This window comes from Bradyrhizobium pachyrhizi, from assembly GCF_029714545.1.
Taxonomy (GTDB): Bacteria; Pseudomonadota; Alphaproteobacteria; order Rhizobiales; family Xanthobacteraceae; genus Bradyrhizobium; species Bradyrhizobium pachyrhizi.
Window position 1 is genome coordinate 5,335,674 of record NZ_CP121667.1, and the last position, 110,529, is coordinate 5,446,202.

The following is a 110,529-nucleotide window of genomic DNA, read 5'->3' on the forward strand; positions in this document are numbered from 1 at the left end:
GTCACTTGCAGGGCTTGGAATCCCTGACGTCGAACTTGTCCAGCGCGCCCGAGATCACGAAATCGTTGTAGTCCAGTACCAGCGCGCGGGAGACGCCGTTCTCGTAAAGCTCGAACGACATCGCGTAAACCGGCGTCTGCTCGCCGTCCTTCGCGCGCGCGTCGCTGTCGTAATAGCTCACCGTCACCGGCCAGCGCGTCATGGCCTTCATCGCATTGCTCGCCGTCGACGGATCGGGCGATGACGGCGCGCGGTCGCCTGTGATCGGCCGGCCGATCACAGTCAGCGTGTTGTAGATCTTCTCGCCGTTGTCGGAGCCGTCATAGACGGTCTGCTCGAGGACAGATTTGCCGTCGCGGGCGGCAGCGATGATGTGCTGAATCTGCTCGGTCGGGAACACGATCTTGCCGTCGATATTGAACGTCTTCTTCACCGGCTGGGTCAGCTTCACGGTGATATGATCGCCGACCCGCTCAGCGATGCCGTCGACCGGCGACGATTCGCTGTCGTTCATCCGCGTGTCGATCTTGAAGCGGTAGCTTTTGCCCGACGCCTCCTCCCAGGACGTGGAGCGAAGATCGGACAGCGTCACCTTGCCCTCGCCGCTGTCGAGCTCGGACACCTGGCGGAATTCGGAGGTGTAGCCTTCGCAGGAGTTGCCGGAGAAATTGTAGAGGATGCGCCCGCGGGCATCGCTGACCGAGTTGGAGCCGCGCGATTTCACCAGGCTGAGGTCGTAGAGCGCCTGATGCGCGAGAAACGGCCCGCTGGCCGCCGCGACAGCGGACCCCTGAACCAGGCCGGATCCTGCGGCAACGGCGATCGCAAACACCAGGGCACGCGACGGAGTCCGAAACGGCAGGGTCATGTGGTTTCCTCAAGGAGGCAGGGATTCGCCACAATAGTGACGGTGGTATTGCGCCGCAACTGGGGCAAGTCTGACAAAATGGCAATGTACGCAGCGAAATTGCCGTCATTTTCGGCGGCTTACCGTGCGAATCCGCACCTCATGGCGGCACTATCCTCCCCTTACCGTCGCTTGCAACCGGCGGCACGATGCGCGAAACAATCGAAACAAACTTGGCCCTGACCGCGTTTCAGGCTTCGTGCAATCCAATTGGGGGACCAAAAAATGGCGGGTACCGTCGAACAAAAACTGGCGTCACAGGGCATCACACTTCCCGAGCCGACCTCCCCGGTCGCAAACTATGTTCCCTTCGTCCGCAGCGGAAACCTGCTGTTCGTGTCGGGCCAGGTCTGCTTCAACGCCGAGGGCAAGCTGATCGCCAAGGGCAAGCTCGGTGCCGGCGTCACGCTCGAACAGGGCGCCGCTGCCGCGCGCGGCTGCGCAATCAACCTGCTGGCCCAGATCAAGGCCGCGCTCGGCGACCTCGACAAGGTCGTGCGCGTGGTGCGGCTCGGCGGCTTCATCAATTCGGCGCCCGACTTCTTCGACGGGCCGAAGGTGCTGAACGGCGCCTCCGACCTGATGGTCGAGGCATTCGGCGACAAGGGCCGCCATGCCCGTACCACCGTCGGCGTCGCCTCGCTGCCCGCGGACGCCGCGGTCGAAGTCGAAGGCGTGTTCGAAGTCGCCTGATCGATGCGCGCTCCTGATTGGCTGACGAAACGGCCGGTCGCCCATCGCGGCCTGCACGATGCCGCACGCGGCATCATCGAGAACATGCCGGCCGCGGCCACCGCCGCGGTCGCCGGCAACTTCGCCATCGAGTGCGATATCCAGCTCACCGCCGACGGCGAGGCCATGGTGCATCACGACGATGCGCTCGGCCGTCTCACCGAGGCGGCGGGCCTGCTGGCGACCAAGACCGCGGCCGAGCTGAAGGCCGTCAAGTTCACGGACACCGCCGAGCAGATGATGACACTCGGCGATCTCTGCGCGCTGGTCGCCGGCCGCGTTCCGCTGGTGGTCGAGGTGAAGAGCCATTTCGACGGCGACCGCAAGCTGGTGCGGCGGATGGCCGAGGTGCTGGCGTCCTATTCCGGCCCGGTGGTCGGCATGTCCTTCGATCCCGACCAGGTGCTGGCGCTGCGCGAGATCATGCCGAACCTGCCGCGCGGCATCACCGCCCAGCGCACCTATGACGACGGCCATTGGGACAAGCTGACGCCGGCGCAGCGCGACAGCATGCTGTACCTGCGGCACGGCTTTACGACCGAGCCGCATTTCGTCGCCTATTGGGTTAACCAGCTGCCAGCGCCGGAGCCGTGGATCGCCCGCAACGTGTTCGGCTGTCCGCTGCTGGCCTGGACCGTGCGGACGGTGGAACAGCGTGAGCGCGCGGCGCGCTACGCCGACCAGATGATCTTCGAGGGGTTCGTGCCGGGAACCTGACATGTCCCAGACATGCCCCTTGCAGTCTTGAACTCGCCGCTGCAACGCACGATGTTGGCGAGGGTTGGTCGTCATCGGCGATGGCGGAATGCGGGGCATGATCCGGAAGTTGAGCCAGCTGTTCCGGAAAGATCATGCTCAAACGAGGCACCGGTCTTCATTCTCGATGGCGTCTTCTGAAATCACCCTAGAGGCTGTAGCTGACATCGGCGGCATTCCGTCCGCCGAATGGGACGCTTGCGCCAATCCCAAGGCGGACGCGGACAGCATCCATCACCTCGACACGCTGGCCTCGCCCGGTTCTGCAAACAATTGCCAGGTCGCCGCAAGTTCGAGCTATAACCCATTCGTTTCCCACGCCTTTTTTGCTGCCGCCGAAGCCTCCAACTCGGCCTGCCCGCGGACCGGCTGGGGTCCGCGGCATCTGATCGCAAAGCTTGATGGCCGGATCGTCGGCGTCGTGCCCTGCTATCTGAAATCGCACTCGCAGGGCGAATACGTGTTCGATCGCGGCTGGGCCGAGGCCTATCACCGTGCCGGCGGCAGCTATTACCCGAAGCTTCAGGTGTCCGTCCCCTTCACGCCCGCGACCGGGCCGCGGCTGTTGATCCGCGACGGCGTCGACCGCGAGGTGATCGGCTCGGCGCTGGCACGAGGCCTCCGGGCACTCTGCAACGCCACCGAGGCCTCCTCCGTGCATGTGACGTTCGCCCGCGAGGACGAGGCCAGGTTCCTTGGCGCACACGGTTTCCTGCAGCGGACCGACCAGCAGTTCCACTGGCGCAATGAGGGTTACAAGACCTTCGACGATTTTCTCGGCTCGCTGAACTCGCGTCACCGCAAGGGCATCAAGCGCGAGCGCCGCGAGGCGGTTGGCGCCGGGATCACCATCCACTGGCTCACCGGCTCGGACATCACCGAGGACGCCTGGGATGCGTTCTTCGAGTTCTATATGGAGACCGGCTCGCGCAAATGGGGCCGGCCGTATCTGACCCGAGAATTCTTCTCGCTGATCGGCGAGACGATGAGCCGGGACGTGCTGCTGGTGATGGCCAAGCGCAACGGCCGCTGGATCGCCGGTGCGATCAACTTCATCGGCTCGGACACGCTGTTCGGCCGCAACTGGGGCGCGATCGAGCACCACCCGTTCCTGCATTTCGAGGTCTGCTACTACCAGGCGATCGATTTCGCGGTTCAACGCGGGCTCAAGGTGGTCGAGGCCGGCGCGCAGGGCGAGCACAAGCTGGCGCGCGGCTACCTGCCGCAGACAACCTATTCGGCGCATTTCATCGCCGACCCCGGACTGCGCCGGGCGATCGCCGATTACCTCAAGCGCGAGCGCGACTATGTCGCCGAGGTCGGCCGCGAGCTCACCGAGGCCGGCCCGTTCCGCAAGACGGTCGACGACGACGCTTGACGTCTCCGCCGCCACCTAGGCAATAAAGCAGCATCATCGAGGAGCCGCCGCCATGCCCGCCGCCTACGACAACAACAACATTTTCGCGAAGATCCTGCGCGGCGAGCTGCCCTGCTACAAGGTCTATGAGGACGAGCACGTGTTCGCGTTCCTCGACATCATGCCGCGCTCGCCGGGGCATACGCTCGTCATTCCGAAGGCCCCTGCCCGCAACATCCTCGACATCAAGCCCGACGACTACGCCCATGTCGCGCGCGCCTCGCACAAGATCGCGGCCGCTGCGATGAAGGCGTTCGAAGCCGACGGCATCACGGTGCAGCAATTCAACGAGCCAGCCGGTGGGCAGGTCGTATTCCATCTCCACATGCACGTCATGCCGCGCAAGGACGGCGTCGCGCTGCTGCCGCCCGCGAGCTACAAGGAAGACGGCAAGGTGCTGGAGGCGAGCGCGACGAAGCTGATCGCAGCGTTGAAGTAACGCCGTAGGCGCCGCTGCGTAGCCCGGATGGAGCCTAGCGCAATCCGGGAATCTTGCAGCCGATGTAAGACCGCCCCGGATTTCGCTTCGGTGCATCCGGGCTACGGCATCGACGGATCTCACTCCGTCTCAAAGTCCCCAGCCTGCGGCGGGGCCAGTGGGGTGAACTCGCAGCGGTCGGGCTTGACGTCGATCAGCGGCGTCTCGTCGAGGCAGTCGAGGCCGCGCACCAGGATGACGTTGCCCTCGACGCCGACCAGCTTGACGATCGAGGTGCCGATCGGGTTGGGGCGCACCGGCGAGCGCAGCGAGAAGGTGCCGCGGGTGTTGCCGTTGTTCTTCGGGCTCTGCAGCACGATGTCGCGGCGCGACTGGTGCAACCAGTACAGCACCTCGAGATTTGAATAGAAATCGACACCCTTGATCGCGGCGACCCAGGGCTCGAAAATTTCGAGCCGGCACACCGGGCCGTCATGCCGCCCCTGCCGCGGCGTCGCCAGTCGCGAGGTCCAGGGCGTGCGGATGCGGCCGATGAAGACGAGCGCGGCATCGCGCGCCGTCGGCATGTCGACGGCGACCTCGCCCTGGCGCAGTTCCATTTCACGTACCATGTGTCAATCCAGCGATATGTTCAACGCCTTGACCACGCCCGCCCATCGCGCGCGATCGGTATTCACGAACTTGTCGATCTCGGCCAGGCTCTTCGCGCGCAGCGGCGGGAAACCGATCTTGAGCAGCGAAGCGCGGAACGCCTCATCGTTCAAGGCCCGGTCGAGGCTTGCCTTGATCTTGTCGGCGATGTCGTCGGGCACCTTCGACGGCGCTGCGATACCATACCAGACGCTGACCGCATAATCGGGATAACCGCTCTCGGCGATCGTCGGCAGATCGGGCAGATCGGTAATGCGCTCGGTCGAGCTGACGCCGAGCGCACGCAGCATGCCTGATTTGACCGGCGGCAGCGCGGTGCCGAGCGTGTCGAACATCAGCTGGATGTTGCCGGACAAAAGATCGGTCAGCGCCGGCCCCGCGCCCTTGTAGGGCACGTGGGCCATCTCGACGCCAGCCATCTGCTTGAACATCTCGCCGGCGAGATGAACCGTGCCGCCGGTGCCCGCCGATCCGAAATTGAGTTTTCCGGGATTCTTCTTGGCGTAGGCGACGAACTCCGCGATCGTCTTTGCCGGCACGGAGGGATGCACCTCCATGATCATCGGCGCGTCCGTGATGACGGACAGCAGGCGAAAATCCCTGGTCGGATCGTAGGGCAGCTTCTTGTAGAGCAGCGGATTGAGCACGAAGATAGAGGCGGCCGTCACGAACAGCGTGTAGCCGTCGGGATCGGAGCGCGCCACGGCCTCGGCGCCGATCGCGCCCTGCGCGCCGGCCTTGTTCTCGACCACGACCACCTGCTTGAGATCGCGCCCGAGATATTCACCGACGATGCGGCCGAGCACGTCGGTCGGCCCGCCCGCGGCATAGGGCACCACGAGCTTGATCGGCCGCGTTGGATAATCCGCGGTACGCGCCGGCAGCGTCGCCGCCAGCAACGCCGTCAGAGCAACAATGAATAGCGATGATGCGCGCCGCTGCATGCCGTTTCCCCGTTGTCTTGTTCTTGGGAAGCGAGAGTAGCGGATAATGCGGACGCCGCAATCAGCCGAGCCAGTATTTGCCCGCGATCATGACGATCTCGCCCGCGATCACGCCGGCGAAGATCGATTTCCTCGCCAGCATGAACACGACAAAGCCCGCGGCGACGGCGCCGTAACGCAGCCAGTCCGGCACGCTGGCGAGCGCGCCCGGCGGCTGCACCACGATCTGCGCGATGATTCCGGCGAGGATCGCGGTGGCGACCGCCCTCACCCAGACCAAGAGTTCGGAGTTCTCGTCGATGCCGCCGCCGAACCACAGGCCGAGCATGCGCCAGATCTGGTTGGGGATGACGCCCGCGACGAACAGGATCGCCAGCGCGTGCCAGTCGCCGATGAAACCGCTCATGCGCGCGCCCCGACGATGCCCGCCCTCGCCCGGTGCACGCCGTAGGCGATGGTGCCCGCGACGACCCCGCTGACCAGGATGTCGACGCCGCTGTTCAGCATCGCCGCCAGCGGAAACAGCAACAGGCCGAGCACCAGCGCGATGACGTCGGCGAGCTCGCGGCAGTTGCGCGCCGTGGAGAACAGGAAGGCGAGCGGCGTCAGCATCAGCATGCCGGCGGCGAACAGCGGCGTGAGGTTGGCGGCGAGCATGTAGCCGATCGTGTTGGCGATCAGGCAGACGGTGACCAGCCCGCAGCCAAGCCCGTGGATGAAGGCGATCCGCCGGTTGCGCGGCACCTGCGGCAGGAAGCGGAAGCACTCGACCCACAGCGTGACGGCGGTGAGATGCGCCACGAGGATCAGATGCCGCCGCTTGGTCTGTTCGGTGCGCGTCATCGGCAACACCGACACCACCATCGGAAAGAGGCGGATCGCGCTGACCGTGACCGCGATCGCCGATTGCAGCACGGTGGCGCCGGAGCCGAGTGTCGTGATCACGATGATCTGCGCAGGGCCAGCCCATACGAACGCCGTGCTCGCCAGCGTCCAACCCAGCGAGAAGCCGCTATCATACGCCAGCGCGCCGATGCCGAGATAGGTCGCAAACAGCACCAGGGTCAGCACGGTCGCGCCGATCGACCGCGCGCCCCACAGGAAGGCGCGGAATGAGGTGTGCCATTGCGGAGAATCGAGGGGAGGAAGCGCCACGGGGAACCGGATGGTTTGCAATCGCGGCGGATTAGGGCGCGGACAACGCAGGGTCAAGCAAGAGACGGCACAGGTCCGGTATGCGCCTTGGTAGCCCGGATGAAGCGCCAGCTAAATCCGGGGCCGCTCTTGCGACCGGCGAGAGCTGTCCCGGATTGCGCTTCGCTTCATCCGGGCTACGGATCCACGCAATCACGCCCTGTTCTTTAGAACAAAACACGCCCCGCCCGCCTTGCGGATGCGGTTGCACAGGCCGTCTGCCTCGGGGCGCGTGTCGGCGCCGATGCGCACCTGGTAGAAGGTCGCGCTGCCGCGGGTGCGTAGCCGCGAAGAAAGCAGGCTCGGATCCTGATCGCCGATCACGTTGGCAAGGCGCTTGATGGCGCGGGCATACATCGCCAGCGCCTTGTCGCGGCTGAAGCCGGCGGCGAGCTGGACGCCCCAGACCTTGGCCGCCGACAGCGTGACGTGCTGCTCGAGCCCTGCGACGAACGGGTTGGGCGCGCGTTTGAGCAACGCCATCAGTTCGCGGCAGCTCCTGGTCGGCGCGCGCTGTGGCATCTTGCCGTTGCGCCCGGCGGCTGCCCAGTCGTCGACGCTGGAGCCGGTGATCGCGGAGACGTAATTGCGCGTCTCCTGCGGCATGTATCCGGAGCCGGCGAGCCAGTCCTGGATCCGGCGCGGGCCGGCATTGTAGGCGGCCGCCGCGAGGCCGAGATTGCCGAACTGGTTGCGCAGCTCGCTGAGGAATTCGGCCGACTTCGGCAGCGCCTGCACCGGATTGAACGGATCGAGCAGCCCGCGCTCGTTTGCCGTGCCCGGCATGAACTGCGCGATGCCCTGCGCGCGCTGGCCGTTGCGGGTCATCGGACCAACCGCATCGGCCTGGAAGCGGCTCTCCTGCCAGATCACGCGCGCGAAGAATTCGAGCGGCAGATCGTTGGCCCGCGCCGCCGACTCGATCATCAGGCACATCGCCTCGCGGGTGTCGCTCTCGCGCGCGTCATCCGCGGGCTTGTCGTCGGCCGCCGCCGCGGGCTTCTCGGCTGGCGCCGCGGGCGTATCCGCCGGGGGCGCGGCAGGTTTCTCGGCCGATGGTGCGGCCTGCTCTCCCGGCGATGGCGCAGGCGGCTCCGCCGGGACCGCCGCGGGCTTCTCAGCGGGCTTGTCCGGGGGCGGCGCTGCCGGCTGCTCGGCGCCTGGCGGCGGCGCCGGGGCCGCGGCCGGTGCGTCCTCCGCGCCGACCCGGGCCGGCGGCACCAGCAGCACAAGCATGACCAATGCGGCGCAACGACCGGTTCGCATGGCAATTCTGTTCCCGTGCGGGCGCGGCTTGACACCGCAAGCTCGTGGTCTAGCTATGGACTGAAATGATGGCGCGCAAAAGGGAGCGCAAAATGGCCGCAGCATCCGACGATCAACTCGGCTTTGCCCCCGATGACGACGCCCCGATCGGCTATATGAAGCGGACCCGCGATTATTACGCGGCGATCGGCTACACCACCCCTTACCGGTGGGCGCATTACACCTTCGCCCCGTTCCAGCCCCTGAAGAAGCCGCTGAACCAGTCCCGGGTCGCCATCATCACGACCGCGGCGCCGTTCGATCCGGCCCGGGGCGACCAGGGTCCCGGTGCGAAATACAATGGCGGCGCAAAATTCTATTCGGTCTATGACGGCGACACATCAAAGCTGCACGATCTGCGGATTTCGCACATCGCCTATGACCGCACCCACACCATGGCGACCGACGGCGGCACCTGGTTCCCGATGGCGCAGCTGAAGCGCCTCGCCGCCACCGGCACGATCGGCGAAGTCGCGCCGCGCTTCTTCGGCGCCCCGACCAACCGCAGCCACCGCGTCACCATCGAGACCGACGCGCCCGAAATCCTCAAGCGCTGCCGTGACGACAAGGTCGACGCCGCGGTGCTGGTGCCGAACTGCCCGGTCTGCCACCAGACCGTCAGCCTGGTGGCGCGGCATCTCGAGGCCAACGGCATCTCCACCGTGGTGATGGGCTGCGCCAAGGATATCGTCGAGCATGCCGCCGTGCCGCGCTTCCTGTTCTCCGACTTCCCGCTCGGCAATTCCGCGGGCAAGCCGCACGACGTCGCCTCGCAGGCGTTCACGCTGGAGCTGGCGTTGCGCGTGCTTGAGCAGGCGCCCGGTCCGCAGACCGCCGTGCAGTCGCCGCTGCGCTGGAGCGAGGATGCTTCCTGGAAGCGCGACTACAGCAACGCAGACACGCTCAGCGCCGAGGAGCTGGCCCGCCTGCGCCGCGAGTTCGACGCGCAGAAGGAAGTCGCCAAAGGGCTGCGCGAGCGCGTCGCGTAAGACTCGGCGTTAGACACGAGCATTTTGCCAACTCAAGGTGTCGTCGCTCGGGCGACCTGTACGGCGGTGAGCATGCCGGTCCGTTCATGGCAGCCGAGATATTCGAAGAACTGCTCGTCGGCGCCTGCCACCGTGACCTCGTGATACAGCCTGAGCTTGGCGTTCGGCCCCAAAGTCGAGAGATACTTCATCGCCGCGCCAAAAATCCTGACATGGGTCGGGTGCGATTCCGCCCAGCGCTCGAGTGCCGCAAGGCTCTTCCACCAGCTCTGGCCGTAGGATTTTTCGGTCGGCCTGCCCTCCGCATCGACGACGCGCATATAGCGGTTGGCATAGCAGCCGATCGGCACACCGTCGTCGCGCAGGAAATCCATGCCCTCGCGCAGCACCGGCTCGACATCGTCGAGATACATCTTGCGTTCCGATGCCTCGGTGTCGCTCCAGTCCTGTCCGGAGCGGATCAGGCAGAGATTGTCATGCGCGACCACACGGATACGTGCGCCGTCGCGGATCACGCGCGGCTCGCCGCCCGGCGTCATCGCGTCGGTCTGCGACAGCGGGATACGGTCGCGCATACCGCCCCAATAGGCGTGCTCCTGCACCTCTCCGCTCATGCCGTCGGCAAGCACCGCGACGCCCTCCGGACGGCCGAGCGACGAGAACAGCGTCTCGTAGCGCGCAACATGCGGCCGCAGCACCTCGATGAAGCGGCCGACGCCCTCAGTGGCGCCGCCACCGGTCCAGGCCTCGCGCGCACCGTCGAACCAGGCGTCGAAACGCCCGGCATCGTCCCAATAGGCGACCGAGACGACGTTGGTGTAGCCGGCCTGGTCGACATATTGCGCACGGTCCCAATGAGTCGGACCGTTTTCTCTGGCGAAGCGCGTTGCGATCTGCGCCAGCGCGTCGGTCGCCGCCGCGCTCCGCTCACCGCGATATTGCACGCCGAAATAGGCCATGATCACGCACGTGACCGCGGGCTTGTGGCGCGCGACGAAGGACGGATAAGGCGGCGCGTAGTCGTCGGGCACACGCCGATGACGCGATCGGGCTGTCTGCAGATGAGATGGAATGGCGGATTCCATGGCAGTCGCCTCCAGTTGGATGTCGTGCTTTCAGCTCGCGGCCGCGTCGATCTCCTCAAGGCTGTCGAGCGGCAGCGCGAAATGCTCGACGCGCTTCGAGGGCTTCCTGTTCAGCAGCAGACGCGTGACATCGGGGCGCGAATAGTGCCCGGCCGGATCGGCGGCGTTCTTGGCGATCCCGATCGCGCCGAGATCGATATCGGCGAGCAGCAGGCCCTCCTGATCGGGCGGCAGCTTCTCGGCGATCGAGCTGCCGTCCGGCCCGTAGATCGCAGCGTGTCCGCCGCCGACATGCAGCAGCGCGTGCTTGTCGTCGCGGTCGCACATCTCGTCGACCATCGCCTGCGAGACCGTGGCGCAGGGCGCCAGCACGAAGCACGAGCCCTCGACCGCATAGACCCGCGAGGCCGCGTTGTTGACCTCCCAGCCGAGCGCCGGCGCGAACGGATCATACAGTGAGAAGCTCGGCCAGGCCGCGACATGGACCTGCTCGTTCTGGGCGTACATCGCGTATTTCGACAGCGGCTGCAGATGCTCCCAGCAGCACAGCGCGCCGAGCCGGCCGATGCCGGGACGATCATGCACCGCAAGGTCGCTGCCGTCGCCCTCGCCATAGACGGTGCGCTCGGCATGGGTCGGCCGCAGCTTGCGCCGCTTCGCGATGGTCTCGCCGTCGGGCCCGATCAACCATTGCGCGAGATAGAGGCTGCCGCCGTCGCGCTCGGACAGGCCGAGCACCGCGGTCATGCCGGCCTTCTTGACCGCGAGCCGCAGCTTCTCGGCCTGCGGGCTGTCGTAGCTCAGCGAGTTGTCGAAATAGCGCTGCACGAAGCCGCGTCCGATCGCCCAGGCCGGCGAGTCCAGCCAGATGTACCAGGGATAGCCGGGGATGAACGCCTCGGGGAATGCGATCAGCTTCGCCCCTTTGGCGGCGGCCTCCTCGATCAGCGCGACCGACTTGGCGATGGACGCGTCGAGGTCGAGCCAGGCAGGTGCGGCCTGCACCACCGCAACGCGGTATTTCGGATGTTCGATGCCCATGATGTCCTCCTCGCGGCCGACGCCTCCGGCCGGTTCGTGCTTGATCGGCCATGGCGGCCTCTGACATCATGCTGCCCCGGGACCGGGCACCCCGTTCGACCAGGACGGAAGGAAAATTCGACTGCGGAGGAGATTCCCCGGCCGTCCCCGGTATGAAGCTTGCTTTGTTTGCGTGGCCAGCGTTTGCACTCGTGAAGGGAGGAAATCATGCCGGCCCTGTTCACCACGGAAGACGCGCCCACCCATCGGCGCCTTGCGCTCTGGCAGGACATCGTCTGCGACGTGTTCGTGCAGCTCGACTGCAAGTCCGATCTCGGCACCGCCTTCCACGGCGCCATCACCAGCACGCAGCTGGGCGCGGTGAAATGCTCCGTTGTCTCGTCGAGCCAGCAACGGGTGCTGCGCACGCCGTCGCGGATCGCACGCGCCAGCGAGGATTTTGTTCTGTTCGCGCTCGGCCGGAGCGGCACTGGCAGCGTGCTGCAGGACGGCCGCGAGACCGTGATCCGGCCCGGCGAGTTCGCATTCTACGACACCACCCGGCCTTATGAGCTGCGCTTCAACGCCGACTTCACGCAGACCATCTTCCAGGTGCCGCGCGCCATGCTGCACCGGCGCTTCGCCGGCACCCAGGGCTTAACTGCGACCACGTTCACATCGGATCGTCCCGTGCAGCGGCTCGCCTGGCAGTTCATCGCGGGGCTCTCCGAGATCGCCGACAAGCTCGATCCTGACAACGCGATCCGCCTCGCCGACCAGGCCGCCGACCTGCTCGCGATGGCGATGAGCGAGCGGCTCGGCGGCGCCGCGCTGCCGGCCTCGACCCACCGCTCCGCGCTGCTCTACCGGCTGAAGGCGCATGTGCTCGCGCATCTGCCGAACCCCGAGCTCAACCTCACCGAGACGGCCGCCGCGCTCGGCATCTCGCCGCGCTACGTCAACAGCCTGCTGGCCGACGAGGACACCTCGTTCCAGCGCTTCGTGCTGGCGCAGCGGCTGGAGCGCTGCAAGCGCGACCTCGCCTCGCCGGCGCACGCGCATCGTCACATCGGCGAGATCGCATTCGCCTGGGGCTTTAACGATCTCTCGCATTTCGGCCGCGTGTTCCGCGACCATTATGGCCTGTCGCCGCGCGACTGGCGGCAAAGCCGGCTGCCGAACTAAAGCTTTTCGAGGGAGGCCAAGGGTCTCTTGCGGCGCAAAATAGCCGGGAATCCACGCCCTCACGGGAGCAAATATTTACACTAACTGCAACCGGTTCCCCGGCGCCCTTCTTTTCGCTGGTGCCGACCGGTACAGTCGTGCCGTTCATTTGGAGGATTTCCCCATGCAGGACCGGCGCCAGAGCGTACGCGAGAAGGTGTTCTATGGTGCGGTTGCGGAGATCAATGAACGCGGCTCGACGATGGATTGCGTCGTCCGCAACATCAGTGAAGGCGGTGCCTGCGTTGAATTTAGCGATGCCGCACACTTGCCCGAAGAGATGAATCTCAGCGTCGCACGCAAGGGCCGCTCGTTCCTGGCCCGCCTGATCTGGCGCCAGGCCAACAAGGTCGGCCTCGCCTTCCGGATCATGACTTCCGACACGCCGGTCAGCGATCTCGACGAGCGGGTCCGCCGTAGCGAGATCAAGAAGCGGCAGCTGCAGCGGCGCATCAATGAATTGCTCGGCCAGGGCTGAGCCATCTCGGCTCGGAGCCCTCGTTCCCGTCGCGGCCGGCATCCGGCATTCGGGGTTGCAAAGGCCGGGCTAATCCAGCATGCGGTAATCCCCGCAACGCCGGAACCGAGAGCCACTCCACCACATGTCGTCCGCGATCATCGAGCATCCCGACGGGCTGCCGCAACCGCAGCGCAATTGGGCCATTCTCACGATCGCGCTCGGCCTCGTGATGGCCGTCGTCGACGGCTCGATCGCCAACGTTGCGCTGCCGACCATTGCCCGCGATCTGAACGCCAGCCCGGCGTTCTCGATCTGGATCGTCAACGGCTATCAATTGGCGATCACGATCTCGCTGCTGCCGCTGGCCTCGCTCGGCGAAATCATCGGCTATCGCCGCGTCTATCTGGCTGGGCTGTTGCTTTTCACGCTGGCATCACTGTTCTGCGCGCTGTCGCACACGCTGCCGCTGCTGACGGTCGCCCGCATCCTGCAGGGGTTTGGCGCTGCCGGAATCCTCAGCGTCAACACCGCGCTGGTCCGCTTCATCTACCCGCATTCGCTGCTCGGCCGCGGCATCGGCGTCAACGCGCTGGTGGTCGCGATCTCGGCTGCGGTCGGCCCGACCATCGCCTCGTTCATCCTGGCGGTCGGGACCTGGCCGTATCTGTTCGCCATCGATGTCCCGCTCGGCATTGTCACGCTGGCGCTGGGTTGGCGCTTCCTGCCGCACACGAGGCCTGCGGTTCACGCCTTCGACTGGCAGAGCGCCGCGCTGAGCGCCATTGCGTTCGGGTTCGGCATCAGCGCGATCGACAGCGCCGGCCATGGCGGGTCGCTGTATCTCTGTGCATTGGAGTTCGCTGTCGCCGCGGTCGCCTCGCATTTGCTGTACCGGCGGCAGCAGCATCTGCCCTCGCCGCTGCTGCCCGTCGACCTGTTGCGGATTCCGATCTTCGCGCTCTCGATCGGCACCTCGATTGCCTTGTTCTGCGGCCAGATGCTGGCTTTTGTCGCGATGCCGTTCTATCTGGAAAACCATTTCGGATATTCGGCGGTGCAGATCGGCCTGTTGATCACGCCGTGGCCGATCGCGGTCGCGTTCGCGGCCCCGCTCGCGGGCTGGCTGGTGGAACGCTATCCGGCCGGCCTGCTCGGCGGCATCGGCCTGCTGCTGTTCGCGACGGGATTGGGCACGCTGGCCCTGATGCCGGCCAACGCGACGCCGATCGACGTGATCTGGCGCATGGCGCTCGCCGGCGCCGGCTTCGGCCTGTTCCAGACCCCAAACAACCGCACCATGATCGCCGCCGCTCCGCGCGAGCGCTCGGGCGGCGCCAGCGGCATGCTAGGGACCGCGCGCCTGCTCGGACAGACCATCGGCGCCGCTCTGGTGGCGCTGCTGCTGGCGCGCTATCCGGCTGACGGCACCCGGATCTCGCTGATGGTCGGCGTCGGCTTTGCCGTCGTGGGGGCTGTACTCAGCACGCTCCGGCTGTCCACCGCCGGCAGCCGCGGCGCCGACCGGGTGCGGGTCCAGGAGGGCCAGCGGCTGAAGGGCGAGTGACGGCGCGGAGACGCGCCTACCACCGCCAGAAACAAAAAGGCCGGCTGTTCAGCCGGCCTTTTCGTTTGGTTGTTCGCTCGCGCCTCAGACCTTGACCATCGGGCCCTTTGAGGCCGGCCCCTTGGTGCCGCCTCCGCCACCGTTGGGACCACCCTTCGGCGGCTTGCGCTTGCGCGGCGGCAGGTTCTCGGGCTTCGGCGTGACCGGGCCCTCGACATATTCGAAGCCGATCTTGTCCTTGGCGGTCGCCTCGTCCTTGACCAGGATGACGCGGACGTGTCCGCCGCCCTTGAGCTGGCCGAACAGCACCTCATCCGCGAGCGGCTTCTTGATGTGTTCCTGGATGATGCGCGCCATCGGACGTGCGCCCATCTGCTCGTCATAGCCGTGCTCGATCAGCCAGGCCTTTGCAGGCTCGGACAGCTCGATCGTGACGTCGCGGTCGGCGAGTTGCGCCTCGAGCTGCAGCACGAACTTCTCGACCACCATGCCGATCACCTCGGCATTGAGGTGCGCGAAGGAGACGATCGCATCCAGCCGGTTGCGGAACTCCGGCGCGAACTGGCGATTGATCGCCTCGTGATCGTCGCCTTCCCGCTTCGAGCGAGTGAAGCCGAAGGCCTGCCGCGCAAGATCGGCCGCTCCGGCATTCGTGGTCATGATCAGGATCACGTTGCGGAAGTTGACCTGCTTGCCGTTGTGGTCGGTGAGCCGGCCATGATCCATGATCTGCAGCAGCACGTTGTAGAGATCCGGGTGCGCCTTCTCGATTTCGTCGAGCAGCACGACACAATGCGGATGCTGGTCCACGCCATCGGTGAGCAAACCGCCCTGGTCGAAGCCGACATAGCCGGGAGGTGCGCCGATCAGGCGCGACACGGTGTGCCGCTCCATGTATTCGGACATGTCGAAGCGCAGCAGCTCGACACCGAGCGACGCCGCGAGTTGCTTGGCCACCTCGGTCTTGCCGACGCCGGTCGGACCCGAGAACAAATAGCTGCCGATCGGCTTCTCCGGCTCGCGCAGGCCGGCTCGCGCCAGCTTGATCGACGCCGCCAGCGACTCGATCGCCTTGTCCTGGCCGAACACCGTGCGCTTCAGGGTCTGCTCGAGATGCTTCAGCACCTCGGCATCGTCCTTCGACACGCTCTTCGGTGGAATCCGCGCCATGGTCGCGATCGTGGTCTCGATCTCCTTGATGCCGATCGTCTTCTTGCGCTTGCTCTCGGCGACCAGCATTTGCGCCGCGCCGGACTCGTCGATCACGTCGATTGCCTTGTCGGGCAGCTTGCGGTCGTGGATGTAGCGCGACGACAGCTGCACCGCCGCCTCGATCGCCTCATTGGTGTATTTCAGCCGATGGTAATCCTCGAAATAGGGCTTCAGGCCCTTGAGGATCGCGATTGCGTCTTCCACCGTCGGCTCGTTGACGTCGATCTTCTGGAAGCGCCGCACCAGCGCGCGGTCCTTCTCGAAGTGCTGACGGTATTCCTTGTAGGTGGTCGAGCCCATGCAGCGGATCGTGCCCGAAGCCAGCGCCGGCTTCAGCAGATTGGACGCATCCATCGCGCCGCCGGAGGTGGCGCCGGCGCCGATCACGGTGTGGATCTCATCGATGAACAGGATGGCGTTCGGATGTGCCTCCAGCTCCTTCAGGACCTGCTTGAGCCGCTCCTCGAAATCACCGCGATAGCGGGTGCCCGCAAGCAGCGTGCCCATGTCGAGCGAGAACACGGTCGCGGCCGCCAGCACTTCCGGCACATCGCTGTCGACGATGCGCTTGGCGAGGCCTTCGGCGATCGCGGTCTTGCCGACGCCGGCTTCGCCGACGAACAGCGGGTTGTTCTTCTGGCGGCGGCACAGCACCTGGATCGCACGGTTGATCTCGGCATTGCGGCCGATCACCGGATCGATCTTGCCGTCGCGCGCCTTCTTGTTGAGGTTGACGCAATAGGTCTCGAGCGCCTCGCCCTTCTTCTTGGCGTCCTCGTTGCCCTTGGTCTCGGTTTCCTCGTCGACGCCGCGCACCGGCCGCGCCTCGGACACGCCGGGCCGCTTTGCGATGCCGTGGCTGATGTAGTTGACGGCGTCGTAGCGCGTCATGTCCTGCTCCTGCAGGAAGTACGCGGCATGACTCTCGCGCTCGGCGAAGATCGCGATCAGGACGTTGGCGCCGGTCACTTCCTCGCGACCGGACGACTGGACGTGAATCACCGCGCGCTGGATCACGCGCTGGAACCCGGCGGTCGGCTTCGCGTCATCGGCGCCGTCAGTCACCAGGTTTTCGAATTCGGTCTCGAGATAATTAACGAGGCTGGTCCTCAGCTTGTCGAGATCGACGCTGCAGGCCCGCATCACAGCCGCCGCATCCGAGTCATCGATCAGCGACAGCAGCAGATGTTCGAGCGTCGCGTATTGATGGTGGCGCTCGTTTGCGATCGCCAATGCACGGTGCAGCGACTGTTCAAGGCTTTGGGAAAAAGTTGGCATTCGCGTCCTCTATGGCCCCCTGCCATCATGATCGCCATTACCGGGTCAGGCAATAACAACCTTCGTGATCGCCTTTGATATAGTTACGACGGATCGTGGCGAAAGACCGGTCCCGCGATGATGGTTTTCTTCTAAATTCGGGGCATCGGGGCGTCGCACGGCGACGCCCGTGATCGTACGGAACGCGGTTCACCACCATCAAAAATCGCGATGCAAGACCCGTTCCGCGTCCCGCGGCGGGTCAGTCGTTCCAGCGACCTATTTCTTTTCCATCACGCACTGCAGTGGATGCTGGTGCTTGCGCGCGAAGTCCATGACTTGCGTCACCTTGGTCTCGGCGATCTCGTAGGTAAAAACGCCGCACTCGCCGATCCCGTGGTGGTGAACGTGCAGCATGATCTTGGTTGCCGCCTCGGCGTCCTTGTTGAAGAATCGTTCCAGCACGTGAACGACGAACTCCATCGGCGTGTAGTCGTCGTTCAGGATCAGGACGCGGTACAGGTTCGGGCGCTTGGTCTTCGGCTTGACCTTGGTGATGACCGAGGTCGACGGGCCGCTGCCCGCCCCATTGCGGTTGTCGTCATTGTTCATTTTCGGCGCCGGCGCGGCGCCCACCGCCGGCATCGACGAAACCGGCTCGGAAATCGGGACTGTCAACGTGGATCGCAACATGGCTCAGGCGTTCGAATTCCCCAAGGGAAGCCGGATGGCGGGAAACCGGATGGCAGTTGGACGGTGGTCGCGATTGCCGCAAGACTGATCGCGGAACCCCCAGCAATGCTTTCCAGATTGCCGCTCCCGGTCCGATCCGGCGGCCGGATCGACCTCCCGAATATGGGCCTCGCGAGGCCCTGCCGCAAGCGCAGACCCGGCGCGGCCCACCGGTCCGATTCCCGGCGCGGCAACCCTCGGAAGGTTAATCATTTCTGCCTGATTTGACAAAGGAGTCGGGCCGCTAATTTAGACGTCATTGAGGATAGCGAGTGCTTTTGCCCTGCTTTTGAGCCTCCCCCGCGCCGCCCTGCCGGGTTTCCGGCGCCTGATTCACCATCTGTTTAGCGGCGCCGGTCGAGATGCTACAGCAATCCATTTCGACGAGAGTACCATGCTTGGTTCAGCCATTTCCGATCGCGTCTGCGCGGTTGCTCGCCGGTTTTCCAGGGCAAATAACGGCAATGTCGCGGTGATCTTCACCTTCGCAATGCTGCCGCTCCTCGCTTTCGTGGGAGCCGCGATCGACTATACCCGCGCCAACAACGCCCGCTCCGCGATGCAGGCGGCGCTCGATTCGACCGCGCTGATGCTGTCCAAGGATCTGACCATGGGCAACATCACGGCCGCGGAGATCCCGAGCAAGGCGCAGACCTATTTCACGGCGCTTTACACCAACAAGGACGGCCAGGGCATTTCCGTCACGGCCAACTATACGACCCCGACCTCTGGCGCGGCGGCCAACATTCTGCTGGGCGGATCCGGCCACATCAAATCCGACTTCATGCAGCTGGCCGGTTTTCCGACGCTGGGTTTCAAGAGCTCGACGACCACCACCTGGGGCAACGTCAAGATGCGCGTCGCCCTAGCCCTCGACAACACGGGATCGATGGCGCAGGACGGCAAGATCACCGCGCTACGCAACGCCGTGGCCGGAACCGGCGGACTGATCGACCAGCTCAGCGCGCTGAGCAAGAACAACGGTGACGTCTACATCTCCGTCATTCCGTTCGCCAAGGTCGTCAATGTCGGCACCAGCAATGTCGGCCAGAGCTGGATCGACTGGACCGACTGGCTCAATCCGCCGACCACGCAGCCCGCGAACGGCACCATGCAAGCAAGCCTGCCGATGAACTGGCACGCGGTCGGACCCGGTGCGCGATGCCCCTGGACCAACAACAATGGCGGCTTCACCTGCACGAAGAACCCGACCAGCACGTCCAACACGAACTACATCCCGTCGAGCGGGACTTATTCCGGCTACATTTGCCCCAGCGTCGATGCGAACTCGCATACGCGCTACAATGGCTGCTGGGTGAGCACTGCGGCCGGCACCGGCGTGTTCTGCAGCGGCTCGAACTCCTGTGCATGTCCGACGGACTCCACGGGCAACGCGGTGTCCGGCTGCAGTTGCAAGACGACCGGCGGCGTCTATCAGTGCACCGGCAAGCTGTATACCCACGACTGGACGCAGCCGGGCCCCAACGATACCGTGGACAATACGAGCCAGCCCCGGGTCAGCGCCATTGTCGGGTGGACCAACAACCAGTGGACCTCGACCAGTCAGACCCCCACGGTGAAGAACGACTGGCGGCAGGCCTCCACCAATCCGATCGGCAACTGGACGGGCTGCATCACGGACCGCACCCAGCCGAACGATGCGACCGGCGTGCTGCCGGCATCATCCGACGTCACCACGCTGTTCCCGGCCAACGAGTACTATGAGAACAGCACATTCTATTGCAACAGCAGCGCCTCGACGCCGCTCGAGCCCATCATTCCGCTGAGCTATAACTGGAGCGCGCTCAAGACGGCAGTCAACGCGATGCAGCCGACCGGCGGCACCAACCAAGCCGTCGGGCTCGCTTGGGCGTGGCAGTCGCTGCTGGTGGGCGGCCCGCTGAACACGCCGTCGGAGGACACCAACACGACCTACAACCGGGTCATTATCCTCTTGTCCGACGGTCTGAATACCGAGGACCGCTGGCCCGACTACGGCGACGGAAGCTCGCAGGCCTCAGGCAATCCGATCGACGCAAGGCAGGCATTGATGTGCCAAAACCTGCAGAACGCGAAGGATTCGAACGGAGCGCCGTTGTACACGATCTACACGATCCAGGTGAACACGAGTTCGCCCGCCGATCCGACCTCGACCGTCCTGAAGAACTGCGCCAGCACGCCCGACAAATTCTTCATGCTGACTAGTTCGACCCAGATCCTAACGACGTTCAACACGATCGGAACCGCCCTCAGCAAGCTGCGGCTGGCCAAATAGTCGCGCGCTTCAGGCACAACAAAAAAGCCCGGCCAAACGGCCGGGCTTTTCGCTTGTCTTGGTCCGCTGCGCTTACTGAGCGGCGGGCGCGAACTTGGAGACCAGGCCCTCATAGGGCTTGAAGGTCTGCTTGGCGCAGTCGCTGTACAGGCCGGCGATCTTCTGCGATTCCGCAACGAAGGTCTCGTAGGACGAGCGCAGGTACTCGGTCTGCGCCTCGAGCGCCTTGTCCAGCGACTTCACGCCCGACAGCTTCTCGACGAACGACTTGGTGTCCTCAAAGGACTTCTTGGCATAGTCGCCATAGGCGGTGGCGATGGCCTGAACGCCGCTCTGCAGGTTGTTCGCCGATGCGGTGACCGACTCGAAATGCTCTTTGCCGTAGTTCTGAATGTCTTCGATCTTGACCATGGATGGAATTCCTTTTCCCAGACTTGAAGGCGCAAATTCCCATTGCCGGGAAGCTCCCGGCCCCCTGACGCCGATAGCCATATCGCATCGCACAATAGAGTCAATAAATATTGTGCATCGCACAATCACGCAGCCCCGAATCTCCGGCATTCGCGATAAACCCCGGGGGACTACGCAACGGTTGCTTAATCTTTTGGAAACTCGGTCCGCCTAACCTGATTCCCGGACTTTGTTCGCCTTCCGACAGACAGCCTCGAAAGCTGTTTGTGAACAACACCTTAGCTAGAAGAGCGACCTGAGCCGCCGTTTCGGCCGATGGTGCTGCCCGAAGTGGTTTGTTGCGCAGGCAAGGATCGATGGCCGCCGGGCACAATTTCGCCTCACGAGCCAGTGATCTAGATAGAAATTGGGACGGGGAAGTAGATGCTTCGAACAACCTTGGCCTCCTCGCGGGCGCTGCGAGTTGGCGTTCTTGGGCTCGTGACCGTCACGACGGCGATCCTGATCACGAGTGACAGCGCCGAGGCGCGCCGTCACCGGCGCCACTACGCCCGTCATCACCACAGCCAGGAAGCGCGCGAGAGCTACAGCCCGCAATTCGCGTCGATCATCGTCGACGGCAACACCGGTTCGGTACTCACCGCCACCAGTCCCGACGGCCTGCGCCACCCCGCCTCGCTGACCAAGATCATGACACTCTATCTGCTGTTCGAGCGCCTCGATTCCGGAAAGATGAAGCTCGACACCGAAATGCCGGTGTCCGAGCACGCCTCCGAACAGGACCCGACCAAGCTCGGCCTGCGGCCCGGCTCGACCATCAAGATCGAAGACGCCATCAAGGGCCTGGTCACCCGCTCCGCCAATGACGCCGCGGTCGTGATCGCCGAGGCGATCGGCGGCAGCGAAGACGATTTCGCCCGGATGATGACCCGCAAGGCCCGCGCACTCGGCATGAGCCGGACCGTCTATCGCAATGCCTCCGGCCTGCCCAACGATGAGCAGGTGACGACGGCGCGCGATCAATCGACCCTCGGCCGCGCGATCCAGGATCGCTTCCCGCGCTACTACCGCTACTTCTCGACCTCGGTGTTTAACTTCCGCGGCCAATCGATCCGCAACCACAACCATCTGCTCGGCAGCGTCGAGGGCGTTGACGGTATCAAGACCGGCTACACCCGCGCCTCCGGCTTCAACCTCGTGACCTCGATGCGTCGCGGCAATCGCTTCCTGGTCGGCGTAGTGCTCGGCGGCCGCAGCGGCGGCTCGCGTGACGCCATCATGCGCAACCTGCTCGCCGAGAACGTCGGGAAGGCCGCGACCACCCGCACCGCCGCCGCGATCACCGAACGCAATCCGGCCGACGCCAATGTCGAGGTCGCCGACGCGGATAATGCGCGCGCGCCGGACACCTCGCCCGTCGCGGCATCGGAGCCCGCCGCCGCAGCTGCGGCGATCCAGGCGCCGCGCCCGGCCAGCAAGCCCTCGCTGATGGCCGCGGCCGCCGCTGCGCTGCCGCCGCTCCCGGCGAAGCCGGAGCCGCAGGCCAAGCCCGAGCCGGCGCCGCTGACCTCAGGCGTGATCCAGACCCAGCCGATCGCCGCGATTCCCGGCTCGGCTGAACCGATGAAGCCGGTCAAGGTGAAGACGGTGCAGGTCAAGGCCGGCCAGATCAAGCTCGCCGCGGCCGGCCCGGCGCAGTCCGCGCCTCCGATCACCAACACGATCCCCTCGCGCGGAGAGGTCCCCGAGACCTCCAATGCGATGATGGCGCGAGCCGCCGAGACCTCGAGGCCGGAAATGCCGCCGCAGCCGGCCAATTTCGGCACCGGCAACGGCATCCTCGGCGTGCTGCCGGCCTCGGCCGTCCATGCACCCGCTGCCCCGGCACCGCAGGCCGTGGCTTCGATCGAACCCGCAACCCGCAGCGTGCAGGCCGCTCCGCCGACCAGCGCCGCCAGGCCGAGCGCCGCGCATACCGGCTGGATCATCCAGGTTGGCGCGCTGGAGTCCGAGGGCGAGGCCAACAAGCGCATCGACCTGGCACGCAGCTCGGCCCGCGGACTGCTCAGCAAGGCGGATCCGTTCACCGAGGTGGTCGCCAAGGATAATCGCAAGCTCTATCGCGCCCGCTTTGCCGGCCTCGAGCGCGATCAGGCCGAGGCGGCTTGCAAGACGCTGAAGCGCGCCGAGATCTCCTGCATCACCGTTCGCAACTGATCGCCAGCATCTGCTGATTTCAAACGGCCGGCGCCGCAAGCGCCGGCCGTTTTGTTTTTGCCGCCGCGAAAACGGCCGGCCAGCCGCGCGCGGCGCAACCATGAAACTTCTCGTCAAGATTTTACGGTTAAGTTTTCCCGAAAGAGCGATCGGCCACGCCGGACAGCGGCGGGCCAGACGGGGCATCAATCAGAAACGGAAGGCAGCTCTCGGCTGTGGCGTTGGTAGCGTAGCCGGAGTTAGAGATGCGTGCGAAGCAGAGTGTCCTTGGCCTCGTTCACACGGGCCGCGAGGTACGTCGAGCCCCCCTGGTCGGGATGGAGTTTCTTCATCAGGGTACGGTGAGCCCGGCTGATGTCGTCGCGCGACGCTCCCGGCTGCAGGCCAAGGATTTGATAGGCCTCCTCGTTCGTCATTTTGCCACCCGACGCCGCACGGCCCTGCCCCCGTGCCCGGTCGCCCTGTGCGTCCTGACGCCAGGCGGGAAAGCGGCGGTCCAGATAGCTTTCAAGTAGCGCGACGCTCTCGGCGTCGAAGCTCGGGACCATCGCCAATAGCTGCGACAGGTCGAATTCATCGAGCATGCGGCCGGCCTGCGGTCCGGCCACGATCTGGCCCCTGAGCACGCCGCTGCCGTGATCGAGGGCCATATCGAGATATTGCGAGCGCACCCGCGAGCTTTGTCCCTGGCTGCGCGAACCGCCGAACATGCCGCCGAGATTGGGAAATCCGGTGCTTCCGAACGGCGACCAGCCGAGCAGTCCGGCACCGAAGATGCCGAGCGGAATTGCCACCGCCAGTTCGCCCCGCACGCCGGTAAAGGCTGCGACCGCGAGGGCGAGCACCCCGCCGCCGATCTTGATCGCGCGCGCAAGCACGGCGGGATTGGCCGCACGAAACATCTGCAGCGCGGAATAAAGGACGACAACGGCGATGACGCCGGCGATCAGCGTTGGCATGTCGGGAATATAGGCGGCCCGGCGACAAAAAGCATGCGAAGCTTCGTTTCACCGGCGTCAGGCGGAGCCTGACGCGACGCGGCGCTATTTCATCTGACCGATCAGCTTCGCCGCGCCGCTCGCGGTCTTGGCCAGCTGCAGCAGCGCCTCGCGGCCGCCGGCGGCATAGGCTGCGGCGGCACGCAGCAATTCGCGGAGTTGCGCGGCCGCGCCGGGATCGAACCTGCACCAGGCGCCACCGGTCAGTCGCGCGATCTCGCGAAACGTTTGCTCGGCGGTCGCATCCCTGCCCTCCTGGAACATGAAGACCGGCACCTTGAGCAGGCCGAGCTCGCCGGCCTTCGCGCACAGATCGTCGGCGCTCTCCTCCATCGCGTCGCCGACGAACACCAAGGCGCGCACCCCTGCCTCGACCGCTTCGCGACGCGTCTCGGACAGCACCTTGCCGATCTGGGTGTTGCCGCCCTGGCAATCGATCTTGCTCATCAGCCGCGCGAGCTGCGCGCTGTCGGAGATCCAGCCCGACGCACGGCACTCATTGAAGCCGCGATAATAGACGAGGCGGATATCGAGACTGCCGAGCGCGCCGGCTTCGCGGAACATGTCCGCCTGCAGCGTGCACGCCATGTCCCATGTCGGCTGCCGGCTCATCGTGGCGTCGAGCGCGAACACCAGCCTGCCGTGGGCGCCGGCGCGATGCGGCGACATCGCTCGCGCCCTGGCGACGAATGCCGCGATGTCGTTCGCGCTGGATGTCGGCACGCCAGGCTCATGGGCCGGGCGTACATCGCTTCCGGATGTCGGTTTGATCGTCTTGCCGGCCATCAGCGCTTGCCTCGTACAGCAAACACTATGTGGGCCGCGGCAGTGGATTGGTCAACGTGAGAGGCCAGCCTGGACCGCGGGCCGCCCCGTCAGTTCGTGACCGACGGATCCTTCTTCGTCTCGGTCTTGGTCAGCGAGAGCGACTTCTTGAGCTTATCGGTCAAGGTCTGAGGTTTCTCGACCGGCACGTAGAGCGAGACGGGACCGGGCTCCAGAATCTTCGGCGGCGCATTCCTGGTGTCGACCGGCGCGACAGCGCTGTCGGTGTCGGCGAGGAATTTATCGAGCATGGCCTGGATCGAGTCCTTGGCCTTCTCGGGCCCTGTGTCACGCATGTCGTTGTGCTGGAAGTTGGTGTTCACCACGGTGATGCCGGCCTTCTCGCATTCGTCGGCATCCGGAACGACGCCCGGATCCGGCTTGAACTGCGAGTCATGCGAACGGAACGACAGGATCTTGAACTTGCCGTCGGTCATGAACGGCACGCGCAGATTGTCCAGCGTCACCACCTTCTTGATCTCGTCCGGATACTGCTTGGCGAAATACATCGCGATGTCGCCGCCATTGGAATGGCCGACCATCGTCAGCTTGCTGTAGTCCGCGTTCGGCTGGCGCTTCTTCATCTCCTCGATCGCGAACTTGATGTTGGTGATGCCGCGCTGGTACTGCGGCAGGCGGCCGACATAGAGTTCGCCGACCTTGGTCACCATCGGTCCGTCCGACGGCAGGTCGTTCTGAATGCTGATGGTCAGATAGCCGCGCGCCGCGAACACGTTCGCGAGGAAGGAATATTCGGTGAATTTGACGGTATTGCCATGATTGAGGATCGCAACCGGCAGCGTGATCATGCCAGCGTCGGCCTGCATCTCCTTGTCGAAGCGCACGGCAACGTCGACCGCGACCGGCCGCTCATCGCGCGTCGGGTCCTTGAACATGAGAGTTTCGTGACGGATCGCCCACTTGCTCGCGGTGAAATAGGCCGCCGTGATCACCACGGAGAGAGAAAGCAGAACGAGAATTCCACGCTTCATGACGTCCTCGAGGTGCCCGCCTTTTCAGGGCTATTCTTGGCCGGAGACTCTTCGGCCTCCTTTTGAGAATATATGTCACAGCGCTGTGACAGGAAGTCTAAAAGTTGGGACTTCGCAGCACGTTCATTGTGCGGTGCACACAACCTTTGTGCATTCGCTTCTGGCGCTATGGCTCTGCGGCACGATAATACCTCAAGACCAGCCGACAGGGATCGGGAACGCGGCTGGCTTGGGAAAACCGGATCTGGCCAGCTTTGTTCCGGCATATTGGCGACGGAGTGGCCGAAAACCCCGCAAGACTACCGTGCTTCTGGAGCGTCCGGGAAGTGACGATCGTCACTTGCTGCGCGCCCGCCGCTCTGGAACCTGCCCGAAGGAGTGCCCGGAGGCCTAGCTGCCGATGATGTCGTCGACTTCCAGCGGCTTGTCGACCTGGCTGAACCATTCGGCCCGGTTGGCGGCCCGGCGGCGGCCGCGCTCGTCGAGCGGCAGCTTGAGCTGGCGCAGCAGGCTCATCACCTCCTCGCGGGCGGTGACGTGGCCGAGGCTCGGGCGGGTGCCGAGCGTCGCCTCGTCGATGTCGTCGAGCGCGGTCAGCCCACGCGGGAAGAATTCGCGATAGACCACCCGCTCGGCAAAGCCGTCGACCGCGCGGAACCCGAGCCGCAGCGACAGCTGCTTCAAGCCGTCGGCGACCAGCTGCTTGTTGCGCGAACCGAGCATCGACAGCCGGTTGCGCACCACGATCCAGTCGGTCGAGGCGCCATCGAGCTGGCGGCGCTTGCGTCTGGTGTCGCGCACCATCTCCGCATAATGGCTCTCGCCGGTCACCGCGTAGGTCGCGGGATCGACGGTGCCGAGCACGTCGAAATCGAGGAAGCTGTCGTTGATCGGCGTCACCAGCGTGTCGGCCATCGAATGCGCGAGCCGCATCAGGTAGCTGTCCGCGCCCGGGGTATCGATGACGATGAAATCATAGGCGCGTTCCACCGCACTCACCGCGGCCATGAACTGCTGGAATTCCGCGTTCTCGTTCTCCTCGATCTGCATCGTCTCGCCGTACTTGATGCAGTGGTGTGCCGGGAGCTCGAGGTCGAGCCCGGTGCGTCGCGCCCAGGCCTCGCGATTGCTGATGTAGCGGGTGAAGCTCTGCTGGCGGCAGTCGAGATCGATGCTGGCGACGCGCTGCCCGGCCTTCAGCAGCGCGACGGCGATATGCAGGGCGGTGGTCGACTTTCCCGATCCACCCTTCTCGTTGCCCAGCACGATGACATGTGCGGAGCCGGATTGACCCTGACGAGCCTGCACCAACATGATTCAAATCCCCGCAATGATCTTCAAAGCGAGCGCCGCTGCGGTCAAGTGAAATGCATCGCTGCGACAGGAAATCAATTGCGGCCATGCTGATGAATCGATCAAGCAAGACTGCTGAGTCGATCGGCGGCTTTGATCCGCGCGCGTTCGAGATCGTGTAAGGCTTATCGGCCGGTTTGCCGATCGTGGTTCGGACTTGGTAAGCTGCGTGACCTGCCGAACGCCAACCCGTCCCGCCCAGATTCGTTCCCACCCGGATTGCCCCACGAGCCGAGACCAGATGCCGAGAAATCCCACCGTCGTCCGTACCGTCCCCGCCCTTCGTCGCGCCGTCGACACCCTGCGCGCCAAGAAGGCAACCGTCGCGCTGGTCCCAACCATGGGAGCGCTCCATGACGGCCATGTGTCGCTGGTGCGGCTCGCCAAGCGCCGCGCCAAGCGGGTCGTCGTCTCGATCTTCGTCAACCCGACCCAGTTCGCGCCGACCGAAGATTTCGGCTCCTATCCGCGCACCTGGCAGGCCGACGTCGCCAAGCTCGCCGCCGAGGGCGTCGACCTGATCTGGCACCCGGAGGTGAAGGCGATGTACCCGGACGGCTTCGCCACCAGGATCGTGCCGGAGGGGCCGGCCACCGCCGGGCTCGAGGATCGCTTCCGGCCGCATTTCTTCGGCGGCGTCGCCACCGTGGTCGGCAAGCTGTTCACCCAGGTCCGGCCCGACGTCGCGATCTTCGGCGAGAAGGACTTTCAGCAGCTCCGGGTCGTCACCCAGATGGCCGCGGACCTCGACCTCGGGGTCAAGGTGATCGGGTCCAAAACGGTGCGCGAGCGCGACGGTCTCGCGATGTCGTCACGCAACGTCTACCTCTCGCCGGAGGAACGGCGCGCCGCCCCCGAGCTTCATCGGGTGATGAAGCAAACGGCCGGCCGCCTGCGCGCCGGCGAGGACACCGCGACCGCAATGGCCGACGGCGCCGCGGCGATCACCAGGGCCGGCTTCGTGCTCGATTATCTCGAAGTCCGCCACGCCGCCTCCCTGGCGCCGATCGGCTCGCTGAAGGACGGCCCGATGCGGATGCTGGTGGCGGCAAAGCTCGGCAGCACCCGCCTGATCGACAACATCGCGGTATAGAGCAGGATCCGGAAAGTGTGATGCGGTTCATGCGCAAACGGGGTTCGAGCCTGTAATGAGGGCTCGGCCTCATCTGCGCGGCCGACGCGTGGATGATTGCGCCTTTCAGAGGCGATCGGAATGAGCGGTTATTTCAGGAAAGGCATTGCTTTCGGCATCGCGCTCGTGGCCGCAGGCCTCGTGCAGGCGCAGACCCGGCCGCCGGTCGGCGGGGTCAATTCGGCGCCCGGCGCGATGATCTTCTATGTCGCGCATGGTGCGCCTGATGCCTGCGGCCCGGGCTGCTCGGACTGGATCGCCGCCGAGGGCGCCGTGCAGTGGGATACCTACAAGCGCCTGCTGGCGATCCTCGACCGGCAGAACGGCCGCAAGCTGCCGGTGGTGATCAACGTCAAAGGGAATTCCAACCTCAACGTTGCCTCCAGCCTCGGCCGCATCCTGCGCGATCGCGGCATCGATGCCGCGGTCGCGGCGACCGAGGTCGAGGCCTGCACCGGGAAATCCGAGGAGGAATGTTTCGCGCTCAAGCGGCCCGGCGGCCCGCTCGACGCCAAGGAGAAGCTGTCCGGCATTGCCTGCGATTTGGCCTGCGTGCTGATGCTGTCAGGCGGCGTGCATCGCAGCCTGCCGGAAGGCAGCCGCGTGGTGCTGAGCGGCATGGCGATCCACAACCGGCTCGCGCCCAACGTCTCGGCCGAGCATCGCGAGAGCCTGACCTCGGTCTTCACCGACCAGTTCCGACGCTATCTCGGCGAGATGGGGATCGATCACGAGCTGCTCGACGTCGCCGTCAGCAATGCGGGCGGCAGCCGCTATGTCGAGATCCCGGCGTCCGAATGGAGCCGGCTGCACCTCGTGACGCAGTAGTTCGCGGCAGTCATCGGCCTCAGAGCAAGCCGAGGTCGCGCAACTCGCGGCGCATCGGCTCGGGCATCGATGCCACGCTGGCGGCGCTCGACTTGGTGAGATCGGCCGGCGCGGAGTCCGCGGTCAGGTAGCGCCAGCCCTGGAACGGCCGCATCGGCCGCGGCGAGACCGCGATCACCTTGGGCTGCATTACCAGCCGGCAGCGTCCGATGCCGTCCTTGTCGCGGAACGGCTCGATGGCGATGATCTTCTCGCGCGCGGCGATCTCGCCGCGGATCACCCAATAGAGCGAGCCGCCGGCAAGGATCTCCTCCTCGCGCTTCGGCGTCATCCGCGTGATGTGGACGTGACGGAGCGGCAGGCCCTTTTTCTTCGCGGTCGCCATCCGCTCGGCAACCCAGCCCTTGAGTTCCTTGACGGAGTCGCAACCGACGGCGAGCTTGATGAGATGAAGCGGCATGCGCCGGATGTAGCGGCCGGCGCGCGCTTTGAAAAGGGAGCGCTCTCCGCGGCGGTGGATATCGGGACTAGAGCGTTTTTCGAGCCAAACGAAGCCGGAACAGTGCAATGACGGCGGCTCAAGCCGCCGCCATCACGCTCATTGCTCGTTCGCAGCCGCCGGTGCGCTGGCGGCGGCAGGAGGCGGCGCCGGCGCGGCCGGGGCCGGCGCGATCTGGACCGGGCGCTTCGCTGCCGGCGGCCGCTTCGGGGCTGCGGCGGGCGGCGCGGCGGCGCGCGCGGCCGGCGCTGGTGCGGCGGCGGCTGGCTTGGCCGGCTCGGGCGTCATGATGCTGACCGGCGGCGTGTTCGCCGAGCTCGGAAACTCCGCATTGGTCGGCTTGCCGGTGGGCAATGACTGCGGCAGCGCCGCGACCAGGCCGGAGGCGGCCGACGCCTGGGCGCCGGCCGGCGCGTTCCACGACCCCGCGTAGCGCGTGATCAGGTTCTCGTAGGTCCGCTCGTTCATGTTGGCGATGATCTGATGGTTGTCGCCGAGCGAGCGGAACGCGGGGCACGCGGTCGGCGTGCAGTGGTCGCGCGCCATCAGCGCATAGGCGACCAAGCCGTAGCGGTCATGCTCGATGGCACGGCGCAGCGCCTGCAACTCGGTGGTCGAATTGCGCTCGGCGGTCGCGAGGTCGCCGAGCGCAGTCAGGCGCGAGATCTGCGCCGCAGCGTAACTGACCGCCGCTGCCGCCGTATCCGATGAACCGAACAGCACCTTCTCGCAGGCGTTGAGAACGGCGTCTCCGGCGAGATCGTCGACGCAGGCGAGCGCCGGCACCGTCTGGCTGGCCAGTTGCGCCGTCCGTGTCTCGGCCTGCGCCGCCTGCCCGCCCGGGCCGAAGCCACGGATCGTCGCGGCGACAGCAACCGCGATCGACAGCAGCGTGATCACGGTCAGCGCGCCGTTGGCGACGGATTTTTCCGCACGCAGCAGCGTGACCAGAACGACGATCCCAAAGAACCCCGCAGCGGCCAGCGTCAGCCACATCGGGAAGGTCGGTGAGCGCCAGATCTGATCCAGCGAGGAAGCCCAGTTCATGCGCGATGTCCCTCAACGCAGCGTAAGCACAATCGGCGACGGCGAACGCCGCCACCCCGACGTCCAACCTTCAGCACAATGGATCTGCGAACGGGGCCTTTTGACGGCGGCGGCGCGGAACCCGCTCCAACCGCCGGCTTGCGCACAACTCCTTCAGGACAGCGCGAGCTGACTCTCCTTGGCCACTCGTTCGAAAGCTTCAGTCGAGCTCTTGATGCGATATTGGCAGTCGTCACCGTCGGTCGGCAGCAGGCGGATCACTTGATAGGTGCCGCTCGCGGCGGGGCGCGCCACGTTGCTGGCCGTGAAATAGACGGTCTCGCCAATCGAGTACTTATGCTTCAACGCCCTCTCCATTTTCTTAGAGATTGCTGGCTGAGCTGACAGTCCCGATAGCTCAGGCCGGCATTTTGAGAACCCTGCGGCAAGCTAGCACATCGCACCTCCCCAAATCCAGCGAGATTGGGGCATGGCGAAGGTGCGATTTTTGCAGGTTTTTCAGGGCGATAGGCAGCAATTTGCGTGCCAGCCGGAAATTGCCCGCCGAGCCCGGCTGGAACCCTGATTCCAGCCGCTCAGGCGGTGTGCGGCAGCTTGCCGCCCGGGCTCGCGCCGTCGACCGCAGCCGGAAGTTGCTGGGCGAGCACCTTGGACAGTTGGTCCACCGGAATGTTGAACCTGGCGGCGAGCTGCTTGACGGTGTCGCTGCCGAGCACCTGCTGGAGCTGCTCAGCCGTGATCGGCAGGTTCTGACCGGTACCGATCCAGGATTTGACCTGCTCGCCGAGCCCGGCCTGCTCGAGCTTGGCGACGATCGCGGAAAAGCCGCCCTGCCCGCCATTGCCCAGGACCTCGCCGAGCACTACGGGGATCACCGCCGCGCCAAGCTGGCCAAGCATGCCTTTCAGCTCCGGCGAATTCTCCAGGGAATCGAGAATGCCCATGGTCTAAGTCCTTTCACGACTTGCAAAACCAGCCTTTCCGGATTCGACGCCTTCGGCCCCGCGGCGTCAAGCCGCGATCTTTGCGACCGCTGTCACAATTCGGAAGCGCAGCAACCGTCAGACATCCTCGAATCGGGCGATCCGCAGCGTCTCGGCAACGCCGTCGCGGGTCCATTCCTGGAACGCCGGAAGCTGCATCATGGCATCGACATAGTGCTGCGCTTCGGCCTTCACCGGGATCGCGTAGGTGCGGAAACGATGCACCACGGGCGCGTACATCGCATCGGCGGCGGAGAATGCGCCGAACAGGAACGGACCCTGCTTGCCGTAGCGCGCATGGCACTCGGCCCATATCTCCTGGATCCGCGCCACGTTGGCGCGCGCATCATCCGACAGCGCGACGGCGCGGATCGGGCGGTGCAGGTTCATGCCGCATTCGCTGCGCAGCGGCATGAAGCCGGAATGCATCTCCGCCGAGATCGCGCGGGCATGCGCGCGCGCGGCACGATCCGCAGGCCAGAGCTTCGCCTCGGGAAATCTCTCGGCGAGATATTCGATGATCGCCAGCGAATCCCACACCGTGACGTCGCCATCGATCAGGGTCGGCACCTTGCCGGCCTTGCTGAAAGAGAGGATGCGGTCCTTGTCGGCCTGGTCCGTGTAGAGCGGAATGAAGACCTCTTCGAACGGGATGTTGTTGGCGCGCAACGCCAGCCAGGGCCGCATCGACCATGACGAATAGTTCTTGTTGCCGATGACGAGCTTGAGCATGTCCGGGAATCCTGTTGCCACGGTAGTTTGCCATAGTGCATTGCACGCGTTCAACCTGTACATGACGCGGATGCGGTCCGGCGCGGACAGTCAGCCGCGCGCTCACGAAGGAAGGCAACATGACTGGCTATTGGACCGACATCCTGGCCGTCGGCTTCTTTGCGCTGGAATGGCTGGTCTATACCATCACGCTGGAGCACACCGCGTATGGGCGCGACAGCCTGTCGGCGCGGATGCACGTCTATCGCGAGATCTGGGTGCGGAATCTGCTCAACCGCGACGCACGGATGGTCGACATGCAGATCATGGCCAGCCTGCAGAACGGCACCGCGTTCTTTGCCTCCACCAGCCTTATTGCGATCGGCGGCGGGCTGGCGCTCTTGCGCGCCACCAATGACGCGCTCGCGGTGCTCGGCGCGCTGCCGGTCAACCTGACGCCCTCGCCCGCTTTGTGGGAGGTCAAGTGCATCGGGCTGATCCTGATCTTCATCTACACCTTCTTCAAATTCGCCTGGGCCTATCGCCTGTTCAACTATGTGGCGATCCTGTTCGGCGCGATGCCGCCGGCCGACCAGCGCGATACGCCGGAGGCGGAGGCCCACGTGATCCGCACCACGCGGCTGTTCGAGACGGCGGGCCGGCACTTCAACCGCGGCCAGCGCGCGTTCTTCTTCGCGCTCGGCTATCTCGGCTGGTTCGTCAGCCCCTGGGTGCTGTTCGTCACGACAGCCGCCGTCGTGATCGTGATCTGGCGCCGGCAGTTCGCCTCGAATGCCTGGCAGGCGATGGGAAGCTGAGGCGAACCTCGTCTACGACGCGAAATCGCGCGGGCTGAAATCGAGGTCGAGCACCTTCCATTCGCCGTAGCGATCCCGCGGCAGCATCGCATAGGGCTGGCAGGCCTGCAGCGCTTCGGTCGCGCTCTTCAGCAACAGCGGCCCCTTTTCCGAGGCGGTGGCTTCGATCAGCAAGGGCTGCGCGGCGAGCTTACCGTCGGGCTTCATGAACACCCTGAGCTTGATCCTCACGTCGTCGCCCGTGCTCAGCGTCGGCGGAAGTTTCAGGCAGGTCTTCAGATGACGGCGGAATTCGGCGACCACGCTTGAGCCGACGTCCGCCTGCTCGGTGGCGGCTGCGTCGAAATTGTCCTTACCGGGTCCGAGGCCGGACGGCGCGTTGGCTGGCGGCTTCACGGAGATATCGGGCGGCAGGCCGAGCATGACATTGTATTTGACCGAAAGATCGGGCTCGGGCTGCGCATAGGCAGGCGACGACGCTGCCGCCTGTTGCTGCGCCATTGGCTGGGGCATCGGTGGCGGCTGAGGCGCCGGCTGCGCAGCCGCGGCTTGTTGCGGAGTTGGGTTGGGCTTGGGCGGCTGCGACGGTTGCTGTGGCGCGTTCTGCTGTGGCGCGGGCGCCTGCGCCGATGGTTCGGGCTTGGCTGAATCCACCGGCTTATCGAGCGACGGCAACTGCAACTCAGGCGTCGGCGACGGGCTCGGGGCCGGTTCGGGCTTGGTCTCGACCTCGGACTTGGCGACCTCCTGCGGCGTCACGATCTCGACCGGCACCGTGTCAGCGGCGACGGGATCGAACTGATGGACCTCCGAATACAGGAAAATCAGCGCAAGCAGCATCAGGTGCACGAACACCGACGCCATCAGATCCGCGTTTGGCCGAAACTTCATCCCACTCGATCACATCAGTGACGTCTCTCCCCGCCGGGCTACAATACCGGCCGGAACCCGCCTGCCTCAATCCCCATTCGGTCCAAAGCCGCAACCGGCCAGCGGGGCATTAGCATGATCCGGATCAGGACCCAGCCATTTTTCCAAGACTTGATGCTTCCCAAGACCTTGATGCTCAGGCAAAGACCCCATGCGTCGCGGGGCCCGTCATCGCGCGTCAGCTCTCCCGATCGCCGAGATCTCGCGCATGTCGTCAACCGACAGCTCGAAATCGAAGATGTCGATGTTCTCCTGAAGGCGTTCGAGCTTCGAGGTGCGGGGGATCGCGGAGACATTCTGCTGCACCAGCCAGCGCAGGCAGACCTGGGCAGCGCTCTTGCGATAGCGGTCGCCGATCCGCGCCAGCGCGCGGTCGCCCTTGACCCGTCCCTTCGCGATCGGGCTGTAGGCGACGAACGCCATGCCGTGGCGTCGACAGGCCTCGATCACGTCGGCCTGGTGTAGGTAAGGATGGTACTCGACCTGGTCGCAGGCGAGCGGCTCGGGACATGCCGCCACCGCCTCCTCGATCAGCGCCACGTTGAAATTCGAGACGCCGATATGCCGCGCCAGGCCCGCCTGCCTGACCCGCGCCAGCGCGCCGAGCGTCTCGGCAAGCGGCACCTGCGCATTGGGCCAGTGCAGCAGCAACAGATCGACCTCGGTCAGGCGCAGCCGCGCCAGGCTCTCCTTCGCCGACCGCTCGAGATCCTTCGCCATGAAATGCGTGGTCCAGACCTTGGTGGTGACGAACACGTCGTCGCGCTTGATGCCGGAGGCACGCAGCCCCTCGCCGACTTCGCGCTCGTTGTCATAGATCTGGGCGGTGTCGATGTGCCGATAGCCGAGCCGCAACGCCTGCTCGACGATGCGGGCGCAGGTCCGGCCGCGCAGCTCCCATGTGCCGAGCCCGATCGCCGGGATTCTGGCACCGTTGCCTTCGACGACATTCATGCGCCCATTATGCGCGCATGACGAAGCCCTGCCAACTCACGGTTCGGTTCCGCGATGGAACGGCGCGACGTGTCACCGCTCCGGCTGGTAGCCGTCGGTCAGCGTCTTCAGGAACGCGATAATGTCGGCCTCGTCCTGCGCCGTCATCGCCGGCGTGTCGCCGGGATGGCGCTCGAACGGCGGATCGCTGACGTCGACATTGCCGTGATATTTTTCCGGCAGGTCATCGTATTTGCGCACCGCGCCGTCGGCGCCGCGCGGAAACACCTTCTCCGGATTGGTATCGCGGAAGTTATAGAAGTCTAGCACCTGCTCGAGACTGGTGAAGACGCCGTTGTGGAAGAACACGCGACGCGTTGCCGTGTTGCGCAAGGTGGGCGTCAGAAACATCCCGCAATATTGCGTCTGCTCGGCAATGTCGGTGCGGTACGGACCGCAGACCCCGAGATCGAAATGATCGGGATCGCGGTTGCCGGCGAGCGCGGCGTTGCGCGGCGCGCCGAGCGCCTCATATTGGTGATCGGTGAACAGCGGCGGCAGACCGTCCCGGGTCGGCTGCGACGTATGGCAGCCGCCGCAATTGGCCTTGTCCGGATCGTTGAACAATTGCAGGCCGCGCACTTCGCTTTCGTTCAATCGCGCCTTGCCTTCCAGCCAGTAATCGAACTTGCTTGTGTAGGGATGGAAGCTCGGCTCCTCCACCTGATAGCGCGCGACGGCAAACATCGCCTCCGCGACCAGCAGCCGCGTATTGTCGAAGACACCGGCACCGAATAGCTCGGCGAAGCGCGGCGCGTAGCTCGCCTGGCGCAGCTTCTGCGCCACGATCTCGATGCTGCCGCCGTCCATCTCGTTGGGATCGAGCAGCGGGAAGATCGCCTGGTCCTGCAGCGTATCGGCGCGGCCGTCCCAGAACAGTCCGCCCTGCGGCACGATGTTGACCGCCGAGGCGGCAGTCCCGGTCGCGACCTTCCTGGCGCGCGGAGCCTGCTGGCCGAGCGCGGCCAGTTGCGCGAAGTCGACGACATTGTCGTCTTCGTCCTTTTCCGGCCCGATGCTGAAATTCGGCTGCCGCTCGAGATAGGTCAGGCCCGGCACGGCGCGTGTCCCTTGCCGGGATTGCGCGGGCCCGCCGAGCATCACCGGCCCATCATTTGGTGGCCCGTAGGCGTGGTCCGGACTGTGACAGGACGCGCATGACAATGCGCCCGAAGAGGACAGCGATGCGTCGAAGAAGATCTTCTGGCCGAGCTGCGCCATGGCGGACAGCTGAGCGACCGGCGGACGCCTGAGCTGCACCGGGTGCGGATTGGTCCCCGGAAGTCCCTGCGTCTCGACGGCCGCAACAGTGCCGGCCATGCACAGCAGGCCGGCGCCGAGAAGCCACAAGGTGCGGCCGTTCATGTCAGATCCAGTGTCGTTAAGCGTTTTCGCGCGAACCGGAGACCAGTTCGCGCGAGCAGAACGCGTCAGGGCAAAGCTTCGGTTCTGATTGGATCAGAACCGAAGGGCGTTAGTGGTGATGGTGATCATCCGGCGCGCTGACGATGACGGTGCCGGCGGTCGGATCGAGGAACAGCGTGTCCTGCCGATACTCGTGGTCCTGGCCGTGGCCACGCTCGAAGTCGAACATGTCGGCGATCGATTCGACGTTGTCGTCGAACGAGCCGCCGCCGAGACGCTGGCCATGCAGCCAGTTGTCCTCGATGAAGCGCACGACGGAGGCCTGCGTAATGCGGGTGTGGCTGACGTAATTCCGCTTGGCGAAGGGCGAGATCACCAGGAACGGGACGCGCGTACCGGGACCGCAGCGGCCGTTCACCGGCTGGCCGTTGAGGCCATTCGGCTGCGTCTGCTTGCCGATACCGCGGCCACACTGGCCGGGACCGTTGACCTGGTCGGCGGTCGGATCATACGAAGCGCTGATCGGCGCAAGGTACTGGTGGTCGTACCAGCCGTCGGAGTCGTCATAGGTGATGATGACGGCGGTCTCGCCCCACTCCTTCTGCTTCTGCAGGAAGTTGATCAGCTCGACATTGCCGGCCTGCTCATCGAGCGGATCGGAGTTGCCGGGATGACCGTCCTGATAAGCCGGCATCTTGATGTAGGAGACGGCCGGGAAGTTGCCGGCCTTCACCGAAGCATAGAAGTCCTCGAGATCGTAGGCATGATTGGCCGGATCGAGCGCCTTGCTGCCGGGCACATAGGTGTGACCGACCGCATTCACCGAGCTCGGCCGCGCATGGGTCGGGTTGGCGGTCGACTTGTAGTACTGGAACCAGGCGTGGTGCGGGATGTAGTCCACGACGGTGCCGTTGACGTTGCTCGAGAACGTGCTGCGGCCGCAGTTGGTGGTGCCGTTGCTGTTCTTGAGCGTCAGGTCGAAGCCGCCCATGAAGCTGCCCCAGCTGATCTGCTCGGCATTGAGCAGGTCGCCGATGTTCTTGCTGGTCATCAGGACCTGGCTGGTCGTGCTCGAGCAGGCATCGTAGGCAGGGTCGGTATCACCGATCAGCGTCAGGCCGCCCTGGCCGTCGGCGATCGACGACGACGAACCGACGATGTTCTGCGCGCCGTTGGTCTGGCCGGAAACCACCTCGAGCGCGCCGGGCGTCGACGGACCAAAGGTGTCGGTCCAGCTGTTGTCGCTCATCGCGAAGTTCTGGGCGTAATTCCAGAACGCGGTGACGGTGTTGCCGTCGAAATAACCCATCACCTGCCCGTTGGTGCCGAAAGCGCCGACGCCGCCGGCGGTGCCGCGACCGGTGAATTTCGGAAACAGGTCTTCCTTGCCGTTGTCGACCGCCTGCTGCTCGGGCGTATAGGCGTGGTTCTGCGACTTGGTGTTGGCCTGGGTGCGGTCGAGGCGGAACGGATTGGTCGCGCCGGTGCCGTTGGCCGCGTTGTTGTTCGGGTTATTGGTCAACAGATTGGCGCTGGCGAGATTGTTGACCTTCGGCGTATGCGGCTTCGCCGTGAACGGAATCGAGCCGGTCGGGTTGGTCGCAACCGGGTAGGTTGCGAAGTAGTGATCGAACGAGCGGTTCTCGTTGAAGATGACAACGAGATGCTTGATCGGCGTTTGGGTGTGGATGTCGTGCGGATGATGATCGTGGCCGTTATTGCCCTTGTTGTCGTCCTGGGCGGCGGCGCTGCACATCACCGCAGCGGCAGCAACCAGACAGACTCCGACCGTCGAAAGAAATTTGGCTTTCACCGTAGTGCCCCTTTTATTTTTGAAGGATTTATGACGTCGACCTGCGACAAGTTATCCATCGCCGATGACAGCGCTGTGTCGATCGAATGAATGCGACGAACGATGATGTGCGCCGATGTTTGCGTCGGTTGCAGCGAGCGTCGGGGGATCAATCTTTGCGCGCATGGCAGACGTCACGCCTCTGACACGAGCGGCTATCCGTGGACGCGGCTTCGGTCAGAAGGCTTCGGTCAGAAGGCTTGGATCAGAAGACTTGGAATTGAAGGGATCGCGCTGAAGATGACGGCAGCGGTCATCAATCGCGTGAACTAGTTGTGCGCCGCCGGCAATCGCGGCTGCTCACGCCCGAAATAAATCCGCGCCTTCCGGGATTGTTGTCCCGAAAAGCGCGGATGCCTGGTCTTGTGGCGGGCGGCGCTTCGGCGCGGGCGCATCCGGCCGATACGAGACCGGGTGCTAGGACACGCGCTTGAAACCGGGAGGCTTCCACGTCCCTTCACCAGCCGGCAGAATCGATGGCGGCGTGGTTTTCGGCCAATACAGCCGCATCACCACATAGATCGGACCATCCGGCGCCGGCAGCCAGTTTGCCTCCTTGTCCGCTCCCGGAGATTTGCTCTGGATGTAGATCGTCAGCGAACCGTCAGAGCCGCGCTTCAAGTGCGGCAACATCGGCGAGTTGATCAGGTAGCGGTTGATCGGATTCTTCACCAAGAGCTGCGACTTGCCGTCATACATCGTGACCGACCAGAAGGCGTTGACCGGCGGCAACTGTTCCGCCGGGAAGGTCAGCGTGTAGCTCGACTTCGAGCAGTCGAGTTCCTTGCCATCGGCGTCCACTTTGCCCAGGGGATACATGGCCTCCACGGCGTCGTTGCCATAGATGCCGGCCTTCGCGGCTGCCGCGCGCAAGAGCCAGTCGCCGTGAAAGAATGCCGCGTCACCGAACGCCGAGCTGACGCGCCAGCCGTTGATGTCCTTGCCGAGGCTCGCCACCGTCTCGCTGACCTTGCGCTCGCCCTCCTTCATGCCAAGCAGAATCTCGGCCTTGTCTTCCAGCGAGAGGCTGCGGAAATCGAAGGTCTTCCCTGGCCCTACGCCGATCCGTGCCAGTTGCTCCCGGATCCAGCGTTCCTCCGGCAGCGCCGGCGCGAATTGAAGCGCGAAGTCCAGATATTCGAAGAACTCGGTGCGGACGAGATCCTTCTCGAACTTGGGGAAGGAAGGCGCCGGCGCCGGCGGCGGCGCGGGCCGATTCAGGAAGCTGGAAAGCGGCTGCGCCTTGTAGCCGGCCTGAACCTTCTTGACGGCCTCAATATCGGCCGGGTCGAACAGCTGGGTCCGGAAAAGTGCCAGGCAGAAATCGCTCGTCGACCGGAACACCTTCTTGATGCCGGCCGGTGTCGCGCCGGTCCATCGCGGGCCGGCGACCAGATAACTTCCCGCATCGCTGCCCGTCGCGCGCGAACCGACATAGCCAAAATTATACGTATTAAGGTCGATCAACTGCAGCGAATAGTAGCGCTTGGGATCGACCGCCGGCACCGAAAAGACGATGGGCTCGGCCCGCAAGTCCAGCCATGCAAACGAATACGGCGTGTCACTGTTGGGCGTGACGACGGCGGTATCTTCGTAGGTGTAAACGCGGGCCTCGTTGACCAGCGTATTGAACGGCGCCTTGTACTGCCCTGACGACTTGTCCACGGCGTACTCGTACATCACACCATAGGACATCACGATCGGCAGGCCATAGATGAAGCCGGCCTCGGCAATGTCCTTGGCCTTGAAGAATCCCGGACGCTCGGACTGCGCCCAGGTTGAACTGCTGGCAGTTGCCGTAATCGCCGCCAACGCGGCAGACCGCAGAAAATCGCGCTTCGTCACGGTCTGCGGGCTCTGAGTCGATCGCCTTTGCATCAAACACTCCCTTTCCAATATGACGGACGGCAGCGCGCGCCACCGGCCGGGGCCTGAGCACGGCACCGGCCCACGCGACACAACCTGCCGCGGACATTTCGCCATCTGAATTGATTTAGATCAATGGTGGCTTTCAACTGCATCTTGCAACTGTCACCCCTCAGGAGTGGCTGCGGTGATTGTCGGTGGGTTGACGTCCGCTTCCGCTCATCAACGCCGAACCAGGGGCCATGCCAGCAGCGTTGAATTCGGCCGGCGAGCTTGCGACGCAGAAAGGGGCGCGGGCGCCCGCCGAACAGCAATCGCAGCGATCCGATCTACTTCAAAACAGGATCAAATAATGTCGTCGGGCTACGCACCACGACTGGCTTGCCGCCGACTACCTTGGCTTCGTTCAACTAGGGCAATCAGGCTGCACCTTAATGAGTCCGGGGCCTAATCCTTCATTCCCGTGATCGAAGCACTGACCGCGCGCGGATCGCGCTGCGGCCAGCGGCCGCTTTCGACCTGCGACAGAAAATCGCCGACGATCCGGTTGTATTCGTCGGGCTCCTCGATGTTGATGGCGTGGCCGCAGTTCGGCATCACCGCGAGCGCGGCCGAGGGGATGCTCTGCTTCATCAGGATGCCGGGCAGCAGGCACGGCCAATCCTCGTCGCCGGTGATGATTAGCGTCGGCACATTGATGTGCTTCATCTCGTCGACCAGCGTGTAGAGCGAGGGACGCTCCTTCTGCACGCCCTGCTGGGTGTTGGCCGATCCCACCGCCGAATGCTCGGCCAGCATGGTCTTGAACTCGGCGTGGCCGCGCGGGTCCTTGTTCTCGTACTGCACGCGGGTCGGCCCGTAGGCGTAACGCTCGGCGAAGGCCGGCATGCCGTCCTTGCGGATCATGTTCGCGATCACGTCGGCCTCGGCGCGAAACGCATCGCGCTTGTCGAGCTCGGCGCCATAGCCGCAGCCGCCGATGCACAGCGACAGCGCCCGATCAGGGTGACGCAATCCGAAATGCAGCGTCGCAAAGCCGCCCATCGACAGGCCGACGATATGCGCCTTGGGCGCGCCGATGTGATCGAGCACGGCCAGGATATCGTCGGCGGCGCGCGCCTGCGAATAGGACGAGACCTGCTCGGGCACATCCGACGGCGGAAAGCCGCGCGCATTGTAGGCGATGGTCCGGAAGCGCTTGCCGAAGTGCCGCATCTGCGGCTCGTAGCTGCGCAAGTCGCCGGCGAACTCGTGGACCAGGATCACCGGATGCCCCGATCCGGTCTCCTCGAAATAAAGCCGCACTCCGTCGTCTGTCACAGCATAGGGCATGTTGATCTCCTGCCTTCTCTCTTTGCTTGTTACGGGATGGTCGCGTTACGGAATGGTCGCGGCCTTCGGCGGCTTGGCGCGCGGCAGATAGGTGCCGTGGTCCTTGCCGCCAATGAGCGCACCGTTATCGACGACCACCTTGCCGCGCACCATGGTCAGCACCGGCCAGCCCGTGACCTCGAGCCCCTCATAGGGCGTGTAGTCCGCGCCGTCGTGGATCAGCTCGTGACGGATCGTCACCTTGCGCTTCGGGTCCCACAGCGCGATGTCGGCATCCGAGCCGACCGCGATCGTGCCCTTGCGCGGATAGAGGCCGTAGATCTTGGCGTGGTTGGTGGCGCTGAAGGCGACGAAGCTGTTGAGGTCGATCCGCCCCTTCACCACGCCTTCGGAGAACAGGATCGGCAGCCGCGTGGCCACACCCGGGATTCCGTTCGGCACCCAGCGGAAGCTGGTACGCCCTTTCGGCGCAAGCTTGCCCTGCGGGTCGTCGTAACGGAACGGACAATGGTCCGACGAGAACACCGAGAACACCTTCTGCTGCAACCCCTCCCAGCAAGCCTGCTGGCTGGCGACGTCGCGCGGCGGCGGCGAACAGACGTATTTTGCGCCTTCCATGTTGAGCTGATCGAGATCCTTCTCGGTCAGCATCAGATACTGCGGACAGGTCTCGCCCATTACCCGCAAGCCCCGCTGCTGCGCGCGCCGGATTTCGTCCATCGCCTCGCGGTTCGAGACATGCACGATCATGATCGGCACGTCGACGAGCTCGGACAGCGAGATCGCGCGATGGGTGGCCTCGCGCTCGACCGGGATCGGCCGCGAGGTCGCATGAAAGCGTGGTGCGGTGTTGCCGGCGCGCTCGAGCCGGTCGGTCAGGAAGCGGATGGCGTCGAAATTCTCCGCGTGCACCATCAGCATGGCGCCGGTCTCGCGCGCGACCGACATGGTTTCGAGCAGCTCGCGGTCCGATAGCGCGAGGCCCTCATAGGTCATGAAGACCTTTAGCGAGGTGTAGCCGTCCTCGACCAGCGCCGGCAGCTCCTGGCCCAGCACATGCTCGGTCGGATCGGTGAGGATGAGATGGAAGGCGACGTCGACATGGCACTCGCCTTCGGCCAGCGAATGGTAATGCTTCAGCGCCTCGCGCAACGTCTGGCCCTTCTCCTGCAGACAGAACGGCAGCACGGTGGTGTTGCCGCCGAACGCCGCCGATCGCGTGCCGCTGGCAAAGCCGTCGGCCATCACGATGCCGTCGCCGGACGGCTGGGCGAAGTGGACATGGCTGTCGATGCCGCCGGGCAGCACCAGGCGGTCGGTGGCGTCGATGATCGTGGCCGCATCGCCGAGATCATGACCGAGCGCCGTGATCTTGCCGCCGCTAATCCCGACGTCGCAGGCGAAGGTGTCGGCAGCGGTCACCACAGTGCCGCCGCGGATGATGGTGTCGAAGGACATCAGTTTGTTCCCTCCTTCGGTGAGCGGTGTTCGATGATTGCGGCGAGTGGCTCGGCCAGCCCGCGCGTCGGCTTCGGATCGGGACGGCGGAAGGTGCCGGCCACCGCCTTGCGCGGCTTGAGCACGGCGAGCGTCTCCGCCTGCCGCACCGCCGCCGCGACCGGATCGACCACCGGCACCGGAATGCGGTCGCGGACTTTTGCCGCGAGCCCGGCGAGCGGCGCGCCCGACAGAATGACGACGTCGGCGTTGTCCTGCTCGACCGCGCGGTTGGCGAGCGCGACCAGCAGCTCCTCCTTCTCGGCCTGCACCTCCGAGATCGACTGGAAGCCGCCGTCAAGCGTGCGGATGCCGGCGCAGCGCGAGCTCAGTCCGTGCATGGCGACGCATTCCTCGTACCAGGGCGCCAGCGCGCCGGCGAAGGTGACGATTGCAAACCGGCGGCCGAGCATGCAGGCGGTGAGCATCGCAGCTTCAGCCAATCCCACCACCGGAAAGGCGAACAGCTCACGCGCGCCGAACAGGCCGGGATCGCCGAACGCCGCGATGACAGCGGCATCGACGCCGGGGCCGGCTTCGGCCAGCATCTCCAGCGCGATCGCGCCGCCGATCTGGGCCTCGGCGCGGGTCGCGATATAAGGCACACCGCGCGCGGCGGTAAGCGGCACGAGTTCGGTGCCGACCGACGCCGCCTTGCTGCCGGCGGCATGGAGCAGATCCGTCACATCAGCCGTCGTATTGGGATTGAGCAGCAGGATCTTCATGACGCAACGTTCCTCGTCTTGCGGCCGCGCGGCCTTGCCGGTGCCTCCGGTGCCGCGGCGCCGTCCGCCTCGGCATCCAGTGTCTTGGCATCCAGTGTCTTGGCATCCAGCGTCTCGGCGACGATCTCGCCGGTGCGGCGCACGTGGTGGGCCAGTATCTGCCCGGCCCGCGCCGCATCGCGGCGCTTTAGCGCGGACAGAATCTCCTGGTGCTCCCGCACCGATTCATCCCAGCGGCCGAGCACCGACAGCGCGAAGAAGCGCGCCCGCTCGGCCCGCGCCAGCAGCGCCTCGTGCGTCGCCTTCAGCACCGCATTGCGGGCGAAGCCGACGATCGCCGAATGGATCTGCTGATTGGTCTGGAAATACTCGCGCAGCTCGCCGCGGCCGTGATGCCACTCGATCTTGTCCTGCAGCACCGCGAGCCGCTCGAAGTCTTCCGGCTCCATGCGCAGCGCGGCGAGCTCGGCGGCGCAGCGTTCGATGCCGCTGACAGCCTCGAACAGTTCAGCGAGCTCGGCACGGCGGAACGGCGCCACCACGGCGCTGTGGTTGAGCCGCAGCTCGACCAGACCCTCGCTCGCCAATTGCTTCAGCGCCTCGCGCAGCGGCGTGCGCGAGACGCCGAGCGCATCGGACAGGTCCGCCTCCCCCAACGATTGCCCCGGCGCCAGCTCGCCGCGCACGATCATGGTGCGCAGCCGCGCCGCTGCCTGCTCGTGCAGCCCGACCCGCGGCACACGCAGGCGGCGCCGTTGCAGCGCGGTCATCGCGCGCTTGGGTTCCTTGTTCCGTCTGGTCGCCTTGGGTTCAGTCACCGCTTGCCTTCACTGTCATGATTGGAGATCGCGCCCTCCCATGTGGATCGCGGTGGCTGCGCGCAGATCGGGGTTCGAGAACAGGCTGCCCCAGCCCTGCACGCGCGACGGATCGCATCCGGCCGCGGCAAGGCACGCCCACAGCGTCACCGCTATCGAGTCCAGCACCGGGGCGCCAAACCTCTGCTCCAGCCGCTCGGCCGCGCCGGCGCCGCGCATGTTGGTGCAGAGCACGACGGCGGCATCGCAGCCCTCGCGCACCACCTCCTCGATCAGCTTTGCGACCTCGGCCTCGCTGACCTCGGCAAAGGAGAAATTGTCCTGCAGCGACAGATGCCGCTCGGCAAAACAATGCAGTCCTTGCAAATTCCAATTGGCGATGATCCGCTCCTGCACATCCGTGCGATATGGCGTCACCAGCCCGATGCGGCTGGCGCCGATCCGCCGCAACAGGTCGCGATAGGCCAGCACCGTGGTACAGGCCTTGATCCCGGTCGCCGCCGTGATCTGCTCGCACAGGCTCTCGTCGCGATCAAAACCGAGCCAGCTCGCCGAGGTGCCGTTCCAGGCGATGACGTCGACCTTGGCATGCGCCAGCAGCTCGGCCGCGCGAAGAATCTCGCTGGCGTCGAACTGGCGCAGCGCCTGTTCCGACAGCGCGATCTCGGTCACCTTGAAGCGCGAGAAATGCGCCGAGACGTCGTCGATCCCCGATAGCATCGCGCAGGTGATCGGCTCGAGCGCGGTATTCGACGACGGCGTCAGCATGCCGAGCCTGATAGGACGTGTCATTGGTGAGCCTCATCACGCGGCCGAACCCTTGGCGGATTCGACCGCATCCGTTCTAGACCGGGAGCTTGCGGCTGTAATCGATCAGGGTCGAGCAGATCAACAGCGCAATGCCCGCGGCGGCGAAATACATCAGGGCCAGGAAGTAGGAGCCGGTGGCCTGCACGATGAAGCCGACGATCAGGGGCGTCGTGATGCCGGCGATGTTGCCGCCGAGATTCATGCAGCCGCCGAGGAAGCCGGACTTGCCGCGGCCCGCCAGCGCCGACGGGATCGCCCAGTACATGCCGCACCAGCGCAGGAAGAACAGCGTCGTCGACAGCAGCACCACGACCGCGACCGCGTTGGTGACGTAGGCGACGAGGAAGATCGACACCGTCGCCATGATCGCCGCGATGCCGAACAGCGTGCGGAACACGGTGTTGGGCGACCCACCCCGCTCCCGCCAGTTATCGCCGATCCAGCCGCCGACCAGCTCGCCGACAAAGCCTGCGAAGAAGATGATGAAGGACGCGCCGCCCAGCGCTTTGATGTCGAAGCCGTGCACCTTGAACAGGTAGGTCGGCATCCAGGTCAGCAGCCCGTAGAACGTGGTGTTGAAGAACATCCAGCCGAGGCACATGCACCACACCGAGCGAAACCGGAAATACGCCATCCAGCTTGCGCCCGAGGACGGCGGCGTCGCCGCATCCTCGATCGCGTGCGCCTCCTCGAGATAGCGCGCCTCGGCTTCGTTGACCGAGGGATGCTCGCGCGGCACGTTGCGGATATAGTACCAGGCCCATAGTCCGCACAGCATGGTGCCGACGCCGGCGATGACGAAGGCGACGCGCCAGGAGCTGAACGCCGCCATCAACCAGGCGATCACGATCGAGCCGAGCGCCGCACCAAGCGGTGCGCCGCCGTCCAGCAAGGTGGCGCCGCGGCCGCGCTCGGTCTGCGTCATCCAGATCGCGTTGAGCTTGCCGCCCGCCGGATAGATCGGCGCTTCCGACGCGCCGAGCCCGAGCCGGGTCAGCAGCAGCAGCATCCAGCTGGTGGACAGCGCCGCCAGCGCCTGGAAGAAGCCCCAGAACAGCGTCGCGAGCGCGATCACGATACGCGGCTTGAAGCGATCGGCGAGCATGCCGCCCGGCACCTGCATCAGCGCGTAGGTCCAGAAGAACGAGCTCAGGATCAGGCCCTGCATCGCCGGATCGATATCGAACTCCTTGGCGATGACCGGCATCGCGACCGAGAGCGAGGCACGATCGATATAGTTGATCGAGATCAGGAACAGCATGAGCAGGAAGATCTTCCAGCGCACGCCGGAAGGCTTTGCCGTATCTGCCATTGCGATGGTGGACACCTGATCGCTCATTGCTCGCTCCTCCCGACAGATTGTTTTGCCCTGCCGCACCCCTCGTCCTTGACGGTCGCCGGCCTCTCCTGCCCTGCGCGAAGTCTGCTTCAAGGCGGCAAACGGGACAAGCACATTTTGTATTCTGCATGCAATTTTTTATATCATATTGATATTACGTGATATTTATCATTTCATGCATCGATTTTGGTCAGCCGGTGATGAGGGATTGAGCGTCAGATCACCGCTCGAGCCAGGCAATTTCGGGGAATTGGTCCCCGCGGTGCGGCTGCAGCGATCGCACGCACAACGGCGTTCTGCTCATTCCAAAAACAGTGGTCCGCGCTTCCCGTCGGAAGCGCGGACCTGTGGTGAGCCGCTGATGCGGATCGTTCGTCAGCGGCGGATGAAGGCCGCCACCACCGCGCTGGAGGTCGCGCAGACAGCAACCACCAGGAACACCAGCGAGGTCTGGTTATGCTTGTCCATGAAGTGGCCGATCATCGGCTCGCCGAGACCTGCGAACAGGTAGGCGAAGAAGTTCATCACCCCGGTCGCGGTCCCTGCCCGCTTGTGGCCGACCAGATCGGGGCATAGCGCCCAGAACGAGGATTGCGGCCCGTAAGTGAAGAAGCCGCACAGGAACAGCACGGTCATCCCGAGAACGACGTCCGAGGTCGGGATCGCGTACATGCACAGCGAGGTGACCGCGGCGAGCGCCATGTAGAGCACGATGGCGAGGTAGCGGCGCGAGCCGAACACCTTGTCCGAGACCCAGCCATTGCTGAACGCGCCGACCGCCATGCCGACCGGCAGCGCGATGCTGATCCAGCGCGGATCGATCACCGAGGCGGCGCCGGCCTTGGCCCAGTTGCTGCCGAGGAAGTGCACCGGCACCCACACCAAGAGGCCATAGCGCGCCGCGTTCTGGAAGCCGATCGCGACGCCGGCGACCAAGAGGCGCCAGTTCGACAGCACCGCCTTGTAGCGCGCCAGCGAGCCCTCGTTGGCGCTGACCGCGGCTTCCGCAGCGGCGACGTCGTCGGCCTCGTCATGCGGCGAGGCAAAGCCCATGTCCTCGGGCTTCTCGCGCGCAATCAGATAGAACGCGATGCCGCCGAGCAGCAGCAGCACGACCGGGATGCGGAAGATCCAGCGCCAGTCGAGCTGGAAATAGCCGACCACGACCAGCGAGGTGACGAACGACAGCACCGAGGCGAGACCGGCCGCGAATGTATAGAGCCCGTAGACCGTGCCGCGCTCGTGGCGGCCCCACCAGTTCGACAGCAGCCGGCTGCCCGGCGCCCACCCCATCGACTGGAAATAGCCGTTGATGCCCCAGAACGCGGTGAGGCTGACGATCCCGGTCGAGAGACTGGTGGCCCAGTTCATGATGAAGGAGAGGATCGCGCCGGCGCTCATCACGCGCCGGCCGCCGAACTTGTCGCCGAGATTGCCGTTGATCGCCTGCCCGACCGCGTAGCACCAGAGCAGCGCCGCGCTCGCCCAGCCCAGTGCCTCCTTGGTGACACCGAACTCGGCCTGGATGCCGGGAATGGCGAAGCCGAAGGTTTGCCGCCCGGTGTAGAAGAACAGATAGCAGAACATCGCCGCGAACAGCATCCGCCACTGCGCGCGGCGGAACGATGTCGCAAGCTCCGGATTCTGGACTCCGACCGAGCCGACGCCCGACGGACTGAACGTGATCGACATTGAGGCCTCCCCTTGTTTGGTTGATCGCAGTCGGCCGCCGCGTTGTTCTTGTTGTCCGCGTGCGGCCCTCGTCGAACGCGCTGCTCTAGACCGGCCAGGGCAGCGAGTAGGTCTTGACGTTGGTGAAGCTCTTGATCGCCTCCTGCACGCCTTCCTTGTAGCCAAGGCCGGAATCCTTGATCCCGCCGAACGGCGACATCTCGATCCGGTAGCCCGGGACTTCCCAGACGTTGACGGTGCCGACATCGAGCTCATTGACGAACCGCGTGATGTAGTCGAGCCGGTTGGTGCAGACGCCCGACGACAGGCCGAACGCGGTCGCGTTCGAGATCCGGATCACGCTGTCGATGTCGTTGGGCACGCGGATGATCGGGATCACAGGCCCGAAGGTCTCCTGCATCACCAGCTCGCTGGTGTAGGGAATCCGGTCCACCACGGTCGGCGGATAGAGCGCGCCGTCGCGAGCGTTGCCGTGCAACAGCTCGGCGCCGTCGGCGACGGCGGCATTGACGCGGCGCTCGAACTCTTTCGCCGCGCCCTCGTGGATCACGGTGCCGACGTCGACCGTCGGATCCATCGGGTCGCCGCATTTCAGCTTGCGTGCTTTCTTCAGCACCAGCGCGGCAAAATCGTCGGCGACCGCCTCGACGCAGAGAATGCGCTTCACGGCCGTGCAACGCTGGCCGGAATTCTTGGTGGCGCCGGTGACCGCGAGCTCGGCCGCCTTGTCGAGGTCGGCGTCCTCCATCACGATCAGCGGATCGTTGCCGCCGAGCTCGAGCACCAGGCGCTTGTAGCCGGCCTTGCTAGCGATGTGCTTGCCAACCCTGACTGAGCCGGTGAAGGTCACGAGATCGGCGTCCGGATCGGTGATCATCGCATCCCCCATCGAATGCGGATTGCCCGTCACCACCGACAGCATCTCGGGCGGCAGCCCGGCCTCGTAGAGCACGTCGGCGAGCGCGAGCGCGGTCAAAGGCGTCAGCTCGGTCGGTTTCAGCACCACGCGGTTGTTGGTCGCGATCGCCGGCGCGATCTTGTGGCTCACCATGTTGAGCGGATGGTTGAAGGGCGTGATCGCCGAGATCGCACCGAGCAACGGCGTGCGCGTCGTGAAGATCTTGCGCGCCTTGCCCTGCGGGCTGATATCGCAGGAGAACGTCTCGCCGTCGTCCTTGATCGCGAGCTGGCCGGCAAAGGAATAGACGTCATAGGCGCGGCCGGCCTCGTAGAGCGAATCCTTCCAGCACAGCCCGGACTCGGCGGTGATCAGCCGCGCGAATTCCTCCTTGCGCCCGGCCAGGATCTCGGCGGTGCGCAGCAGGATGCGCTGGCGCTCGTAGCGCGTCAGCTTCGGCTTGAACGCGGCCGCCCTGGCGAAGGCGCTGCGCACATGCTCCGGCCGCGCCGCCGGGACCGTGCCCACCACCTTGTTGGTGTAGGGATTGAAAACCTCGACATGCTCGTCGGTGTCGACGAAGCTGCCTGCGATCCGCATCTGCTCGTGGCGAACGGCCGGGCTCTGGATGTTCATGGCACTGTCCTTGGGGTCCGAATGAGTCACTGGATGCGGTTGAGCGCGACGTCGAAGGCGTCGAAATTGCGCAAGGCGTGACCGGCGGGCAGCGCGATCCTGCGGTTGGCGATCAGCGGCACCCGCTCCTCGGTCAGCCCGCCATGCGAGCGCAGCGGCTCGGTCAGACCCGAGAGATCGTGACGCGACTCGCTGGTGCCCAGCACCTTGTGCCTGGTCGAGATCACGACGATGTCGCCGATCCGGTCCGGCGGCAGCTCGAACCTGGCGCAGGCCTCCTTGCGCGTCAGCGCGACCTCGATGCCTCCGGTCGCACGCAGGCGCGACAGCAGCGTGTCGACGTTGGCGCCCTCTGGCGTGTAGATGGTCGCGAACGAGCCGAGCGAGCCGTGATGGGCGACATAGGGATCCGTGATCGGCAGGATCACGCGTGCGGCGCCCTTTCCGGTCCAGTCGTCCATGACATCCTGGAGGTAGATCACGTCGGGCTTGCCGTCGGGCAGGAACTTGTCGTTCATGCCGTGGTCGGCGGTCGCCACGATGTTGCAGCCGAGCGCATCGAGCTTCGCAAGATAGCCGTCGATCATCGCGTAGAAGTCGTTGGCGATCTTGGTGCCGAGCCCGACCTTGTGCTGGATGTAGTCGGTGGTCGACAGGTACATCAGATCGGGACGGTAGCGCTCGACCAGCTTGACGCCGGCCGCGAACACGAAGCGCGACAGATCGGCGGAGTAGACTTCGGGCAGCGGCAGGCCGACGAAGTCGAGCACATCATCGATGCCGTTAGCGGCCCTGGTGGCTTGGTCGGCCTTCTCCGACGAGAACGCGATGGCGCGGCCGCTGGAATAGTCCAGACCGTACGCAAGCAAGGTGCGCAGCTTGTCCTTGGCGGTGACGGCCGCGACCTTGTAGCCGGCATCGTGGACACCGGCGAGGATGGTCGGTGCGCGCAAGAACTTCGGATCGTTCATCATGACTTCGGCGTTGTTTGCCGTGTCATAGAAGTAGTTGCCGGCGATGCCGTGCACCGCGGGCGGCCGTCCGGTAATGATCGAGAGGTTGTTCGGATTGGTGAAGCTCGGGATCACGCTGGCGGCATGGACATGCGCGCCCTCCTTCATGAAGCGCGCGAAGGTCGGCGCGACGCCGGCCTCGATCGCTTGTTCGATGTAGCCGGGCTCCGAACCGTCGAGGCAGATCACCACGGTTGGCCGCGTCGGCGCCTCGTAATCGCGCCCGTTGACGGTGATTGTCTTGCGCTTGTCTTGCATGATGCCTCTCCTTGTCACTGCGCCGTCGTCACGCGTTCACCGCACTCGGCATCCGCTGCGTCTGCGCTGCTTCGATCAGCCGTTCCTTCGATCCCAGGAAGTTGCGGCCGCGCTCGCCTTCGAGCGAGTCCGCGATCAGCGCGTGCCATTCCGCACGCTCGATCCTGTAGGCGGCCGGATTGCAGGAGATGCCGAGCCGCGCCATGAAGTCCTCGAGCTCGTCGGCGGCCCGCGCCAGATCGGCGCCGAAGATCTGCTTCAAGCTCTCCTCGCAGAGCCCTCCCGCCCCTTTGACGCTCCGCAGCACCATCGGCAACGAGAACGAGCAGGCAATGCCGTGCTGCACGCCGTGCCGCAGCGTGATCGGATAGGACAGCGAATGCGCGATCGCGGTCTTGGTGTTGGAGAACGCGAGGCCTGCGAACAATGCCGCCTGCGCCATGTGGCTGCGCAGCTCGAGATTGCCGAGGTCACCGGCCAGCTTCGGCAGCACGTCGAGGATGCTGCGCGCCGCGGCCACCGCGTGGTTGGCCGACACCGGGTTGTTGTTGAGGTTCCAGATGCTCTCCAGTGCATGCGACAGCGCGTCGAGCCCGGTGCTGATGGTGAGGAGCTGCGGCTTGCCGAGCATCAGGCGAGGATCGATCACCGCATGGGTCGGATAAAGCGACGCACGCGCCAGCGAGTATTTCTTGCCGTTGACCTCGTCCCACACCGTGCCCCAGCAGGTCACTTCGCTGCCGGTGCCCGCAGTGGTCGGCACCGCGATGATCGGGATCGCCGCGAGGCGCTCGGCGCCCTGCTGCGTCTCCAGATAGGTCTTGACGGTCGCGAAGTCACCGCCGGCGGCCGCGAACACCTTGGCGGAGTCGATCACCGAGCCGCCGCCGAGCGCGACGATCACCTCCGGCTGCCTCGTGAGCCCGGCAAAGCGCGCGCTCTGCTCGGTGAGCAGCCGGTAGTCCGGATTGGGCGCGACGTCGCGGATGGTCAGGACAGACGGTCCCGCCGCGGCGCGCAGCCGCCGCTCGAGTTCGCCGAAGACCGGCTCGCCATAGGTCACGAGCGCATAGGCGCGCTTGCCGATCAGCGCCGGTAATTTGTCGAAGCTGTCGGCTCCGAATTCGATCCTCACCGGGTTGGAATAAGTCCAGTCCATCAGCGCGTCCTCCGTTTGGCGCGAAGGTACGGCGCTGGCTGCTATTGACAAATTCATTCTACGGATGCGTTCTATTGATTATGTCAATAGTGTTCAGCCAGCTCCGCGCCTTCCACGCGGTCGCCGCCCATGGCGGCTTCACCGCGGCCTCGCGCGTGCTCAACGTCGGTCAGCCGACGCTAACTATCCAGGTCAAGGAGCTGGAGGAGACCTATGGCGTCGAGCTCCTGATCCGGAAGCCGCGGCACACCGAACTCACCGAAGCCGGCGCCGCGCTGTTCGAGATCACCCGCGGCATCATGACGTTCTGCGACGAGGCGCACGACCTCCTGGCCGCGCACGGCAAGGCCACCAAGGGACACCTGCGGGTCGCGACCGTCGGGCCGTTTCACGCCACCGAGATCATCGCGGCGTTCAAGCGCGATCATCCGGAGGTGCAGATCTCGACCCTGCTCGGCAATTCCGAACGCACCTTCCGCCACATCGTCGACTTCGAGGCCGACGTCGCGATCCTGGCGGAGGTGCCGGAGGATCCGCGCGTTACCATGATCCCCTACCGCACCCACCGCGTGATCGTGTTCGTCAACCGCGATCATCCCTGGTTCAAGCGCAAGTCGGTCAGGCTGCGCGAGCTGGCCGACCAGCCCATCGTGCTGCGCGAGCGCGGCTCGACCACGCGGCGCGCGTTCGAGGCCACGATGCAGGCCGAGGGCATCAAGATCGAACCGGTGTTCGAGATCGAGAGCCGCGAGGGCGTGTGGAAGGCGGTCGAGCGCGGCCTCGGCATCAGCGTCGTCGCCGACTTCGAATTCGTGCCGCACCCCAATCTGCGCGCGCTGGAGATCAGCGACCGCACCATCAAGACCCAGTACAGCATCGCCCATCACAGCGGCCGCGGCCACTCGCCGATCATCAAAGCGTTCATCGACACGGTCCGGCGCATGAAGGGTACGGATCGCAACTAGCGGCGACCTTCGCCCCAGCGCCTCCATCCCCGGGCGTTAGCAACGATTCCCTGTCCCGCCGGTTAGGCCATCAACCCTTTCGGAAAGGACAGCAGCCAATGGTCAGCAAGCCGCTCGAGAACCCGACCAGCAAATATCCGAAACCGCCGTTCAGGCGGCAAAGCCAGCCCTGGCCCGGTCTTGCAAGCAAGATGGAGCCGCGGCCGGACCATGGCGAACGAAGCTATCGCGGCTCGGGCCGGCTCGCCGGGCGCAAGGCGCTGATCACGGGTGGCGACTCCGGCATGGGGCGCGCCGCTGCGATCGCCTTCGCGCGCGAGGGCGCCGACGTCGCCATCAACTATTTTCCTTCGGAAGAGCCCGATGCGGAGGAGGTCATCGGCCTGATCAGGGCCGAGAAGCGCAACGGTCTGGCAATTCCTGGCGATCTTCGCGACGAAGGTTTTTGCAAGGAGCTGGTCAAGCGCTCGATCGACGGGCTTGGCGGCCTCGACATCATCGTCAACAACGCAGCCCGGCAGCAAGCGCGCGAGTCCATCCTGGACGTCTCTTCGGAAGATTTCGACGCGACGATGAAGACCAATGTCTATGCACCGTTCTGGATCATCAAGGCCGCGCTGCCGCATCTCAAGCCGGGCGCGGTGATCATCGGTACGGCTTCGGAGCAGGCCTACGATCCCTCGCCCGACCTATACGACTATGCCCAGACCAAGGCTGCGACGATGAACTACGTGAAGTCGCTGGCAAAGCAGCTCGGACCAAAGGGCATTCGTGTCAACGCCGTCGCGCCGGGACCGATCTGGACCCCGCTGCAAGTGTCCGGCGGGGCATCGATGGAGAAGCTGGAAAACTTCGGCGGACATACCCCTCTCGGCCGACCCGGCCAGCCCGTCGAGCTGGCATCGATCTACGTGCAACTTGCCGCCGCCGACGCGAGCTTCGCCAACGGTCAGGTCTATGGCTCGTCAGGCGGCGCTGGACCTCCCTAGGGGGTGTCGGCACGATTGAGATCGAGCCGAAAGAGTGCGCGGATCGGCCGGCCTTGCCGACACCGATGCCGCCGCCATCCGCTACCGCTAAGGAGCCTTCGGCTCGGCCTTGAGCGCGATCAATGCCAACAGCGCGGCCAGGCTGAGGGCCGACGTGACCGCAAGCGTGTAGCCGCCGAGCGGCGAAATCAGGAATCCGAATACAAGGGGCGCGAGGGCTTGAGACAGTCGCGACGGCGCGCCGAGCAGTCCCAGGCGGTAGCCGTAATCCTTCGGACCGAATATCGCCAGCGGCAGCGTGCCGCGCGCGATCGTCAGGATTCCATTCCCCGCGCCGTGCAACAGCGCGAAGATTCCAGCGAAGCCGCCGCCGAACAGGCCGATGACGCAGGCGCCCAAGGGATGTGTGATGCAGGCCAGGCGCGCTGACCAGAGCGGGTGGAACCGCTTCAGCAGGCTCGCTTCGACAATGCGCGCCGCCACCTGCGCCGGACCGATCAGTGCGCCCGCCGCGATCGCCTGCGCCTGCGTCGCACCGAGCGACTCCAGAATTCGCGGCAGATGAACCGCCATCGCCGACGTCACGCTCCAGGCGGCGGCGAAGGCAAAGGCGAGCAACACCATCGCGCGGTCGACGGGAATGTGCGGCTTCGGCGTGTCGGCCGCGATCCGATGCTCCCGCTTCAGCCTGGGAATCAGGAAGCCATTGAGCGGCAAGCAGATCAGAATGTGCGCCGCGGCCCAGCCGAAACAGGTCCAGCGCCAGCCGATGGTTGCGAGCCCCCACGCACTCAGCGGCCAGCCGATGGTGCTGGCAAAACCCGCGATCAGGGTAATGCCTGTGATGGAGCGGCGGGCGGCGCTGCCGTAAATGCGCCCGAGCGCCGCGAAGGCTGCATCATACAGGCCAAGGCCCATGCCGACGCCGAGCAACAACCAGCTCACCGCCATCAGCACGCCGCTCTGCGACAGCCCGAGCAGGATCAGCCCCGACGCCAGAATGAGGTTGGACGCGCAGAGCACCTCGCGTCCCCCCATCCGGTCGATCTGGCGGCCGACCCGCGGACCGAGCAGCCCGGAGATCACGAGCGCCATCGAGAACGCGGCGAACAGCCAGTTCGTCGAGATGCCGAGGTCCCGCGCAATCGGGTCCGCGAGGATGGCGGGCAGATAATAGCTCGACGCCCAGGCAAGGGTTTGCGTGGTCCCGAGCGCAACGATCAGGACGTTGTCTGCACGGCGGCTCATCCGGCGCGCGCACCCGGCGTCCTGGGCGGAACCACTTCTCCGTCTTCCTTGACGAACTGGCCAATGTCAGTGGCGAGAAGTTCAAGCACGGCCTCGGACGGCCGGCACAGTTTCACGCCGTTCGGCGAGACCACGATCGGCCGATTGATCAGGATCGGATGCGCGATCATGAAATCGATCAACTCGTCGTCGCTCCATTTCGGATTGGCAAGGTCGAGCGCCGCATAAGGCGTGCCCTTCTCGCGGAGCAGGGCGCGGGGCGTCATGCCCATGGCCGCGATCAGCGAGATCAGCGTGTCGCGCGCGGGCGGCGTCTTGAGATACTCGACGATCTCCGGCTCCTCCCCGCTTTGGCGGATCATGGCGAGGGCGTTGCGCGACGTCCCGCAATCGGGATTGTGGTAGATCGTGATCGTCATCGGATTGCTTCCATCTTCGTTTCGCTCTTCCGCAGGAGCCACGTCATCAGCGCCAGCGCGACCATCGCCCCCAGAATCTCGGCGACGATAAATCCCGGCAGATCCTGCGCGCGGATACCGGAAAACGTATCGGTGAATGATCGCGCGATGGCAACAGCCGGGTTGGCGAAAGACGTGGACGCGGTGAACCAGTAGGCGGCCGTGATGTAGAGCCCGACCAGCCATGGGATAGCGGCCTCACGAAACCGCAGGCCACCGATGATCGTTGCGACCAATCCGAACGCGGCAACGAATTCCGCAAACCACTGCGGGAACCCGGTCCTCGCCTTGGCGGAGAACTCCAGGAGCGGCAGGCCGAACATGACATGCGCGACCATCGCACCCAGGATTCCCCCGAGCACCTGCACCGCGACGTACTGCGCGGCGTGCGGCGGGCGGAGTTCGCCCTTGAGCGTGAACACCAGCGTGACCGCCGGATTGAAATGCGCGCCGGATATCGGTCCAAGGATTGTGATCAGCACCACCAGAATGGCGCCGGTCGGCAGCGTGTTGCCGAGCAGCGCCAGCGCCACGTCCTTGGTCAAGGCCTCTGCCATGATGCCGGAGCCAACGACGGTCGCGACCAGAAGCAACGTGCCGAGACATTCAGCCGCAAGGCGCCGTGGCAGATCGAAATCGCGCATCAGGCACGCGCCTTCTTCCCCGTGGAAGGCTTGCACTGGGCAGCGGCGAGCGCCGGCGCGCAGATCTCCGGGTGGCCCGCGCAGCAATCCTTCATCAGGAAGGCGATGAGGTCGCGCAAACCGGTGAAATCCGCCGAGTAGATGATCGAGCGCGCCTCGCGGCGTGGCACGATCATGCCGGCGTGCTCGAGGTCCTTCAGATGGAACGACACGTTGGATGGCGACACCTCGACCGCCTCCGCAATCGCCCCCGCGGCCATCCCCTCGGGACCCGCCTGGACCAGCAGCCGCACGATCCGCAGCCGCGTTTCCTGCGACAGCGCGGCAAACGCGGTTCGGGCTTGACGCTCCTCCATCTTTCGATAATCCTACAATTCAATAATCATTGAAATGAGGATAGCAGCCATGGACACGCTTGCCAATACCCGTTCGATCGTCGGCGCCCTGCTTCCGGTGGAAGAGCTGTCATCCGCAGCCCTCCTTTCCAGCCTCGAGGCGCACAAGGAGAAGCCGCTGATATTCAGCTACGACGGCCGGGACGTCCGCCCCAGCTACCACGTGACCGAAGTCAAGACCGGTTCGTTCAGGGCGCTCGATTGCGGCGCGAACCCGGAGAGCTGGAGCGAGACCTTCATTCAGCTCTGGGACATCGAGGAGGACAACCGCGGCCACATGCCGGCCGGAAAGTTTCTTGCGATCATCCGCAAGGTCGACGAGGCGGTCGGCTTCGACCCGCAAGCCAGGCTGACCTTTGAGGTGAGCGACGGTGTTCGGCCGATGCAGATCTATCGGGCGGAACGCATGGATGCCGGCGACGCGGCGATCCGGGTCTATCTCTCGGCGCGCCCGTCGAGTTGCAAGCCGCGCGACCGATGGCTGCAGGAACAGCAGTCCTGCTGCGCACCGAGAGCCAAACAGTCCTGCTGCCCGGAAATTGCCGATCACTGAGTTGCCCGACGGGTCAAGCCCTCGGAGCAAAAATATTTCGCTTTATCCGAAAGGCAACTCAATGTATGAATAACCCGTCTCACCCGATCGAGGGGCGCTGCGCATCGTCAGGAGTGTTGCGGTGAGATGCGATGGACGCCGAGGTCACGACCGACGACGCGTGACTGAGGTGGACGGTGAAGTCGTGTGGACTATATTTTGAAGGCCGGTGAAAGCCGGTGAAAGCAAGAAAACCCTTTGGAATAAGCGTTTTCCTTCTACCCTCTCTCAGCCGCTTTCAGCGGATTTCGCCAAAAACAGGGCCGGGCCCTACGCCCAACAGCGGGCAGCTCCAAGCGCAGGGGCCGGCATGATCCCAACTTTTGGAGAGCTGAAACCATGACTGAGACTACCACGACCACCGCCAAACGCAGCCGCGCCGGCAGCGTCGTCCTCGTCGATCGCATGTGCGAGAAGCGGGTCACCACCCGGACGAAAATCTACGACCGCCGCGTCCCCGGCCTGTACGTCTCGATCACGACGAGCGGCGCTGCGAGCTTTAGCTACCGGTTCACCGATCCGGCGGCCGGCAAGCAGCGCACTGTGCTGCTCGGCGTCTACAATCCGGAGACCTTCCGCGTCGACGACGCCCGCAGCAAGGTCTACGGCCTCAAGGCCCTCGATCCGGCCGCGCTGGTCGAGCAGCTGCGCCAGACCAAGGCGGTCAAGGGCAAGCATGGCAAGACGGTCGCCGAGATCATCGAGCTGCGCATCGCGTGGATGCAGGGGCTGGAGCGCAAGTCGGACGGCGAGATGCGGCCGAGGGTCGAGAGCTGGTCCAATGTCGCGAGCCACCTCAACCGCTTCGTCGAGCCGAGGCTCGGCCGCAGGATCGCCAGCGACGTGACGCGGCAGGACGTCGCCGAACTGTCGAACGACATTCTAGCCGGCAAGTTCGGCGTGCCCTCGATCAGCAACGCCCGGCACATGCGCCGCGCCGTCAGCGGCCTGTACACATGGGCCGGCGAGGCCGGCCGCGACTACGTGCCGGAGACCTGCCGGCCGTGCTATCGCCTGCCCAAGCTGCCCAAGGAGCACGCTCGCAAGCGGGTTCTCGACGAGAACGAGATCAGGACGCTTTGGCATGGGCTCGATCGCACCGATCTGCCGTGGGATCGCCGGACCCGCCTCGCGATCAAGTTCGAGCTGGTTTCGATGTTGCGCTCTCGCGAGTTGCTCGGCGCACACCGCGACGAGCTGTTCGACCTCAAGGGCGACAATGCCCGCTTTGACGTGCCGGCGAAGCGAGTGAAGAAACGCCGCGTGATCGAGCAGCCTTTGAGCAGCTTGGCCGTCGAGATCATCACCGAGGCGTTGACCAGCGACGCGCAGCAGTTCGTGTTCGAGAGCCCGGCCATCAAGGGCCAGCCGATCCACCGCACCGCGCTGGCGACGGCGTTGCGCGGCCGCCCCGACAAGGAGTTGCCGGGCCTCTGCAAGGTGCTCGGCCTGAAGCCGTTCACGCCACACGATCTGCGGCGGACGGCGGCGACGCTGGCCGGCGAACTCGGCTACAGCGAGGCCGCGATTGCCAAGTGCCTCGACCATGCGGTGACCAAGGACGACGGCGAGAAGATCAACCGCGTGACCGGCGTCTATGTGCACTCCAAGCGCATGCAGCAGAAGCGCAACGTACTCGACGGCATCGCAGCCGAGATCAAGCGGATCATCGCCGAGCCGATGCAGGCCGTCGATCAGGACGAGCTGCCGCTGGCGGCGTGATCGACGCGAATCGTGCGCATGCGCACGATTTGATCCAGCCCGGTCAGCGCATCGCTGGCCGGGTTTTCAATTTTGAAAGCTCGTGAAACTTGCTCGGTAGCGGCCGGCTATTGCGGGAGGGTCTTTGTGCCCGGCGGCAACTTGGAGCGCGGCTTTGGAATGTGGATGAGGTAGGGCCGGTCTCGGTGCGTCGCGTAGACTCCGAAGCAGTAGGTGCCGTCGCGAACGTCGGAGATGACATCCGGTCGCGAGCGCGCCGCGCCCACCCACTTCTTGCCGGGATCAAGCTCATGCGGGAGCGAACCGGTGCCACCAACCTGCGGATTTGGAATGAAGTAGCTCTTGGAGGGCCGCACTCGCCATCGCTTCCATCGGTTGTCGAAGCGCAGGACAGTGAGGCTCGTTAACGTGGTCGCCTGCCCACCTCGATTGACGACAGTGACGACCATCAAATCCTTTTCGTCCTCGCCTCGCTCCCCTCCAATCAAGACGGCGTCCGGCATCAACGACAAGTGCAGCCGCACCCGCTTCTCGAACCACGTGCGCCAATTCAGTATGAAGGCTGCCGTGCCAACGATTGCGGCGTAGATGGCGATCCAGTTCTCCGGCTTCATTTCGCCGTCCTATTTCGGCAGCGACGCGAGATAGGCAAAATAGGCCGACACCGCCGCTGCCACCGCTGACAGCGCCGCTACGATCACGGACACCAGCATGTAGCTCGCATTTCGGGTCGTCGCGCGCGTCGCTTCGAGCTGCGCCTCGGTCTGTCGTCGGACGATCTCGGCTTTCGCGATGAGATGATCGAGCGAGTCCTCGCGCTTGTTCATCTCCTGCGCCAGCTCGGCGAGGCTCATCGCCTGCGGGTTCTTCATCGGCTGCCCTCTGCTTGCCAGACTGCGCATGGTGACTTGCCACATGCGCTTGGCAACCGATGGGTGTGGTTATCCCCGCATTTCTACCGCGCGGATGGCGCATCGTTCCGGCGAATCAGCTCTGATTCGATCATGGAAGGGAGGACTGCGGATCATGACAATCGTAGAGGCTGGCAAGTGGTACTTCGCCGTAACATGCTCGGTTTGCGAGAAGCTCCTCCCATTCATGGAAGCGCCTTCCCCGGACAAGGCACCAGAGTTTCGGGTTGCCCATGACCATCTACAGATAGCCTGCGCCGCTTGCGGTGCGGATCGAATGTATCTACCAGAGCAAGTTCAACGCCTTCAGGGATCGTATCCGCAGTGATCCCGCCACGATGACATCAAAATCTCTCGGCCCCAAAGAACTAGCCGACCACGCCAGCGCCATCGGCTACCTGTGCATCTATTACGCCGAGCTGGAGAGCATATTAACGCAGCTCATCAGCCGAATGTCTGGGCTCAAGGGCGAAAAATTTGATCTCTTCGTCAATCAGATTGATCTGCTAAAAAAACTTACGGTTGCAAGAGGGCTCGCCATCAGTACGAAGGCTCCCAGCGACTGGTACGACGACTTAGAATTGATCCTCGTTGAGATTCAGAATCACATCATGCCCAAACGCAATCGCTATGTTCATGATAGCTGGCGCGTCACCATGCTCGACACGATCGTCTTGCGGCGGACCGACAAGACAAGAATTGAGAGGCCCCAGTCGCGTCAGCAGCCCGTCCTCACAACCAAGGAATATGTGAACACCAGCGCGGCAGATATTTGGGCGCTTTCAAAGGACCTTGTAGCCGTGAGAGACGGCCTTCTAATACTCGACGATGGTTTCCACAGCTTTCAATTCCGCGAAGCGCCGCAATTGCTGCCGCAGCAACTACGCGATCAACTGATTACCCATCGAAAAGCACCCAAGCCTAGGAAGCCGAAGGCTCGCTAAGCGATCGGTGCCAGCTCTTTGTCGCCGTCGCCGGGAGCGGCCGAGGCACGCGCCATGCGATTTGCTGTTCGACCTCGTCGCGGTCGCGACCAGTGAGGCGATGCAGCCGGCCGAGCCGCTTGCGCACCGCGTGCCAGAAGGCGTCGCGCTCGCCGATGTCGTCGAGCTTGTCCTCGCCGATCGATGCCAGCGTGCAAACCAGCCGGTGCGCCGGCTGGCCAGCGAGCAGCACGCGCTCGGTCAACGCGGCCTCGACGACGAAGCTACCGGGATTTTTGCTGCGCCATGTGCGCGCGGGACGGCGTGACCACGCGATCTCGAAATTCGGCATCGGCGGGGACTCCGGTGCGGCGGGAGTTGCGAAGAATGCACGCCAAATCGCCCGGATCAACGGGCTATACGAACGTGTGTCGTACAGACTATGTAACTTTTAGTTACATGGCTTTAAACGGCCTGCGAGCCTCGCTGATGCGTTCGGCGGGTTGGCCGATGTTCGGTGCTGGTGAGGTCGATCGAACGCATGGGCGGGCCGGCTACCCCTTTCCACCGCACGTTCGCTGCTCGCCGAGCCGCTCGACGATCCAGCTGCAGCGCCGCAACGCGCGGGCGACGGTGTTGACGTGAATCGCGACGATCGCCGGATCGCTGCCATCGAGCGTCGAGGCCTCGCCGATCGCCTGCATGATCGCGGCGACGATACGCTCCTCGTGCTCGGCCTCGGTCATCGATCCCGCCGCGCCGCGAGCGCGGCCTGCAGCGCCTGTTTCCACGCTCGCGCCACCGGCCATTCCTCCCACACCACGGAATCCGTGGCGTAGTAGTCCGGCGGATCGGCATCGAGGTCCTCGAACACCGAGACCGTGAACACCTTGCAGTGCGTCCAGCACAACGCCTTGTCGATCTCGACGAAGGCATCATGCTGCGGCCGAGGATCACCGGGGGTGCCGTAGCCGAGTTCGATCAGCTTCAGGCCACGGGCATAGAGATTTATCATGTCGTCGGTGATGCGGAGGGCGGGTCTGGCGCGCGGGTTGCTCATGGGTCGATCGGCGTGTCGAGATAGCGGTGATCGTTGAGGTAAAGCCACTCGTCGAAATCGAGCCACATGGTGAACCGGCGCTTCGCCGCGTCGAGCAGGCCAGCATAGCGCGCGATGGCGCGGCGTCGCTTGATCGAACCCTTGGCCTCGCGGTGCGCGGCAAAATACAGCGCGTCGAGCCGGTCCATTAGGTCTTCGCCGGCCCGGTCGGAAATGCCCGGCGCTCCACGATAGGCCAACAGCATCACCAGCCTCGCGGATTTGGCGGCCGGCCGGGGCCGCGCTTCGGCTCGTCGGTCAGATGCAGCTTGCCGATCAGACGCGCGCACAGCGCCCGCGCCTGCAGCTCCAGCGCGATGCAGCCGTTCGGCTTGCTCGATCCGGCGGCGGTGACGAGCATCTCGCCCTGCTCGGCGATCAGCAGCCGCAGCCGCTCGGCGCGGTCATGGGCCTGACAGGCCTGCTCCAGAATGGCGAGGTCGGAGACGTTCGAGATATCCCAGTCGGCGAGAATGTCGCCCCACAGCTTGCGGCCATGTTCGCCGAGGGTTGCCGGCGGTTCCGGTGCGGTTCCGGGCTGGTAGATCGCGATGGCAGCGGATGGGGAACGGTTCATTTGGCTGGATTCGCAGCATTTGGCGTTTTCGGTTCCGTTTTACTCCGAAAACAATAATAGGCCTAACGTCGGTGCGCCGCCGCGCTCGGAACTTAAGGAACTTCCATTTTTCCGAACCTCCCCCCAACCCCTAAAAGCTGGAACCCGCCGAGGGGCATCAGTTCAGCACTGGCGGCAGCACCTCGCCGCGCACTGCCGCGTCGACCTTTGCCTCCATCCGCCGCAGCGTCGCCTCGAACCGCTCGGGCATGGCCTTCACCGAGTCGCGCAGGCCCACGGAAAGCTCGGCGATGGCCTTGCCGTTCTCGGCACTGATCTCGCCGATGGACTTATGCATTTCTGCGGCGAAGTCTTCCCAAAGCTCGTCGAACGCCTTGCCGACATCTTCGGCGAGCGCCTTGATCCGCACATCGATCCGTTGATCGATCGCAGCGGTGACCTCGGCGAGCACCTCGGCCTTGATCCGGCGATGCATCGTCGCGTCGGTCTCGTGCGCAGCGCGGGCCGCACAGCGGCGTTGCTCGGCTTCGGCGATCTCGCGACGGTGCCGATCGTTCAAGCTCTCCAGCGGCTGCGCAAAGGCCTCGGCGACCAGCTCGGCATTGTCCGGCTGCTCGGCGCGCATGACGACGGCATTGCCGGCTTGATCCGCCCGGCCATGCTGCTGCTCGTCGAGCTTCTCGGCAAACTCACGCTTCATCGCCTGCAGGCGCTCGCTGTTGCTCACCACGATACTCCCTCCACATAGGCCACAGCCCCGCGCGCAGCCGCGAAAGCCAGATTGCTGCGCAGCCTGATGCCGACGACGTCGGTCTGGAAAAACGAGCGCGTCGGCGTAGCAAGAGCGCCGCTGCCGCTGATGTCGGCCGGCGCGGTGTCCTCGTAATGGATGCACGCTTCCTTCGATGTCTCGATCGTCGGCACGCCGTCGTATCCGCAGGACAAGCCTGCCGGCGCAACCGCGATCACCGTCTTCGCCGCGACGCCCGCAGACGGCAGCACCTCGCTCCTGAAGTTCGAGCCGCTGCGCAGCTGCAGCATCATCCACTCGCGCGGCGGTGCGATGAACACGACGTCGCTAACGTCGATGCCGGCGTCGGCGATCGTGCCGGCAAGGTTGCTGATGTCCTCGGCCATCGCGTCGACCGGATCGGTTGCCGCGCTCGGCGCAATCGCCGCAACGCCGTTCAACAGCCCTGCAGGCCTGATGTCACTGGCCGGGTTGGCGTCGAACACGGTGGCGTCGATCGATGCGTTGCTGCGATCGGCCATCACCTTGCCGATCACGGCGACCGCGCCCTGCGGCGTTGCGTTCTCGATCTCGGCCGAGGCGGCGGACAGCAGCAGGATTTTCTTGACCGGGCCGAGCACGGCCTTGGCGAGCGTGAACTCGACGGCCGGCGCGGGCGCGCCCTCGGCGATGAACACGGGGGTCGGCGGCAATGCGGCAAGCTCGGGAATGCCGATGGTGCTGAGGCCCTTCATGTCGAGCCGCAGCGTGCCGTCATGGGTGAACAGCTTCAGCGCCGCCGAGCCCGGCGCGATCGCGCGGAAGGCGGTGACGGCGTCGAAACCGGGGAATGTCGTGGTGTCGGTCGGCGACACTGCCGAGCGCAAGATCAGCTCGGCGCGGGTGTCGCTTGGCCATTCGGCCTTCAGCACGCGAGACGGATTGAGCTTCCGGCCGTTGGCGCTGGCGATGGCGTGGCAGGCGACGGCGCGCTGCCAAGAGCGGCGCTCCATGCGCGCGGCCTCGCGATGGTCGGGCCGCAGCGGTGCGATGGTTCGATCGAAACTCATGACGCCCTCCTGATGGCCGAGCATGGCACGGTGCAAGGCGGGTCGATGAAGAGCGCTCACGGTTTATTTTCGCGCCGAGGCCTTCAGGATCGCGGCGATCAGCCGGCCGATGTCGACGAGGTCATCGGGACTGCAACGGCCGGGATACTCGGCCTGCAGCCAGCTGATCACGTCGCCGTCGATCGCCACCCGCGTGAATCTGATCCCGGCCTTGTGGTTCGCCCGGTAGCGCCGCTGCTCCTGCCGGCGTCGCGCGCGGCGGTGTTCGTCGGGGCCAGGATTCGGCGGTGGGTGTGGCGGGCGGCGGAGCATCGGTCACAGCCTGCGGTTCTCGATGTAGTCGCCAAGCACCAGCCGCCGACGCGCCGTCGCGACCAGCGCAGGGACAGCGGCGAGGTTCGCTGCCGCATGATACAGCCAACGCAGCTCGGGATCGTCGGTGGTCGGCTTCATCGCCCGCAGTATCTTGGCAATCGGCGGACGGACTTCGACGGTGTGTCTCAGCTGGCGACACGCGGCGGCGAGCACGAAGTGCGAGGGACGCGCGTTGACGACGTCGCTGAACACGATGTGCATGAAGTTCGCCAGATTGGCGTCTTTCGCGGGGAAAGCCATGTACAAGATCGCCAGCTCTCTGCGGATATCGTCGATCGTTGCCCGGACGCACAGCGTTTCCAACTGCCCGAACAGCCACGGATGCTCGGCCTGCACGGCCTCGCCGCTGGCGATGGCCTCTTCGAGATTGCGCCGATACTGGTGCTTGGCGTTCGCCAGCCAATCGAGATAGCCGCATTCGTTCAGCAGCAGCGGGATGGCCTCGCGATCCGCGAGCGCGCCGTACAGCGCCTCGCTGACGTGGCTGAGATTGCCGAGGCCGGCAATGTTGGAATCGTCGATCCGTGTGATCTTGCTCATGGCTCGCTTCCATCGTCGGTGAAGCCGAGGCCGCGCAGGATCGACTCGTCGTAGCTGCTGATGGCCCGGCTTGCGGGCTTCTGCTCGTCCATCCAGCGGCCGGCGTTCAACCACGTCGCCGGGTGCGGAATGAACCGCGCCTCCCTGCGATCGCGGTCGCACTCGGCGGCGAATCGCATCGCGCCGTTGAGCAGCTCGGCCGGGGAAGCCCCCTGATCAACGGCCTTCTGGTAGGCCTTGGCAGCTGCCAGCCGTCCGACGCGGCGCGGGTACGCCGCGTACCAGCGATCGAAATCGGGATGCTCACTCACTCGCGCGACAGCGCGAGAGTCTTTCTTCGCTCTCTTCGCTGTTCTCTTCGTTCTACGCTCTTTATGTGCTGCCACCGTGTGGCACTGGTCTGGTGACAGAGCTGTGTCACCGGTAGATGTTGAATTTGTCACTAGTACCCGTGCCATAGGTTTGGCACTGGTCTGTTGAGCAACCGGTGCCATAGGTTTGGCACTGGTCAGCAGGTAAAACTGGTTGAGGATTCCGGCAGTCCGCTCGGCTTCGATCCACCCCGTGCGTTCAAGCAACTCGACGTGCCGATAGATCGATCGTTTGGAAACACGACTCGCGTCGGCGAGGGTCTGACTGCCCGGATTGCAGATGCCGGCCTTCACGTTGAGATGCATCGCGATGGCGGCGGCGACGCGCGCGGTCGCGTGCGGCAAGTCAGCGACGAGCACCGCGCTAATCCACGCATCGCGCGCCTTGAAGGTCGACGGGTTCTTGAGCGGCGTCGTGTCGTCGCGCGGCTCGGTCATAGCGCCTTCCAACTTTCGAGGACCTCCCGCAGCGAGTCCCGTTCGGCCTCGTTGACGAGCCGGCAGCGCTCCCAGGCGACGGGCTCGATGTGGCGCTCGATCATGCCCTCGACGCGGGCGCGCAGGTCGTTGGGGTCCATGGCGTCAAGCTCCCAGCACCACTGCCCATAGGCTTTGCGAAACCACGCAGCGCGCGGGTCCTTCTTCTTCTCACTGACATTGAAGGCGGGTCGTCGGCCGAGCCGATTGCAATCGTTGCGAAGCAAGGCGATGCGCTCGACCGAAACGTGGTTGCCGCCATAGCGGCGGAGCCGCTCCGGAATATCGCGCTCCGACATGTACATTCCGCTCGGGTCGAAATCGCCGATGTAAAGGATGATCAGTGGACGATCGTCATTGGACTGCGCGACGTCGTTGACGATCGTCGCACTGCCGAATCCGTGCATGACGCGGAAGCCGATGGCATACTCGTCGAGCACCGGCTGCAACACGCCGCGCACCGTGCCCTTCTCGGACCAGACCTCGACGCGGACCGGCTGCTGCTGCCAGAAATCGCGCCGGTAGGAGATGGCCGCGCAGTCTGCGAACTGGGCCGGGTCATCCCAGCTTGCCACCTGTTCGAGTTCGCGGGATTCATCAACAATCCATGACCAAGGGATCGTGCCTTCCTCACGCGCGATCTTGAGCAGGCGATAGACGCCCGCCATGTCGGCGCGGCCCATCGAGGCCGTCAGGCCCTCGTTGAACAGCTTGTAGCCGACACCGCGCCCGGTGATTGGCTGGGCGGCGGCGACAATGCGAACCATCGCGTCGATGATGTCGCGGGACCGCTGACCACGGCTCCGGACCTTTTTCGTACTAGTTTGAATTTGCTCGGTCATGGACTCGGCACTCCCTGCGCCCTTGTCGGGCGGCTGACCGGGCGGTAGAACGGGGACGCGCAGGTAACGCGGACGCCCCGACCTTCGCTCGGTCGGTTGAAATGCAGAACGCCGCCTCACTCACCGGAGGCGGCGTTTTCGTTGTCAGGTGGTGGGGGTGTTCTCGGTGATCGCAGCTGCAGCGGCTTCACGCTCGCGCGAGGTCCTACGACGCCCGCGAATGCGTCCAGTGACCGACGCCTGCCACGCCGCGACTTCGTCCTCGAACCAGACCTTCTTGTTCGGCGTGATAAAGCTCGGACTTGGAAACTCGCGGCGCTTCACCATTCGCCACAACGTCACCGAGCTGACCGGGACAATTTGCAGAACTTGCGTCTCGGAAAGCATGATCCGGATGCCGGTCCTATCGAGCGCGACGTCTTCTTTTGTCATCGTGTTGAACCTTCTGGACATCACCTGAAGGCTCGATAACACCGTAAAAATCAAAAACGCTTTCATTGGTGGAAACGCGCAGGGTAACCGGGGCCGTCTGCAAATCCCGGCATGTGTGAAATAGAGCCTATTGGGGCCTACCCGGTTTGAGCGGGCTTTTTTCATACCCGGTGTAAATTACAAAAACCGCTGCAGCACAGCGGTTTCTTTCATTATCGCAGCCCGAAAAATAGCGCTGGACTTCAAGTCGTGTGGTCCTGACGCCCTAGCGGCAGGTGTCTCTTCGCATTGCGCGATGCGCGTTGTGAAGACGGTGACAAACAAGCCCAGTCTCACCGGGGAGAGCACGTATAAGCCGTAACCCATCGCGCAGGGAAAGCCGGGTCGTTTCCGGTTACACCTGTGGTCCTACCTCCCGCGTTTTTTATTACGCGGGACCCACGGGCGCGATCGGCACCCGACTTTCCCTGCGCCCTCTGTTTCCAGAGCGGCGAAACGAAGAGCAAAGCTCGGGCAAATCGTGTCGCGAGAATGTGGAAGTTTGACGCCCGGTCGTGCAACACACTCGCTGTCGTCCCTGCGAAAGCAGGGACCCATAACCACAGATCGGCTTTGTTGCGGGACGGTCGAACGACGAGTCCCGTTCACAACACGGGCCGCGGAGTATGGGTCCCTGCTTTCGCAGGGACGACACCGAGATTGCAGCAATGATGGGGGGAGCGCGCCCTAGCCGCTCAAGCCGCCGTCGGCTCGCTCGACAGCGCGGCGAACACCGTCTCCGGCGAATGGGCGATCACGGCGAGCAGCGCGCGGGCAGGTCCGCGCGGCGCGCGCTTGCCCTGCTCCCAGTTGCGGATGGTCTCCACGGGCACGCCGAGCTTGGCGGCGAATTCCAGCTGGGTGAGCTGGGCCCGGCGGCGCAGATCGCGTACGGCCGGCTGCGCGGCTGCAGGCTGCATCGCCTGGTCGGGATGTGCGGGCACGAGCGGGATTTCCTGCCCGTCGCGCAATTCGACGATCCGTCCGTCCGCCTTGAGCCGCAACCGCTGCATGATGGCCCCCGTGATGGCCCCTTGGAGATAGCGGCATCATCGATGAAGCGCGTTAAGTTCGGATTAACGATAAGCGGCCCGGCGCGGCTCGCGCCCGAACCATGCGCCGCCCTGCCCGCGAGCGCGTTACTTGAGGCCGAACCACAGCGTGGCGATGCCGAGGAACGAGAAGAAGCCGACCACGTCGGTGACGGTGGTGACGAAGGTGCCGGAGGCGACCGCCGGATCGGCCCGCACCCGTTCCAGCACCATCGGGATCAGGATGCCGCCGAGCGCGCCGGCGACCAGGTTGCAGATGATCGCAAGCCCGATCACGATGCCGAGGCCGGGGATCTTGAACCAGGCCACCGCGGCGACGCCGGTGATGACGGCAAAGGCGATGCCGTTGACGAGCCCGACCATGGTCTCGCGCAGCACCACCCGCATCGCGTTGTAGGAGCCGAGCTCGCGGGTAGCGAGCGCGCGCACCGCGACCGTCATGGTCTGGGTCGCGGCATTGCCGCCCTGGCTCGCCACGATCGGCGCCAGCACCGCGAGCGCCACCATCTTCTCGAGCTGGCCCTCGAACAGGCCGAGCACCGACGAGGCCAGGAACGCAGTGGCGAGATTGACCAAGAGCCAGTTGAAGCGGCCGCGGGCGATGGTCCACACCGTGTCGGACAGCTCTTCGTCGCTGGTGACGCCGCCGAGCGCCTTCAAGTCTTCGTCGGCCTCCTCCTCGATCACGTCGACGACGTCGTCGATGGTGATCACGCCGACCAGCCGGTCGATGGTGTCGACCACCGGAGCTGCGACCAGATTGTACTTGCCGAACATCCGCGCGACCTCTTCCTGGTCCTCCAGCGCGGAGACCCGGCGGCGGTCCTCATCGACCAGGTCCTTGATCGGAACCGGGCGGCGCGCGCGCAGCAGCACGTCGAGCGGCACCGCGCCGAGCAAATGCTTGTCGGCGTCGACCACATAAATCTCGTAGAAGCGGTCCGGCAGATCCGGCGTGTCGCGCATGTAGTCGATCGCCTGCCCGACATTCCAATCCGGCGGCACCGCGATGAACTCGGTCTGCATCCGCCGGCCGGCGGAATTCTCCGGGTACAGCAGGCTGCGCTCGATGTCCTCGCGCTCGGCCGCCGGCAGCTTCTCCAGGATCTCTTCCTGGTCCTCTTCGTCGAGGCTCTCCAGGAGCTCGACGGCGTCGTCGGATTCGAGCTCTCGGACGCCCTCGGCAACCGTCTCCGGCTCGAGTTCCTCGAGGATTTCCTCGCGGACGGTCTCGTCGACCTCGTTGAGCGCCGAGAAGTCGAAATCGGCGCCGGTGATCTCGACCAGGGTGACGCGGTCGTCCGGCGCCAGCGCCGCAATCAGGTCGCCGAGATCGGCCTCGTGCAGTTCCGCCACCACCTCGCACAGCAGCGGCCGGTCGGCGGCGTGGATGGCCCGGGTGATCGCCGCAACGAATTCGCCGCGGAGCTCGCCCTCCTCGTCCCGCATCGGCATCCGGGCCAGCGGATCGGCCTCGGCGGGTTCGGCAACGTCGAAATTCTCGGCCATGCCGTGTTTCGCCGGTTTGACAGGAGGGGAAAAACTGGTTGGATGAGTGCGGAACGGATTACCTAATCGGTGGGGCCCAGTGCAATGAGAAAGATGTCGAGCGCACCGCGACCGCTCCGGAAGGCTTTCGCGGCGCTGGTCGCGCTCGCGCCTGTTGCAGTGTTCGGCTCGGCGCACGCCGCCGAATGCCAGCGCAAGGACGCGCTCGGCACCTCACGTGTGCTCGAGGTCGACCCTGCGACCTATCCCCGCGTCGGGCTGAAGAGCTTTCCGCAGACCCTGCCGCTCAGGGATGGCGAGGTCGTGCTGACCTTCGACGACGGACCGACGCCGGGGGTCACCGACAAGGTGCTGACGGCGCTGGCGGCCGAATGCGTGCAGGCAACCTTCTTCATGGTCGGCCGCAACGCAGCCGATCATCCCGATATGGTCCGCAAGATCGCGCGCCTCGGCCACACCATCGGCTATCACAGCTGGGACCATCCGCATCTCAACAAACTCCCGCTGGATCAGGCCGAGGCGAACATCAACCGGGGGATCGAAGCGATCCAGAAGGCCCTACGTGGCACCGAGAGCACGATTCCGAGCACGCCGTTCTTCCGGTTCCCCTATTTCGAATCGACACCCGCCCTGCTGGACCACCTGGAAAAGCGCGGTATCGCGGTGTTCGGAGCCGATTTCTGGGCCAGCGATTGGAACAAGATGACCCCCGAGGAGGAACTCAAGCTGCTCACCGGGCGGCTCGAAGGCCACCGCAAGGGAATTATCCTGCTGCATGATCCGCAAATGCGGACAGCCGAGATGCTGCCCGCCTTCTTGAGGTACCTGCAGGAGCATAAATACCACGTCGTCCACATCGTCCCGGCGGCGCTGAAAACCGTGTCCGACCGGACACATTGAACCCGGGACCCATGGTGGATTACAGACCGTTAAGGCGGCATTCATGGCGCCGCACCTAAGGATTCGTCAGTGCGTTTGGAATGCGGCCGAGATTCGATGATTGCAAACGTCCTGGTGATGATCCGGAAGCGGTCGCGGACCGTGGTCCGCGCGACGCTGCTGGGCTGCGGCTTGATGACGCCGTACGCTGCCCTCGCTGCAGATTGCCCTAACCCCAACGCACTCGGCACCTCGCGGACCCTCGTCGTCGATCCCAAGGAGCATCCCCGGATCGGCACCATGCAGTATCCGGAGACCTTGCCGCTCGCCGATCACGAAGTGGTACTGACCTTCGACGACGGGCCGCTGCCGAAATACAGCAACCAGGTGCTGGCCATTCTCGCCAGCCAGTGCGTCAAGGCGACCTTCTTCACCATCGGCTCCCAGGCCCGATTCAATCCGGAGGGCGTGCGCAAGCTGATCGCAGCCGGACACACGGTCGGCACGCACAGCCAGAACCATCCGCTGACGATGAACAAGATGCCGCTCGAGAAGATGCGGCAGGAGGTCGACGACGGCATTGCCTCGACGCTCGCAGCCCTCAATGGCGACAAGAGCAAGCTCGCGCCGTTCTTCCGGATTCCCGGCCTGATGCGCGCCGAGATCCCGGAGGCCTATCTGGCGTCCCAGGGCATCCAGGTCTGGAGCGCCGACTTCCCCGCGGACGACTGGCGCCACATCTCGCCGCAGCGAGTCTATGACCTCGCGATCCAGCGGATCGAAGCCAAGCGCAAGGGCATCCTGCTGCTGCACGACATTCAGCCGCGCACCGTTGCGGCGCTGCCGCGCATCCTCAACACGCTGAAGGAGCGCGGCTACCGGATCGTTCATGTCGTGCCCGCAACGCCCGATCGCCCGGCGACGCCGACCCAGCCGCAGCAATGGTACCTGCATCCACCGACCGAGACGGTGGCGACCACGCGCTGGCCCAAAATTCCGAACTTCGTGTTCACCGCGACGCGGGCGCTGCCTGCCCCGGTGTTTGCCGACATGGATTGGCGCGATGCCGATATCCTCGACCACGCACAGCGCACCCGGGTCGCGATGCCCGTCCGCACGCTGTGGCCGCAGCCCCAGCTTGCGCGGTTCGCAACCGTCCCGACATTGCCGGTCCCGGCGTCCGACGTGTTCCGCGTTCCCGAAGCGCTCGACCTGACCCTGCTCGCGGCCCGATCGGCGGCCAATCGCCGCCTCGCGCAGCGTGCGGCCGTTGGCGTTGGCGTACCGCGCGCGCAGGCGTTCTCCGCGCGCCAGGCCAGGCATCCGAAGCAGGCCGCGCATCAAGGGCCCGCCGCGGCGCACGGCCGAGCCCATGGCGCCCCCTTGCATGTCGCGCCGCCGGCTGCGGACAATGCTTCAGTTCACCTCGCCAATAATTTGAAGAAGCGCACGCCGCGCGCCGAGGCGTCGGCGGCCGGCAAGCGCGTGCCTGATTGACGTGATCTAGCCGGCCACGATCTTGGCGACGCAGAGCAGGATCACCAGCGCCAGGAAGAAGATGTCGATATAGGATTTGATCTCGCCGGCATGCCTGAGCACGGTGACATCGGCGACGATCTGCCTGCGCGAGGCGACAGCATTGGGCCCCTCGCCGGCCGCCGCGGCGAGCCGTCGCGTCTCGCCCTCCAAGTGCTCGATGCGCTGGAAGAAATAGAACGAGCGCAGACCGGAAAAGGCGTGCATCGCCGCATAGACCAGGACCAGAATCGCGACCGTCGCGCGCTGCTCGTACTTCTCCAGAAGGTTCAGCGTGAAATAGACCAGCCCCAGGAACACGAAGTTGGAGACAACACGGTAGACGTAGCTGGCAAAGATCATCAGGCGCTCCGGGTAAGGCAAGCTCGCAGCGCGCGATCGGCAGAATCGGCGGCCGCGGTACCGGCATCTATTCGGTCGGCGTTACAGATTCGCATCGAGCGGCATCTCCGCCTCAGCAGCCAGCTCCAAGTCTGGACATGGGTCACGCGCGGCCGGCGAGCGGCCGCGCTACGAAAACCTCAGCGATTTCAAGGATTAGTTGAGGCATGGTGCGCTCGGAGGGACTCGAACCCCCACGGTGTTACCCACTGCCACCTCAAGGCAGCGCGTCTACCAATTCCGCCACGAGCGCTTGGGATACCGGATGGAACCCCGAAGGCACCGCCGGATCGACGGGGCCATGTAACAAATCACGGATGCAGGGACAAGGCGATTAATGCGGGAATTAACTGCGAACCCCGGGAGATTTCGGCAGCATTTGCTTGACCTCGACCGCAATCCGGTTGCGGTCGACCAGGACCACGCCGCTGGCCACCGGCAGGTTGTTGGCGAGGATCTTGACCTCGTCGGCCTCGGTGGCATCCAGTTCGATGATGGCGCCGCGGGACAGCCGCATGACCTGGTGAATCGGCATCGTGGTGGTACCGAGGACCACCATGAGATCAACGCTGACTTTATCGAGGGTGGGCACTTCTGAACCGCCGAACGGGAACTAGATTGTGGGTTCACCTGACCACGTTAGGGTTAGCTAATGGTTAACGACCGCCAAAACCTCGATTTGACGACCTTTGCGCGCTCTTCGGGCGGCGAAGCGGTCGAATGGCGGATTTCGGACCGCGCGGTGCCCTACCCCGATTCGCTCGCCGCAATGGACGATCGGGTGGCGAAGATCGCAGCGGGCTCGGCCCCCGAACTGGTATGGCTGCTGGAGCACCCGCCACTGTATACCTCCGGCACCAGCGGCAAGGCCGACGATTTGCTCGCGCCGCGCTTTCCGACCTTCCAGAGCGGACGCGGCGGCCAGGTCACCTATCATGGCCCAGGCCAGCGCGTCGCCTATGTGATGTTCGACCTCAAGCGGCGCCGGCCCGATGTGCGCGCCTATGTCGCCTCGCTGGAAGAATGGATCATCCGCACCCTCGCCGCCTTCAACGTCCGCGGCGAGCGCCGCGAGGACCGCGTCGGGGTCTGGGTGCGGCGCCCGGACAAGGGACCAGGCCATGAGGACAAGATCGCCGCGATCGGCGTGCGGCTGCGCCGCTGGGTCTCGTTCCACGGCATCGCGATCAATGTCGAGCCTGATCTTGCACACTTCCAGGCCATCGTGCCCTGCGGCGTGGTCGATCCGCGCTACGGCGTCACCTCGCTGATCGATCTCGGATTGCCGGTCACCATGGCCGATGTCGACGTCGCGCTCCGGCAGGCCTTTTCCGAGGTGTTCGGCGACACCGCAGCGCGCCTGCCGGAAGCGACGTCATAGGCTTCACGCCGCCTTCTGCGGCGCGACCTCGAGCTTGCCGGCGATATAGCGGCGCTCCTGGGTGAGGCCGCCGAAGCCGTAGGCGTCGCCCTTCACCTCATCGACATGGGCGTAGCTCTCGGTGTGGAGCGGCCCGAGCAATTCGCCCATCCGCTTGAACAGCGCCGCGAGATAGGCCGCCTTCTCGTCCTTGGTGTTGGTGCCCTCGGTGACGTGGATGTCGAGCCAGTAGCTCGCGAGCCCCTGCTCGGCGAGCGACTTGCCACCCGCGAACCAGTCGGCCGCATCGGCGGACTTCACAATGATCGCGGTGACCTTGGGATCCTTGTGCAGAATTCCGGCGGTCAGGTCCGACACGGCGGCGGCGATGTCGGATTTCAGCGACGGCCTCTCGCGCGAGGTCGCGTAGGTGACGGTGATGAGCGGCATGATCGGTCTCCTTGAATCCGGTTGGCGCGGGTCAATCGCGCCTCCTCTAGCTAGACCTTCGCGCATCATCTTGGTATCTTATCTAGATTGATAGCAATGATAACGATCATTGATCATGACCACCACGCTCGATATCGACACCGTGCAGGCCTTCCTCCTGGTCGCCGAGCTGCAAGGCTTCACCCGCGCAGCCGAGGCGCTTGGCACCACGCAAGCGGCGATCAGCATGAAGTTGCAGCGGCTCGAAACGGTGCTGGGCAAGCGGCTGGTCGAGCGCTCGCCGCGCGCGGTGCGGCTGACCGCCGACGGCGCGGCCTTCCTGCAGCACGCCCGCGCGCTGATCGAGGTGCATGATCGCGCGCTGGCCGGCGAGAAACCGGCGCGGCAGCAGCTCACGCTCGGGATCAGCGATCACGCCGCGGGCCCGGAGCTGGTGCCGCTGCTGGAGCGGCTGCACGCGATGGCCTCCCAGCTTGCCCTCTCCGTGACCATCGGCTTCTCGCGCGAAATGCTCGATGCTTACGATTCCGGCGAGCTCGACGCCGTGATCGTTCGCCAGGAGGGCAGCCGGCGCGGCGGCGAGAAGCTGACCGAGGACGAATTCGGCTGGTTCGCCGCCAAACGCTTCGTCTGGCCGCGCGGCGATGCGCTGCCGCTCGCGACCCTCGCCCCGCCCTGCGGCGTGCGCGCCCTCGCGGTGCGGGCGCTCGACAAGGCCGGCATCGCCTGGACCGAAGGCTTCGTCGGCGGCGGCGTCACCGCGGTGGTGGCGGCCGCGCTTGCAGGGCTTGCCGTCGCGCCCCTCGTCCGCCGGATTGCGCCGCCGGGCCTGGTCGATATCGGCCCTGCCCACAAGCTGCCGCGGCTCGGCACGTCGAAGGTGATGCTGCATTCCAAGGTCGGCGATGCCGCCAAGCTCGCGGCGCTCAGGACGCTGGCTGCGACGTTTCGGAGCGTGACGTCTGCGGCATAGGTTGAACCTCGCAGCGGTTCACATCGAGTCTTCGCCTGTCGCCAGTTCGCACATGACGAAGCAGTAGGTCAGGCCGGCGACAAACCCGGCCACGACGAACAGGCAAACCAGTCCGGATGTCCAGACAGCCGGGGATCGTAGAAGGACAGTGATGCTCAACGCGCCGATCGCCGCGCCTGCGCAGGCGAAAAATCCCGCGGCCCTGATATGGAACTCCTCAGTGAACCAGACGACGATCGCAGTGGGAATTGCCGTGAGCAGACAGGTGATGACGAAGACCGCGGCCGACGGAAGCAGCATCACGACGATGCCGTAGAGCAGCCGCGCGACATCGCCGTGCGACGTCATCATCAGAACGGTCTGACCGACGGCGGAAATCACCGCGGTCGCGGCACCACAGCCCGCAAGCCAACCTCCGAATGCACGGGAACAGGTGCTGCACATCGAGGCCTCCTCACAGGATCGCATCGAACGCGCTGCGCAAGGTTTCGTGCCGGAACACAAAGCCGTTGCTCAGCGCCTTGTTCGGCAGCACGCGTTGGCCGCCGAGCAAGAGCTCGTCGGCGAAATCGCCGCCAACGGCGCGGAGCAGCGCCGCCGGCACGCGGAAGATCGCCGGCCGGTGCAGACGGCGTCCGAGCTCCTCGGTGAATTTCGTGTTGGTCACCGGGATCGGCGGTCGCGTTGACAGGACCGGATAGTTCAGGTCTCGCAATCACATGCGCGATCAGGCGCACGAGGTCGTCGCGCTCAATCCACGACATCCACTGCTTGCCCGAGCCGAGCGGGCCGCCAAGCCCGAACTCGAACGGCGTCAGCATACGCGTGATGAAGCCGCCATCGGAGCCGACCACGAGACCGATGCGCAAATATGCCACCCGCACGCCGTGATCCGCGGCCGGCTTCGCCGCATTCTCCCAAGCCTCGCACAATTCGTGACTGAAGCAGGCATGGGATTTCGCCGACTCCGTCAGCACCTGGTCCTGCCAGAGCCCGTACCAGCCGATCGCGGAGCCGCTCACGAGTACCGACGGCTTGCGTTCGAGGCGCGCGATCAGCTTGACCACATCAGACGTCATGTCGATACGTGAGGCGATGATCTTGTGGCGCTTGGCCTCGGTCCACAGCCCGTTGCCGATCGGCTCGCCCGCGAGGTTGACGATGGCGTCGATCCCGGAGTCGGCGGGCAATTGGTCGAGGCTCGTGATCAACGTCACCGGCGGCGGCAGCATGTCGGCCTTTGCCGGATTGCGGATCAACGCAATCACCTGACGGCCGGATGCGGTGAGGCTCGCGACCAGGCGACTACCGATGAAGCCGGTGGCGCCGGTGACGAGCACGGTCTGCCGCGCCGGCAATTTCTCGACCAGCGTCGCGGCCGGCACGCTGGCCATCCGTCCGAGGCGTCTGGCCGCGGCAAAGTCGCGCGCGCCGAACAGCGCGGCGCCGAAGGCCGCAGCCGTCGCGAACAGACTTAGCGGACCCGAATAGGCCGGCGCGACGGCGGTCGGCAGCATCGCCCAGCCGATCAGGACCGGCACCAGCAGCACGAGGATGGCCCCATAATTGATCGCCAGCAGCGTGTGGTTGATCCGCTCGCTCGGCGGCAGCTTTCGGCTCAGATCCTCCTCGACGAAATCCATCAAGGTGATGACGACCTCGACGACGAGGACGGCGATGATCGCGATCGCAAGGATGCCGTGCACTTGCAGCCAGCCGAGCACGAGAAACAGCAGCGCATAGAGCATGTTGCGCACGCTGTGCAGTTGGAGCTCGTGGCGCTGCGAGGGACGCCAGGCCAGCCGCTCGGTGAATTCGTGGTGATAGAACGTATCGAATGCGCCCATCGCAATCTGGATGGCGACAAGCGTCCAAAGCAGCGGCGTCATGGCGTGGCCTCCCTGAACACGGCGGACTGACGGATCAGCCGGCCGAAACGCGGGTGGATGATCTCCAGCGTGAAGCGGAAGTAACCGCAGCCGAGATCGGAATGGGTCACGGTGAGATCGCCCGGCGTAAGCCATTCGGGCAGCGGCAGGCGAAACGGACCGAGTTGCAGCGAATAGTCGACGCTGCGAAACACCAGCGCCTCGTGCTCGACCGCGATCCGCAGCGCCATGCTGACGCCGAAGCCGACATACTCCTCGAGCCCGGTCGAACCGGCAAAGCGCTTGGCGGAATGAATCACCTGCGGGAAGCCGTCGCGGCGCGCGCAGATGCGGGTCCAGACCTGGCCGCCGCTTGCCGCGTCCTCGGTGACGGTGACGATCATCGGCACGCGCGTTTCGGTACCGGTCGGGAATGGTCCGCCGATCAGCCGTGCGGCCTGCGCCAGCCACCAGCCGATGCGGCTGCACGCGGCTTCCTCGACCTCGCCAACATAGACGACGGTGTTGCCGTCTTCAAACCGTTTCGAGAAGCGCCGCCAGATCGCAACCGGCAGGCGGCCCCAATCCTCGTCCGACAGCAATGCGCGGAAGCGATGGTCGTCGAGCAGCTTTGTATCGGAAGCCGGCGCTGTCTTTAAGGTGGATATCCTTGCTGACGCCATCGCACACTCCCGTTACGCCGCCGCCTTTATTTGGCCCTGCCCGTGGGCAGGAAACTCACGATCTTCTCGCCGAGCTTGATCAGCGCGACCAGGCGCGGCCGCGGCACGTTCAGCATCTGCGTGTACCAGCGGTCGACCAGTTCGGTGAATGTCAGCATCTCCTTCAGCCGCTTGCTCGCGAGCGGGCTGATCGCGGGATCGTCGGCCGCGTCGGAGACGCAGGCGCGCAGCGCTGCAAGCGCGGGATCGATCTCGCGCTCCTTGCGCCCCGCCGCGATCTTGGCCGCGACCTCCCAGATGTCGGTCTCGGCCTCGAAGTGGTCGCGGCGGTCGCCAAGGATCGGCACCCGCCGGATCAATCCCCAGGACAACAGCTCCTTGATCGAGTTGGAGACGTTGGAGCGCGCCATGCCGAGGGTGTCGGCGATGTCCTCCGCCGTCATCGGCGCCTCGGCGAGGTAGAGCAACCCGTGGATCTGGCTGACCGAGCGGTTGACGCCCCATTCGTCGCCCATGTCGCCCCAATGCAGAATGAAGCGCTCGACGACGGCGGGAAGTTTTTTCTTGGCGGTTGTTTCTGTCATAACAGAAATATCAGATGGTTCGGAGCAGAAGTCAAGGCTGGCTATACGGTCCACGACGGCGCACGAGACATGGCAGGTCTCCTGACCTATCCGCGCCCCGGCGAATGCCGTGCGTCACAGGTGAGGAGTTTTCCTTTGTGGCCCCCGCGCTCTTCGTCCAAGCTGATCCGCGGGGATGATTGGGCCGTGCACCGGCTTGCCCGCGAGGCGGCCGCAAGGGAGATTGCGCATGCCAGCGTCCGACAAGGAGTTCGTTGGGTCCATTCCAGAGCTTTACGACCGGCTCCTCGTGCCGATGATTTTCGAACCCTACGCACGCGATCTGGCGCAACGCGCCAAGGCTCTTGGCCCGCGCCACCTGCTTGAGACGGCAGCCGGCACCGGCGCCGTCACCCGCGCGCTGTCGTCCGTGCTCGGCAGCGACACCAGGATCGTGGCGACCGACCTGAATGAGCCGATGCTCGAACGAGCGAAGTCACAGATGCCAAGCGGGACCGCAATCACCTGGCGGCAGGCCGATGCACTGAACCTGCCGTTCGACAATGCGAGCTTCGACGTCGTCGCCTGCCAATTCGGCGCGATGTTCTTCCCCGACAAGCCCAAGGGTTATTCGGAGGCGCGCCGTGTGCTGAAGCCGGGCGGCCGTTTCCTGTTCAACATGTGGGGTCGCATCGAAGACAACGAGTTTGCCGACGTGGTGACCCAGGCATTGGCGGAGGTCTTTCCGGCCGATCCCCCGCGCTTCCTGGCGCGCACGCCTTATGGCCACTACGCGGCCGACCCGATCCGGGCCGACCTTGCAGCCGCGGGCTTCAGCAAGATCGAGATCGACGACGTCCGGCTGCAAAGCCGGGCCAATGCGCCTCATGATCCTGCGATCGGCTTTTGCCAGGGATCACCGTTACGCGGCGAGATCGAGGCGCGCGGCGGTATCGGCCTTGATGCTGCGACCGAGCACGCCGCGTCGGCGATCGCGCGCCGCTTCGGCAACGGCGCGATCGAAGGCCGGATTCAGGCGCTGGTGATCTCAGCGGTCGCGTAACGACGCGCGCTTCAGATCGTGGGCAGGACCGAGAACCGCTCCCCTGCCCGGCGCTGGTTCAAAAGATCGGAATTGCCAGATGCGGCGTGCACGGCAGCGACGCGCGCCGAGAACGGACCGCGGCCACATGCCGTGATCATTTCGGTGACGACGTCGTCGGGGCCGGCGAACACCGCCTCGACGCTGCCGTCACGGCGGTTGCGGACCCAGCCTTCGAGGCCGCGCGCGTTTGCCTGCTCGTCGACCCAGGCGCGATAGCCGACGCCCTGGACACGGCCGCTGATGGTGACGTGGCGGATCACGCCGCTCATTTCTTCAGACCGAGGAACTCGCCGCTGCGCGCCTTGGTCTCCGCCTCGCGCATGACGCGGCCGGTCAGTTCGGCTGAGGCAATGCCCTTGAGGTTTTTCGGCGAGGTGCCTTCGCGCAGCGCCTTCAGCGTCTCGTAGACGGCCTGGGTTGCGGCCGCGAATGGCGCGTGGCCTTGCAGCGCGATCCTGACGCGCCGGCCTGCCAGATAGTCGAGTGCGGTCATCTCCTCCGGCGCGCCGCCGAGCACGATCGGCAGCGTCGTCGCGGCCGAGAGCGCCTCCAGCTCGCCGCGCGACTTGATGCCGGTGAAGAACAAGCCATCGACGCCGACCGCCTCATAGGCCCTGGCGCGTGCGATCGCATCGTCGAGACTGGTGATCGAGACGGCGCCGGTCCGGCCCAGGATGATGAGCGACGGATCGCTGCGGCCGTCAAGCGCCGCCTTCATCTTGCCGACGCCTTCCTCCAGCGAGATCAGCTGGGTCTTGGCCTGGCCGAACGCCTGCGGCAGCAGCGTGTCCTCGATGGTGAGGCCGGCCGCGCCGGCGGCCTCCACCTCCTGAACCGTGCGGCGGACATTGAGCGCGTTGCCGTAGCCGTGGTCGGCATCGACCAGCACCGGCAGCGTCGACGCCCGCGACATGCGGCGTATCTGCTCGGCGAACTCGGTCAGCGTGATCAGCGCAACATCGGGATCGCCGAGCACGGCGAGCGACGCCACCGAGCCGCCGAACATGCCGAGCTCGAAGCCGAGATCTTCCGCAATCCGGATCGAGGTCGCGTCATAGACCGAGCCCGGGCGGATGCAGATTGATCCGTTGAGAATCGATCGCAGGGCTTCGCGGCGTTTGCGGAAGGCCATGATGTGTCTCCATCCACGTCATTGCGAGGAGCGAAGCGACGAAGCAATCCATCTCTCATCATATGAGGCTAGATGGATCGCTTCGCCGGCGCTCGCAATGACGGTGCTAAGCGAACTCCAGAATCAGCGCGTCGACCGCGAGCGTGGCGCCGGCGGCGGCGTGGATCTTCTTGACCGTGCCGTCACGCTCGGCGCGCAGCACGTTCTGCATCTTCATGGCTTCGACCACCGCGAGCGTCTCGCCGGCCTTGATCTCCTGCCCCTCGGTCACCGCGATCGACACCACGAGACCGGGCATCGGGCACAGCAACTTCTTGCCGGTGTCGGCGGCCGAGACCACCGGCATCAACCGCGCCGAGGTCGCCTCGGTCTCGGTGAAGACATAGACCGGGACCTCAAAGCCCTGATGCGCGAGGCGGAAGCCGTTGTTGATCGACCGCACCTGGACGGCGACAAAGTTGCCGTCGATGGTGCCCTGCCAGACCGGCTCGCCCGGAACCCAGCCCGACACCAGATTGTGCGGATTGCCAGGGAGCCCGTCGGCGGCAATGAAGCGCACCGCGATGGCGTCACCCTCGCGGGCAACATCGAGCGCGATCTCGGCGCGGTCGAGCCACACCGCGCGGCGGCGCTCGCGCAGCACCACGCGGCCGCCCATCTGGCCGGAAATCTGCCGCTTGCGCTCGCCCAGCACGTGGTCGATGGCAGCGCCAACCGCGGCCAGCCGCCGCGCGATCTCGCCCTCGGGCGCGCGCGCCGAAAATCCCTTGGGGAATTCTTCCGCGATAAAGCCGGTCGACAGCCGGCCCTCGCGCCAGCGCGGATGGTTCATCAAGGCCGACAGGAACGGGATGTTGTGCCGGATGCCGTCGACATAGAACGCGTCGAGCGCGGTCGCCTGCGCCTCGATCGCCGCGGCGCGCGACGGGGCGTGGGTGACGAGCTTGGCGATCATCGGATCGTAATGGATCGAGATCTCGCCGCCTTCCTGCACGCCGGTGTCGTTGCGGATCGTGATGCCGTCATGGCTGGCCTCGGCCGGCGGACGGTATTTCACCAGGCGCCCGATCGACGGCAGGAAGTTGCGGAACGGATCCTCGGCATAGACGCGGGATTCCACCGCCCAGCCGGTCAGCGTCACGTCCTTCTGCGCGATCGCGAGCTTCTCGCCGGCCGCGACGCGGATCATCTGCTCGACGAGGTCGATGCCGGTGATCAATTCGGTGACGGGATGCTCGACCTGCAGGCGGGTGTTCATCTCCAGGAAGTAGAAGCTCTTGTCCTGGCCGGCGACGAATTCCACGGTGCCGGCCGAATCGTAGTTCACCGCCTTCGCCAGCGCGACCGCCTGCTCGCCCATCTTGCGGCGGGTGGTCTCATCGAGCAGCGGCGACGGCGCCTCCTCGATGACCTTCTGGTTGCGGCGCTGGATCGAGCACTCGCGCTCGCCGAGATAGATCACATTGCCGTGCTTGTCGCCGAGCACCTGGATCTCGATGTGCCGGGGATCGACGATGAATTTCTCGATGAAGACGCGGTCGTCGCCGAACGACGACTTCGCCTCGGCCTTGGCGAGGTTGAAGCCTTCGGCGACTTCCGCCTTCGAATGCGCGATGCGCATGCCTTTGCCGCCGCCGCCGGCGGAGGCCTTGATCATCACGGGGTAGCCGATCTCGTCGGCGATCTGGACGGCGTGCTTGTCGTCCTCGATGACGCCGAGATGACCCGGCACGGTCGAGACCTTCGCCTTCGCCGCGGCCTTCTTGGATTCGATCTTGTCGCCCATCGCGGCGATGGCGCCGGGGTTCGGGCCGATGAAGACGATGCCGGCGGCTTCCAGCGCGCGCGGAAACGCCTCGCGCTCGGACAGGAAGCCGTAGCCCGGATGCACCGCCTGCGCGCCGGTCTTGCGGCAGGCCTCGACGATCTTGTCGATCAAAAGATAACTCTCGGCCGCGGCGGGCGGGCCGATCAACACGGCCGCATCGGCCATCTCGACATGCAGCGCGTCGCGGTCGGCCTCGGAGTAGACGGCAACCGTCTCAATCCCCATACGGCGCGCAGTCTTGATGACCCGGCAGGCGATCTCGCCGCGGTTGGCGATCAGGATTCGTTTGAACATGCTCTTCTTGCTTGGGCGTTTTCGGACTTCGAATTGTCCATTTGGCAGGATTCCTCCCCGCGCAATCCGGCACGGGCGATTGGGCGTAACCACTCCGTTGGTACAGCAAATTGCCCCGGAGGCAACGGTCTAATGCAGACCCTGCCCGCTGCCCGGCCAGTCCATGGTCAGTCTTCGGCGGTAGCCCGAGGGGTATTTCAGCCCGAATAGGTCTTGAAGCGGCCACGCGAATGAGCCTTCGCGACGGCCTTCATCAGCTCGCTGACCTCGTTCTCCAGGAATTCATTGGCCACGATCAGCGCCCGGATGGTGGCGCGCAAATTCCCGCCGCAGGCGGAAATGGCCTGATCGACAGCGGCTTCCAGCCCGTCATCGTCGTCAGATTCGGGCCGTGCAGACATGATGGGGTATCCGGGATTCAGGTGGTGAGTCATGTTCCTATTTTGTTCTCATCAAGTCAATTGGATCTTTGATCGGGCACGGTCTCCTGGGCCGTCTTTCTCTTCCGCCGCCAGCGCGCGAGGCCATGCAGGGTCCAGATGTCGGTGACGATTTCGGCGAGGACATTGATGATGAACTCGACCATGCGCATCCCTTCAATGGCACTGTCCGGCCGTCTACGTCGCGGAATGCCGATCGGGACGTGACGGTGCGCACGCCCCCAACTCGCGAACAGTCCTTGGTTGGATCGTACCGGCTTGTGCTAGAAGTTCGGCTGCCCGCCAAAGATCTGAAGTTGAGAAAATGCGGTTTCGAAATCCGGTCGCCACGACGCTTCTCCTGGCCTTCCTGTCTGCAACCACCAGCTTGACTGCAACCGCAGGCCCGACGGCCACTGCGGTCATTAAGGACGCCGGCACCGTTCAGCTCGGCAACACGACCTATCGGCTCGACGGCATCGACGCGCCGGCGGTCGATCAGCTCTGCATCGACGAGCACGCCGACGTCTGGACCTGCGGGATCGAGGCGCGCGACCAGCTGACCAGGCTGATCGGCGGCAAGCCAATTCACTGCGACGATATCGGCGTCGATCCGACCTTCAAGAAGCGCCGCCTCGGCGTCTGCAAGATCGAGGGCGATCCGACCAGCCTCAGCCAGGTGCTGGTCCAGAAGGGCTACGCCCTCAATGTCGAGGGGTCGGCCACTGGCCGATTCAAGCCAGATGAAGCCACCGCCAAGGACAATCGCGCCGGGCTCTGGAAGGGCTGCTTCGTGGCGCCCCGCGATTTTCGTACGGCCAGGAAGGATGGCGCCCTGCTCGGCAACGCCTGCCCCGCCGACCGTGACACGCAGATCCGCAATGCGCTCTTCCCCGACGACCTGCCGATGCCCGCCAGCTGCAACATCAAGGGCAAATACGCCGTGCGTGCCCGCGTCACCGGCAATGTCGGCATCTACCACCTGCAGGCGTGCCGCAGTTACCCGGGCCTCGGCAATCCGGATCGCTGGTTCTGCTCCGAAGAGGATGCACAGGCGGCCGGGTTCCGCCGGGCCTATAATTGCCGTTCGCCCAAAGCCAAATGAAGAACCAGTGAAGGGCAAGTGATCGCGATAAATCAAGCTGGCAAAGCCGCCTCGTCCTGTGTGAGACTGCACCGAGAGGTTGCCGGCGCGTATGACCCCATCCGATCCCGCTGATGTGCTTCCCGAAGCTGCGGCAGCCGAACGGCTGCGGCAGCATCTCGAGGAGATCGCGCGCGAACGCGATCGCGCCCATCGCGAGCTCCAGGAGCGCGAGGCGGAGCTTGCGCGGATCCAGCGCATCGCGCGCGTCGGCGGACTCGAGATCGATTTCCGCGACGGCGTGCGCAACCGCCGCTCTCCCGAATATCTCCTGGTGCATGGGCTGCCGCCCGAAGAGGTCAACGAGACCTATGAGAGCTGGGTCGCGCGCATCCACCCCGAGGATCGCGAGCGCACGATCCGGCACCTGTTCGGCGTGCTCAAGGCCGGCGGCGAAGACTACACGGCCGAATACCGCATCATCCGCCCGAACGACGGCGAGAGCCGCTGGATCCGCGTCGTCGCCAAGATCGAGCGCGACCGCAGCGGCCGTGCGCTGCGGCTGGTCGGCGCCGATCTCGACGTCACCGATCAGATGCTGGCGCAGGAGACCCTGCGCGAGAGCGAAGAGCGCTTCCGCCTGATCGCCGACAGCGCGCCGGTGCCGATCTGGGTGACCAAGCTCGACCGCACCCGCTCCTTTGCCAATCAGGCCTATCTCGACTTCCTTGGACTGCCGTTCGAGGAAGCGATCGTGTTCGACTGGCGCAAGGCGCTGCATCCGGATGACCTGCCGCAAATCCTGCAGGAGCAGATCACCGGCGAGCTCTCGCTGAAGCCGTTCGTGCTCGAGGCCCGCTATCGGAACGCCGCAGGCGATTGGCGCTGGCTGCGCTCGGAATCGCAGCCGCGCTGGGACCCGAACGGCAAGCACATCGGCTTCATCGGCGTCGCCCACGACATCACGGCGGCCAAGGAAGCCGAGATCGAGCTTCGCAAGCTCAACGAGTCGCTGGAGCGGCGCATCCTGGAGCGCACCGCGCAGCTCGAATCCCGCGAAGCGCAGACGCGCGCGATCCTGGAAACCAGCCATCAATACCAGATGCTGCTCAACCGCGATGGCCGCCTGCTCTACACCAACCAGACGGCGCTGGCCGGCATCTGTACCGATGCGGCCGACGTCGTCGGCAAGCCGTTCTGGGACACGCCGTGGTTCGCCGCGACCGAGGGCATGCCGCGCGTGATCCAGAATGCCTTCACGACCGTGATGCGCGGCGAGGAAGTCAAGATCGAGATGCAGCTGCGCCTGCCGATCGGCGAGCGCTATTTCGATTTCGCAATGCGGCCGCTGCAGGACCAGCACGGCACCATCGTCGGCGCCGTGCCGGAGGCCGTCGACATCACCGAACGGCGCCGCGGCGAGGAAGCCCTGCGGCAATCACAGAAGATGGAAGCGGTCGGCCAACTCACCGGCGGCGTCGCGCACGATTTCAACAACCTCCTCACCATCATCCGCTCCGCGACCGACTTCCTGCGCCGCCGCGATCTGCCGGATGACCGGCGCCGCCGCTATATCGATGCGATCTCCGAGACCGTGGAGCGGGCCTCCAAGCTCACCGCGCAGCTCTTGGCATTTGCGCGTCGGCAGCCGCTCAATCCGGAAGTGTTCAATGTCGGCACGCAGGTCGACAGCGTGACGCAGCTGATCCGCCCGCTAGTCGGCGTGCGGATCCACATCGAGGTCAGGATCGAGGATCCCGACTGTTTTGCGATCGCCGACATCGGCCAGTTCGAGACCGCGCTGCTCAATCTCGCGGTCAACGCCCGCGATGCCATGAGCGGCGAAGGCCAGCTGACGATCGGCGTCCGGAAGGTCAAGAATATCCCTGCCCTGCGCGCCCAGGCCTCGCGCAGCGGCGATTTCGTCACGGTCTCGATCCAGGACACGGGCACCGGCATCTCGCCGGAAAATCTCGACGCGATCTTCGAACCGTTCTTCACGACCAAGGAGGTCGGCAAGGGAACGGGTCTCGGATTGAGCCAGGCCTTCGGCTTCGTCAAGCAATCCGACGGCGACATCGAGGTCACCTCTACGCCCGGGCACGGTGCGACCTTCACCATCTATCTGCCGCAGGCGATGCGCCCGGCGGACGCCAAGGTCGCAGCCCGCGCGGGCACCGAGCAGGCTTCGATCGGCCGCGGCTATCGCGTCCTCGTCGTGGAGGACAACGACGATGTCGGCCAGTTCTCTACCGAGCTGCTCGAGGATCTCGGCTATTCGGTCAAGCGCGCGGCCAATGCCAATGCCGCGCTCTCGATCCTCTCGGAGAACGAATTCGCCGCCGACCTGGTGTTCTCCGACGTGATCATGCCGGGCATCAACGGCGTCGAGCTCGCCGGAATCATCCGCGATCGCTTTCCCGGTCTGCCGGTGGTGCTGACCAGCGGCTACAGCAACGTGCTCGCCGAGAACGCGCACAGCGGCTTCGAGCTGATCCAGAAACCCTATTCGGTCGAGGCGCTCTCGCGGACGCTCCGCAAGGCGATCACCGAACAGCGGGCGACCGCTTCCAAGCCCTGATCCTGCCGCCGGCCGCGCTCTACTGGATCACGACATGTGCGACGCCGAGCTGAAGGATGCCGAGCGCGCGGGCCGCCGTGGTCGACACATCGATGATCCGTCCACGAACGAACGGGCCCCGGTCGTTGACGCGGCACCGGATCGATTTTCCCAGATACGAGACGGTGATCATGCTGCCGAATGGCCGCTTGCGATGCGCGCAGGTCATCTCGCCACTCCTGCCGATGCCACGATAATAAGACGCAAGGCCACTCTCTGCGTTTGCCATGCACGAGGCAAATAGCAGCATGGCCGCGGACGTTGCTGCGGTTTTCATTGATCGCCTGCCGGTCGAGCCCCGCAAGGGAACGCGGTTCCACGATTTCGGTTCCGCGCCTTAGCGTCGGCAGGTCGATTTTTAGGAACTTTCGGCGGAAAGCGTCAGGCGGTCGCGACGGGATCGATCAGGGCAATGCCGAGTTCGGGCCGCTTGCGCCGGCGAAGCCTGGCGGGGGCTTCCGTGACCACAGCCTCCAGCGTCGGCCGAACGATGCCGGCAAGCAGATGGCCGCCGCGTGTCGATCCATCCGACAGTCCGAGCACGATGTGAATATGCAGGCTGGCCTTGCCGTCGTCGCCGGTCGCGATATCACCGATCGCGCACAGCACCTCGCATTGCTCGTTGATCTCGATCTTCCGGTAGCTCTTGGATGTGAAATCGAACCAGCCGACGGTTGCCCGCTCGAACGCGCCGATCGCGGTGAGCGATGCCGCCGTCACCTTCGCATCATTGGCGAACTTCGTCAGCGCGCCGAACGCTTCCTCGCCGCTATCGAGCACGACGACGTGAACCTGCGCGCTGGGCGCATCGGATACGAGTTTGCTTTTCATGGACCGCCTCGCCTCTCAAGAGCTTCCATTCTCAATCGGAGACGGCGACGATTGTTCCTGACGGACCGGATCGGCAGGCGCTCAGGCGGCGACGCAATCGGCCGCGAGCAGCGTCCGCAGGTCCCGCGCAGGAACCGGCCTGCTGAACAGATAGCCCTGCATCTGCGTGCAGCCGAGCATCTGCACGGTGTCGCGCTGCTGATCGGTCTCGACGCCCTCGGCGGTGGTGATCATGTTGCGGTCGGCTGCGATCGAAACCACGGCGCGGATGATCGAGGCCGAGCCGCTGTTGCGGGTCACTTCCTTGACGAAGCTGCGGTCGATCTTGATCTTGTCGAACGGGAAGCGTTGCAGGTATTGCAGCGACGAGTATCCGGTGCCGAAATCGTCGAGCGCGATGTGGACACCGAGCGCGCGGAGCTGGCCGAGCGTGACCAGCGCCGCATCGTCGTCGGCGATCAGCACCGCCTCGGTGATCTCGAGCTCGAGCCGGCGCGGGTCGAGCCCGCTCTCGGCAAGCACATTCGCAACCTTCAGCGCCAGCGTCTCCGACTTGAACTGGATCGGCGAGACGTTGACCGCGACGCGCACATGCGCCGGCCAGGCTGCCGCCTCGATGCAGGCGGTGCGCAGCACCCACTGCCCGATCTCCTCGATCAGCCCGGTCTCCTCGGCAACCGGTATAAACTCCGCCGGTGAGATCATGCCGCGCATGGGGTGCCGCCAGCGCAGCAACGCCTCACAGCCGGTTACCTCATCGCTGCGCAAGTCGACCAGCGGCTGGTAGTGCAGCTCGAAGCCGCCCTCGGCCAGCGCGGTGCGTAAATCGGCCTCCAGCGCGCGGCGCAGATTGGCCTGCGCCTCCATCGCCGGATCGAAGAAGCGATGGGTCCTGCGGCCCGCCGCCTTGGCGGCGTACATCGCAAGGTCGGCACATTTGAGCAGGCGAAACAGATCGGAGCCGTGACGCGGGGCGATCGCAATGCCGATGCTGGCGTCGCTCGACAAATGATGGCCGAGGCAGTCGAACGGCGTGCGCAGCGACTGATAGACGCGTGCGACCAGGTCGCCGACGTCGTCGTCCGAGGTGATGTCGTGCTGGACGATCGCGAACTCGTCGCCGCCGAGCCGCGCGATGAAGTCGTTCGACCCGACCGACTGGCGCAACTTCTCGGCGACGCGCCGGAGAAATTCATCGCCGATCAGATGGCCCAGCGTGTCGTTGATCCGCTTGAACTCGTCGATATCGATGTAATGGATGGCGAACTCGCGCGTGGCGGCCTCGAGCAGCAGCCCTTCCGCGTGGCGCTGGAACAGCGTCCGGTTCGGCAGATTGGTCAGCGCATCGTAATGCGCGAGATACTCGATCCGCGCCTGCGCACGCCGCCCATCGGTGACGTCCTCGAGCGTGGTGGCCCAGCCGCCGTCGGGCGCACGCTTGTAGATCAGGCGGATGCTGCGACGGTCCGGCGTCATGATCACGGAGTCCCGGACCTCATCGCCCTTCGGATTGGTGAAGCGGGCGCAGTACTCGTCGACGTCGCCGACAAACGAGCCGATCGCCTGGCGATGCAGGATCAGGTCGCGCAGATGGCAGCCCGGCCTCGCGACATCGGGCGAGAGGCCGAACATGTCGATATATTGCTGGTTGCAAATCACGAGCCGCGCCGAGGCGTCGAACAGCAGCAGCCCCTGCGTCATGGTGTTGATGGCCGTGTCGAGGTGCTGGCTCTTCTCGGACAGCCTGCGGCTTGCTGCATCGTGCTGCCGCTGCAACTGGCGGACGATCAGGAAGACCGCGAAGCTGATGATCAGCACCGCCAACACGGCCGCGCAGAATTGCAGTTTGGTCTGGGTGCGCCAGTCCTCCAGCGCGCTCGAAGTTTTTGTGGTGGCGAGGATCAGGATTGGAAAATGCGACAGCGATCTGACCGCGCCGACGTTCTCCTCATCCGAAGCGCCAACGAACCGTCCCGACGTGTTGCCGCCAAAGCTGATGACCTTCTGGAACACCGGCAGGTTGATGATGTTGCGACCGATCACGCTGGCATCCTGCGGATAGCGCGCGATGATGGTGCCGTCGCGATGGATCATCGAAATCACAGTGTCGCCGCTCAGTGCCAACGAGGCGACGAAATCCTCGAAATGGCTCGGCTCGACGCCGCGGCTCGCGAAGCCGATGATCTCGCCGTTGCGCCCGGTGATCTTGCGCGCAAAGATCGTGGTCCAGTTGCCGGTCACCTTGCTCATTGCGGGCTCGACGATGACAGGAGACGTTGGCCGTCCCGAGGTGAACTCCTGGAAATAGCGCCGGTCCGCAACGCTGATGTCGGGCACCGGCCACATCTCGGATGAGTTGATCAGCCATCCCTTGGCGTTGAACAGATTGAGCCCGCCGACATGCGGCAGCGCCGCCAGCCGCGTGCGCAGCATCTCGTGCGCGCTCAGGAGCGACATGTTCTTTTCAAATTGATCGGCGGTCTCGACCTGCTCGGCCCGCAGATAATTCACGATGTCGTCGTGGACATGCTGGAGATCTGTAAGCTGCTGGTCGAAATGCCGCGACAACAGCAGCGCGGTGTTGTTGAGCTCGCGCTCGGACATCTCCAGCGCGCGCTCGCGAAACTGCAGCGCGAGATAGCCGGTGCCAAGCGTGATGGCGAGCACCAGCAGCGCGGCACTCAGGACGAGCCACTGAATCGCGCCCATCCTGCTGGCGCGCAACACACCCTTGATCCACAGCCGCCGGAATTCCGGCACGCTGCTCGTTGAGACAACCGACATTTTCCTGCCCCTGTGGATGCCCTTGTACGGGAACACAACCCAAGGGGTGGTTAGGAAAATCAGTTATCGGACAGTTAAGGCCAGCGTGGACTCGCGCAGAACCGGCCCCTCGGCCGCTCCATGCTCACGAGCTGCAGCAAGCCGACGCCCCGGGCGGCGTGACCTCGGGCTGTGGGGCGCAACACGCGCTCTGTTTGCCCTCCTGTTTCTTGTGCGCGACACGCGCGGTCCGCTCGCCGGTGCCGTCGCCATAGACGATGCTCTCACCGGTCGTGTGGAACGTCTCCCACGCGATCCCCGCGGGATCGTCGATCCACGACTTCTCCGACTTGGCATAGCAGCACACCGTCTGGCCCTGCTCGATGACCTCGCCGCCGGCCTTGCGCAGCCGTCCGTACACCTCGCCGAGCTCTTCAGCGCTCTCGACCTGAATGCCGAGATGGTCGAGGCCCGGTTCGCGGCCGCGGCTCGAGATCGCGAAGTTGACGCGGGGATCGTCGAGCATCCATTTGGCATAGTCGGATTTCACGACCGTCGGCTCGGCCCCGAACAGCGCCGAGTAGAAGCCGACCGATTGCGGGACATCCTTGACCGCGACGTGAACATGCATGCGCTTCATGGGGCGGTCCTTTCAGGGCGGCGGCGCTGGATGGATATTCCATCCCAAGCATGCTCAGATATCAACAGCGTTACAACAGGAGTTCTGCTGCGGAATGGATGCGCTGACGCTGTTCGGGTTATTCGCCGTGACCATGATGCTCGCCTGCTATGCGGCCGAAGATCGCAGCCCCTGGTTCATCCTGGCCTTCGCCGTCTCCTGCGCGCTCGGCTCGGCCTACGGTTTCCTGCAGGGCGCCTGGCCGTTCGGCCTCATCGAAGCGATCTGGGCGGTCGTCGCGGCGCGCCGATGGCAGCTGCGCCGAACCGCAGACAGCTCGTAACGTTATAGTATCCGCGGCCAATCTGTCGCGGACCCGAACTTGAATGCGCGCGGGCACGGCGCTAAGTAGGCCCCATGGACGCTTCGCGCACCATGATTCAGTCTTCTCCTCACGCAACGGGATCGCGCCGCTGGCGCGGCCTGCTTGCGGGACTGATTTCGCTTGCGCTGGTGCTGTCGTTCTTCCACGGCTGGACCTCCGACGGCGATGCCGACGCGGCTCCCGGCTTCTCGATCGCGCAGCCGATCAACGACGCCAGCACCGGCGGCAAGGCTCCGGCGCATCCCGCCTCGCCTCACAGCGACCATTGCCTGACGCACGTCGCCTCCGTGGCTCCGCAGGAGACCGCATTCCCGATCGCCTATGCGCCGCACAGCTACGGCGACACCAGCATCGGGCCGCCGGCTTCGGCCGATCGCCTCTCACCCTTCAAGCCACCCCGCGCCTGATCCGGTCGACATGACCGGCCGTGCGCTGCTGCCATTCGGCCGCACGCACCCTTCCGCACAGATCGATGTCGCGACGGCGCAGGGCCATCGGCCCGCGCTGCGGAGAGGCGCATATGAAACGGGTTGTTCTATTTTTCGCCGGCGTGGCCGCCGGCATTGCACTGGTCGTTGTGGCGGCCGGATGGATCGGCTGGCCGGTAAGGTTCCCGGCCGCGACGCAGGAGACTGCGACGACAGACACAAAGACCGAGGCCCGGCACGAGGCCCCCGGGCATATCGAGCTGAGCGAAGACCAGGTTCGCGAAGCCGGCATCACGTTCGCGCAGGCCAGCGGCGGCATGCTGAAGCGGCATTTCCTCGCGCCGGGATCGCTGATCCCCGATGCGGATCACATCGGCCGGGTCTCGGTGCGCGTGCTTGCGACGGTCACGGAACTGCGCAAGCGCCTCGGCGATGTCGTCGAGAAGGGCGAGATCGTCGCCGCGATCGAAAGCCGCGAGGTGGCCGACGCCAAGAGCGAATACCTCGCCGCGCGGCTCACCAACGATTTGCAGCAGACCCTCTACGCGCGGCAGAAGACGCTGGTCGAGACCCGCATCGTGTCGGAAAACGAGTTCCTGCGCACGCGGCTGACCGCGAACGATGCCCAGATCAAGCTCGACGGCGCGCGGCAAAAGCTGTTTGCGCTGGGTCTGTCGGAGGCCGAGATCGCCGATCTGCCGAACCAGCCCCCGGAGAGCCTGCGGACGCAATTCTTGCGCGCGCCGATCAGCGGCCGGGTGTCCGAACGACGCGTCGATCTCGGCGGATTGATCGGGCGCGAGGGCCAGGAGAGCGAGCTCTATGTCATCGTCAATCTCGACGACATCTGGGTCGACCTTGCGGTCTCCCCAGAAGACATCGGGGCGGTCCGCGAAGGTGTTTCGGTGAAAATCCGCGCAATCGGCACCGAAGATGAAGCCAATGCCGGTGTGATCTTCGTCAGCCCCCTGCTCGACCGCGAGACCCGCAACGCGCGCGTGATCGCGACCATGCCAAACAAGGACCACCGCTGGAAGCCGGGCACCTTTGTCACCGCGGAGGTCCCGCTGTCAGGCGCGCCGTCGACCGTGATCGTCTCGAAGAAGGCGCTTCAAACCATCAAGGGAACGCCGACCGTGTTCGTGCGCGATGCCGACGGCTTCGAGGCGAGATCGGTGCGGACCGGCCGCGAGGACGACGACGATATCGAGATCGTCGCCGGCCTCACAGCCGGCGAGACCGTCGCGGTGCAGAACACCTTCACGCTGAAGGCGGAGTTCGAGAAGGACGAGGCGGAGCACGACCATGATTGAGCGCATCATTGGTCTTGCGATCCAGCGGCGCTGGGTGGTCGTCACATTGGCGGCGATCCTGATGGTCCTCGGCGGCCTTGCATTGACGAAGCTGCCGATCGACGCGGTGCCCGACATCACCAACAAGCAGGTCCAGATCAACACCGTGGCCCCGGCGCTGTCGCCGGCGGAAATCGAGAAGCAGATCACCTTCCCGATCGAGACGACCCTGGCCGGTGCGCCGGGACTCGAGAGCACGCGCTCGCTCTCTCGCAACGGCTTCTCCCAGATCACGGCGGTGTTCAGCGAGGCCACCGACATCTATTTTGCCCGCCAGCAAGTTGGCGAGCGCCTGACCGAAGTCCGCGCGCGCCTGCCGCAAGGCATCGAGCCGCGGATCGGCCCGACCTCGACCGGCCTTGGCGAAATCTACATGTGGACCGTCCATTATTCCGGGCAGAAAGTGCAGGCCGACGGCGCGCCGGGCCTGCAAAGCGACGGCCGCTTCCTGACGGCGGACGGCCAGATGCTGCAGAGCGAGGTCGAGAAGGACGCCTATCTGCGCACGGTGCAGGACTGGATCATCAAGCCGCAGATCAAGATGGTGCCTGGCGTCGCCGGCGTCGATACGATCGGCGGATACCTCAAGCAGTATCAGGTCCATCCCGATGCGGCGAAGCTGATCGCGCTTGGTCTCACCTTTGCCGACGTTGCCAAGGCGATCGAGACCAACAACGTCAGCCGCGGTGCGCGCTATATCGAGCGCAACGGCGAAGGCTTCATCGTGCGTTCCGGCGGCCGGCTCGAGAACATCGACGAGCTCGGCGCCGTCGTCGTCACCACCCGCGGCGGCGTCCCGGTTCGGATCCGCGACCTCGCCACGCTTTCGATCGGCGGTGAGACGCGCACCGGCAGCGCCAGCGAGAACGGCCGTGAGGTCGTGGTCGGCACCGCGCTGATGCTGATCGGCGGCAACAGCCGCACCGTATCGGCCGCGGTCGACGAGAAACTGCGGACAATCATGCCGTCCTTGCCGGCCGGCATCGAGGTCAAGACGGTGCTGGATCGCACCCAGCTGGTTGATGCAACGATCGGCACCGTGGCGCGCAACCTCAGCGAAGGCGCGCTGCTCGTGATCGCCGTGCTGTTCGTGCTGCTTGGCAATTTCCGCGCGGCATTGATGACGGCGCTGGTGATCCCGGTCGCGATGCTGATGACGGCGATCGGCATGTGGCAAGGCCGGATCAGCGCCAATCTGATGAGCCTTGGCGCGCTGGATTTCGGCCTGATCGTCGACGGCGCCGTGATCATCACCGAGAACAGCCTGCGTCACCTCGCCGAGAAGCAGCATGCGCTCGGCCGCGTGCTGACGCGCGACGAACGGCTGGCGACGGTGCGGGCGTCCGCGGTGGAAATGGTGCAGCCGAGCCTCTATGGCCAGGCCATAATCCTCTTGGTCTATGTGCCGCTGCTGACCTTCACCGGTGTCGAAGGCAAGATGTTCGAGCCGATGGCGCTGACGGTGATCCTTGCGCTCGCGGCCGCCTTCGTGCTGTCGCTGACACTGGTTCCGGCGCTGATCGCGATCGGCATCACCGGCCGCGTACGGGAGCAGGAAAACCGGCTCGTTGCCGCCCTGAAGCGCTGCTACAGCCCGCTGCTCCGGCGCGCAGTTGCAACGCCTGTCCCGGTCATCGCGGTGGCGGTCGTGCTGTTCGCGACCGCCCTGTTCGGGTTCTTCCGCCTCGGCCAGGAGTTCATCCCGTCGCTCGACGAGAAGAACATCGCCATGCACGCGCTCAGGATTCCGAGCACGGCGCTGTCGCAGTCGCAGGCGATGCAGCTGTCGGTCGAGAAGACCGTCAGCCGCTTTCCGCAGGTGTCGTTCGCCTTCTCCAAGACCGGCACCGCGGAGGTGGCGAGCGATCCGATGCCGCCGAACGCGTCCGACACCTTCATCATCCTGAGGCCTCGCGAGCAGTGGCCGGACCCATCGCTGACCAAGGAGCAACTGATCGAGGACATCTCGAAGGCGGTCGGCCGGCTGCCCGGCAACGTCTATGAATTCACCCAGCCGATCCAGATGCGCTTCAACGAACTGCTCGCCGGTGTTCGCGGCGACATCGCGGTCAAGGTATTCGGTGACGAGTTCGGGCCGATGCAGAAGGCCGCCAACCAGATTGCCGCCGCGCTGCGCAGCGTGCGCGGCGCGACCGACGTCAAGGTCGAACAGGCCGGCGGCCTGCCCGTGCTCGAGATCAAGGTCGATAAGGCTGCGATCGCCCGGCGCGGCCTCAGCGTTTCGGCCGTGCAGGACGTGATCGGTGCCGCGGTCGGCGGCCAGGATGCCGGCGTCGTCTACGAAGGCGACCGCAGCTTCGACATCGTGGTGCGATTGCCGGAGAGCGTGCGCTCCGATCTCGAGGCGCTGAGCAATTTGCCGGTCGCGTTACCGAAGGCAACGCCGAGTTCGCCGGTGCAGAGCCTGCCGCTCAACCGCGTCGCCCAGTTCTCCTTCACCGAGGGGCCGAACCAGATCAGCCGCGAGAACGGCAAGCGCCGCATCGTGGTGACAGCCAATGTTCGCGGCCGCGATCTCGGCTCGGTGGTCGAGGAAGCCCAGGCAAAAGTCGCGCAATCGGTGCAGCTGCCGCCAGGCTATTGGATGACCTGGGGCGGCCAATCCGAGAATCTTGCCGCGGCGCGCCAGCGCCTGGCCGTCGTGGTGCCGGCCTGTTTTGCGATGATCTTCCTGTTGCTGCTGGCGGCGATGGGCTCGGCCCGCGATGCGCTGCTGGTGTTCAGTGCGGTGCCGCTGGCGCTCACCGGCGGCATCGCCGCACTTTGGCTGCGCGGCATGCCGTTCTCGATCTCGGCGGCGGTCGGCTTCATCGCACTGTCGGGCGTTGCGGTGCTGAACGGGCTCGTGATGCTGAGCTTTATCAGGCAGTTGCGCGAACGCGGCGTGCCGATGCGGGAAGCCATCGAGCAAGGCGCCCTCACCCGCTTCCGCCCCGTGGTGATGACCGCCTTGGTGGCCTCGCTCGGCTTCGTGCCGATGGCGTTCGCCACCGGCACCGGAGCCGAGGTGCAGAAGCCGCTCGCCACCGTCGTGATCGGCGGCCTGATCAGCGCGACCCTGCTGACGCTCGCCGTGCTGCCGGCGCTCTATGCCCGGTACGGGCATGCCGGAAGCGCTGCGCGCAATGAGAGAACGGCGATTCAACCTGCGGAATGACGGTATGTTGACCGGCATTCCGCGGGAAAAATCCGGCCGTTACAGCGACGAACAAGCGCTGTAACATTTCTGTCATATGACAAAACTAAACGAAGGCTGCGGCGGGCTGCCGCGGGGCTTCATCAGGGGGAATAACACTATGCGTCGTGCCATTACCTTACTGTCCGCGAGCATGATCGCGCTTTCGGCGGGCGCCGCCTCGGCGCAGAACGCCAAGCCCCGCAACCTCATCCTGTTCGTCCCCGACGGCCTGCGCGGCGGCATCGTGACACCGCAGACGGCACCGACCATGGCCGAGATCCGCGACAAGGGCGTCAACTTCAAGAATTCGCATTCGCTGTTCCCGACCTTCACGATGGCGAACGGCTCGGCGCTGTCGACCGGCCATTATCTCGGCGACACCGGCACCTTCTCCAACACGATCTATACCGGCTACACCTCGGTGCCCGCCGGCGACACCGTAGTCCCCTTCATCGAGAACGACGCGGTGCTCGCCGATGTCGACGATCACTTCAACGGCGACTACCTCAACGAGGAGACGCTGCTGAAGATGGCCCGCGGCCAGGGTTTCAGCACCGCCGCCATCGGCAAGGTCGGCCCGACCCTGCTGTTCGACCACACCGATCGCGGCAAGAACACGATCGTGATCGACGATTCCACCGGCGGCAAGACCGGCGTGCCGCTCTCCGACGAGATGAAGGACGCCCTGACCAAGGCCGGTCTGCCGCTCGCCACCCCGAGCCGCGGTGACAACGCCAAGGCGGGCGACGCCAAGACGCCCGGCACCACCGTCGCCAACGTGGCGCAGCAGGCCTACATGGCCGACGTCGCGACCAAGGTCGTGCTGCCGATGTTCAAGGCGCGCAACAAGCCGTTCGTGCTGGTGTTCTGGTCGCGCGACCCTGACGGCAGCCAGCACAACACCGGCGACAGCCTCAACACCATCACTCCCGGCATCAACGGCCCGACTTCGATGGCCGGCATCAAGAATGCCGACAACAACCTCGCGCAGCTACGCAAGGCGCTCGACGAGCTCGGGCTCTCCACCGACACCAACATCATGATCTCCTCCGATCACGGCTTCTCGACGATCTCGAAGGAGAGCAAGACCAGCCCCTCGGCCAAGATCGCCTATAGCGACACGCCGAAGGATTTCCTGCCGATGGGCTTTCTGGCGATCGACCTCGCCAAGGCGCTGGACCTGCCGCTGTTCGACCCCAACGACAAGAACGCGAAGGTCGCCGACAACGCCCACCCGAAGGCAGGCAATGGCGTGCTCGGCCAGGACCCGGCCAAGCCCGACGTCGTGATCGCGACCAATGGCGGCTCGGACCTGATCTACCTGCCGAATCGCGACAAGAAGCTCGCCGACCGCGTCATCAAGGCGCTGCTCGAGCAGGACTATGTCAGCGGCCTGTTTGTCGACGACAAGCTCGGCACCTTCCCCGGCACGCTGCCGATGTCGAACCTCAATCTGAAGGGCAAGGCGGTGACGCCGAACCCGTCGATCGTGGTCAATTTCCGCTCCTGGTCGAGCGGTTGCGAAATCCCGACCAACTGCTCGGTGCAGATCGCCGACACCGTGCTGCGCCAGGGCCAGGGCATGCATGGCAGCTTCAGCCGCGGCGACACCTTCAATTTCACCGCGGCGATCGGCCCCGACTTCAAGGCGGGCTATGTCGATCTGCTGCCGGTCAGCAACGCCGATGTCGGCATGACCGCGGCCCAGCTGCTCGGCCTGCGCGCGCCGCACAATGGCGGCTTGATCGGCCGGATGATGTCGGAGGCGCTGCCGAACGGCATCGTGCCGAAGATGGCCGAGGGCACCATCATGTCGAAGAAGCCGTCGGCCACCGGCCTGCGCACCGTGTTGAAATTCCAGCGCGTGCTCTCGACCCGCTATTTCGACGTCGCCGGGTTTCCGGGGCGGACGCTCGGGCTCGAGGAAACCGGCGGCAAACAGAAAACGGCGGGGAAGTGATCCCCGCCGCTCTCGCTTGAAGCCGTTCGTTTCGGGATGATGCAGGCATCATCCCGCGCGATCACATCATCCCGATGTCGAACACGTTGGGGAGCTGCGCCGCGAGCGGCAGCGCAGTCGCGCCGACCAGCGTCGCCACCATCGCCGCCAGCGCGCGGCCGGTGCGGCGCTGACCGCGCATCTGGCCCGCGATCCACTCCAGGACCTTGGTGTCCATCTTGGCACCCTGCCTCGGCGCCCAGCGATCGATCTCGGTGTCGGGCGACAGCGCCACCGTGCGCGGCGGCACCGGCAGGCCGGACTCGGAGGCGGCATGATGGGCGATCGCCTTGGCGAGCAGATCGTCGAACCGGCCGCCATCGCTGCGCTCGGCAGCGGCCTCGTTGATCGCGAACAGCGCCTCGATCTCGGCCCGGCTGACCGGCTGATGCTCGACCGCGGCCGCCGTCAGGATGCGCGCGCACCAGGCAGCGTCATCGGCATCGAGCGACCGGGAGAAATGGATGCGGCCCTTGGTGGTCGGGCCTTCGCCGGTGATCACGCCGTCGCGCACGATGGTGAGCGCATGGGCGGCAGTCTTGCGGCAGGACGGATGCAACGCACCGCTGAGAGGCTCAGCGGTCTTGGTACTTGGGGTAGACATTGTGGGAGCTTTCAATTCCTATCTCAGGCCAGCTTTTCCATGCGGGCGTAAACGAGTGGTTAATGATTCGGAACTTGCGTTCCGAGATTTTTAGATGGTTGCTATTTGGTCGCTTTAAACGTCGTCACGGTTCAGTCCTATAGCAGCCAGGGCCGGCGTGATGACGGCGATAAGCGGCATTATCTGGGCATTTCCAAGCCTTTGTGCCGCAGCTGATATTTCGCCGCAGGGATCCGGATCAAAACAAGTTGCTTGGAATTCCACCCTCAAGGAGAAATGTTTCACCTTTTTTCAGAACCCGTTCACTTAAGCCTTATCCCGTCCTATACTGGAACAGACAGCCTCAAATACAAATTCAGTCGCAACTTCAAAGAGATGAGGTAAAATCATGGCACTTCAGATTGGCGCCGTCGCCCCCGACTTCGAAGCCGAGACCACAGAAGGAAAGATCAAGTTTCATGACTGGATCGGCAACAGCTGGGCGCTTTTGTTCTCCCATCCCAAGGACTTCACCCCGGTCTGCACCACCGAGCTCGGTGCGCTCGCCCGCCTGAAGCCTGAGTTCGACAAGCGCGGCGTCAAGCTGATGGGCTTGTCGGTCGACCCGGTGGACCGCCACGCCAAATGGTCCGACGACATCAAGGAAACCCAGGGCGCGGCGCCGAACTATCCGATGATCGGCGACACCGATTTCAACGTGTCGAAGCTCTACGACATGCTGCCGGCCTCGACCTCGGGCGATCCCCTCACCCGCACCGCCGCCGACAACCAGACCGTCCGCAACGTGTTCGTGATCGGACCGGACAAGAAGATCAAGCTGGTGATGGTCTATCCGATGACCACCGGCCGGAATTTCCAGGAGATCCTGCGCTCGATCGACTCGCTGCAGATGACCGCCAAGCATCGCGTCGCCACGCCTGCCGATTGGAAGCAGGGCGAGGACGTGATCATCGCGGGCTCGGTCAGCGACGACGAGGCCAAGACGATCTACCCGCAGGGCTGGAAGGCGCCGAAGCCTTACATCCGCATCGTGCCGCAGCCGAAGTAACGGCACGCTCACTGCGTCCGGGTGACCCGCGCACGGCCAATCATCGTCTGGTTTCGTGACGACCTGCGGCTGTCGGATCACCCGGCCCTCCACGAAGCAGCCAGCCGCGGCGCGCCCGTGGTTGGCCTCTATGTCCGCGACGAAGCAAGCCGCACCCTGAAACCTCCAGCCCCGCGCCCCCTCGGGGGCGCGACGCGCTGGTGGCTGGCGCAATCGCTGCGCGCGCTTCGCAACAGCCTTGAGGCGATCGGCGGCACGCTGGTGCTGCGCACCGGACCGGTCGCCTCCGTGATCGCCACGCTGGCGAGCGAAATCAGCGCGGGCGCCGTGTTCTGGAACGACATCGCGCAGGCACCGCATCAGGCGATTGCGAGAGACGTTGAATCCACGCTCGCAAGTGACGGCATTGCTTCGCAGATTTTTCCCGGCGACTTGCTCGTCGAACCCAAGGCGATCCGCAACAAGGACAATCGGGCCTTGCGCGTGTTCACGCCGTTCTGGCGGCGCCTGCAAGGGCTCGGCGATCCGCCAAAGCCTTTGCCGGCTCCGAAGAAGCTCACATCCGTCAGCGGCGTCGCCAGCGAGGACCTCGGCGACTGGCGGCTTGAGCCCGACAGGCCGGATTGGGCCGGCGGCCTGCGCGAGACCTGGATACCGGGTGAAGCCGCGGCGCAGGCGCGGCTGAAGCGATTCCTCGATGAAGGCATCCACCGCTACACCGACAATCGCGACCGGCCCGACCGCGACGGCACCTCGCGGCTGTCGCCGCATCTGCGCTTTGGCGAGATCAGCCCGCGCCAGCTCTGGCACGCGGCCCGCTTCGCCGCCGCGGAAGACTCGCGCCTTGCCGGCGACATCGACAAGTTCCTGAGCGAGCTCGGCTGGCGCGAATTCTGCCGCCATTTGCTGTTCGACGTCCCCGACCTGGCTGAGCGGAACATGCAGGAGCACTTCGATGCCTTCCCGTGGAAGCGCGACGCCCGCGCGCTGAAGGCCTGGCAGCGCGGACTCACCGGCTATCCGATCGTCGATGCCGGCATGCGCGAGCTCTGGCACAGCGGCGTGATGCACAACCGTATGCGCATGGTGGTCGCCTCGTTCCTGGTCAAGCACCTTCTGATCGATTGGCGCGCCGGCGAACAATGGTTCTGGGACACGCTGGTCGATGCCGATGCCGGCTCCAATCCGGCGAATTGGCAATGGATCGCCGGCTCCGGCGCCGATGCAGCGCCCTATTTCCGCGTCTTCAATCCGATCCTGCAGGGCGAGAAGTTCGATCCCGACGGCGGCTATGTCAGGCGCTGGGTGCCGGAGCTCGCGCAGCTCTCCAACGACCTGATCCATCAGCCGTGGACCGCGACGCCGATCGAACTCGCCAGCGCCGGCATCCAGCTCGGCAAGAGCTATCCGCAGCCGATCGTCGATCACAAAAAGGGCCGCGAACGCGCGCTCGCGGCCTATGCCAAGATCCGCCGCAAGAATTAAGCGCGGCGATTGACCAGCAGCACCGCCGCGGCGCAGGCGGCCATGCCGGCAATGGCAACATGATTCAGCCGCTCGTCGAACAGGACGTAGGCCATCAGCGCGGTCACCGCCGGCACCAGATAGAACAGGCTCGCGACCGAGGTCGCGGCGTGGTGACGGATCAGCCAGTACAGCAGCCCGATCGAGCCGATCGACAGCGCGAACACCAGCCAGGCCAGCGCCAGCACGAACTCGCCGGTCCAATGCACGACATTGGTCTCGAACACAAACGCGCCAATGCCGAAGAAGATCGTCACCGCGATGTACTGCACCAGATTGCCGGCGCGCCAGTCGATCCGGTTGCAATAGCGCCGTTGATAGAGCGTGCCCAAGGTGATGCTGATCAGCGAGACGCCGGAGGCGAGCCAGCCCCACCCCGCCTCACCCGTCATCGGCCGGTTGTGCAGGATCAAGACGACGCCGGCGAGGCCAAGCACCAGTCCGCCCCATTGCAGCGGCGTGACGCGCTCGCCCAGCCAGCGGTTGGCAATGGTCGAGGTCAGGATCGGCTGCAGGCCCGGGATCAAGGCCGAGAGCCCTGCCGGAACCGAATGCGCGATCGCAATCGCGGTGCCGCCGAGATAGAAGCCGTGCACCAGGATGCCGGCGACCGCGCTGTGGAAAATGCCAGTCCGGTCCGGCCAGTTCGGCCGCGCGATCGCGGCGATGACCGCCATCACCACCACCACGAACGCCATCCGGATCGCCAGATAGGTCAGCGGCTCCGCATTGTTGATGACGTATTTGGTGCCGATGAATCCGGTGCTCCACAGCACCACAAAGATCGCCGGCGCCAGACGAGCGGCAGTTTCCTCGAAGCTCTTGTTCATTGCAGGCTGTCATTGCCTGAAGACGAGGCAGCCAGCAATCGTGAATTTTGGTGGAGTGGCCGCGCCCGTTCCGCAAGCACACTGTCGTCCCTGCCTAGTGCGCAATTGCGCACTAGGCAGGGACGACACTGAGTGTGTTGCGCGGTCAGTGGTGTGCGCGAGGGGATTGAGTAGGTTTTCACTGAGTTGCGCGTCGGGTCGACTTGCCGTGGCAACAGCGGCTCGCGAGCTCGCCGGCCTCGCCAGTCCTCTCACGCGATGCGACGCAAAGCGCCGGCCGCACGTGCTGCCAATCACGACGATTTGTCCTCAGGGATGCCATGCGCGTTTATCGGATGCGACATGCCGCCCTCGCCGATACGCTTCGGTAGAATCTCGCAGCCGTCGGTCGCGGCACGTTCCGGATTGCACTGGAATCTACCGTTGCCGAATACCGGCGGCCAAAAACACTGCACAAGAAGAGCCGGCCAAGAAGAAAAACAATGGATCAAGTGGCGTTGGTCGTCGTTCGGGCGGTCGAGAGCGGCGCGACGACGACGAAAGATATTATCGGCGTGACCAGATTGTCGCGTCTCAAGGTCGAGCGTGCACTGAGCACGCTGGAGAAGCAGAAGCTGCTCCTCCGCGAACGACAAGGCTTGTGGGCCCTCGGCTTTCCCGTGGCTCCGACCGTCAGGCAATGTGGATCATGCACCCTCTGCTGCAAGGTGCTTGAGGTGACCGATCTCGGCAAGCCGGTGAATACGGTCTGCAGCCACATCCTGGCGGGCGGCGGATGCGAAATCTACCACGAGCGTCCCCGGCAGTGCCGCTCATTCAGCTGTGCCTGGCTGCAAGGCCACCTCGATGATGATTGGTTTCCCGAGACCACGGGCATGGTGCCGCATTTCGGGCTCGATGCGCTGAATGTGCAGGTCGACCTCGATGATCCCGACCGCTGGCGCGAGGAACCCTATTTCAGCAAGCTGTGCGAACTTTCGTTGAAGGGCCTCAGGGTAAGTGAAGGGCGGCCGTATGCCACCCTCGTCATCGTCGGTCAGGACCGCTACCTGCTGCTCGGGCGGACCATCGTGCCCGATCCAACGCTGTTCGGCACCGCCTTCGTGCCGGTTACGCTCGACACCTTCCGCTACTGGAAGGCAACATCGCTTGAGCATCTGCAGCGGTTGAACGATCGGGTCGTGGAGATCCAGCGCATCCAGCAGGAGTTCGGCCATTGCGCCATCCCTGACAACGACGATCCCTCCCCGCCTTACCGGCCGGCTCTTCTCCAACGGTCGAAGGAACTGGGCGTGATACGCACGACGTGACGACAGCCGGACTCAGCGCACGTCAATTCGTCATCTCAGGTGATACTTCCTGCCGTTGGTGTTCGGGTCGGTGTTGTCGCTTGTCGAGAACATCAAAGCCGGGCCGAAGTAATTCCAGGTGTCCCGGTAAAATGCGAAGCGGCCGGCACCCTTGTCGATGATCTCTTGCTGGGCGGTGTTAGCGGGGCCGAGAAGCCGGTCGTCTTCGTACAATCGGGCAGTCTCGAGCGTGCCGTCCACGTATTTGACGGGGATGAGATACGCATATCCCTTGTAAAGGCGGAAGGCGCCACGCAGCAGGTTCCTGTCGATCGGACTCGGAGGAACCAGAAAAAGGAATACACTCGACGCCAAGGCAAAGAGCGTCGATCCGATCGCGATGCGCGTGCTGACAGATGTCCTCAACGATGCTCTTCCCTTGGCTCTTGCTTGCGAGGCTTCCCGCCTTCTCTAGCGCGCGCCTGCGACGCAGACAACCGACCGGGCCCCGCCACGCCTTGCTGCGAGCCGGATCTGGCTCGCGATATTTCCGCATCGAACGACAATCAGATTGTCGCCGCGCGGCCGGCTGATCGGCCCAGGACTGCCATCAGCACCGTCGCAACGGCGCAGCACGCGAGCGCAACCTCCCAGCCTCCGGTCGCATCATGGGCAAGTCCGGCGAGCGGCGGGCCCGCAGCGGCGAGCGAGTAGCCGAGGCACTGCGCCATGCCCGACAGCGCGGCCGCCTGGTGGCTGTGCGAGGTTCGCAGGCTGACGAATGTCAAGCCGAGGATGAAGGCTGCACCCGCTCCGAAGCCGAACAGCGCGACCCACAGCATTGCGAGCGACGGACACTGCCACAATCCCAGCAGCGAGACGCAGGTTGCAAGCGACACGGCAATCGCAATCCCGCGCTGGTCCTTCATGCGCCGGACCATCGGCCCGAGGATCAGGCCGGGAAGCGCGGTCGCCAATTGCAGCACACCGTGCAGCGTACCCGCCGTCGCCGCCGGGTAGCCTGCCTGCACGAGGATGGCAGGCAACCAACCGATGATGATGTAGAACACCAGCGAGGTCAGGCCGAGGAAGCCGGTCACCTGCCAGGCGAGCAGCGAGTGCCAGATGCGCCCGCGATGCGGCGATGAGGCCGGCTCGACCGTCGGGGCCGAGTGCGTCGCCAGCTGGGGTGCCCAGGCTATCAGCGCCACCAACGGAAAGATCAGCGTGCTCGCAAGCGAGAGATGCCAGTTCGATCCCGGCAATTGCGCGAGCGGGATTGCCACGACCGATGCGAGCGCCTGGGCCAATGCGGACGTGATCGCGTAAGCGCCGGTCAGGCTGGCGATGCGAGTCGGAAAGTCCCGCTTGAGCAGGCTCGGCAGCAGCACATTTCCAACGGCGATTCCGGCACCAATGGTGGCGGTGCCCGCGAACAGCGCCCAGACCGGACCGGACGAGCGCAGCGCGATCCCGGCCGCGATGACAAGCAGCGCACCGAACAGCAACCGCTCGATGCCCCATTCGCGCCCGAGCACAGCTGCAACCGGTGAGATCGCGGCGAATGCCAGCAAGGGCAGCGTCGTCAGGATTCCGGCCTCCGCCGCGCTGATCCCGCTGGTCTCACCGATCATGCCGAGCATCGGCGCGACGCCGGTAATGGGCGCGCGGAGCGTCGAGGCGATCAGCAGGATCCCCGTCAACAACAGCCCCTGCCCGCCCAGCGTGCGCATCGGCGCAATCATCGTCATCGCATGCTCCTGGCCATCTGCATGCGCCAAGCTATCGACTTGGTTGTCGGAAGAATTTACATATCTATTCTATCGATCGCTAAATTCGGTCACTCGACGGGTTTCCAGCTCCGTTATGGGCTTTCAACTTCGCTATCCCTGGCCGGACCTTGATCCGGATGACGTCGCGGCGGCGGCCATCGCCGTGCGCCTCGACGTCACCGACAACAAGGTCGAGGCGGCCGAGCACGCGCACCGGAAGGGACAGCTCGTCTTTGCGCTCGGCGGCGGCGTGATGTGTCGCGTTCCTAACGGATTGTGGATGGTGCCGCCGCATTGCGGCGTCTGGCTTCCCGGCGGCACGCGCCACACCAACATCGCAACCGCCAATGCGCGGATCTTCTTCGTCTTCATCGAGCCCGGTGCCGCCGATCTGCCCGACCGCTGCTGCACATTGTCGATCTCACCCTTGCTGCGCGAGCTGATCATCGCGCTTTCCGACCGCATGCAGCACGACGGCGGCAGCGAGACGCTCGTTGCGCAATTGCTGCTGAGCGAATTGCCGCGCATGCCGCTGCAGCAGCTGCATCTGCCGATCTCGCCCGAGCCACGCTTGCGACGGATCGCGGCAGCGCTCGCCGATGATCCGGCCGATCGCCGCACGATGGCCGAATGGGCTGAACGCGTGGCGCTGAGCGAGAGCAGTCTGGCGCGTCTCATCCTGAGGGAAACCGGCCTGACATTCGGGCGCTGGCGCCAGCAACTTCATTTGATCGTCGCGTTGCGCGAGCTCTCCGCCGGCGCGAGCGTACAGCAGGTCTCGTCCGCACTCGGCTATGAGTCCGTCACAGCCTTCATCACCATGTTCAAGAAGGCGCTCGGCAAGCCACCGGCGAAATATCTCAGCGATATCATGCAAGGTAGCGGCTCGGCGTTCGCGGCTGGTGGGTGAATTTAGGAACACCGGTCGGCAACGGACGTTTTCGACATATCGGGCGAACGAGACACGCGAGCCGCCTGCGTCGAGCCAATGCATCGAGGATGCCAGATGCCCTACGCGCTATTCGATCGCGACAGACAGATCGACAAGGCTTTTCCGACGGAGAAGCAAGCGTGGGAACATGCACTGATCTGCGGGCTGATCTTCGACGTTCCGGTCGCGGATGAAGCGCCGGGCCAGGTGCTGCCGGCCGGCTATCACATGAAGCGAATTCCCGGCGACGGCGAAGTCTTCGAACCAGCGCCCGAATGGAAGTTACCGAACGAAATTTCGTGATCGGCCCGCGGCAGGGTTGCCGGTTGCGATCGTGACGTTGCGCGATAAGTAACGTCGAACCGGACCAACAATTCAGGGTGAGCGCATGGCCGAAACCGGCAAGATTTTTCACGTTCGCTGCGTCGACAACACGTTGCAGCGGGACACGCTGTCGCTCGGGCGCGTCTACGAGGTGACAAGGGATATCGAACGTGACGGCTATTACGAGCTCAGCGGATTGGGCCGCTTCAGCCGATCCAGATTCGAGGTCGTCGAGACGAGCGACGACACGGCCGAAGTCCGACAGACGTCTCGATCAAAATAGACCGGAGAGCGCGATGCCCAGAGGCGACAAGTCGAGTTATACCGACAAGCAGAAGCGGCAGGCCGAGCACATCGAGGAAGGCTACGAGACGCGTGGTGTTCCGGATCGCGAGGCCGAGCGGCGCGCATGGGCGACCGTCAACAAGGAGACCCACGGCGGCAAGAAGAGCGGCTCCGGCCGCGGCACGCGCGAGGATCATTCCCCGTCGCGCAAGGGCGGCAAGCTCGGCGGCAAGGCGGCCGCGAGCCGCCCCGCGGCGGAGCGGTCGCGCTCGGCGAAAAAGGCGGCACGCACCCGCAAACGCCGGGCCGCTTGACCGGCCGCGGGCGCCCCCGCAGACAGCAGGACAATACCGCACGCCCGAGCATGATCCGGGAAAGTGCGCAGCGATTTTCCGAAAAAATCATGCTCAAACAATGAGCTAAAGCGCGATGACGACGGGACCCGATCTCATCGCGCCTTAGGCGACGGCTCGCAAATGCGTGATCGGGCGCCACCACCGGTTGCCTTCATTTCGGCACCTATCGGGAACAGGCTGTCAGGCCAGGAAGCAAAAGCGAAGCAAAGGCGGCCACCGCAGGGGGTGCCTGCAATTGACGTATCGGTCCCATAGCAGCTGGCAGGACGTGGATTTGCGCAATCTCGTCCGGGTCATATCGGCCTGCACCCTCGGGCTTTGGGCATTTGCGGCCGGCCTCCTGATCGGGACCTTCCTGCTGTGATGGATCGGTGCGGCACGCGCCGCCTGCCTACCCGCCGCTCAGGTGATGCGCGGCGACGAACAGGACGAGCGCGCTAAGCACCAATGCCGATGTGGCGCCGGCAACGCTACGCGCGAGTTCAGCCTTCGAAAGATTGGATCTGGTTGCCATCGCAGCCTCCCGTTCGCGCGAGCTGAGCCACAGCCGCTCCGGCGGTCAGGCTCGCTCATGGAGACATTCGCATCACCAGGATGAACGCATCATGAGCGAAACGAACCGCCGGTGCGTCCGTTCCAAAATCTGACCCAGTGGATCACTTTCGGAACCCGGGCGTTGACCGCATGCGGCAAGCCGGCCGAGCCGCGCTGGAATTGGAAATCGGAGATACCATGGTGATCCGCTGGGGGCGGCTTCAACCGGCGATTTGGGCGACCGTCATCCTGCTCGTGAGCATCACGGCAGCCGACGCCGCGGGCGACAAGGCGAGCAAGCCATCCGAGTTCATCCTGCTCGTCCAGATCGCGCTCCTGATCGCGGTCGGGCGCGGTCTCGGCGAATTGATGCAGCGGATCGGCCAGCCCTCCGTGATCGGCGAACTGCTCGGCGGCCTTCTGCTCGGACCGTCGCTGTTCGGCTGGCTGTGGCCGTCGGCGCACGGCGTGATCTTTCCGCCGTCCGGCGAGCAGAAGGCGCTGATCGACGGCATTGCGCAGTTCGGCATCCTGCTCCTGTTGCTGCTGACGGGCATGGATACCGACCTCAAGCTGGTGCGGAAGGTCGGCCGCGCCGCGACCACGATCTCGGTGGCGGGCATCGCGGTGCCGTTCGTGTGCGGCTTCGTGCTCGGCGAATTCCTTCCCGACGGCCTGCTGCCGCATCCCGAAGCGCGGCTGATCGCCTCGCTGTTTCTCGGCACGGCGCTGTCGATCTCCTCGGTGAAGATCGTCGCCGTCGTGGTGCGCGAAATGAACTTCATGCGCCGCAATGTCGGTCAGATCATTGTCGCCAGCGCGATCATCGACGACACCCTCGGCTGGATCATCATCGCTGTCATCTTCAGCCTCGCCTCGCGCGGCAGCCTCGATATCCTCTCGGTCGCGCAGGCGCTGTTCGGCACCCTGGCCTTCCTCGCAGCCAGCTTCACGATCGGCCGGCGGCTGGTGTTCCGGTTGATCCGCTGGGCCAACGACAATCTGGTCTCTTCGGCGGCGGTGATCACCGTGATCCTGCTGTTGATGAGCGGGATGGCGATGATCACGCACCTGATCGGCGTGCACACCGTGCTCGGCGCTTTCATCGCCGGCGTGCTGGTCGGGGAATCCCCGATCCTGACCCGGCAGATCGACGAGCGGCTGCGCGGGCTGATCTCGAGCCTGTTCATGCCGGTATTCTTCGGGCTCGCCGGCCTCAGCGCCGACCTCACGGTGCTGAAGGATCCGTCGGTGCTGGGGTTGACCGCGGCGCTGGTGCTGATTGCGAGCATCGGCAAGTTCGGCGGCGCCTTTGTCGGCGGTGCGCTCGGCGGGCTGACCCGGCAGGAGTCCTATGCGCTGGCGAGCGGCATGAATGCGCGCGGCTCGACCGAGGTGATCATCGCCACCATCGGCCTGTCGATGGGGGTGCTGAGCCAGACCATGTTCTCAATGATCGTGACCATGGCGATCCTGACCACGATGGCGATGCCGCCGATGCTGCGCAGCGCGCTGGCGCGGCTGCCGCTCGGCCAGGACGAGAAGGAGCGGCTGGAGCGCGAGGAATATGAGCAGCGCGGCTTCGTGGCCAATCTCGAGCGGCTGCTGCTCGCGGTCGACGAGAGCAGCAACGCGACATTCGCCGCGCATCTCGCCGGCCAGCTCGCCGGCGGGCGCGGTCTGCCGATCACGGTGCTGCATGTCGGCGCCAACGCCAAGCTGCAGGAGAAGAACCGTGCCGATGAGGAGAGCCCCGAGGCGGCGGTCATCAACGCGGCCAAGGCGAGCGCCGAAGCCGATGCCGACGGCGGCGGCAATGTCGACGTCATCAGCCGCGCCCGCGAGGAGACGGCGGCGGAGGCGATCGCCGAGGAAGCCAAAAAAGGTTTCGACCTGCTGGTGGTCGGCATGGACGCGGTCGCCGGCCCCGATGGCGGCTTCGACCGGCAGCTCGACGACCTGACCTCCGGCTTCGACGGCCCGCTGGCGATCGCGGCCGCCAAGGGCGTACACGAGAAAGAGCCGACGGCGAATGCGCGGAAGATCCTGGTGCCGGTCTCGGGCAGCAACGTCTCACGGCGCGGAGCCGAGGTCGCGATCGCGCTGGCGCGCCTTTCGAGCGAGCCGCTGCAGGTGGTCTATGTCTCGACCACGCGCGACA

Annotated in this window: 114 protein-coding genes, 1 tRNA gene and 1 pseudogene (1 of these 116 cut by a window edge); 39 read left to right on the plus strand and 77 right to left on the minus strand. The window is 65.0% G+C overall.

Going from position 1 to position 110,529, the window contains the following annotated elements; genetic code table 11:
• Position 1 precedes the first annotated feature (1 nt).
• Positions 2–868: a cell envelope integrity EipB family protein gene (locus QA639_RS25135; protein WP_283087595.1), complete on the minus strand. Its 867-nt coding sequence runs from the start codon at positions 866–868 to the stop codon at positions 2–4.
• Positions 869–1,132: 264 nt separating this feature from the next.
• Between QA639_RS25135 and QA639_RS25140 the strand changes: the two genes are divergently transcribed.
• The 4 genes from QA639_RS25140 to QA639_RS25155 all read left to right on the plus strand — a co-directional run bounded on the left by QA639_RS25140 (position 1,133) and on the right by QA639_RS25155 (position 4,251).
• Positions 1,133–1,600, plus strand: a complete 468-nt coding sequence (locus QA639_RS25140; RefSeq protein WP_016845428.1) for a RidA family protein — start codon at positions 1,133–1,135, stop codon at positions 1,598–1,600.
• A gap of 3 nt (positions 1,601–1,603) precedes the next feature.
• Positions 1,604–2,356, plus strand: a complete 753-nt coding sequence (locus QA639_RS25145) for a glycerophosphodiester phosphodiesterase (RefSeq protein WP_283087596.1) — start codon at positions 1,604–1,606, stop codon at positions 2,354–2,356.
• A 166-nt stretch (positions 2,357–2,522) separates the two neighbouring features.
• On the plus strand, positions 2,523–3,773 hold the full coding sequence (locus tag QA639_RS25150; RefSeq protein ID WP_050385767.1) for a GNAT family N-acetyltransferase: 1,251 nt from the start codon (positions 2,523–2,525) through the stop codon (positions 3,771–3,773).
• 52 nt (positions 3,774–3,825) lie between these two features.
• A complete protein-coding gene (locus tag QA639_RS25155; protein WP_157340927.1) occupies positions 3,826–4,251 on the plus strand; it encodes an HIT family protein in 426 nt (141 codons plus the stop codon).
• A gap of 119 nt (positions 4,252–4,370) precedes the next feature.
• Here QA639_RS25155 and tsaA read toward each other — a convergent pair whose 3' ends face one another.
• The 5 genes from tsaA to QA639_RS25180 form a co-directional block, all read right to left on the minus strand.
• Positions 4,371–4,862: a tRNA (N6-threonylcarbamoyladenosine(37)-N6)-methyltransferase TrmO gene (gene tsaA / locus QA639_RS25160; RefSeq protein WP_026192858.1), complete on the minus strand. Its 492-nt coding sequence runs from the start codon at positions 4,860–4,862 to the stop codon at positions 4,371–4,373.
• A 3-nt stretch (positions 4,863–4,865) separates the two neighbouring features.
• On the minus strand, positions 4,866–5,846 hold the full coding sequence (locus QA639_RS25165) for a Bug family tripartite tricarboxylate transporter substrate binding protein (RefSeq protein ID WP_283087597.1): 981 nt from the start codon (positions 5,844–5,846) through the stop codon (positions 4,866–4,868).
• Positions 5,847–5,907: 61 nt separating this feature from the next.
• Positions 5,908–6,252, minus strand: a complete 345-nt coding sequence (locus tag QA639_RS25170; RefSeq protein WP_028336400.1) for an AzlD domain-containing protein — start codon at positions 6,250–6,252, stop codon at positions 5,908–5,910.
• Positions 6,249–7,001 carry an AzlC family ABC transporter permease gene (locus QA639_RS25175; protein ID WP_283087598.1) on the minus strand — a complete coding sequence of 251 codons (753 nt, stop codon included), beginning with the start codon at positions 6,999–7,001 and terminating at the stop codon, positions 6,249–6,251. Before QA639_RS25175 ends, QA639_RS25170 begins: the two co-directional genes overlap by 4 nt.
• Positions 7,002–7,193: 192 nt before the next feature.
• The gene (locus QA639_RS25180; RefSeq protein WP_244978385.1) at positions 7,194–8,306 is read right to left on the minus strand and encodes a lytic transglycosylase domain-containing protein; all 1,113 of its coding nucleotides are present in this window, start codon (positions 8,304–8,306) and stop codon (positions 7,194–7,196) included.
• A gap of 92 nt (positions 8,307–8,398) precedes the next feature.
• Here QA639_RS25180 and QA639_RS25185 point away from each other — a divergent pair, with 92 nt between their 5' ends.
• Positions 8,399–9,334 (plus strand): glycine/sarcosine/betaine reductase selenoprotein B family protein, encoded by a 936-nt coding sequence (locus QA639_RS25185; protein WP_157340923.1) that lies wholly within the window; start codon positions 8,399–8,401, stop codon positions 9,332–9,334.
• 32 nt (positions 9,335–9,366) lie between these two features.
• Here QA639_RS25185 and QA639_RS25190 read toward each other — a convergent pair whose 3' ends face one another.
• Positions 9,367–10,419 (minus strand): phenylacetaldoxime dehydratase family protein, encoded by a 1,053-nt coding sequence (locus QA639_RS25190; protein WP_050385761.1) that lies wholly within the window; start codon positions 10,417–10,419, stop codon positions 9,367–9,369.
• 30 nt (positions 10,420–10,449) lie between these two features.
• Positions 10,450–11,460 (minus strand): carbon-nitrogen hydrolase family protein, encoded by a 1,011-nt coding sequence (locus QA639_RS25195; RefSeq protein WP_028336405.1) that lies wholly within the window; start codon positions 11,458–11,460, stop codon positions 10,450–10,452.
• A 207-nt stretch (positions 11,461–11,667) separates the two neighbouring features.
• Between QA639_RS25195 and QA639_RS25200 the strand changes: the two genes are divergently transcribed.
• The 3 genes from QA639_RS25200 (at position 11,668) to QA639_RS25210 (ending at position 14,687) form a co-directional block, all read left to right on the plus strand.
• The gene (locus QA639_RS25200) at positions 11,668–12,624 is read left to right on the plus strand and encodes an AraC-like ligand-binding domain-containing protein (RefSeq protein ID WP_028336406.1); all 957 of its coding nucleotides are present in this window, start codon (positions 11,668–11,670) and stop codon (positions 12,622–12,624) included.
• Positions 12,625–12,787: 163 nt separating this feature from the next.
• The gene (locus QA639_RS25205) at positions 12,788–13,141 is read left to right on the plus strand and encodes a PilZ domain-containing protein (protein ID WP_028336407.1); all 354 of its coding nucleotides are present in this window, start codon (positions 12,788–12,790) and stop codon (positions 13,139–13,141) included.
• Positions 13,142–13,265: 124 nt separating this feature from the next.
• Positions 13,266–14,687 carry an MFS transporter gene (locus tag QA639_RS25210; RefSeq protein ID WP_283087599.1) on the plus strand — a complete coding sequence of 474 codons (1,422 nt, stop codon included), beginning with the start codon at positions 13,266–13,268 and terminating at the stop codon, positions 14,685–14,687.
• Positions 14,688–14,771: 84 nt separating this feature from the next.
• Here the strand turns inward: QA639_RS25210 and clpA are convergent, their stop codons facing one another.
• Positions 14,772–17,177, minus strand: coding sequence for an ATP-dependent Clp protease ATP-binding subunit ClpA (gene clpA, locus QA639_RS25215; protein ID WP_028336408.1), 2,406 nt, complete (start codon positions 17,175–17,177; stop codon positions 14,772–14,774).
• Positions 17,178–17,435: 258 nt separating this feature from the next.
• Positions 17,436–17,768, minus strand: a complete 333-nt coding sequence (clpS, locus tag QA639_RS25220) for an ATP-dependent Clp protease adapter ClpS (RefSeq protein ID WP_028336409.1) — start codon at positions 17,766–17,768, stop codon at positions 17,436–17,438.
• Between clpS and QA639_RS25225 the strand changes: the two genes are divergently transcribed.
• On the plus strand, positions 17,761–17,937 hold the full coding sequence (locus tag QA639_RS25225; RefSeq protein WP_157340917.1) for a hypothetical protein: 177 nt from the start codon (positions 17,761–17,763) through the stop codon (positions 17,935–17,937). The two genes, clpS and QA639_RS25225, sit on opposite strands and share 8 nt — an antisense overlap.
• Positions 17,938–18,282: 345 nt before the next feature.
• On the plus strand, positions 18,283–20,163 hold the full coding sequence (locus QA639_RS25230) for a TadE/TadG family type IV pilus assembly protein (protein ID WP_050385755.1): 1,881 nt from the start codon (positions 18,283–18,285) through the stop codon (positions 20,161–20,163).
• Between the two features lie 72 nt (positions 20,164–20,235).
• Here the strand turns inward: QA639_RS25230 and QA639_RS25235 are convergent, their stop codons facing one another.
• Positions 20,236–20,574 carry a phasin family protein gene (locus QA639_RS25235; protein ID WP_016844841.1) on the minus strand — a complete coding sequence of 113 codons (339 nt, stop codon included), beginning with the start codon at positions 20,572–20,574 and terminating at the stop codon, positions 20,236–20,238.
• A gap of 423 nt (positions 20,575–20,997) precedes the next feature.
• Between QA639_RS25235 and QA639_RS25240 the strand changes: the two genes are divergently transcribed.
• The gene (locus tag QA639_RS25240; protein WP_157340914.1) at positions 20,998–22,791 is read left to right on the plus strand and encodes a D-alanyl-D-alanine carboxypeptidase; all 1,794 of its coding nucleotides are present in this window, start codon (positions 20,998–21,000) and stop codon (positions 22,789–22,791) included.
• Between the two features lie 239 nt (positions 22,792–23,030).
• On the opposite strand, the gene QA639_RS25245 is transcribed toward QA639_RS25240, so the two are convergent.
• From QA639_RS25245 to QA639_RS25260, 4 genes are all read right to left on the minus strand, one after another.
• Positions 23,031–23,750, minus strand: coding sequence for a DnaJ domain-containing protein (locus QA639_RS25245; RefSeq protein ID WP_028336413.1), 720 nt, complete (start codon positions 23,748–23,750; stop codon positions 23,031–23,033).
• Positions 23,751–23,834: 84 nt separating this feature from the next.
• Positions 23,835–24,575, minus strand: a complete 741-nt coding sequence (locus tag QA639_RS25250; protein WP_028336414.1) for a vWA domain-containing protein — start codon at positions 24,573–24,575, stop codon at positions 23,835–23,837.
• A gap of 89 nt (positions 24,576–24,664) precedes the next feature.
• Complete coding sequence (locus QA639_RS25255; RefSeq protein ID WP_050999547.1) at positions 24,665–25,606, minus strand: alpha/beta hydrolase; 942 nt, start codon at positions 25,604–25,606, stop codon at positions 24,665–24,667.
• Between the two features lie 390 nt (positions 25,607–25,996).
• Positions 25,997–26,920, minus strand: coding sequence for a division plane positioning ATPase MipZ (locus tag QA639_RS25260; protein WP_157340912.1), 924 nt, complete (start codon positions 26,918–26,920; stop codon positions 25,997–25,999).
• 280 nt (positions 26,921–27,200) lie between these two features.
• On the opposite strand from QA639_RS25260, the gene panC reads away from it, so the two are divergent.
• Both panC and QA639_RS25270 read left to right on the plus strand, forming a co-directional pair.
• The gene (gene panC, locus QA639_RS25265) at positions 27,201–28,052 is read left to right on the plus strand and encodes a pantoate--beta-alanine ligase (RefSeq protein WP_157340910.1); all 852 of its coding nucleotides are present in this window, start codon (positions 27,201–27,203) and stop codon (positions 28,050–28,052) included.
• A 120-nt stretch (positions 28,053–28,172) separates the two neighbouring features.
• Entirely contained in the window at positions 28,173–28,919 is a 747-nt protein-coding gene (locus tag QA639_RS25270) for a hypothetical protein (protein ID WP_082190671.1), read from the plus strand.
• 19 nt (positions 28,920–28,938) lie between these two features.
• Here QA639_RS25270 and QA639_RS25275 read toward each other — a convergent pair whose 3' ends face one another.
• The 5 genes from QA639_RS25275 to QA639_RS25295 form a co-directional block, all read right to left on the minus strand.
• Positions 28,939–29,379: a DUF1489 family protein gene (locus QA639_RS25275; RefSeq protein WP_028336418.1), complete on the minus strand. Its 441-nt coding sequence runs from the start codon at positions 29,377–29,379 to the stop codon at positions 28,939–28,941.
• Positions 29,380–29,517: 138 nt separating this feature from the next.
• Positions 29,518–30,465, minus strand: coding sequence for a hypothetical protein (locus QA639_RS25280; RefSeq protein WP_157340908.1), 948 nt, complete (start codon positions 30,463–30,465; stop codon positions 29,518–29,520).
• 153 nt (positions 30,466–30,618) lie between these two features.
• Complete coding sequence (locus tag QA639_RS25285; protein WP_018272021.1) at positions 30,619–30,822, minus strand: hypothetical protein; 204 nt, start codon at positions 30,820–30,822, stop codon at positions 30,619–30,621.
• 218 nt (positions 30,823–31,040) lie between these two features.
• Positions 31,041–31,409, minus strand: coding sequence for a YidB family protein (locus QA639_RS25290; RefSeq protein WP_157340906.1), 369 nt, complete (start codon positions 31,407–31,409; stop codon positions 31,041–31,043).
• A 117-nt stretch (positions 31,410–31,526) separates the two neighbouring features.
• A complete protein-coding gene (locus QA639_RS25295; protein ID WP_157340904.1) occupies positions 31,527–32,180 on the minus strand; it encodes a glutathione S-transferase family protein in 654 nt (217 codons plus the stop codon).
• A 119-nt stretch (positions 32,181–32,299) separates the two neighbouring features.
• Here QA639_RS25295 and QA639_RS25300 point away from each other — a divergent pair, with 119 nt between their 5' ends.
• Positions 32,300–32,977, plus strand: a complete 678-nt coding sequence (locus QA639_RS25300; RefSeq protein ID WP_028336422.1) for a DUF599 domain-containing protein — start codon at positions 32,300–32,302, stop codon at positions 32,975–32,977.
• Positions 32,978–32,989: 12 nt separating this feature from the next.
• Here QA639_RS25300 and QA639_RS25305 read toward each other — a convergent pair whose 3' ends face one another.
• From QA639_RS25305 to psrA, 15 genes are all read right to left on the minus strand, one after another.
• The gene (locus QA639_RS25305; RefSeq protein WP_157340902.1) at positions 32,990–33,868 is read right to left on the minus strand and encodes a hypothetical protein; all 879 of its coding nucleotides are present in this window, start codon (positions 33,866–33,868) and stop codon (positions 32,990–32,992) included.
• 207 nt (positions 33,869–34,075) lie between these two features.
• On the minus strand, positions 34,076–34,861 hold the full coding sequence (locus QA639_RS25310) for an aldo/keto reductase (protein WP_050385746.1): 786 nt from the start codon (positions 34,859–34,861) through the stop codon (positions 34,076–34,078).
• Positions 34,862–34,933: 72 nt separating this feature from the next.
• Positions 34,934–36,265, minus strand: coding sequence for a cytochrome-c peroxidase (locus QA639_RS25315; RefSeq protein ID WP_157340900.1), 1,332 nt, complete (start codon positions 36,263–36,265; stop codon positions 34,934–34,936).
• A 109-nt stretch (positions 36,266–36,374) separates the two neighbouring features.
• A complete protein-coding gene (locus QA639_RS25320; protein ID WP_157341293.1) occupies positions 36,375–38,021 on the minus strand; it encodes a phospholipase C in 1,647 nt (548 codons plus the stop codon).
• Positions 38,022–38,534: 513 nt separating this feature from the next.
• Positions 38,535–39,995: a DUF1254 domain-containing protein gene (locus tag QA639_RS25325; protein ID WP_028336427.1), complete on the minus strand. Its 1,461-nt coding sequence runs from the start codon at positions 39,993–39,995 to the stop codon at positions 38,535–38,537.
• Between the two features lie 435 nt (positions 39,996–40,430).
• A complete protein-coding gene (locus tag QA639_RS25330; RefSeq protein WP_157340897.1) occupies positions 40,431–41,315 on the minus strand; it encodes an alpha/beta fold hydrolase in 885 nt (294 codons plus the stop codon).
• 45 nt (positions 41,316–41,360) lie between these two features.
• On the minus strand, positions 41,361–42,773 hold the full coding sequence (hydA, locus tag QA639_RS25335) for a dihydropyrimidinase (RefSeq protein ID WP_198400074.1): 1,413 nt from the start codon (positions 42,771–42,773) through the stop codon (positions 41,361–41,363).
• Complete coding sequence (locus QA639_RS25340) at positions 42,773–43,537, minus strand: aspartate/glutamate racemase family protein (RefSeq protein WP_157340895.1); 765 nt, start codon at positions 43,535–43,537, stop codon at positions 42,773–42,775. The genes hydA and QA639_RS25340 overlap by 1 nt, the downstream gene beginning before the upstream one ends.
• Complete coding sequence (locus QA639_RS25345; RefSeq protein ID WP_346283700.1) at positions 43,534–44,355, minus strand: GntR family transcriptional regulator; 822 nt, start codon at positions 44,353–44,355, stop codon at positions 43,534–43,536. The genes QA639_RS25340 and QA639_RS25345 overlap by 4 nt, the downstream gene beginning before the upstream one ends.
• Positions 44,356–44,370: 15 nt before the next feature.
• Entirely contained in the window at positions 44,371–45,147 is a 777-nt protein-coding gene (locus QA639_RS25350; RefSeq protein WP_157340889.1) for a maleate cis-trans isomerase family protein, read from the minus strand.
• 52 nt (positions 45,148–45,199) lie between these two features.
• Positions 45,200–46,504: an MFS transporter gene (locus tag QA639_RS25355; protein ID WP_028336433.1), complete on the minus strand. Its 1,305-nt coding sequence runs from the start codon at positions 46,502–46,504 to the stop codon at positions 45,200–45,202.
• Between the two features lie 375 nt (positions 46,505–46,879).
• Positions 46,880–48,196: an MFS transporter gene (locus QA639_RS25360; protein ID WP_028336434.1), complete on the minus strand. Its 1,317-nt coding sequence runs from the start codon at positions 48,194–48,196 to the stop codon at positions 46,880–46,882.
• An 85-nt stretch (positions 48,197–48,281) separates the two neighbouring features.
• Positions 48,282–49,730, minus strand: coding sequence for a phosphonoacetaldehyde dehydrogenase (phnY, locus tag QA639_RS25365; protein ID WP_157340887.1), 1,449 nt, complete (start codon positions 49,728–49,730; stop codon positions 48,282–48,284).
• A 26-nt stretch (positions 49,731–49,756) separates the two neighbouring features.
• The gene (gene phnA / locus QA639_RS25370) at positions 49,757–51,004 is read right to left on the minus strand and encodes a phosphonoacetate hydrolase (RefSeq protein WP_428841186.1); all 1,248 of its coding nucleotides are present in this window, start codon (positions 51,002–51,004) and stop codon (positions 49,757–49,759) included.
• 25 nt (positions 51,005–51,029) lie between these two features.
• On the minus strand, positions 51,030–52,160 hold the full coding sequence (psrA, locus tag QA639_RS25375; protein ID WP_157340883.1) for an iron-containing alcohol dehydrogenase PsrA: 1,131 nt from the start codon (positions 52,158–52,160) through the stop codon (positions 51,030–51,032).
• 80 nt (positions 52,161–52,240) lie between these two features.
• On the opposite strand from psrA, the gene QA639_RS25380 reads away from it, so the two are divergent.
• A complete protein-coding gene (locus QA639_RS25380; protein WP_157340881.1) occupies positions 52,241–53,125 on the plus strand; it encodes a LysR substrate-binding domain-containing protein in 885 nt (294 codons plus the stop codon).
• A gap of 98 nt (positions 53,126–53,223) precedes the next feature.
• On the plus strand, positions 53,224–54,114 hold the full coding sequence (locus QA639_RS25385) for an SDR family oxidoreductase (protein ID WP_198400073.1): 891 nt from the start codon (positions 53,224–53,226) through the stop codon (positions 54,112–54,114).
• A gap of 87 nt (positions 54,115–54,201) precedes the next feature.
• Here the strand turns inward: QA639_RS25385 and QA639_RS25390 are convergent, their stop codons facing one another.
• Genes QA639_RS25390 through QA639_RS25405 form a run of 4 tightly spaced genes read right to left on the minus strand, consistent with a single transcriptional unit; the run spans position 54,202 to position 56,820 of the window.
• Entirely contained in the window at positions 54,202–55,362 is a 1,161-nt protein-coding gene (locus tag QA639_RS25390) for an MFS transporter (protein ID WP_157340879.1), read from the minus strand.
• Positions 55,359–55,781, minus strand: a complete 423-nt coding sequence (gene arsC / locus QA639_RS25395) for an arsenate reductase (glutaredoxin) (protein ID WP_028336439.1) — start codon at positions 55,779–55,781, stop codon at positions 55,359–55,361. The genes QA639_RS25390 and arsC overlap by 4 nt, the downstream gene beginning before the upstream one ends.
• Entirely contained in the window at positions 55,778–56,464 is a 687-nt protein-coding gene (locus QA639_RS25400) for an aquaporin (RefSeq protein WP_283090622.1), read from the minus strand. Before QA639_RS25400 ends, arsC begins: the two co-directional genes overlap by 4 nt.
• On the minus strand, positions 56,464–56,820 hold the full coding sequence (locus QA639_RS25405; protein ID WP_028336441.1) for an ArsR/SmtB family transcription factor: 357 nt from the start codon (positions 56,818–56,820) through the stop codon (positions 56,464–56,466). The genes QA639_RS25400 and QA639_RS25405 overlap by 1 nt, the downstream gene beginning before the upstream one ends.
• A 49-nt stretch (positions 56,821–56,869) precedes the next feature.
• On the opposite strand from QA639_RS25405, the gene QA639_RS25410 reads away from it, so the two are divergent.
• Both QA639_RS25410 and QA639_RS25415 read left to right on the plus strand, forming a co-directional pair.
• The gene (locus tag QA639_RS25410; RefSeq protein WP_157340874.1) at positions 56,870–57,412 is read left to right on the plus strand and encodes a DUF6428 family protein; all 543 of its coding nucleotides are present in this window, start codon (positions 56,870–56,872) and stop codon (positions 57,410–57,412) included.
• 378 nt (positions 57,413–57,790) lie between these two features.
• Positions 57,791–59,173, plus strand: a complete 1,383-nt coding sequence (locus QA639_RS25415; protein ID WP_283087601.1) for a tyrosine-type recombinase/integrase — start codon at positions 57,791–57,793, stop codon at positions 59,171–59,173.
• Positions 59,174–59,280: 107 nt separating this feature from the next.
• On the opposite strand, the gene QA639_RS25420 is transcribed toward QA639_RS25415, so the two are convergent.
• Both QA639_RS25420 and QA639_RS25425 read right to left on the minus strand, forming a co-directional pair.
• Complete coding sequence (locus QA639_RS25420) at positions 59,281–59,787, minus strand: hypothetical protein (protein WP_283087602.1); 507 nt, start codon at positions 59,785–59,787, stop codon at positions 59,281–59,283.
• Positions 59,788–59,796: 9 nt separating this feature from the next.
• On the minus strand, positions 59,797–60,045 hold the full coding sequence (locus tag QA639_RS25425) for a hypothetical protein (protein WP_283087603.1): 249 nt from the start codon (positions 60,043–60,045) through the stop codon (positions 59,797–59,799).
• 377 nt (positions 60,046–60,422) lie between these two features.
• Here QA639_RS25425 and QA639_RS25430 point away from each other — a divergent pair, with 377 nt between their 5' ends.
• Positions 60,423–61,028, plus strand: a complete 606-nt coding sequence (locus QA639_RS25430; protein ID WP_283087604.1) for a hypothetical protein — start codon at positions 60,423–60,425, stop codon at positions 61,026–61,028.
• On the opposite strand, the gene QA639_RS25435 is transcribed toward QA639_RS25430, so the two are convergent.
• The 14 genes from QA639_RS25435 to mgtE all read right to left on the minus strand — a co-directional run bounded on the left by QA639_RS25435 (position 61,006) and on the right by mgtE (position 70,120).
• Positions 61,006–61,359 (minus strand): hypothetical protein, encoded by a 354-nt coding sequence (locus tag QA639_RS25435; RefSeq protein ID WP_283087605.1) that lies wholly within the window; start codon positions 61,357–61,359, stop codon positions 61,006–61,008. The genes QA639_RS25430 and QA639_RS25435 overlap by 23 nt on opposite strands.
• A 202-nt stretch (positions 61,360–61,561) precedes the next feature.
• Complete coding sequence (locus QA639_RS25440) at positions 61,562–61,753, minus strand: hypothetical protein (RefSeq protein WP_283087606.1); 192 nt, start codon at positions 61,751–61,753, stop codon at positions 61,562–61,564.
• A complete protein-coding gene (locus QA639_RS25445) occupies positions 61,750–62,067 on the minus strand; it encodes a hypothetical protein (protein WP_283087607.1) in 318 nt (105 codons plus the stop codon). Before QA639_RS25445 ends, QA639_RS25440 begins: the two co-directional genes overlap by 4 nt.
• On the minus strand, positions 62,064–62,312 hold the full coding sequence (locus QA639_RS25450) for a hypothetical protein (protein WP_283087608.1): 249 nt from the start codon (positions 62,310–62,312) through the stop codon (positions 62,064–62,066). The genes QA639_RS25445 and QA639_RS25450 overlap by 4 nt, the downstream gene beginning before the upstream one ends.
• Positions 62,312–62,683 (minus strand): hypothetical protein, encoded by a 372-nt coding sequence (locus QA639_RS25455; RefSeq protein WP_283087609.1) that lies wholly within the window; start codon positions 62,681–62,683, stop codon positions 62,312–62,314. The genes QA639_RS25450 and QA639_RS25455 overlap by 1 nt, the downstream gene beginning before the upstream one ends.
• Positions 62,684–62,840: 157 nt before the next feature.
• A complete protein-coding gene (locus QA639_RS25460; protein ID WP_283087610.1) occupies positions 62,841–63,410 on the minus strand; it encodes a hypothetical protein in 570 nt (189 codons plus the stop codon).
• Positions 63,407–64,483 (minus strand): hypothetical protein, encoded by a 1,077-nt coding sequence (locus QA639_RS25465; protein WP_283087611.1) that lies wholly within the window; start codon positions 64,481–64,483, stop codon positions 63,407–63,409. The genes QA639_RS25460 and QA639_RS25465 overlap by 4 nt, the downstream gene beginning before the upstream one ends.
• Positions 64,484–64,546: 63 nt before the next feature.
• On the minus strand, positions 64,547–64,795 hold the full coding sequence (locus QA639_RS25470) for a hypothetical protein (protein ID WP_283087612.1): 249 nt from the start codon (positions 64,793–64,795) through the stop codon (positions 64,547–64,549).
• Positions 64,796–64,798: 3 nt separating this feature from the next.
• Positions 64,799–65,398, minus strand: a complete 600-nt coding sequence (locus QA639_RS25475; protein WP_283087613.1) for a hypothetical protein — start codon at positions 65,396–65,398, stop codon at positions 64,799–64,801.
• A complete protein-coding gene (locus QA639_RS25480) occupies positions 65,395–66,207 on the minus strand; it encodes a helix-turn-helix domain-containing protein (RefSeq protein WP_283087614.1) in 813 nt (270 codons plus the stop codon). Before QA639_RS25480 ends, QA639_RS25475 begins: the two co-directional genes overlap by 4 nt.
• Positions 66,204–67,088, minus strand: a complete 885-nt coding sequence (locus tag QA639_RS25485) for a hypothetical protein (RefSeq protein ID WP_283087615.1) — start codon at positions 67,086–67,088, stop codon at positions 66,204–66,206. The genes QA639_RS25480 and QA639_RS25485 overlap by 4 nt, the downstream gene beginning before the upstream one ends.
• A 144-nt stretch (positions 67,089–67,232) precedes the next feature.
• Entirely contained in the window at positions 67,233–67,586 is a 354-nt protein-coding gene (locus QA639_RS25490; protein WP_283087616.1) for a helix-turn-helix transcriptional regulator, read from the minus strand.
• A gap of 668 nt (positions 67,587–68,254) precedes the next feature.
• Positions 68,255–68,572, minus strand: coding sequence for a helix-turn-helix domain-containing protein (locus QA639_RS25495; RefSeq protein WP_028336443.1), 318 nt, complete (start codon positions 68,570–68,572; stop codon positions 68,255–68,257).
• Between the two features lie 126 nt (positions 68,573–68,698).
• A complete protein-coding gene (mgtE, locus tag QA639_RS25500) occupies positions 68,699–70,120 on the minus strand; it encodes a magnesium transporter (protein ID WP_157340872.1) in 1,422 nt (473 codons plus the stop codon).
• Between the two features lie 84 nt (positions 70,121–70,204).
• Between mgtE and QA639_RS25505 the strand changes: the two genes are divergently transcribed.
• Together QA639_RS25505 and QA639_RS25510 are read left to right on the plus strand one after the other, a co-directional pair.
• Entirely contained in the window at positions 70,205–71,020 is an 816-nt protein-coding gene (locus QA639_RS25505) for a polysaccharide deacetylase family protein (protein ID WP_080667185.1), read from the plus strand.
• Between the two features lie 96 nt (positions 71,021–71,116).
• Positions 71,117–72,496 (plus strand): polysaccharide deacetylase family protein, encoded by a 1,380-nt coding sequence (locus tag QA639_RS25510; protein ID WP_157340870.1) that lies wholly within the window; start codon positions 71,117–71,119, stop codon positions 72,494–72,496.
• A gap of 6 nt (positions 72,497–72,502) precedes the next feature.
• Here the strand turns inward: QA639_RS25510 and QA639_RS25515 are convergent, their stop codons facing one another.
• From QA639_RS25515 to QA639_RS25525, 3 genes are all read right to left on the minus strand, one after another.
• Entirely contained in the window at positions 72,503–72,877 is a 375-nt protein-coding gene (locus tag QA639_RS25515) for a hypothetical protein (RefSeq protein WP_157340868.1), read from the minus strand.
• A gap of 207 nt (positions 72,878–73,084) precedes the next feature.
• Positions 73,085–73,169 (minus strand) — tRNA-Leu (locus tag QA639_RS25520).
• A 93-nt stretch (positions 73,170–73,262) separates the two neighbouring features.
• Positions 73,263–73,508: a FliM/FliN family flagellar motor switch protein gene (locus tag QA639_RS25525; RefSeq protein WP_021080574.1), complete on the minus strand. Its 246-nt coding sequence runs from the start codon at positions 73,506–73,508 to the stop codon at positions 73,263–73,265.
• Between the two features lie 60 nt (positions 73,509–73,568).
• On the opposite strand from QA639_RS25525, the gene lipB reads away from it, so the two are divergent.
• Complete coding sequence (lipB, locus tag QA639_RS25530; RefSeq protein ID WP_157340866.1) at positions 73,569–74,297, plus strand: lipoyl(octanoyl) transferase LipB; 729 nt, start codon at positions 73,569–73,571, stop codon at positions 74,295–74,297.
• A gap of 3 nt (positions 74,298–74,300) precedes the next feature.
• Here lipB and QA639_RS25535 read toward each other — a convergent pair whose 3' ends face one another.
• Positions 74,301–74,726, minus strand: a complete 426-nt coding sequence (locus QA639_RS25535; RefSeq protein ID WP_028336448.1) for a tautomerase family protein — start codon at positions 74,724–74,726, stop codon at positions 74,301–74,303.
• A 115-nt stretch (positions 74,727–74,841) separates the two neighbouring features.
• Between QA639_RS25535 and QA639_RS25540 the strand changes: the two genes are divergently transcribed.
• Positions 74,842–75,699: a LysR family transcriptional regulator gene (locus tag QA639_RS25540; RefSeq protein ID WP_157340864.1), complete on the plus strand. Its 858-nt coding sequence runs from the start codon at positions 74,842–74,844 to the stop codon at positions 75,697–75,699.
• Between the two features lie 18 nt (positions 75,700–75,717).
• Here the strand turns inward: QA639_RS25540 and QA639_RS25545 are convergent, their stop codons facing one another.
• The 4 genes and pseudogenes from QA639_RS25545 to QA639_RS25560 form a co-directional block, all read right to left on the minus strand.
• Entirely contained in the window at positions 75,718–76,143 is a 426-nt protein-coding gene (locus QA639_RS25545) for a hypothetical protein (RefSeq protein ID WP_157340862.1), read from the minus strand.
• A gap of 10 nt (positions 76,144–76,153) precedes the next feature.
• Positions 76,154–77,588, minus strand: a pseudogene (locus QA639_RS25550) (TIGR01777 family oxidoreductase).
• The gene (locus QA639_RS25555; RefSeq protein WP_050385713.1) at positions 77,585–78,250 is read right to left on the minus strand and encodes a DUF4166 domain-containing protein; all 666 of its coding nucleotides are present in this window, start codon (positions 78,248–78,250) and stop codon (positions 77,585–77,587) included. The pseudogene QA639_RS25550 and the gene QA639_RS25555 overlap by 4 nt, the downstream one beginning before the upstream one ends.
• Positions 78,251–78,276: 26 nt before the next feature.
• Positions 78,277–78,834: a GbsR/MarR family transcriptional regulator gene (locus QA639_RS25560; RefSeq protein ID WP_028336453.1), complete on the minus strand. Its 558-nt coding sequence runs from the start codon at positions 78,832–78,834 to the stop codon at positions 78,277–78,279.
• A 229-nt stretch (positions 78,835–79,063) separates the two neighbouring features.
• On the opposite strand from QA639_RS25560, the gene QA639_RS25565 reads away from it, so the two are divergent.
• The gene (locus QA639_RS25565) at positions 79,064–79,876 is read left to right on the plus strand and encodes a class I SAM-dependent methyltransferase (RefSeq protein WP_050385712.1); all 813 of its coding nucleotides are present in this window, start codon (positions 79,064–79,066) and stop codon (positions 79,874–79,876) included.
• Between the two features lie 11 nt (positions 79,877–79,887).
• Here the strand turns inward: QA639_RS25565 and QA639_RS25570 are convergent, their stop codons facing one another.
• The 5 genes from QA639_RS25570 to QA639_RS25590 all read right to left on the minus strand — a co-directional run bounded on the left by QA639_RS25570 (position 79,888) and on the right by QA639_RS25590 (position 83,758).
• A complete protein-coding gene (locus tag QA639_RS25570) occupies positions 79,888–80,187 on the minus strand; it encodes an acylphosphatase (protein ID WP_028336455.1) in 300 nt (99 codons plus the stop codon).
• The gene (locus QA639_RS25575) at positions 80,184–81,050 is read right to left on the minus strand and encodes an isocitrate lyase/PEP mutase family protein (protein WP_157340858.1); all 867 of its coding nucleotides are present in this window, start codon (positions 81,048–81,050) and stop codon (positions 80,184–80,186) included. Before QA639_RS25575 ends, QA639_RS25570 begins: the two co-directional genes overlap by 4 nt.
• A 106-nt stretch (positions 81,051–81,156) precedes the next feature.
• Positions 81,157–83,172 carry an acetyl-CoA carboxylase biotin carboxylase subunit gene (locus QA639_RS25580; RefSeq protein ID WP_283087617.1) on the minus strand — a complete coding sequence of 672 codons (2,016 nt, stop codon included), beginning with the start codon at positions 83,170–83,172 and terminating at the stop codon, positions 81,157–81,159.
• A gap of 197 nt (positions 83,173–83,369) precedes the next feature.
• Entirely contained in the window at positions 83,370–83,573 is a 204-nt protein-coding gene (locus QA639_RS25585) for a hypothetical protein (RefSeq protein ID WP_157348769.1), read from the minus strand.
• 56 nt (positions 83,574–83,629) lie between these two features.
• Complete coding sequence (locus QA639_RS25590) at positions 83,630–83,758, minus strand: hypothetical protein (RefSeq protein ID WP_283087618.1); 129 nt, start codon at positions 83,756–83,758, stop codon at positions 83,630–83,632.
• A gap of 158 nt (positions 83,759–83,916) precedes the next feature.
• On the opposite strand from QA639_RS25590, the gene QA639_RS25595 reads away from it, so the two are divergent.
• Positions 83,917–84,696, plus strand: a complete 780-nt coding sequence (locus QA639_RS25595; RefSeq protein WP_157348770.1) for a thermonuclease family protein — start codon at positions 83,917–83,919, stop codon at positions 84,694–84,696.
• A gap of 91 nt (positions 84,697–84,787) precedes the next feature.
• Positions 84,788–87,256, plus strand: a complete 2,469-nt coding sequence (locus tag QA639_RS25600; protein ID WP_283087619.1) for a PAS domain-containing hybrid sensor histidine kinase/response regulator — start codon at positions 84,788–84,790, stop codon at positions 87,254–87,256.
• A gap of 19 nt (positions 87,257–87,275) precedes the next feature.
• Here the strand turns inward: QA639_RS25600 and QA639_RS41795 are convergent, their stop codons facing one another.
• From QA639_RS41795 to QA639_RS25620, 4 genes are all read right to left on the minus strand, one after another.
• Positions 87,276–87,464 (minus strand): septal ring lytic transglycosylase RlpA family protein, encoded by a 189-nt coding sequence (locus QA639_RS41795; protein WP_310885847.1) that lies wholly within the window; start codon positions 87,462–87,464, stop codon positions 87,276–87,278.
• A gap of 212 nt (positions 87,465–87,676) precedes the next feature.
• Positions 87,677–88,126, minus strand: coding sequence for a PPC domain-containing DNA-binding protein (locus QA639_RS25610; RefSeq protein WP_157348772.1), 450 nt, complete (start codon positions 88,124–88,126; stop codon positions 87,677–87,679).
• 81 nt (positions 88,127–88,207) lie between these two features.
• Positions 88,208–90,910 (minus strand): bifunctional diguanylate cyclase/phosphodiesterase, encoded by a 2,703-nt coding sequence (locus tag QA639_RS25615; RefSeq protein WP_157348773.1) that lies wholly within the window; start codon positions 90,908–90,910, stop codon positions 88,208–88,210.
• 124 nt (positions 90,911–91,034) lie between these two features.
• Positions 91,035–91,529, minus strand: coding sequence for an ArsI/CadI family heavy metal resistance metalloenzyme (locus QA639_RS25620; RefSeq protein ID WP_157348774.1), 495 nt, complete (start codon positions 91,527–91,529; stop codon positions 91,035–91,037).
• Between the two features lie 94 nt (positions 91,530–91,623).
• Here QA639_RS25620 and QA639_RS25625 point away from each other — a divergent pair, with 94 nt between their 5' ends.
• The 5 genes from QA639_RS25625 to QA639_RS25645 all read left to right on the plus strand — a co-directional run bounded on the left by QA639_RS25625 (position 91,624) and on the right by QA639_RS25645 (position 98,832).
• Positions 91,624–91,851, plus strand: a complete 228-nt coding sequence (locus tag QA639_RS25625) for a hypothetical protein (RefSeq protein ID WP_283087620.1) — start codon at positions 91,624–91,626, stop codon at positions 91,849–91,851.
• Between the two features lie 92 nt (positions 91,852–91,943).
• Positions 91,944–92,300, plus strand: a complete 357-nt coding sequence (locus QA639_RS25630) for a hypothetical protein (protein ID WP_283087621.1) — start codon at positions 91,944–91,946, stop codon at positions 92,298–92,300.
• Between the two features lie 113 nt (positions 92,301–92,413).
• Complete coding sequence (locus QA639_RS25635; RefSeq protein WP_283087622.1) at positions 92,414–93,634, plus strand: efflux RND transporter periplasmic adaptor subunit; 1,221 nt, start codon at positions 92,414–92,416, stop codon at positions 93,632–93,634.
• On the plus strand, positions 93,627–96,851 hold the full coding sequence (locus tag QA639_RS25640; protein WP_283087623.1) for an efflux RND transporter permease subunit: 3,225 nt from the start codon (positions 93,627–93,629) through the stop codon (positions 96,849–96,851). The genes QA639_RS25635 and QA639_RS25640 overlap by 8 nt, the downstream gene beginning before the upstream one ends.
• 139 nt (positions 96,852–96,990) lie before the next feature.
• A complete protein-coding gene (locus QA639_RS25645) occupies positions 96,991–98,832 on the plus strand; it encodes an alkaline phosphatase family protein (RefSeq protein ID WP_283087624.1) in 1,842 nt (613 codons plus the stop codon).
• Positions 98,833–98,893: 61 nt separating this feature from the next.
• On the opposite strand, the gene QA639_RS25650 is transcribed toward QA639_RS25645, so the two are convergent.
• Positions 98,894–99,475: a hypothetical protein gene (locus tag QA639_RS25650; protein ID WP_026192875.1), complete on the minus strand. Its 582-nt coding sequence runs from the start codon at positions 99,473–99,475 to the stop codon at positions 98,894–98,896.
• Positions 99,476–99,863: 388 nt separating this feature from the next.
• Between QA639_RS25650 and QA639_RS25655 the strand changes: the two genes are divergently transcribed.
• On the plus strand, positions 99,864–100,523 hold the full coding sequence (locus QA639_RS25655) for a peroxiredoxin (RefSeq protein ID WP_028337644.1): 660 nt from the start codon (positions 99,864–99,866) through the stop codon (positions 100,521–100,523).
• Positions 100,524–100,544: 21 nt separating this feature from the next.
• A complete protein-coding gene (locus tag QA639_RS25660; protein WP_283087625.1) occupies positions 100,545–102,008 on the plus strand; it encodes a cryptochrome/photolyase family protein in 1,464 nt (487 codons plus the stop codon).
• On the opposite strand, the gene QA639_RS25665 is transcribed toward QA639_RS25660, so the two are convergent.
• The gene (locus QA639_RS25665; RefSeq protein ID WP_157348779.1) at positions 102,005–102,877 is read right to left on the minus strand and encodes a DMT family transporter; all 873 of its coding nucleotides are present in this window, start codon (positions 102,875–102,877) and stop codon (positions 102,005–102,007) included. The genes QA639_RS25660 and QA639_RS25665 overlap by 4 nt on opposite strands.
• Positions 102,878–103,359: 482 nt before the next feature.
• Between QA639_RS25665 and QA639_RS25670 the strand changes: the two genes are divergently transcribed.
• On the plus strand, positions 103,360–104,187 hold the full coding sequence (locus tag QA639_RS25670; RefSeq protein WP_157348780.1) for a YkgJ family cysteine cluster protein: 828 nt from the start codon (positions 103,360–103,362) through the stop codon (positions 104,185–104,187).
• A 30-nt stretch (positions 104,188–104,217) separates the two neighbouring features.
• Here QA639_RS25670 and QA639_RS25675 read toward each other — a convergent pair whose 3' ends face one another.
• Positions 104,218–104,592, minus strand: a complete 375-nt coding sequence (locus QA639_RS25675; RefSeq protein ID WP_157348781.1) for a hypothetical protein — start codon at positions 104,590–104,592, stop codon at positions 104,218–104,220.
• 140 nt (positions 104,593–104,732) lie between these two features.
• Positions 104,733–105,917, minus strand: coding sequence for an MFS transporter (locus QA639_RS25680; RefSeq protein WP_283087626.1), 1,185 nt, complete (start codon positions 105,915–105,917; stop codon positions 104,733–104,735).
• A gap of 115 nt (positions 105,918–106,032) precedes the next feature.
• On the opposite strand from QA639_RS25680, the gene QA639_RS25685 reads away from it, so the two are divergent.
• The 4 genes from QA639_RS25685 (at position 106,033) to QA639_RS25700 (ending at position 107,792) form a co-directional block, all read left to right on the plus strand.
• Positions 106,033–106,848 carry an AraC family transcriptional regulator gene (locus QA639_RS25685; protein WP_028337638.1) on the plus strand — a complete coding sequence of 272 codons (816 nt, stop codon included), beginning with the start codon at positions 106,033–106,035 and terminating at the stop codon, positions 106,846–106,848.
• A 96-nt stretch (positions 106,849–106,944) separates the two neighbouring features.
• Positions 106,945–107,172: a hypothetical protein gene (locus QA639_RS25690; protein WP_028337637.1), complete on the plus strand. Its 228-nt coding sequence runs from the start codon at positions 106,945–106,947 to the stop codon at positions 107,170–107,172.
• 85 nt (positions 107,173–107,257) lie between these two features.
• On the plus strand, positions 107,258–107,476 hold the full coding sequence (locus tag QA639_RS25695; protein WP_028337636.1) for a hypothetical protein: 219 nt from the start codon (positions 107,258–107,260) through the stop codon (positions 107,474–107,476).
• A 13-nt stretch (positions 107,477–107,489) separates the two neighbouring features.
• Positions 107,490–107,792, plus strand: a complete 303-nt coding sequence (locus QA639_RS25700) for a hypothetical protein (RefSeq protein ID WP_050385697.1) — start codon at positions 107,490–107,492, stop codon at positions 107,790–107,792.
• A 433-nt stretch (positions 107,793–108,225) separates the two neighbouring features.
• Here the strand turns inward: QA639_RS25700 and QA639_RS25705 are convergent, their stop codons facing one another.
• Positions 108,226–108,348 (minus strand): hypothetical protein, encoded by a 123-nt coding sequence (locus tag QA639_RS25705; protein WP_256438759.1) that lies wholly within the window; start codon positions 108,346–108,348, stop codon positions 108,226–108,228.
• 218 nt (positions 108,349–108,566) lie between these two features.
• Between QA639_RS25705 and QA639_RS25710 the strand changes: the two genes are divergently transcribed.
• Positions 108,567–110,529, plus strand: the 5' portion of a protein-coding gene (locus QA639_RS25710; protein ID WP_167350417.1) for a cation:proton antiporter domain-containing protein. It continues 302 nt past the right edge of the window; 1,963 of the gene's 2,265 nt are visible here — the first part of the coding sequence; its start codon is at positions 108,567–108,569; its stop codon lies off the right edge, out of view.

What these genes read in the sequence shown, in the direction of transcription:
- QA639_RS25135 (WP_283087595.1), bottom strand. Translation starts at nt 868, where the DNA reads ATGACCCTGCCGTTTCGGACTCCGTCGCGTGCCCTGGTGTTTGCGATC.
- QA639_RS25140 (WP_016845428.1), top strand. Translation starts at nt 1,133, where the DNA reads ATGGCGGGTACCGTCGAACAAAAACTGGCGTCACAGGGCATCACACTT.
- QA639_RS25145 (WP_283087596.1), top strand. Translation starts at nt 1,604, where the DNA reads ATGCGCGCTCCTGATTGGCTGACGAAACGGCCGGTCGCCCATCGCGGC.
- QA639_RS25150 (WP_050385767.1), top strand. Translation starts at nt 2,523, where the DNA reads ATGGCGTCTTCTGAAATCACCCTAGAGGCTGTAGCTGACATCGGCGGC.
- QA639_RS25155 (WP_157340927.1), top strand. Translation starts at nt 3,826, where the DNA reads ATGCCCGCCGCCTACGACAACAACAACATTTTCGCGAAGATCCTGCGC.
- tsaA (WP_026192858.1), bottom strand. Translation starts at nt 4,862, where the DNA reads ATGGTACGTGAAATGGAACTGCGCCAGGGCGAGGTCGCCGTCGACATG.
- QA639_RS25165 (WP_283087597.1), bottom strand. Translation starts at nt 5,846, where the DNA reads ATGCAGCGGCGCGCATCATCGCTATTCATTGTTGCTCTGACGGCGTTG.
- QA639_RS25170 (WP_028336400.1), bottom strand. Translation starts at nt 6,252, where the DNA reads ATGAGCGGTTTCATCGGCGACTGGCACGCGCTGGCGATCCTGTTCGTC.
- QA639_RS25180 (WP_244978385.1), bottom strand. Translation starts at nt 8,306, where the DNA reads ATGCGAACCGGTCGTTGCGCCGCATTGGTCATGCTTGTGCTGCTGGTG.
- QA639_RS25185 (WP_157340923.1), top strand. Translation starts at nt 8,399, where the DNA reads ATGGCCGCAGCATCCGACGATCAACTCGGCTTTGCCCCCGATGACGAC.
- QA639_RS25190 (WP_050385761.1), bottom strand. Translation starts at nt 10,419, where the DNA reads ATGGAATCCGCCATTCCATCTCATCTGCAGACAGCCCGATCGCGTCAT.
- QA639_RS25195 (WP_028336405.1), bottom strand. Translation starts at nt 11,460, where the DNA reads ATGGGCATCGAACATCCGAAATACCGCGTTGCGGTGGTGCAGGCCGCA.
- QA639_RS25200 (WP_028336406.1), top strand. Translation starts at nt 11,668, where the DNA reads ATGCCGGCCCTGTTCACCACGGAAGACGCGCCCACCCATCGGCGCCTT.
- QA639_RS25205 (WP_028336407.1), top strand. Translation starts at nt 12,788, where the DNA reads ATGCAGGACCGGCGCCAGAGCGTACGCGAGAAGGTGTTCTATGGTGCG.
- QA639_RS25210 (WP_283087599.1), top strand. Translation starts at nt 13,266, where the DNA reads ATGTCGTCCGCGATCATCGAGCATCCCGACGGGCTGCCGCAACCGCAG.
- clpA (WP_028336408.1), bottom strand. Translation starts at nt 17,177, where the DNA reads ATGCCAACTTTTTCCCAAAGCCTTGAACAGTCGCTGCACCGTGCATTG.
- clpS (WP_028336409.1), bottom strand. Translation starts at nt 17,768, where the DNA reads ATGAACAATGACGACAACCGCAATGGGGCGGGCAGCGGCCCGTCGACC.
- QA639_RS25230 (WP_050385755.1), top strand. Translation starts at nt 18,283, where the DNA reads ATGCTTGGTTCAGCCATTTCCGATCGCGTCTGCGCGGTTGCTCGCCGG.
- QA639_RS25235 (WP_016844841.1), bottom strand. Translation starts at nt 20,574, where the DNA reads ATGGTCAAGATCGAAGACATTCAGAACTACGGCAAAGAGCATTTCGAG.
- QA639_RS25240 (WP_157340914.1), top strand. Translation starts at nt 20,998, where the DNA reads ATGCTTCGAACAACCTTGGCCTCCTCGCGGGCGCTGCGAGTTGGCGTT.
- QA639_RS25245 (WP_028336413.1), bottom strand. Translation starts at nt 23,750, where the DNA reads ATGCCAACGCTGATCGCCGGCGTCATCGCCGTTGTCGTCCTTTATTCC.
- QA639_RS25250 (WP_028336414.1), bottom strand. Translation starts at nt 24,575, where the DNA reads ATGGCCGGCAAGACGATCAAACCGACATCCGGAAGCGATGTACGCCCG.
- QA639_RS25255 (WP_050999547.1), bottom strand. Translation starts at nt 25,606, where the DNA reads ATGAAGCGTGGAATTCTCGTTCTGCTTTCTCTCTCCGTGGTGATCACG.
- QA639_RS25260 (WP_157340912.1), bottom strand. Translation starts at nt 26,920, where the DNA reads ATGTTGGTGCAGGCTCGTCAGGGTCAATCCGGCTCCGCACATGTCATC.
- panC (WP_157340910.1), top strand. Translation starts at nt 27,201, where the DNA reads ATGCCGAGAAATCCCACCGTCGTCCGTACCGTCCCCGCCCTTCGTCGC.
- QA639_RS25270 (WP_082190671.1), top strand. Translation starts at nt 28,173, where the DNA reads ATGAGCGGTTATTTCAGGAAAGGCATTGCTTTCGGCATCGCGCTCGTG.
- QA639_RS25275 (WP_028336418.1), bottom strand. Translation starts at nt 29,379, where the DNA reads ATGCCGCTTCATCTCATCAAGCTCGCCGTCGGTTGCGACTCCGTCAAG.
- QA639_RS25280 (WP_157340908.1), bottom strand. Translation starts at nt 30,465, where the DNA reads ATGAACTGGGCTTCCTCGCTGGATCAGATCTGGCGCTCACCGACCTTC.
- QA639_RS25285 (WP_018272021.1), bottom strand. Translation starts at nt 30,822, where the DNA reads ATGGAGAGGGCGTTGAAGCATAAGTACTCGATTGGCGAGACCGTCTAT.
- QA639_RS25290 (WP_157340906.1), bottom strand. Translation starts at nt 31,409, where the DNA reads ATGGGCATTCTCGATTCCCTGGAGAATTCGCCGGAGCTGAAAGGCATG.
- QA639_RS25295 (WP_157340904.1), bottom strand. Translation starts at nt 32,180, where the DNA reads ATGCTCAAGCTCGTCATCGGCAACAAGAACTATTCGTCATGGTCGATG.
- QA639_RS25300 (WP_028336422.1), top strand. Translation starts at nt 32,300, where the DNA reads ATGACTGGCTATTGGACCGACATCCTGGCCGTCGGCTTCTTTGCGCTG.
- QA639_RS25305 (WP_157340902.1), bottom strand. Translation starts at nt 33,868, where the DNA reads ATGAAGTTTCGGCCAAACGCGGATCTGATGGCGTCGGTGTTCGTGCAC.
- QA639_RS25310 (WP_050385746.1), bottom strand. Translation starts at nt 34,861, where the DNA reads ATGAATGTCGTCGAAGGCAACGGTGCCAGAATCCCGGCGATCGGGCTC.
- QA639_RS25315 (WP_157340900.1), bottom strand. Translation starts at nt 36,265, where the DNA reads ATGAACGGCCGCACCTTGTGGCTTCTCGGCGCCGGCCTGCTGTGCATG.
- QA639_RS25320 (WP_157341293.1), bottom strand. Translation starts at nt 38,021, where the DNA reads ATGTGCAGCGCCGCCGCCCAGGACGACAACAAGGGCAATAACGGCCAC.
- QA639_RS25325 (WP_028336427.1), bottom strand. Translation starts at nt 39,995, where the DNA reads ATGCAAAGGCGATCGACTCAGAGCCCGCAGACCGTGACGAAGCGCGAT.
- QA639_RS25330 (WP_157340897.1), bottom strand. Translation starts at nt 41,315, where the DNA reads ATGCCCTATGCTGTGACAGACGACGGAGTGCGGCTTTATTTCGAGGAG.
- hydA (WP_198400074.1), bottom strand. Translation starts at nt 42,773, where the DNA reads ATGTCCTTCGACACCATCATCCGCGGCGGCACTGTGGTGACCGCTGCC.
- QA639_RS25340 (WP_157340895.1), bottom strand. Translation starts at nt 43,537, where the DNA reads ATGAAGATCCTGCTGCTCAATCCCAATACGACGGCTGATGTGACGGAT.
- QA639_RS25350 (WP_157340889.1), bottom strand. Translation starts at nt 45,147, where the DNA reads ATGACACGTCCTATCAGGCTCGGCATGCTGACGCCGTCGTCGAATACC.
- QA639_RS25355 (WP_028336433.1), bottom strand. Translation starts at nt 46,504, where the DNA reads ATGAGCGATCAGGTGTCCACCATCGCAATGGCAGATACGGCAAAGCCT.
- QA639_RS25360 (WP_028336434.1), bottom strand. Translation starts at nt 48,196, where the DNA reads ATGTCGATCACGTTCAGTCCGTCGGGCGTCGGCTCGGTCGGAGTCCAG.
- phnY (WP_157340887.1), bottom strand. Translation starts at nt 49,730, where the DNA reads ATGAACATCCAGAGCCCGGCCGTTCGCCACGAGCAGATGCGGATCGCA.
- psrA (WP_157340883.1), bottom strand. Translation starts at nt 52,160, where the DNA reads ATGGACTGGACTTATTCCAACCCGGTGAGGATCGAATTCGGAGCCGAC.
- QA639_RS25380 (WP_157340881.1), top strand. Translation starts at nt 52,241, where the DNA reads ATGTCAATAGTGTTCAGCCAGCTCCGCGCCTTCCACGCGGTCGCCGCC.
- QA639_RS25385 (WP_198400073.1), top strand. Translation starts at nt 53,224, where the DNA reads ATGGTCAGCAAGCCGCTCGAGAACCCGACCAGCAAATATCCGAAACCG.
- QA639_RS25390 (WP_157340879.1), bottom strand. Translation starts at nt 55,362, where the DNA reads ATGAGCCGCCGTGCAGACAACGTCCTGATCGTTGCGCTCGGGACCACG.
- arsC (WP_028336439.1), bottom strand. Translation starts at nt 55,781, where the DNA reads ATGACGATCACGATCTACCACAATCCCGATTGCGGGACGTCGCGCAAC.
- QA639_RS25400 (WP_283090622.1), bottom strand. Translation starts at nt 56,464, where the DNA reads ATGCGCGATTTCGATCTGCCACGGCGCCTTGCGGCTGAATGTCTCGGC.
- QA639_RS25405 (WP_028336441.1), bottom strand. Translation starts at nt 56,820, where the DNA reads ATGGAGGAGCGTCAAGCCCGAACCGCGTTTGCCGCGCTGTCGCAGGAA.
- QA639_RS25410 (WP_157340874.1), top strand. Translation starts at nt 56,870, where the DNA reads ATGGACACGCTTGCCAATACCCGTTCGATCGTCGGCGCCCTGCTTCCG.
- QA639_RS25415 (WP_283087601.1), top strand. Translation starts at nt 57,791, where the DNA reads ATGACTGAGACTACCACGACCACCGCCAAACGCAGCCGCGCCGGCAGC.
- QA639_RS25420 (WP_283087602.1), bottom strand. Translation starts at nt 59,787, where the DNA reads ATGAAGCCGGAGAACTGGATCGCCATCTACGCCGCAATCGTTGGCACG.
- QA639_RS25425 (WP_283087603.1), bottom strand. Translation starts at nt 60,045, where the DNA reads ATGAAGAACCCGCAGGCGATGAGCCTCGCCGAGCTGGCGCAGGAGATG.
- QA639_RS25430 (WP_283087604.1), top strand. Translation starts at nt 60,423, where the DNA reads ATGACATCAAAATCTCTCGGCCCCAAAGAACTAGCCGACCACGCCAGC.
- QA639_RS25435 (WP_283087605.1), bottom strand. Translation starts at nt 61,359, where the DNA reads ATGCCGAATTTCGAGATCGCGTGGTCACGCCGTCCCGCGCGCACATGG.
- QA639_RS25440 (WP_283087606.1), bottom strand. Translation starts at nt 61,753, where the DNA reads ATGACCGAGGCCGAGCACGAGGAGCGTATCGTCGCCGCGATCATGCAG.
- QA639_RS25445 (WP_283087607.1), bottom strand. Translation starts at nt 62,067, where the DNA reads ATGAGCAACCCGCGCGCCAGACCCGCCCTCCGCATCACCGACGACATG.
- QA639_RS25450 (WP_283087608.1), bottom strand. Translation starts at nt 62,312, where the DNA reads ATGCTGTTGGCCTATCGTGGAGCGCCGGGCATTTCCGACCGGGCCGGC.
- QA639_RS25455 (WP_283087609.1), bottom strand. Translation starts at nt 62,683, where the DNA reads ATGAACCGTTCCCCATCCGCTGCCATCGCGATCTACCAGCCCGGAACC.
- QA639_RS25465 (WP_283087611.1), bottom strand. Translation starts at nt 64,483, where the DNA reads ATGAGTTTCGATCGAACCATCGCACCGCTGCGGCCCGACCATCGCGAG.
- QA639_RS25470 (WP_283087612.1), bottom strand. Translation starts at nt 64,795, where the DNA reads ATGCTCCGCCGCCCGCCACACCCACCGCCGAATCCTGGCCCCGACGAA.
- QA639_RS25475 (WP_283087613.1), bottom strand. Translation starts at nt 65,398, where the DNA reads ATGAGCAAGATCACACGGATCGACGATTCCAACATTGCCGGCCTCGGC.
- QA639_RS25480 (WP_283087614.1), bottom strand. Translation starts at nt 66,207, where the DNA reads ATGACCGAGCCGCGCGACGACACGACGCCGCTCAAGAACCCGTCGACC.
- QA639_RS25485 (WP_283087615.1), bottom strand. Translation starts at nt 67,088, where the DNA reads ATGACCGAGCAAATTCAAACTAGTACGAAAAAGGTCCGGAGCCGTGGT.
- QA639_RS25490 (WP_283087616.1), bottom strand. Translation starts at nt 67,586, where the DNA reads ATGAAAGCGTTTTTGATTTTTACGGTGTTATCGAGCCTTCAGGTGATG.
- QA639_RS25495 (WP_028336443.1), bottom strand. Translation starts at nt 68,572, where the DNA reads ATGCAGCGGTTGCGGCTCAAGGCGGACGGACGGATCGTCGAATTGCGC.
- mgtE (WP_157340872.1), bottom strand. Translation starts at nt 70,120, where the DNA reads ATGGCCGAGAATTTCGACGTTGCCGAACCCGCCGAGGCCGATCCGCTG.
- QA639_RS25505 (WP_080667185.1), top strand. Translation starts at nt 70,205, where the DNA reads ATGAGAAAGATGTCGAGCGCACCGCGACCGCTCCGGAAGGCTTTCGCG.
- QA639_RS25510 (WP_157340870.1), top strand. Translation starts at nt 71,117, where the DNA reads ATGATTGCAAACGTCCTGGTGATGATCCGGAAGCGGTCGCGGACCGTG.
- QA639_RS25515 (WP_157340868.1), bottom strand. Translation starts at nt 72,877, where the DNA reads ATGATCTTTGCCAGCTACGTCTACCGTGTTGTCTCCAACTTCGTGTTC.
- lipB (WP_157340866.1), top strand. Translation starts at nt 73,569, where the DNA reads ATGGTTAACGACCGCCAAAACCTCGATTTGACGACCTTTGCGCGCTCT.
- QA639_RS25535 (WP_028336448.1), bottom strand. Translation starts at nt 74,726, where the DNA reads ATGCCGCTCATCACCGTCACCTACGCGACCTCGCGCGAGAGGCCGTCG.
- QA639_RS25540 (WP_157340864.1), top strand. Translation starts at nt 74,842, where the DNA reads ATGACCACCACGCTCGATATCGACACCGTGCAGGCCTTCCTCCTGGTC.
- QA639_RS25545 (WP_157340862.1), bottom strand. Translation starts at nt 76,143, where the DNA reads ATGTGCAGCACCTGTTCCCGTGCATTCGGAGGTTGGCTTGCGGGCTGT.
- QA639_RS25555 (WP_050385713.1), bottom strand. Translation starts at nt 78,250, where the DNA reads ATGGCGTCAGCAAGGATATCCACCTTAAAGACAGCGCCGGCTTCCGAT.
- QA639_RS25560 (WP_028336453.1), bottom strand. Translation starts at nt 78,834, where the DNA reads ATGACAGAAACAACCGCCAAGAAAAAACTTCCCGCCGTCGTCGAGCGC.
- QA639_RS25565 (WP_050385712.1), top strand. Translation starts at nt 79,064, where the DNA reads ATGCCAGCGTCCGACAAGGAGTTCGTTGGGTCCATTCCAGAGCTTTAC.
- QA639_RS25570 (WP_028336455.1), bottom strand. Translation starts at nt 80,187, where the DNA reads ATGAGCGGCGTGATCCGCCACGTCACCATCAGCGGCCGTGTCCAGGGC.
- QA639_RS25575 (WP_157340858.1), bottom strand. Translation starts at nt 81,050, where the DNA reads ATGGCCTTCCGCAAACGCCGCGAAGCCCTGCGATCGATTCTCAACGGA.
- QA639_RS25580 (WP_283087617.1), bottom strand. Translation starts at nt 83,172, where the DNA reads ATGTTCAAACGAATCCTGATCGCCAACCGCGGCGAGATCGCCTGCCGG.
- QA639_RS25585 (WP_157348769.1), bottom strand. Translation starts at nt 83,573, where the DNA reads ATGTCTGCACGGCCCGAATCTGACGACGATGACGGGCTGGAAGCCGCT.
- QA639_RS25590 (WP_283087618.1), bottom strand. Translation starts at nt 83,758, where the DNA reads ATGGTCGAGTTCATCATCAATGTCCTCGCCGAAATCGTCACCGACATC.
- QA639_RS25595 (WP_157348770.1), top strand. Translation starts at nt 83,917, where the DNA reads ATGCGGTTTCGAAATCCGGTCGCCACGACGCTTCTCCTGGCCTTCCTG.
- QA639_RS25600 (WP_283087619.1), top strand. Translation starts at nt 84,788, where the DNA reads ATGACCCCATCCGATCCCGCTGATGTGCTTCCCGAAGCTGCGGCAGCC.
- QA639_RS41795 (WP_310885847.1), bottom strand. Translation starts at nt 87,464, where the DNA reads ATGACCTGCGCGCATCGCAAGCGGCCATTCGGCAGCATGATCACCGTC.
- QA639_RS25610 (WP_157348772.1), bottom strand. Translation starts at nt 88,126, where the DNA reads ATGAAAAGCAAACTCGTATCCGATGCGCCCAGCGCGCAGGTTCACGTC.
- QA639_RS25615 (WP_157348773.1), bottom strand. Translation starts at nt 90,910, where the DNA reads ATGTCGGTTGTCTCAACGAGCAGCGTGCCGGAATTCCGGCGGCTGTGG.
- QA639_RS25620 (WP_157348774.1), bottom strand. Translation starts at nt 91,529, where the DNA reads ATGAAGCGCATGCATGTTCACGTCGCGGTCAAGGATGTCCCGCAATCG.
- QA639_RS25625 (WP_283087620.1), top strand. Translation starts at nt 91,624, where the DNA reads ATGGATGCGCTGACGCTGTTCGGGTTATTCGCCGTGACCATGATGCTC.
- QA639_RS25630 (WP_283087621.1), top strand. Translation starts at nt 91,944, where the DNA reads ATGATTCAGTCTTCTCCTCACGCAACGGGATCGCGCCGCTGGCGCGGC.
- QA639_RS25635 (WP_283087622.1), top strand. Translation starts at nt 92,414, where the DNA reads ATGAAACGGGTTGTTCTATTTTTCGCCGGCGTGGCCGCCGGCATTGCA.
- QA639_RS25640 (WP_283087623.1), top strand. Translation starts at nt 93,627, where the DNA reads ATGATTGAGCGCATCATTGGTCTTGCGATCCAGCGGCGCTGGGTGGTC.
- QA639_RS25645 (WP_283087624.1), top strand. Translation starts at nt 96,991, where the DNA reads ATGCGTCGTGCCATTACCTTACTGTCCGCGAGCATGATCGCGCTTTCG.
- QA639_RS25650 (WP_026192875.1), bottom strand. Translation starts at nt 99,475, where the DNA reads ATGTCTACCCCAAGTACCAAGACCGCTGAGCCTCTCAGCGGTGCGTTG.
- QA639_RS25655 (WP_028337644.1), top strand. Translation starts at nt 99,864, where the DNA reads ATGGCACTTCAGATTGGCGCCGTCGCCCCCGACTTCGAAGCCGAGACC.
- QA639_RS25665 (WP_157348779.1), bottom strand. Translation starts at nt 102,877, where the DNA reads ATGAACAAGAGCTTCGAGGAAACTGCCGCTCGTCTGGCGCCGGCGATC.
- QA639_RS25670 (WP_157348780.1), top strand. Translation starts at nt 103,360, where the DNA reads ATGGATCAAGTGGCGTTGGTCGTCGTTCGGGCGGTCGAGAGCGGCGCG.
- QA639_RS25680 (WP_283087626.1), bottom strand. Translation starts at nt 105,917, where the DNA reads ATGACGATGATTGCGCCGATGCGCACGCTGGGCGGGCAGGGGCTGTTG.
- QA639_RS25685 (WP_028337638.1), top strand. Translation starts at nt 106,033, where the DNA reads ATGGGCTTTCAACTTCGCTATCCCTGGCCGGACCTTGATCCGGATGAC.
- QA639_RS25690 (WP_028337637.1), top strand. Translation starts at nt 106,945, where the DNA reads ATGCCCTACGCGCTATTCGATCGCGACAGACAGATCGACAAGGCTTTT.
- QA639_RS25695 (WP_028337636.1), top strand. Translation starts at nt 107,258, where the DNA reads ATGGCCGAAACCGGCAAGATTTTTCACGTTCGCTGCGTCGACAACACG.
- QA639_RS25700 (WP_050385697.1), top strand. Translation starts at nt 107,490, where the DNA reads ATGCCCAGAGGCGACAAGTCGAGTTATACCGACAAGCAGAAGCGGCAG.
- QA639_RS25705 (WP_256438759.1), bottom strand. Translation starts at nt 108,348, where the DNA reads ATGGCAACCAGATCCAATCTTTCGAAGGCTGAACTCGCGCGTAGCGTT.